This is a genomic window from Methanococcus voltae (assembly GCF_024807655.1).
Taxonomy (GTDB): Archaea; AGJL01; Methanococci; order Methanococcales; family Methanococcaceae; genus Methanococcus; species Methanococcus voltae_D.
This window is the reverse complement of record NZ_JANUCR010000001.1, coordinates 288358-403700: the sequence shown is the minus strand read 5'-3', so window position 1 is coordinate 403700 and position 115343 is coordinate 288358. Positions and strand designations below refer to the sequence as shown.

The following is a 115343-nucleotide window of genomic DNA, read 5'->3' as shown; positions in this document are numbered from 1 at the left end:
AGAGTTGCTGTAAGAAGAGGAGGTTTGAGAAAACCAAGACCAAAACACTCTAAAAAACCAGCAACAATGGCAGTTAAAAAAATCACAATGGCAAAATCAATTCAGAGAATTGCTGAGGAAAGAGCTGCTAAAAGATACCCTAACATGGAAGTTTTAAACTCTTACTGGGTAGGTGAAGACGGTAAAAGAAAATGGTACGAAGTAATTTTGGTAGATATAAACTGTCCAACCATCAAAAATGATAAAAAGTACAGTTTCTTAGCTGACGGTGCTAACAAATGTAGAGTTTACAGAGGATTAACTTCTGCAGGTAAGAAAGGTAGAGGTCTTATGTACAAAGGTAAAGGTGCTGAAAAAGTAAGACCTGGTGTAAGAGCTAACCAAAAAAGAACAAAATAATTAAAATAATTAAAATAATTAAAATAATTAAATATTATTAAATATTATTAATCTAATTTTTTTAATTATTTATTTAATTATTATTTTTTATATTTATTTTTCATAGTACTATTGAAATTTTAATTTGTAATTTATACGTAATAATTTAGTAGTTTAGTTGAATAATAATATCATATATTTAAATATATGGTTATATATTAATTAATACATATTTTGAAATTTAAAAGAATACTATTTTATATTTAAATATTCAACAATATAATAACAAGATTTTTGGGGATACAATGGTTAATAGTATAAAAATATCTACAATCGCAAATGCGACCGAAGACGAGGAAAAAGTTCTCGATGCAATTTCTTTTTTCATACCAGATATAATTGACGACGAAGATGTGGATTTAGAAATAACTGAAACAGAGGGTTGTTTTGAGAATCCAATAAATATATTCTCTGCTAAACTTAAAAATAAAAAAGCAAAAATAACTTATGATTACATAGTCGATATGTTAAAGCAAAACACTAAAAATGTCGAAGATTTAAAAAATGATTTAGATTTGAGAATTGAAAAAAATGCAATATATTTAAGATTTGATAAACAAAAAGCTTACTTAAATGAATGTATTCTTTCAGAGGGGGACGATACCGTAAGAGTTTTGATAAAATTTAAGCTTTTTAAACCCAGTGGAAAAGAAGAAGAAGTTAAAAGATTGTTTTTAGAACGTTTAGATTCTAAATCTGTTTTTTAATTACTATTTACCATCTATATAATTATTTATTAATTATATACTTCATTCATTTTATTCAATTTATTCAATTTATTCAGTTCATTTTATCTTTATTGACGATTAGAGGGAGTTATTATGCACGAATTATCCTATGCAACTTCGATACTAAATGCTTTAATGGAAGCGGTAGAAAATCAGAAAGAACTTGGTAAAAATCCATTAAAAGTTTCTGAAATAAATCTTGAAGTTGGGGAATTGACATTAATTCAAATGGAACAATTAAAATTTGCTTTTGAAGTTATTGCTGAAAATACAATCTGTGAAGGTATGAAATTTAATGTAGAATACATAAAGCCACATATATTGTGTAAGGATTGTGGTTATGAGGGTGATGCGATGCCAAAAGACGAAATAGGCGTTTATTGTCCAAAATGCAACAGTATGCACTTAAAAATAAAAGGTGGAAAAGAGTTTAATATTAAAAATGCCATAATTGAATTTGACGATGAAGAATAAACTTACTAAAATAATAAAATAATAAAATAATAAAATTGATGTGTTAATTTATAGATATTTTATGTTTATTATATAGTTATTTTTTATTTTTATCTATTTTATACATTATTATAATTTTTTAAACATTTCTTTTTTGGCCCCACAAACAGGACATTTGCAATCTGCAGGCAAGTCTTCAAACTTCTTTTTTTCTTTATCTTCATCATACTTATATCCGCAAACAGTACATTGCCAAATTGCCATATTACCACCCCTCTGTTTTAATAATTATAGCTTTTTTAGCTTTTATTGTACATAATTAAATTATTATTAAGATATTATATATATTTACTTATTTAATTATTTTAATATATTATTAAATAATAATTTAAATTATTCCTGGTTAAATGCCATTAATTTTTCGATATTTGTTTTTTCCGAATCGGTCAATTTTTCGATATCAAATGATTTACCTAACGCAGTCCATAGTATTGAGTCAATGTGTAATGGTGGAATCTCTGTTGTTCTAGAAACTTCTTTCCAAAATTCTAACATATATTTATCAGTTAATTTAACGCCCTGTATTTTTTTAGGATTTTTTAAATTAATATCTAATATTTTTTTAGTATACTTTTCAATTCTACTGTCCAAAGGTATTTCAATATCCATAGGGTATGCAATATACTGTTTAAGTGAAATTCTGCAGGCATATCCATACATTTTAATGGAAAAAACAACTGTTTTAGCACTTTTTTGCGTATCTAAATTTTTAGAAACGATATTTCTTAATTCTTCCATATTTTCATAGTAATATTTTATTTCTTCGAAAGTCAAATCCTTTAAAAATTCATATATTTTTTCAAGTCTCTTTATTTTTGTAATGTGAAATCGTCTATTTCCTTTAGAATTTTTCAAGAAATTGATAAATTCTTCAAGTAATAGCTCTTTATTACCCGAATACTTTTCTAATATTTTATTCTCTTTATTGGACCAATATTGACTAAATTCCGTCCACCACGCTTCCCCCGTCCCAGAAAGTTGATAGCTAATAAGTGAATTCATAATTACCAATTTAACAAATACTTCTACCGCTAAATCTTCGTAAAAATCTTGCATTTCTTCTTCAACTTGTTCTATTAAACTATTATATAGGTTGGTTAACATTTTGTATTGGATATCAATTTCTTCTTCAAATTTTCTCGCTGTGTTAATGTCAAAATTCTTAAGTAAATTAATTAATTCGTTCTTTTTATTTTCGTCGCTATGTTCTGTTGATTTGTTAATTGTAATTTTTTTCATCATATCACACACATCAGATATTAAGTTAATATCAAATATAAGTTAATAAATTATATTATGAATCCCGAATTATATAATTCATATCTTTATAAAATAAATATATTTAAAAATTTTTTTAGCAAATATATTTAAATGTATAAATTATTTCCATAATTTCATATTGTATATATGTATTGGAACTATATATTACCTATTCTAAAAAATGTGAAAAAATCAAAAAAATCAATGAAAACTGATAAGATTTAATACTAATTATATATCATAATAAATTTAATTAAATTTATTTTAATCTTCGGTGTTTATGTATTAAGGGCATAATGTTGGGATATTATGGGTAATTTTCAAGAGTATACTAATAAAAATAACAATGATAACAATAAAAATAATTTTAAAAAGAGAATTGAATCAAATAAAACAATTTTAAATAATTTATATAATGAAAAAGTAATCGATAGGGGTTATTATTACTATCTGAATAGAAATATAATCTATAATGTAAGATATGACAATTATTTGTATGGTGTAGTTGCAGGCGGTCAAAAATACAAAGTTAAAGTCGATTTGAAGAATTTAACGGGGCAATGTACGTGCGGTTATAAAAATAATTGTAAGCACGCATATGCACTTATTTTATCTTATTTCAATGATACATACATTGATGGTGAAAAATTACTAAATTCATTAGATAAATTGCCTAAAGAAGAGATACTAATTCATTTGAAGAATATAATTGTTGATAATTACTTATGGGTTGATTATTTTGACAAGAAAGTTAAAACTGATAAATCAAAAGTACATAATAATGTTGAATATGGTAATGGAATTAAAAATGAATTAGAACTTGCTAAAAATATGTTAAAATTATTAAATTTGGAAAAAAAGAACATATTTACATTTAAATCCTATTTATCAAATGAATTTTTAAATAACGCAACCGATGAACAAATAATGGAATTTATACAATATTTTTTAAAATCAAAATATTATTATGACATAGAAGATTCATATTATGAAGAAATATTACACAAATTAATATCTGAGTTATTTAAACGTTCAAATGAAGATGTAATTCATAAACTTTTAAACTTATCTAAATCAAACAATGATTTATGGATGGTTAATGATTATATAATTGACAACGAATATTATGACTTATTAGATTAACTAATAATTGATTAGTTATTAATTACACTAATGAATATATTTATATAATTAATATATCATAAAAAATAATGTCATAAATTACAATTAATATATAATACGAACAATAATGATAAATAAATATGAATTATAATTATAAATTCATAATTGTGTATTATATAACTTAATAACCAAATTGATTATTAATAATGTTAATATTGGTGATAAAATGGATTTAGATGTAAGCGGAACAGTTTGCCCAATGCCGGTTTTGAAAACTAAAAAGGCATTAGATGCAATGAGTTCAGGAGAAGAATTAACCGTAACTGGTGATTACAAACCTGCATTACAAAATATCGTAAGATTCGTAGAAGAAAAAGGACATAAAATAGTTTCTGCAGATGGAAATTCTGACGGTTTCAAAGTAGTTATTTTAAAAAACTAATTTAATAAGAGGTATATTTATGAAATTTACTGTAATTATTACAACTGCACCATATGGTCAAGAAAGAGCATATTCTGCATTAAGATTTGCCCTTACAGCACTTGTGGAAGGTATCGATGTTAACATCTTTTTATTAGAAGATGCAGTTTACGTTGCAAAAGGTACTCAAAACCCAGTGGACGTTCCTAACTATTTAGAGCTATTAACTGGCGCAATTGATGCAGGAGCTGTTGTTAAAGCTTGTGGTCCTTGTTCAAAGGCAAGAGGAGTTTCTGAAGATTTAGTTGAAGGCGTTCAACTGGCTACAATGCACGATTTAGTAGATTTCGTTAAAGATGCCGATAGAACAATTACTTTTTAAATAAATACTTTATAATTAAATACTTATTTATCTTAACCATCAGGTTAATTTAACAATATTTTTCTTTTTAATTATTTTTTTAAGTTTTTTTATTTTTCATATAGCTTTTTTCATAGGGTATTATTTACTTTCCTAACTTTTTATACTCGATTTCCATAATCAATTTTTTATATCCTTAAGGGTATACAGATATCTAAATTAATCAAATTATTATAATTTTAAATTATTCATCTGGTGAATTATGTTTTTAGAAGCTAAATACAATAAAATGAAAAAATTACAGTATGCTGTAGATAACAATCTTGTTGATAAAGAAATAATGTATTTTGTAGATAGAATAAACGAAGAAGACGAGTATTATACGACAAGTAGCTGTATAGGTCGTTGCGGGATTATGGAATTCCCAAAAAACGTGAATACGAAAATTTATTCAAGATGGCTGGGAAAATGGCACCACTATGCAACAACTGACGAAATGAATATCGCCATAGAAAGTGCATCACCGGATTATGACAGACTTTATTTTGTTTTAAATTCTCCAATAATGCATATAGCTTGTAAAGATGCTTTTTCTGCGAAAAAACTTTTAGAAATAGCTTACCACAATGGTTTAAAGGCTTCTTCGATAAAATCTTTATCTGAAAAACGTTATATTGTAGAATTTTTGACAACTATGAAATTAGATGCCCCCATCGGATTTGATGGTAAATTAGTTGTAGACGACAATTATTTAAATATTTTATTAAATGAAAGTAATTTAAAACTTATGAAAGCAAGAGAAATGTTGCATAGGGTTTATTTAAAATTTGATGAAGAATTTAGTCGTTAAATTATATATATACATATATGTATATATATATATATATATATATATATATCGATATATTCAAGAAACTTATTTTTGAGAACGTTCAAAAAGCTTAAAATAAAAATAAATAATGCATAGGTCCTAAATAAATTTAAAATAAAATCAATTGAAAAGTATATTATATTTTAAAATAGAAATATACAATAAATATGAAGTACACATAAAATATATGCATAAGATATTGATATCCTAAGAATCAAAGATATTTTATAATTAAAATTATTTTATGGATGGTGAAAATTTGAAAGTATTTATTTATCCCACAAACAGCCTTATATTAGCAGATTTGGTTGAACGATTTGGTCATAAACCATTAATGATTAATAATGCAATCGGTGAAAAAGTAAGGAATGCAGAAATTGACCACCCACCTATGAATATCACTGATGAAGACCCTAAAAAAGGTTTAAAATATGCAGCAATTGAAGTTCCATCGGGTGTTAGGGGCAGGATGTCTATGATAGGACCTCTTATTGACGAAGCAGAAGCCGCAATCATAATGAATAAAGCACCAATGGGTTTTGGATGCGTTGGTTGTGAAAGAACAAACGAATTAACAAAATATTTGGTTAGAAGGTCTGAAGTACCAATATTAAATTTGGAATACCCCGAATCAGACGAAGATGCAACAGTAATTGTTAAAAAGATAGCTTTATTTTTGGAAGATTTAGGAAATAAATAATTAATAACTAATTAATAAATACTAAATAAATACTAAATAAATACTAAATAAATTATATTTTTTTATGATATTATCTATTTTACTATTTTATTTATTCTAATTTTAAATAATGGGGCGGAATTGTGAAAGATAAATTTATAAATGATTTAAATGCTGAAATGGACAATCAAATAATGTCAAATTGTTCTAATGCCTACAAAACATCTGTAAAAAACTTTTTTAAGGAAGATATTGGTGAATCAATTGGTATACGTGTACCTATTTTGAGAAAAATTTCTAATGAATATTATAAAAAGTTAGAAACTTATTTAAAAGAATATTATCGAGAAAACACTAATTTAAATAATGAAGAAGTAAATAAATTAATAAAAAATGATTTATATGATATTTGTAAAAAACTTTTGGATAATCCTATTTTTGAATATAAGAATTTGGGACTCATAATGTTGCATAAATCTAAAAAATATTATGAAAAAGAAGATTTTGAATTTTTTAAATACATTGCATCGAATTATATAACAAATTGGGCATATTCGGATGAATTTTCAATACACGCATTTTATGAACTAACTAAAAAATATCCGGAGTTATTAGATGATTTATTTAAATTTACAGATTCTAAAAACCGATGGGAACAAAGAATAAGTGCAACTGTGTTGATACCCCACATAAGAAAAGTGGATATTAGAGATAGGGTTTTTAAAACTGCAGATATTTTAATCCTGGTTCGTGATGATATGGTCGAAAAAGGCATCGGTTGGCTTTTAAAAGTTACTGCTGATAAATATCAAGAAGAAGTTTATAATTATGTTTTAGAAAATAAAAATAATATGACTAGGACTACATTAAGATATGCTATTGAAAAAATGCCTAAGGATTTAAAAAAAGAAGCAATGAAGTAATACTTTAATTTATCCTACTTTTTAATAAGTATTTTATAATTTTAATTTTATTATACTATTATTATTATTATTATTATTTTTAATTATCTCCTATTATCTCATTTTTTAATATATTCAAGGTAAGCTTTATATCCTATAATTTAATACTATATACTGAATTAAGTATGAATCTATAAATTTAGATTTGAAAACATTGAAAATCAATTAAATCAAATTCAATAACTTATATCTCTTATATATTAATCCAGTATAAATTCTTAAAAGTGAAATCATGATACAAAGATGCAGAGAATGTGGAAAAGAATACGACGTAGATGAAATAATATACAACTGTGAATGTGGCGGTCTTTTAGAAATTAAATATGACCTCGAAAAAATTAAAAATGAAGTTTCAAAGGAACAATTAAGGGAAAGAAGAAGCGGTGTTTGGAGATATTTGGAATATTTGCCAGTTAAAGATACAAATAAAATCGTTAGTCTTTGGGAAGGCGGAACTCCATTATATAAATGCGACAACTTAGCTAAAAAGTTAGGTTTAAAGGAACTTTATATTAAAAACGAAGGTGCAAACCCAACCGGTAGTTTTAAAGATAGAGGAATGACTGTAGGTGTGACAAGAGCAAATGAATTGGGCGCTCCCGTAGTTGGTTGTGCTTCAACAGGTAATACCTCAGCATCATTAGCAGCTTATTCAGCAAGGTCTGGTAAAAAATGTATCGTTTTATTACCTGGTGGTAAAGTAGCACTCGGTAAGTTGGCTCAAGCTATGTTTTACGGTGCAAAAGTAGTTCAAATCAATGGAAACTTTGACCAAGCTTTAGTTATGATTAAAAACTTAGCACTCGAAAACAAACTTTACTTACTTAACTCAGTAAATCCATTTAGATTAGAAGGTCAAAAAACAATCGGTTTCGAAATTTGCGACCAGTTGGATTTTGAAGCTCCAAGTACTGTTATTTTACCAGTTGGTAATGCAGGAAATATAAGTGCAATATGGAAAGGTTTCAAAGAGTTTAAAGAAACAGACTTAATTGATAGCTTACCAAAAATGATAGGTATCCAAGCAGAAGGTGCTCAACCAATTGTTAAGGCTTATAAAGCTCAAAAAGATAATATCAATCCAGAAGACAATCCTGAAACAATAGCAACCGCAATAAGAATTGGAAACCCTGTAAATGCTGTAAAGGCTCTCGAAGCTATTTATCAATCAAATGGTTTAGCTGAATTTGTAAGTGATGAAGAAATAACTGCGGCTCAAAAATTATTGGCTCAAACAGAAGGTATTTTCGTAGAACCAGCATCAGCTTCCTCAATCGCAGGTTTAATAAAATTATTAGATATGGGTGCAATCGATAAAGAAGGAAAAATTGTATGTATTACTACTGGAAACGGTTTAAAAGACCCTGACGCAGCAATCAAAGCAAGTACATTACCTTCTGAAATTGAATGCGATATGGAAATTTTAAAGAAAGTAATTGAAGAATAATTTTAGTTCACTTACTTAAAGAATTTTAATTTTTTTAAATAATACTTATTTATTTTTATTTTTAATTTTTAACAATAATTTACTTAAAAACACTTTGGTTAATGATATAAAATATTCAACCAATAATACTAATAACAATATAACATAATAAAATAATACTAAGAATAATAATAATAATAATAATAATAATAATTTATATGGGTGAATTATGGCAAATCCAAAAGATATAATATTTAAAGAGTCCGAAGATTTGGAAAAAATTTTTGAAACTCTCGAATATGTTAAAGGACCGAATTTAGATGAAGATATTTCTTTAAAAGATGTAGTATCTAACTATTACTCAAAAATAGGATTTCAAGCATCACATCTTGGCAAAGCTGTAAAAATTTGGAAGAAAATTGAAGAACTTAGAAAAACTGAGGAAGTAGTAGTTTTTATGGGCTATACTTCAAATATGGTGTCATCAGGACTGCGTGAAATCATTGCATACATTGTAAAGCATAATAAAGTTGACGTTCTCGTTACCACTGCAGGAGGTATTGAAGAGGACTTTATAAAATGTGTAAAACCATTTATAATGGGCGATTGGAATTTAAATGGCGTGGAATTGCGTGAACAAGGCATAAATAGAATAGGAAATATTTACGTCCCAAATGACCGATACATTGAATTTGAAACCTATATGACCAAGTTTTTTGATGAATTAGCGTTAAAACAAAAAGAAACACACAAAGTAATTTCTGCAAGTGAGTTCTGCTATGAATTAGGTAGATTTATGGACGAAAATCTTGGAAAAGAAAAAGAAGACTCAATAACTTACTGGGCATATAAAAATAATATTCCTATATTCTGCCCTGCAATCACCGACGGTTCAATAGGTGATATGCTTTATTTCTACAAGAAAAATGAAAAAGACACTAATTTAATCATAGATGTTGCAAGTGATATTGTAAAATTGAATGATAAAGCAATAGATGCTAATAAAACAGCCTGTATTGTTTTGGGCGGCTCATTGCCTAAACATAGTATAATCAACGCTAATTTATTTAGAGAAGGAACGGACTATGCAATATACATTACAACAGCAACGCCTGCAGACGGTTCTTTAAGTGGCGCACCCCCCGAAGAAGGTGTCTCTTGGGGTAAAATCCAAACAAAAGCCGATTATACTGAAATATGGGCAGATGCTACTATTGTATTCCCAATATTGACGTATACAGTTTTTAAATAAGTTTATGGGTTCATATATACTATTATATGATAATATACAATAATAATAATAATAATAATATACAAAAATAATACTTTTTTAATTTTTTTAAAATAGACTTTAATGTTAATTAACTTAAAATGTTAAAACATTAAAAGAATTTAGTAAATTCAAATAATTTAAAAAATATCTAACGATTAATAAAAATATATGATAATATTTTTATTAAATAAGATTTAAGCTTATATAAATCGTTCATGCTAACTTGGTAAATATAACGGTGTTTTATCAAGTATTAACATATAACATAATCCATATATTTTAAAATATCAACTAAATGAATTCAAATTATTAAATACTGGTATTTAATAGGGTGACCTTAATTAAGTGGTTATGTGCAACTAATGCACATTACATTATAGTACTTCCGTAATATATATAGCTTACGATTTAATGCTCATAATTAGCGTATTGCGGAATCTAAAAATTTTGAAAGTATTATAATGGATAAAGAATATGCATTCTACAAAATAATAATGTAAACTAATAAAATAATAAAATAATAAAATAATAAAGTAAATTATCTAATTTCAGATTATTTGGATTAATTTATCTCATTTTTCAAAATATAACCTACAGATTGTCCGAATGCAATTCCTCCATCTCCATTTGGCACATTATTATGTAAAAGTATATTAAAACCTTTATTTTTTAATTTAATTACCATATATTCTGTTATTATTCTGTTATAGCTAACTCCTCCAGTAAGTCCCAAGGTATTGATATTCAATTTTTTAGCAGAATTCTCGGAAATAATACATAAACAGTTAGCCAAAACTAAATGAGCATAGTATGCTATCCCTTTTTTACTAAATACTTCATTTTGCAACAGGGTATAACAATCATAAACTATTTCGGAGGTTTTTATAATATTATTTTCATAATCAATAAGTCTTGAATAACGAATGTTATCCATATTTTCAACAAATTCTAATATTTGCTTTTTTTCTTTTTCATCACAGCTATTTGCAAAAGCTTCTAATCTTATAGACGGTTCTCCATCATAAGTTTTTTTGAAACAAACGGATAACAAAGCAGCTACGCTATCTAATACTCTACCGGTTGATGTGGTAATTGCAGTATTTAATCCACTTTTTATTTGCATTTTAATTAATTTTAATTCTTTTTCTGTTAATTCGGGGTATTTTCCAATGTATTTTTTTACAAATTCAAATGATTCATCAAGACTCATTTTTTTGCTAAGTATGGAAAACAACATTCTAAGGGGGTATTTTGTGGATAAATCACCACCCAATTGCAACTGTTCTTCTAAATGACCTATACGATGTATTTCATAGTTTTTATCGCAATATAATAATTCTCCACCCCAAATATTGCCATCTTTACCATATCCAAGTCCATCAAGGGCAATGGTTATGTTGGGTTCAAAAAACCCATTATCGCCCATTAATGAATATACGTGAGCAGCATGATGTTGTATTTCAAACATAGGTGCATCATATTCTTTTGTTAGTTCATTAGCAAATTTTTTGGAGTTAAATTGAGGGTGCAAATCGCAAACAATCGTATCTAACTTATTTGTATTTGTTAATCTAAGGATATTATGTACAGCATCTTTTAAATAGTTGTAAGTTTCATATTTTGACGTATTTCCGATATACTGAGTCATATAAAACTTATTTCCTTTAGTTAAGCAAGCTACAGAATTTAATTCAGCTCCAACAGATATTATGTTTTTTTCAATTTTTTTATTATTTAACTCATTTATAATTTCTTTATTTTCATTTTCATTTTCATCTTTATTTTTATATTTATTTTTATTTTCAAATTCTGCCATTTTTGAGAAATCTATTTCAATAGGTTCTGGAGCATAGCCTCTTGAACGTCTTAATATCATCATTCTATTAGATATTAATTTTAAAACGCTATCATCGCATCTATTTACAATATCTCGGTTGTGTAATAAGAAATAATCTGCAATATCTTTTAAACTTTCGATAATTTTGTCATTTGTAATTGCCATCGGTAATCCTGGTAGATTTGCAGAAGTCATTACATATGCAGTACATTTGCCAAATAATAAATAATGTAAGCCAGAATATGGCAACATTACGCCTACAGTGTCTAAATTAGAAATATTTTCAGAAATGTATTTATTATAACCGTTTTCTTTTTTCTTTAAAGCCACTATTGGTCTCCTATATGAATTTAGGGCTTCTTCTTCTATTTTTGTGAATTTTGAAAATAATGGATATTTTTCTTCAGTACTCATAATTGCAAAAGCTTGCGTAGGTCTATTTAACCGTTTTCTAAGTTCTAATATAGCATCATCGTTATTTGCATCACATACCAAGTGTGTGCCACCAATTCCTTTTATTGCAAGTATTTTACCATCTTCCAATAGTTCAACGGCTTTTTTAATTGCTGATTCTTTTTCTAATAATTTATTTCCATTCGAATCTGTTAAAAATACTTTTGGACCACATTTATCGCAACAATTCGCTTGAGCGTGGAATCTTCTATCATTTGGATTTTTATATTCTTTTTCACAATTTTCACATAATGGAAATTTGTCCATCGAAGTGTTTTCTCGGTCATAAGGTAGTTTTTTTATAACTGTAAACCTTGGACCACAGTTTACGCAAGCAATAAACGGATATTCATATCGAATATCTTTTTTATCCTTCAATTCTTTTATACAATCATCGCACAATGCTATATCGGGCGGTATTGTACCGGCTACTTCATTATTTACATTTTGACTCGAATATATATGAAATTCTTTATTTAATTCTTCTAATCCATCTAATTTATTATTTAAATCATTATCTAAATCATTATTTGTATCAATATCTTCTATTTCTAATTTATTTATTTTTGATAACACAGGTTTTTCCTCTTTTAAATTTATTAAAAAGTTGTTTATATCTTTTAAATTACCATTAACTACTATTTCCACAAAATTCCCTTTATTTTTGACATATCCTTTTAGATTATTTTTTTTTGCGATATTATAAACAAAAGGTCTAAATCCAACGCCTTGAACAATACCACTTACAAAAATTTTTTTTAACATTTTATCACTTAATTAACAAAAACAATAACTTATAACTCTAATGCATCATATTTAATTTCAATATATGTTGATTATATATTAATTCAAAGCTTTATTAATTACTTTTTAATTAATTTTATATAATTCATATATTATTATATTTAGATGTTAAGATATTATATTTTAGAATAACTACTTTAAAATACATAATAAGTAATTAGTTTTAAAAATCTTAAATATTTTAAAAGTTTTAAAATAGAAAAAAATAATTTATTTAATATTTTTAATTAGTATTTTTTATTTAAATATCTCCTGTATAAACATTTTGGATATCCTGTACATCCTAAGAATTCTCCTTTTTTAGTTCTGATACTTCTTAAAGCACTTCCGCACCAAGGACATACATTTTCACTTCTATTTTTTAGTTCATCAGTCAATGTATTTTTATTTTTGCACAATCTATCGCCATTGTACCTTATTACTTCATTTTCGACATCAACGTAAACCAAATAGTTTTCAAACAACTTTGCATATTCTAAATCAATGATTAATTCATCGTTTTTATGGCACATTCCTTTAGTGATTTCAGACTCTGTTTTTAAAGGTAATAACCAAAATCCTTCGCCTGAATAATTAAACATTTTAGACATATATTTAATTCTACCGATTAGCCATTCATAATCTCTATTTGCAATGTACTCGGCACTTTCTTCGATGGAGGTTAACTCGTTCCTATCTTTAATCCTGTCGAGTACATCTTTCACGTGAATATCATTCTTTGAATAATCTTCAAGCAATAGGTTTTTAAATGTAGCTATGAATTCAGGTTTACTGATTTTGACGGCTAAGAGCAATCCTGTGAATCCATTACTTACGATATATTTTTCTTTTTCTACTAATGAATCTTTGTCAAATTTTAAATAAACTCTTGCATTTATAAAGTTATTTCCGTTTTCAGATTTTCCTTTTTTAATTATGAAAGAAGTTCTATAGTTTTGAGTAATTCCATAATAGAAAACTGGCTTTTTACCATTTTTTATTCCAATCATTGACACTAAACATTCTGGAACTTGCCAATCTTGACCAAAGTTATTTTTATCCAATTCTGTTACGTTAAAGTGTATATTTTTTGTTAATTCCTTAAATAAGTCGTGCCCCATTTTTTCACCGAGGTATAATTCAAATATATAAAACATTAATTTTAAATTAGTTTAAGTTTATACATTTGTTAAATTCTTGTTTTTTTCGTTTTTTCGTTTTTTTAATTATTTATTTTTGAATAATTAAATATTATTTATCTATATTTCATATTATATGGTTGTTTATTTGATATATTTAATATTCAGGCTTCGGTAAACTTTCATCTTCACATTCGACTACTAAAATTAAAGGACCACTACCTTTTAAATATTCATCCACACATTTTTTTATTTCATTTTCTGATTTAACTAATTTGGACGTTATGCCATAAGCTTCCCCAATTTTTAAATAGTCAGGGTTGTCCAAATCACAAAAAATGTTTAATCTACTATTTTTCATAATTACTATTAATATTTTTAAGTTATTTTTGGCAACAGTTGCTAATTCTTGGATATTCATCTGAATTCCGCCGTCTCCATTAATGTTTATGACTTCTCTGTTTATATTTTTGTCAATACACCCGTACTTGACACCAATGGAACAAGGAAGCCCAAAACCCATAGTACCCATACTATGGGATGATATGATACTTTTAGGTAATGTACACTTTTTAAATAGCGATGTAAATACAGTATGATTTCCCGCATCTGTTATTATAATCGAATCATTAGGGATTGATTCTATTAATTTTTTAACTTTTTTTGAGTAATCTTTAAATTCCAATATATTTTTAAATATATTTTTGTTATTTTTTTCATAATTACAATGTTTTTGAAATATATCGGGGTTATTAAAAATCTCGTTGAAATTTTTAACAATTACTTCAATATCTGAAATGCAATTGATATTAATATCTAAATTAATAATTTTTGAGTTAATATCATTCCAAGATTCAAGTATTGTATTGTACGATAAACTTGAACCTAAATTTATTAGTAAATCACAATTTTTTAAATATTTGTTGGCAAAATAACCTCTTCTTCCTATCATACCGAAGCATTTCTCATTTTCTTCTGAAATAACGCCTCTTGCAGGGTATGTAGTAACTATAGGAATTTTTAAGGTTTTTAGTATCTCGTCAATATGAATTATTTCGGAATAATCAAGTTGTCCAAAAATACCCTGCCCAAGTAATAACATAGGATTTTTAGATTTTTGAACAAGTTCATTATTTTTTAAATTCTCAAAATATTCAATGATTTCAAGATTTTCAACTATTTCATTATTCATAGTATTTATGCAGTATTTAGTATGTAGTTTGTTACATAATTCACTATTGTTATGATTATTAATATACTTTTCATAAGATTTATAATTCTTTGTAATTTTTAACGAACCAAATGATTTATCAATCGAATCATAAACATTTTTTGAAATATTTATTTGGATAGGTTTTCGAGTAAATAAGCTTTTTTCAAATACCTTTTTTATATTTGATAGGTTTTCATCGTCTGATTCACAAATATAACAACCTTCTTCAAAATCTAAGAAATTCATAGGTATTTCTTGGAAAAATTCCGTACCGATGTATTTTGAAGGACATCGACCCGTAAAACATACAATAGAAGAATTATCCCGATATGCTGTAGCAACACCCGTTGTTATGTTGGTTGCACCAGGTCCTGCAGTAACTAAACAAACACCCGTTTCATTAGTGATTCGAGAATAACCATCGGCCATATGGGCTGCAGCTTGCTCGTGTTTAACAGTTATTAATTTTATATTAGAATTTTCAACTGCCCTATAAAATGGTAATATTTGTTCACCAGGATATGAAAAAATGGTTTTTATTTCATTGTATTCTAAAAAATCAACTAATTTGTCCACAAATTTTTTAGAATTTGAATTATTCATTAAATCCCTCATTAAATCTTGGTTAATTTTTTTTTATTCTTTTTTATTCTTTATTATTTATTCTTTTTTAATTTTAAAACCTTATTTGTTAATTTCTTCAAGAGTGTATTTCAATTTTGGTGAATAATTTTCTATTAATTTAAAAATAGATATAAAATGTTCTTCAAAACTTTTTAAATCTTCAAAAGTGGAATTTTCAATGATATAATCGCCTACATCATCATCTTTTGCGTTTAATATTTTAAATACTTTTGAACCATTAGTTAATCGAGGATTATCAAGAATTTCGTCTTTATCGCCATCGGTAATGCCAATTATTTTAATACCGAATCTTGCAAGTATGTCTCCACAAACTGTGGTTGTATCATCGCCAATAGTCAATACTGCTGAAATAGGACCTTTTTTTAGCATTTCCAAAGTATTTTCTCCAGCGTGGTGTATAACTATCAACTTTCCAACTTTTTTATCATCGGTATTTTTATTTTTAACATCGTTTAATTTAACGTCAATGTTTAAATCTTCGCATAAATTACTATGTCGTCTTAACATACCAGTTTTAATAATTATGTTGTTCAAATCGATATCTCCCAATTTTTCAACACCGTGCCATTTAACTTCTGCATTTTTGATATCGATAATTTTACCATCTTTGCAAATAATTATTACTTCTTCGCCTTTTGAACGTCCTACAACTATCCCATTAACCATTATTGATTCATTAGGGCTTACACCGTGTATTTTACGGCATTGATTTCCTAATTCGTCATAATATACATTCATACCTTTACTTATGCAGTTTTCAACGGATATGTTAAATTCAGTACTAATAACGTTAATTAGTCCATTGACAAAACTTTCAAAACGTTCATTATAGGTATTATCTTTAAAATTATCTTCAGCATTATTTTTTTTATTTTTTAAATTTTCCCCAATATATTTTTTATTCCATAATAATATAGTTCCATCTTTTTCACCAGGTCTTTCAATTTGAATAACCGTTTTGTGAACTTTGGAATTGTTTATAACAATTTTACCAAAGGTATGACCTGTAATTTTGGATTTACCATAATTTAGCAAAAATAATATATCATTGAATTCCCCGAGTTTTTGAAGGGACTTAGAAGGTACTAATTTTTCCGAAATATCGATTATTTCTTCCAAATTATTGTCTATAACGGCAACCCTCCCCATTGTACCCCCTAATTTTACATATATTTCTTTTTCAAACTCTAACTCGGAGGAAAATTTATAATTTTTAATTATATCGATTATTTTTTTAGCATATCTGCTATCAATAATTTCAGGGCCGTGAACTACAATTCCTATTTTAATTTTATTATTTTGAAAATTGTTTTTCATAATTTCACATTTTATAATTTCACATAATTTTAATAAATCATATGGGTTATTTTTGCATCATTCATTGAATTCTATTCCTTTCTCATTTAACGGACATATATATTGACAATCTTTACAAAATATACACGAATTGATGTCTAATTTTATAATGCAAGCTTTATTGTAATCTTTTGGTAATATTATCGCATTCATTGGACAATAATTTTTACAAATCATACATTCGTCATTTAATTTGTTTTTTTCATTTATTTCTAAATTATTATTTTTGGAATATCTACAATTATCAGATATTACAATTTTTGATAATGATTTATCGTAGGATATTGCTTTTTCTGGACATTTTGGGACACAAAGCCCGCAATTATTACATTCATTTGTGATATGAGGGGTATTTATTATAGGTATTTCATTCATAATTATTGGTATTGTACAAAATAACGCACAATAACCGCATTGTATACATTTTTCAGAATCTATATCAAACCTATTAAGATTTATGGCATCTACTGGGCATACATTTGCACAAGCACCACAGTTTTCACATATAATATCTTTAAATTTAAATATTTTAATAGATTCTGTAGTACATACCTTTTCACATAAACCACAAGCTAAACAATCTATAACTATGGGTTTTTTAGTTCGAGCTTGTTTATCAAATTCTTTTGGACTTAAAACGTTTGAAAGAATGTTTTTTAATAATTTGCTTTTTGAAATTCCTTTTTGAACTGTTTTTTTTAACATATTATCCCTAAAAGTTAAAATTAGGAGTTATATATTTATTTATTTTTAATTCCTTACTTTTATCTCTTATTTTCTTCATTTGAATTCATCATATTTTTTAAATATTCAATTAAATTCTCTTTTCCAATATGTGAACGTAATTCATATATTTTTAAAGGAGTTATTTTTTCATATAATTTGTTATCATCAACATTCAAGTCTCTTGCTCTTGAATTTCCAATTCTAATTGCTATATCGTTTAAATTAGCGTCCATATTATCAGCGTGATGTATAATCCAAGCTTCTATCGAATCAGGGCGTGAAGAACCATAATCACCGTGATGACTTGAAACAACTTTGATTAATTTTAATGGAAAATCTCTTTTATAAAGCTCTGAAGTCGCTAAAGTCAAGTGTTCCAAATGAAAATCTGAACTGTGGTCAAATCGTCTAATGACCTTAGTTTCAGTTATGTATTCTGTTTTTTCAGTTTTTTCAGTTTTTTCATCTGAATTTTCATTATCTTTAAAATCTTTACAATTTTTGTCATTATTATTAATTTTAACTTTATATTCTTTTATTTCTTCTTTTATTTGGTAATTTTGGGGTTTCATTATGTCGTGGAGTAGTGCTCCTGCAACAATTAAATCTTTATCTAATTCTAAGCCATAAACTTCTTCCAAGGCTACTGCAATATTATATGAAAGTTTAGTTACTGCCATTGTATGCTCCAAAAGTCCTTTTGGGTACTTGTGATGTCTTTTAACACTTGCAGGGGACTCTTCTAACGAAACGTTAGACAATTCTATTTCACTGTGTGTTGGGAGGGGATTTTTTAAAAATTCAATAGTTTTTTCTTTAAGTACGGGGTCATTTATTTTTTCTGCTTCTTTAAATAGGCTGTCAACTGTTAAATTATCCATATTACAGGTATGTTTTATCATATTATTTCCTCAATTTGTAATAATTAATTAATAGGTTTATTTAATTTTATATTTTAAGTATATTTTAATTTAATATGCTTATGTATTACATAAGTAATAAACATATCATTATAACCTATTTTAAACATTTAAGATACTTAATAGTATAAATTATCCAAAAATAAATGGCAATTAATAAATAATTTAGAATTAATATACTAAGTATTTGTAATAAACAATAAATGTGTGATATTATGATAGACCTTGCAAAACAGCATTTAAAAAAAGTATTAGAAACATCTGGTGCGAATACAAATTGTGAATATTATCCTTGTCATTATGAAGGACAGTCTTGTTTATGGTGCTATTGTCCATTTTATCCTTGCAATGATGAAGAATTAGGTGATTGCATTACGAGAAAAGATGGTTCTAAAATATGGAGCTGTATGAATTGTAAGTGGATTCACAAACCTGAAATAGCTTCAGAAGTTCTAAAACAAATATTGCAGATTACTCAAATGGACACTATTGAGGAAGCAGTTAAAAAATTAGACGAAGACCCTTCAATATTAGAAGATATTAAAAATAATGTAGCAGAAAAACTCGGAAAAAACAATGAATAAAAGATAAATATCACTAATAAGGATAAATGAGTATATACAAAGATAAATAATAAAAAAATAAAGAATAATACAATTAAATAATTTATATATTTAAATACCATAAATTAAAATAGATTATAAACTTTAAAAGTGGAAATTATGGATTTTTTGATTATTGCATATATATTAAATGGCTTTTTGATTGGATTGGCGACATATACTGATATAAAAGAAAAGATAATACCGCATTATATCACAATAATAATGTTTTTGTTAAATGTTTCTGTTGGATTTTATTATTTTGGATTTGATTCCATAGCGGCATTAATATCTACGCTTATTTTGGGTTTAATACTTGGTGTAGGTATGGGTGGAGGGGATATTAAGCTTTTTGCCACATTAGCACCTATATTTGCATATTCAAGCTTTTTATATGTTCCAATTCCTATATTTGCAATAATACTATTAAGTTTTATATTTGCAAGTATTTGGCCAATGAAAACCATATTTATAAAATATTGGAAGGAAATTGTGCCTTCTGCAGGTTATATGGCAATGATAATTGGTTTAATTACTTATGTGGTGGATATATATGCTTTACCTTATAAATCGATATTTGTTTGGGGTTTTGCAATTATTTCAATACTTTTGGGTAGAAAATTCGAAATATATGGAAAATTAGCAAGATATTTGGGTTATATGTCCCCATTATACTTATTAGCTATTTACGCAATGGATAATTCATATTTTTTAACTCAAAACGTACTATTGAATTATGCAGTTTATGGATTAGAATTAAGCTTACTTTCTGTTGTAATTTATGCTTTGACTGGTGCAGAGATATCTATTAAGAAACCAATTTCGGAATTAAAAGAAGGGGATATTATACGGGATATAATTATCATAAATGGAGATAATGTTTCTGTTAATAATTCGAGCCTCTTTAAGAGAATAAAAATAATGTTTAATGCCCAAATTGGTAAAATAGAAGGTAAAGTTATTAATTTAGATGGGGAAGGTTTGTCGAATGAAGATATAGACCTGATAAAAGATTTAAATTCGAAGGGCAAAATAACCGATGTAAATATTTTAAAGACTTATCCTTTCGTACCTTTCGTATTATTAAGTTATATAACCATTTTGCTGTTAAAATATCTTAATATATGTTCTATTTAACTTAATTGGTATTTATCGGTATTTGTCGTAGATAATTCAATTTATATAATTAATCACTATATTCATATATACTATAAAAAAAATAAAATATATTATAATAGAATTAATCAAATATTATGAAAAAGTTTCTCAATAATTTCACATTAATCGGTGAAAATTTGAAAAAAATTGAAAATACTGCTTTTAATATATATAAAAAGCAAAAAGAAGGTAAAAAAGGTAAAAAAGGTCAATTATCTTTAGAATTTTCAGTAATGGTTTTAGCAATACTTGTAATTTCCTATGCAATGACTTCTCATTTTATGGATGAAGTTTTAGACCAACAGGTTAAAAAAGTCGGTGATGTAGATGTGCTTGCAAAATCTGCCGTAAATCTGCTAAATTCTGGATATAATGGTTCAGAAGCAAGTTTATATTTCATACGTTCTGAAATAATTAATCGGGAGGGGCAATATGATATTACGATAGTATTGGCTAATGATACGCCAGTATCTGAAAATGATAAAAATTTTTTGAAAGATTATATTGAAGATAATGTATCCGCAGATACTACGGTTGCCTTAAAATTTGAGAATTAAACGAATTTGTACTTAATTTACAATAAACTTATCGTTAATCTAAACCCATAAATTAATATAAAATGTAAAAGATAGATTACCTTATTAAAAGAGATTTTATACCATATTTAATTTTATATATCCAATTTTATTTATGATACTCATTATTTATTATTAATTATTGACAGTATTGTTATATTTAAGGGGGAAATGATGTCTGCTGAGGAGTATAGCGATAAAGTAAAGTCTTTGAAGTCTAAGTCAAAAAAGTCTTCAAGAATTTATTATAGGCACCTTCGTTCAGTTTTAATACTGGCGCTGATAACGGTTATTATTGTTAGTTCTTACTATATCTATACCAACATAAAAGCCGAAGACCAGGTTAGATTAGAACAAACTAAAGAGTCGTCTATGGTTACAGTAAATAATTTATTTGAAGCCTATCCTTCAGACCATCGAAGGTTGTCATTTATTGCCAAAATACAAAACAGTCAATCTATATCTGAAGTAAATGATGTGGTTGACGAAGCCACTGACTATATACAGGTGAAGGAATATAAAGATTCGTCGATTGGTCAAATTATTGCCATGTACGGCTCCTATTATGATTATAGTAGTAGAGCACCTGAATTAGTTCGTAAAATACAAAGTGCAAATAGTATTGCTGAAATAGATGAATACTTTAGTACGATTGATATAAAATCTGAAATAACAACCGTATTAAATAGCTATGTAGATTATCAGCTTTCATCTGGTGATGAATACTATTACGTTAAAACAAAAACAACCAAAATATTTATTAATAGGGATAATTTACAAAAATATGTAGAATCTTTAAATTTGGGAAGTTTAGATGGATTTTCTATAACTTCCGTTAAAGGAATGGATAAAGTAACGATAATGTTAACCTCAGACCAATGTGGTAAATTACCTGAGGTTGGTGAATTTATAAAAATATATTCAAAGAATGATACTAATTTCTTAACATACGCAATTGTAGATAATTCATATATGGCATTATCTAATTTGGAATATTCTGAAACAAAAATGGTATCTTCTGCAGTAGAAGATGATGGTAATAAAGATACTTTAGAAAGTAGTTCTTCTGTATCATATTCTCTTGACAATGTACCAGGAATATTGCATGCTACAGTAGCAGGAAAATTGGATTACAGCAGTGTAAGCAGTAAATTTTCGAGTTATGGTCAAAAGTTAAACGAAATTGAAGAGAAAACTCAAATATTTGATGATAACGTTAATTATGTATTGATTGTATCAATACCTTCTGAACAAATTCCATTACTTATTTCAAAGGATAGTGAAGAACTCGTGATTGTAAGAACATTAGGTGGTTTGGATGAAGTCTAAATCGGAAGATACAAAAACTAAAAATTTAAAAGGAAATAATTTAATTAAAATTTCCTTACTCTTCTTTTTCGTATTATTTATTTTAATATCCATAAATTCAACATTTGCAGAAACAAATGTGGCTTCTTTATATACAAATTGGGAATTCAAAGGAGATATGACTAATAACAACCCATATTCTGTTTTTGTAAACGTTCCTACTGATGTTAAATATGAAATTAAAGAATTAAAAAAAGTTCAATATTTTAAAACCTTGGATTACGAAGATTATGATGATAATGGATACGAATATGATACGTTAAATGTAGATATAGACCCTTTATCTGAATTAAATAGTCGAACGGGTTTTTGGATACCGCCTTATTCAAAAATAACATTTAAATTTTATGGTGCAGGAATTGATTATCTAATAGTGGACTACGAAGAAGACGAGGAAGACGAGGAAGATGAAGAGGAAGACGAGGATGAAGAAGATGAAGATACAGTAATTCAGACAACTGCTTCTAAGGTAATTATTAATATTACTCGAGGTACTGATTTGGGTTTAGATTATGAAGAGGACAAAATGGAGATTGTAGGACCAATGGTTCTTTCAAATATAAAAGTAATCGATTTAAACGAATTTATACCGGCATACAAAAATAATGGTATATCATTGGATAACGTTCGTCTTTACGTGCGTGGTAATATAGTTAATTTGGCAGGGGGCACTGTTTCATTAGTTATGCCAGCACCAATTATTATAAATGGTTATTCTTCTATAGATACTTATAAAGCTATAGATGGACCAAAAGCTTGGATGGAATCATACAATGATTGGGTAAGTAGATTTAAAGGTCTTTCAAGTAAAAATACTCAAATAGACAGTTATTTACTGCCTATAGTTGATGATTATTCATTAATTGATAATTCAATGGACGTTCCTGCGTTTGCATATACAACAGATTCTCCGGAAGATGTGGGATTTTACTATGTAGTTAAATGGGAACCAAAATCTTCAGGTTTTGAAGCTGAAGACTTGTTTATTTAATTATTATATAATAAAAAGTAGTTAATCTATTATTAATTATAATTATAAATTTTATCAATATATCTTTTAATTACTTCAATTACTTCAATTAGTCTTATTCTATTATCTTATCATAATTTAATTGTTTTATCGAGTTGCTAAAATCTAAGGATGATAATATGAAGATTAAACTTAAAAATAAATCTGTTAAACCTGAAGCTAATCCGAAAAAAATATTCGGTAGAAAAGTTAGAAATGGTAAAGGTCAAATCTCAATGGAGTTTTCCATATTATTTTTAGCTTTATTGGCCTCTGTTGTAGTGGCAACTATAATTCCAGGTTTATTTGGTTTGGATAAAACTACAGAAGTTGCTAAAGCAAGTTTAGCACATGGAAGTTTATCCAATTTGAAATCTAATATTCAAATGATGGATACACTTGATGAAGGTTCTTACAAATTAGTTAGGGTAAAATCACCTTCTGAATCAACTTGGAATTTTGCAACTAATAATATTACAGTTTCAGGCGATGGTTTTGAGGTTGTTGCAACTTTTGATAGTGATATTCAAATGTTAAATGGAAGTTCCATATATGTTAATACTTCAAAATTGTTATCTTTTAAATTATTGAAAGAAGACAATAGAATTAAAATCGAAGTAATACCTTAATTAATTAGTAATGGTTAGCAAAATAATTTATTAATTTATTAATATCTTATTATACTTTGATTTCAAAACAAATTCTTTTTTATAATTTTTAATCTTATTTTTAAAATTTACAGTAGATAATCCATAAAAATATATATTTTTTCGAATATATTTAATATCATAAAATAGAAAATTATTTACAATGCCTAGTATTATCAAAACAATTTTAAAATTTAATATACTTTATAAAAAAAGATATGATTATATATCTAAATTAAAACTACATATCAAATGAGAATCTAAAAATTGGGACTCAATTCAAAAAGTAGATACTATGAAAGTATATAAATTCAAAAAAAATAAAGGACAAATTGCGTATGATTTTTTAATAGCAATGCTTCTAATTATAATAACATTTTCTATAATTGGGAATATTGTTATCAATACCGCAAATGAATTTAAAAGATCTGAAATAGTTAGTTCAGCGGATGCTATACTTAATATATTTGAAAATACGGCGATTGTGGCATATAATGAAGATATAGTATTGGATTCAAGTTTTGATAGGATATATGGAAAAAATTATGACATATATTATGCGAATAAGGTAATACATATCACTGGAAAAACAAACATAACATTTTATAAAAATGGTACTAAAATAATGACTAAAAACGCAGTATCATCTGGATTAGATATGGGCAATTCCTTAAAAGTCGTAGTTGATGATTTTTACGTTTCAAAGGAGTTAAATGTAGAAATGGCGTAATTAAATAAACTTAATAGTATTAAAAGTAATTTTGGACAATTTAGTTATTTTTAATTAACCCAATAATCAAAATGTGGAAAAATCATTTTTAAAGGTAAATTATGAAAATTATCGAAAAAGACAAAGATTTTAAAAAGAAATCCAAAATTCAGTTAACAATTGACGGATTGACTAATAATGACCAAAATATATTAGTTCGTAAATTGGGGTCTAAAAAAGGTTATATATTCAGTTATGAGGCATTAATCGTAATAATGTTGTTCTTGATAATTTTTTTCATAATTACGTCTAACCTATCGTCATCTATGCTTACAGCTCAAAATGAAATACATTCGACTCAGGAAATTCAAAAAGTTAACTTACTCGCAACAAAAATTTATAAAGATTATGAATTCCCATCAGATAATTATGAATCGGACTATTATGATTTTTTAACAAATTTAACAAGACATTATTATAGCAGTAATAAAATAAAAGGTAGCTATGACCCTAATTGTGTAGATATTTATAATTACGAATATGAATACCAGTTTAATAACATTGAGGTTTCAGATATTAATTCGCTTATAGTAAATACGTCTACACACGAGGGAACATTTGAAAGAAAAGTGTATAACTTTAACCGTAAAAAATTAGTACCGGTTTCATTATCTAAACAAATTGGTTATAAGTACTACTTTACTCTGTCTCAGGGTCAAATCTTCTACTACAAAAATAATGATGAATATGTGCTGGGTAATATTACGTTAAGTTCTGATGTACCAACAAATGCAATATTTGAAGTAAATGGAGTTATAACAAATAGAACCCTGTCTTCAACGGAATCACTTTCTGAATTTGAGAAATTTTTGGATTATGACGGTGGTAATTGCTTAGAAATTAAATTATTAAGTGTAAGTAATAGTCCTGAAACTAATAAAGTTTATTTCACAATTACGAATGATTATAATATTATGAATTATGGTCTTAAATTAGAATCACATAATATTACGTTGAGTATTGGCGCTTAATAAATTATCAATCAAGTATCAATCAAGTAATTGTTTTATTATGGGATATCAAAACTAAAAAAATTAAAATAAAACAAAAATTAAAATAAGCTCTAATTAACTAATAATATTACATTAAAGATACCGTCGGTGATTTAACTATGATATTTGATTACGATGTTCTTTTTGCAATTTTGATTTTAATTGTGGGAACATCAATATATACGGTTGCAGTTTTTGAGGACACTGAAGGATACACTGAAGCAGTAGAATTCAACGTTTTGAATAATAAAGCAATATCTGCAATGGAATCTTTGTTATCTGAAGGTACTTTGGAAAATGTAATCGTATTATTAAACACCAACATAGATTCTTCAATAATTGACTCGTATATTGACAGTAGAATAGATTATGATAATTATAAGGTGGCTGTCGGGAATTATAGCTATTCAAAGGGTGCTGTAAATGATAATTTTGCAATAGCTCACACTGTAGTACAAATAAACAGGTCAAGTGGCTGGTATGTGGTATATTGGAATGTAATTTTTGGCCCTAAGAATATTAATACAATGGGTCCTTTTTCTGATGAAGATACCGCATTTATCGCATCTGAAGCAATATCTGCTGACCGTAAAAAAATAATATATTATCATAAATCTGGAGTGCCAATAAATGCATCTTTGATTTTATATCCTAATTAATTTTATATTTATTCAGTAATTTATAATTAAAATTCAAATTAAATAATATTATAGTTCATATTTCATATTTTAAAATTTAATATTTAGATTTATATGGTATATTTGTATTTTATATTCGATATAAGATATTATTATAAAATTATCCTATTATCCTATTATCCTAATTATTATAATTATTATAATTATTAAAATAAAGATAACGTTGTGATATAATGTATCTTTCCCACTCTACAACAACACTGGTACTTTTAATAATGTTGTTCGGCGTAATATCATTTACAATGCTGGATACGTATAAGAATAGCGCATTAGAAGAAGCCAATGCTGATACTTTAGGGTTAAAAGCAGATTCTTTAGAAATTTTAGTTTCTAATTCATTGCCCAAGGTTTTTAATAAAGTTTTAAATGATGCAGAATTTCAAGTGATAAACGATTATAACTCGGGTAGTTCTACTCCATTTTTTGATAATACGGATAGTGTGCTGTATTATTTAGAAAATCACACCGAATCAGAAATTCAAAATGATATAAATGCAATTAAAACTACTTATGAAAATGCAGGTTATGAATTAAATTATAATTTCGAAATAACAAATATTTCAATGGTAAACGGATTTACTTTTAATGTAGATTATACTTTAGATTATAATCTATCGAAAGCAGGTGCTTTAAGAAGTAAATCTTATGAAAATTCAAAAAACATAACTGTTAAAACAATAATTAGTGCATTCCACTATGTAAAAAGTGATACAAAAGATTCAATATATATAAAAAATCCAAACACTGAAAATTTGGAAAATTTCCCTGTACTAATTGTATTAAATAACTCAAATTATAATTTTATCAAAAATAGTGACGGTAATGGATTAGATTTTTACCATAATGGTGTAAAATTAAATTATTGGGTAGAATATTGGAATTCATCAGAACCAAACCCTAAAGCATTTGTATGGTTAAAAATGAATTTAAGTGCGAATTCTGTTGAACAAGTAGATATTTATTACTCCGGCACAGGTGTTTCAGATGGGAAATCCGTGTTTACAATGTTTGATGGATTCGAGAATAGCGATGACACATTATTTAAAAAATATATCCATATTAATAATAATCAATGGGATTATGAATCATCTACGAGCCCATTTTCTAACTCATTATATAATATAAATATGACTTATTCAATGGCAGATAATCAGCCTCCTAAAATGATAACATACACTGAATTAAATTCTTTAGTACCTGATGATTTATTTCACCCCGTGCAGGGAAAATTATACATTGCAGAAGTGGATTTAATGGGTAAAGAAGATGGATACACTGCCCCACAAATGTTAATGGGATATTATGGTAGATATCACGATGGAAACGATATAGTAATATTTAACACTGCAGAATTGGGTGGTAGATGGGGTATCTATAATTATTGGAGCATTACAAATAATTTGGCAGATTTCCTCTATTCCAATGGCCATATGAATGACTTAAAATTAGGTTGGGAATATGAAAATTTATGGGATGAAGGTGGATTATTAGAACGTATTGAATATGTTAAATCTGGAACTTATCACGAATATACGACTTATGATGACCAATGGTATAGGATTAAACTTGTATTGGACCATAAAACAGAATATACGAGTTTTTATTTGAATACCCTAAATAATTACATATCTCAAAATGGAGAAGTGCCTCTTCAATTTAGTGCTTATCCAAAAATATTCCAGTTTTCAGTAAATAATGATGTGAAAAAAGCTTTAAATGCAGAGGGTTCTTATTTCGTATTGGGTAGTTCAAACGGAGATAATGATAATAACCCTGAATTACATTATGATAATTTTAGGGTAAGAAAATATGCAAATCCTGAACCTTATGTTTCAGGTTGGACATTAGGAAATAATTTAGTTTATATATCACCGCCATCTTATTCTGAATCATACGAGTTAGGCGGTTCTAATGCCGTATTTGTAGAAAACCCTACAAGTCCATCAATTGTAGATATGTTGACAGGAATAAATAACTCTGATTGGGGATATGGGATTACAATAGCTTCATATCTCTAACTTTTTTAATTTTTAAACATTTTTTTAAACATCTTTTATATTTTTAAACATTTTTTTAAAATATTTTTAATATTATTTTATAAAATGTTTTAACATCTAAAAAAATCTAAAAAATAAAAAGAATAGTGGTATATAAAATTAAAGTATTAAAAATATGGATATATTATTTTAATAAACCCATTGCTTTATTTGTCATTTCAATTGATTTAATGTTATCTTCTTCCATTTGCAACATAGCCCTTATACAATCTACGTTTTCAGGAATCACATCACTTTCTTGGTGTACTGCTTGCATCATAAAGATTTCATTGTCAATTACGTTTATACTTTCTTCCCAAACAGGAATTTCGTTTAAATCGTATCTCAATCTTCCCATATCTCTTGACATTTCAATTAAAGCTGCTGTTGAATCTAAACCTTCTGAAGCTTTCACGGTGAAAATTCTTGGCGTTTTAGCAATTGCATCTACTATATCGTCTTTTGTAGCTCCTGTAGTTTCAACCATTAATGAGTGCATGTGCATTAATGTTGTAGGTACTATAACAGCTGATGAAATAATTTTTCCTTTGAATTTTTTGATTACTGATTCTACATCTGGGCCGTGGTGTGAAGGTACATCTGTTGATGGTATAATTGCGTTAACAGGACCTTTTTTAGAGTCGTTAGGGTCTACCGCTCTTCTTATTAATACAACTCTTGCTTTTAAAACGTCTGTAATGGAATCTATGGCATATAATGACCTGCATAATCCTGTTGTATTACATGAAACTAATCTAATAGCATCTTTGCCATAACATCTATCGTAGCTCCACAATGAGTTAAAAGAGTCTTCTGCATCGTTTGCTTTTTCTCCACCCTGAATAATGGCTTTTACATTATTCTTTTTGTAAAGATTTTCAAGATTTTGTTTTCCTATCTTTTTAGGGGCTCCATCTACTACTAAATCAGCATCTTGAATCACATCATCAATTGTTCCGGATATTTCCAAACCTGCTTCTTCAAATAGGTGAGCTCTTTCAGGCACTGCAGCATATAATTTATAACCCTTCTCTAAAGCCATTTTTGCTTCAAAATCAGGTTTTGTTTTTGTAACACCAATTACTTCCATATCTTTTTGGCAAGCTACTGCATCAGCTACTCTTTTACCAATCGACCCATACCCATTTATTAATATTTTTGCTGTCATTACATCACCATTTTTCTTTTTATGTCCTATTTTCATCTTTATGTTATAATATGGTATATTATCGTATTACTTTTTAATTTTAAATATCGATAATTAAGGATGTTAAATTTTAATCTGTATCTCATATAATAATTTGTATCCTATGGTATTAATATTTTATATTGTTTTGTATTATCCTATATTATTGGAGGTAAATAAATTATTCTAAAATTATTAATAATTATAATAGTACAATAGTAAAGTAATATGACAATACAATAACATAATAATACTCTTAAAAACATACGAATAAATATTATAGATGATACACATATAAGTTAATAAATAACTTTAAAATATAAAATTATATAAAGGACTATATTCAATATTATAAGATATTTATAAACTAAATTATATCATATATTCTAAAATAAGGTAAGATATTATGTATTTAAATCTAATAAAAAAGAAATAGATAAATACAATTGAGAAAATAATAGTGTAATAACCAATATGAAAACTAAAACAAAATATGCTGATAAATTTGTATTTTATTATTAAAATTTATTATTAAAATTTATTATTAAAATTATGTAATTTAATTTTGGTTGACAATTAGACTAAAATAAAATAAAATATTGCGTATACAGGAGGAAGATTATGCAAATGGTTCCAGGAGCATCAGGATACGATAGAGCAATTACAATATTCAGCCCAGAAGGTAGATTATACCAGGTTGAGTATGCAAGAGAAGCTGTTAGAAGAGGCACTACAGCCGTAGGTATCAAATGTAAAGATGGTGTAGTTTTAGCAGTCGACAGAAGAATTTCAAACAAGTTAGTCGAAGTATCATCAATTGAGAAAATATTCCAAGTCGATGACCATATCGTTGCTGCTACATCAGGTTTAGTCGCTGACGCAAGAGTTTTAATAGACAGGGCAAGAACAGAAGCTCAAATAAACAGAATCACCTATGGTGAAAAAATAACTGTCGAGGCACTTTCTAAAAAAATCTGTGATATTAAACAAGCTTATACACAGCACGGTGGAGCAAGACCATTTGGTTTAGCACTTTTAATTACCGGAATTGATAAGCACAGTGCCAGATTATTTGAAACAGACCCAAGCGGTGCTTTAATCGAATACAAAGCTTCTGCAATCGGTTCAGGCAGACATGTAGCAATGGAACTTCTTGAAGAAAAATACGATGAAAATATCACTGTCAAAGAAGGTATGGACTTGGCAATATATATTTTAAACAAAATAAATCCTGAATTAAATGCTATTAGCGTAGATATGGCAATTGTAAAAGATAGTGAGAAATTGGTTGAGAAAAAATCAGTTGAAGAAATTGAATCAGTTATTGAATACGTTTCAAAAGCTATCGAAGATGAAAATAAAATTCAAGAAGAAAATGAAGAATAATATTTGAAGAAAATATATTTTAATAGGTTATTGTTAAAAAATAATTTAAAATAATAATTATTTTTCATTTTTACAATATTGGGTATTTACAATATTATAACTCTATTATTTAGTTCTACATTAAATTTATATTAAATCTATATTAAATTTGCATTATTATTTTATATTAGGTTATTTTAGTGTAAAATTATTTTGTTCGATAAAACAAGTGATAAAAGGGGTATTATGGCATCATTAGATAATGCGGTTATGGCAAGACTACAATCACACGGTGAAAAATTTGAAATATATGTCGACCCATATTTAGCAGCTAAATATAAGGAAAATCAATCATCTGCGGATATTTCAGACATTTTAGCATCAGAACATATCTATAAGGACATTGCAAAAGGAGAAAAAGCTCCTGATGAACTATTAATGAAAGTATTTGAAACTTTAGATGGTAAAAAAATTGCTGAAAAAATATTGATGAAAGGACAAGTTCATTTAACTGCAGAACAGCGAAAAGAAATGCAGGAACAAAAAAAGAAGCAAGTTATATCTTTTATTGCAAGGAATACTATTAATCCACAAACCGATACTCCTCACCCTCCAAAAAGAATTGAAAATGCTATGAATGAAGCAAGGGTTTCAATAGATTTGTATAAAAGTGCTGAAGAGCAAGTAAATGACGTGATAAAAAAACTTAGGTTAATTTTACCTATGAAATTCGAAAAAAGAGAAGTGGCTGTTAAACTTGGTGGGGAATATGCAGGTACACTATACCACTCTTTGGCAGAATACGGGACTATTAAAAAAGAGGAATGGATGGGGGATGGCTCTCTTGTGTTTGTGATTGAAATACCAAGTGGTATTGAAAACGAATTTTATATGTTTTTAAATAAAATAACAAAAGGTTCTGTTCAAACAAGAGTTTTAAAAAGATTATAAATCTTTCTAAATTTTTCCAATTTTTATTTTATTTTATTTTATTTTTATTTTATTTTTTAGGTTAATTTTTAATACAATAATGCACAGTTCAAACTTGTAGTTTGGATATAGTTTTATATATTAAAAAGCAATACTAATTTTAGATAAATCATATAGTTGTTAGATGGGTAATAATCTAAATTATGTGATGATTCTTGTAATATTTTATACTATAGATAAGTTTATATTGTAGTATAGGATATTCTATAGAGTAAATATATCGTGGATATGTGTAAAACTTAATTTAACATACAACAAATATTACGTGCCGAATTTGTGTTTTTTAAAATTCAACACGTTTATGTATTAAATGGGCAAATGCTCATTTTAAAAGGATTATGATTTAAATTTGTATAATTTAGAAATAAATCCAAAAATGATGAAGTAATTTAGTAGTAATGCAAAAGTTGCAAAAAATACTAAAGAATACTAAAGAATACTAAATCAATAAATAATAAATATATTAAATTTATGAAAAAACACGAAATTACAAATTAAAGACAAAAAGGATGTAGTTTCAATATTTTAATTATTAGGTGATAATATGGTAGAATACAGCCACACTAAAAAAGTTGGTTCATCTGGTAGGTTCGGACCAAGATACGGTAGAAAACTCAGAGTAAGATTAAGAAACGTAGAAATGAAACAGAAAAAAGCATACAAATGCCCTGTATGTGGATTCCCTAAATTAAAAAGAGCAGGTACTTCAATTTGGGTATGCTCAAAGTGTAATGCTAAATTAGCTGGTGGAGCTTACACCCCTGAAACAGGTTCGGGAAAAGCTGTTACAAAAGCTATCAGAAGAGTTATTGATAGTAAAAACAGAGAAATTTAATTTAACAAATATTCTTACTTATTTTATTTATTTTATTTTAAGATTTATGAAACTATTCAATTTTTTAAGACTAATTTTTAGATATAGATTAATTATATTGCTTATTTGTAAAAATAACATAAATATAGTATATCAATATAGTAGTTATGAATAAATAAAAATATATAACTTAAATTACTATGTATATTACTCATAATAATATTACATAAAATTTTAGACTTATAATGTTATAATTATAAAAATAAAATAATATATTATAAAAATAATATAAAAAAGAAGATAATTGACGGATAATTACATAATGGTGATAATATGGTAGAATACAGATGTTCAAATTGTCAAAGAATCATAACAATTGATGATATCGGTTCAAAAGCTAAATGTCCACACTGCAGTAATAGAGTATTAATAAAATTAAGACCTAAAATAGTTAAAAAAGTTCAGGCAAGATAATTAAAGTATAATGTATATAAATGGAATATATAACTTAAGTAGGTTAGTAATATGATAATAACCACATCCCGAAAGCCTTCACAAAGAACTCGTAGTTTAGCAAATGATTTGTCAAAGGTTTTTAATATTAAAACTGTTAATCGAGGGAAAACTTCGGCTTCAGAATTAATTGAGAAATATAAAAATTTTGTAGTTATCGAGGAATTAAAGGGCAATCCTAATAAATTAAAAATATACGATGTTGAAAATAATAAAGTTCTATCGGTAATTATGGCTATCAAATTGCAAAGAGAAATCATTTCTGAAAAAGTAGAAATTCAGAATACTATAGTTTATGATTTTGAGGACAATTGTAAGGAATTTAGGAAATTATTTACAAAATTTTTGTTTAATAATCTAAAAAAGCCAATTTATGCAATTAATACTAATAAGAAAGATAATACGGAATATACCTTATTAAAATTTAACAAAGGTTGCGAAGGAGTTCATTTTTTAGATTTTTACAACGTAAATGACTCTGAAAACGTACATATTGGCCCTAAATTAAAAATCACAGGTCATAAAATTTTCGATATTTTCGAAGAGGAAGAATAAACTAACTATTCGTGAAATAATGAAAATGAAAACAAACAATAATCCATATTTTGAACTTGAATTAACATTCAACGATGTTAAAACAGCTGAAACGATATATAATAGTGTTTATGTTGAACATTGTGATAGTCAAATTCGTTCAAAATGCGATATGGAAATTAAAGATAATGTCATAAAAATATGTGGAAGTGCCGAAGAGGTAAGTATTCTAAAAGCTTCCGTATATTCATATATTCGGTGGATAAAAATCGCTGAAAACATATACGAAATTATAAATAAAAGATAATATTAAAGTTTGAATACAAATTAATCAAATAGATAATATATAGCTAATAGATAATAATATGTAATAACACCTAATAACAGAAATTTAAGAGAGGATTGATAATATGGATGTACCTGCAGATGTTCAAAACCAAATTGCACAATTTCAACAATTACAACAACAATTGCAAATGATTATGATGCAAAAACAACAATTTGAAACACAAATGAAAGAATTTGAAAAAGCTATCGAAGAAATGGCAAAATCAGAATCTGACGAAGTTTTCAAAATGGCTGGCGGAATCTTAATCAAAAGAAAAAAAGATGAAGTTAAAATCGAATTAGAAGAAAAATTGGAAACATTAAGCATCAGAGTTGCTACCTTTGCAAAACAAGAAGAAAAAATGCAACAAAGATACGAAGAACTCCAAGAAACTTTACAAAAAGCTCTCGAAGGCAACCAATAATTAAATATATATTTTTAATAAACTATTCATTTTTTAATTTTAAAACATTGCTATGTAATTATTTGAAGTTATTTGAATTTTAAATCAATCTATTTTACAAAAATTTAACAATATTACTATACAAAACAGTAGTTTAAAATATATGTTAAATAAACTTAATTTATAAATTTTAAAAGAAAAGATGATGATTTTATGAATAATAAATATGATATTGAAAAATTAAAAGAAATTCTAAAATCCGATGAAATTCTGTTTTTATGCCATCATAATGCAGACCCTGACGCAATAGGTGCATGTATTGGGCTTAGATTTTTGGCAGAACATATAAATAAGCCAAAAAAATTAAAAAATGTAAAATCGGATGAAGAAACTGGAACGAATCCAAAAACTGGAAAATACAGAATTTCAGCAAATTCAATAAGTAAAATATCTCGTAATATGCTTGAAGAGATACAAAATCTTAGTTATGATATCGAAATTTTGGAGTATCCTAAAATTCCTAAAAAGGTTTTTTTGGTAGATACCTCTTCAATAAATCAAATCACGGTTAATAAAGAAAAATTATACGAATCTTATGTATCTATGGTGGACCATCATAAAAAAACAGAACTCGCAGATAAATGTGATTTTTTAATAGTTAATGAAGAATCAACATCCACCTGTGAGATGGTAAGCCGAATACTTAAAGATATAAATTTATTTCCTCCAAAAAATGTGAGAACAGCACTACTTTGTGGTATAGCATATGATACGAAGCATTTAAAACTTGCAAGCGAAGAAACATTTAAATTGATTACTTGGTTAATTAAGGATATTAGTTTTCAACGTATACTTTATTTGTTAAGTCAAGAAAGTGAAAAAGGGAAAAGAATTGCTCATTTAAAAGCGTGCAGTAGGATGCAAATTGAAGAGATGGATGGTTTAATTATCACTATTTCAAACGCAAGCTCTTATGAAGCATCTTGTGCAAAAACAGCGGTTAGTATTGGTGCAGATTTGGCTTTAGTGGCCGCAGTTAGGAAAAGAGATAAACAAATTAGAATAAGTTCTCGTTGTAGGAAATCAGTTTCTAAAAAATTACATATGGGCGAATTGATGGAAGAAGTAGCTTCTAAGATAAATGGACAAGGCGGAGGTCATGCGGAAGCTGCAGGACTAAATGCTAATTGGGATAAATCAACTTCAAAAGATGAAGCAGTATCTAAAATTATTAAAATTTGTCTGGCAACCATAAAAGAAAAATTAAATCCTATTGATAACGTTAAAAATTAAGAAGTCAAAAATTACTAAAAATTATTTAATGGTGTATTTATGAGTAATATGGACAATAGTAAAAGATTAGAAAAAGACGAGATTTTTAATAGTTATTTTAAAAATTTAACTGAAAAAGAAAGAGCTGTATTTGAAGGCGGTATTTCAATGGGTGCATTATTTCATCAATTTGTTGGTACTCCTATAAGTATGAATTCAAAGAAGTCTTTAGAAGACGCTATAAAAGTCGCTATGGAAAATCAACCATTCATTAAAAAGGCTGTAATCCACATAAATCTAAAAATTGCAGAAGATGATTATGTATCACTAACTGGTGAAATGTTAAATGTGATATTAATTGTTGGAAAAGAAAAAGAGTATAAAATACGGCTAAATTACATACCTGAATTGAATTATCCATTAATGTATGTCGAAGAATAATATCTAATATATTTCGAGTTATTTTTCTTATTTTTCTTATTTTTATTATTTTTTTATATATTAATTTTATATTTAATTAGATATCCTTTAACAATCCTATCTTAAAATTTTACTTTAGTAGCTAAAAACTCGATAATAAATATCTATAAAATATAGAAACCCCAATTATAAAATAATGTAGATTAGTATATAATTGTTAATTGTGTCAATGGTAAAATTATGAATGATAATAATGTTGAAAATTCTGGAGTTTTAAATGACTTAGAAAACTTGAAAAAGACTTTAAATATAAAAGAATTAAGAGCCGATTCTATTGAAGATTTAATCGATAAATTAGACGAATTAAACGATGAAGAGGAAGGAATTTATATTAATAAAGAACTTACAAAGTCGTTAATAATCGAGCTTTTAGAGGTTTGTGAGGTAGAAGAAATCTATTTGCCAGTTTCTAAATACAAAAGAACTAATAAAAAGATATTGGAAGCACTGGAGGAAATAGGAATAACAGTTAAACCTTTAAAGACTGCAACGGGACGCCCTACAAATAATAAAACAATAATAAAACAACATATGGAACAAAGTAAAACTCCCAAGGAAATTGCGAAAATCACAGGAATTAATTTAAAAACTATAGAATATCATTATTATAAATTAAAAAAATCAATGAATTAATAAATTAGTAAAGCAAGGAATTTTAAAAATATATCTATTTATTTAATTTAAATATGGTGGAATTTTGAAAATAAATGGCGAAAAAAATAATGGCAACAATATTATACAGGACATAAAAACGATAAAAACGATAAAAACCAATTTAAAAAATGGGGAATTGATAAGACGACTCCTTTTAGATTACAACTTATTAAATAAAGATTATAAATTAAAAAAATCAAACAATGATTTATATTTGCCATTAAATAAGGAACTGGAAGAAATGGAAGATATTAACGAAAATGACTTAAAAAATGTTATATCTCAAAATAAAAGCCAAAATGGAATTATTGAATTTGAAATAATAACTCTAAAAGAATCTGATTTCGAAAAGTCAAATGGTAAAAAAAATCCAAGTTTTAAAGATTATTTAATAACCAATTACGATGAAGAATTAAAAAATGGAACTATTGCACACGCTTACGATATAATCGGAGATATTGTAATATTGCAGATTTCTGATGAAATAAGCAAGGAAGAACGTTTAAAATTAGGGGAAAAAGCCAAAGAGTTAATACCTTCCGTAAGAGCTGTTTTTAGACGAGAAAGTGATGTAAAGGGCGAATATAGGGTAAGAGATTTGGAACATTTGGCGGGGGAAAAAGATACATTAACCCTTTATAAAGAAAATGGCTATAAATTATACGTTGATGTAGCAAAAGTGTATTTTTCACCTAGATTAAGCTGGGAAAGAAATAGAATAATGCAAAAAATCGAAAAGGATGATATTATAATCGATATGTTTTGTGGTGTGGGTCCTTATTCAATTGCTTGTAAGGATGCAAAAAAGATATATTCCATAGATGTTAACCCCGAAGCCATAAAATTATTAAAAGAAAATATTAAATTGAATAATCTGGAAAATAAGATAATTCCAATTTTAGAAGATGTTAGAAAAGTCAATTTAAAAGGTAATCGAATAATTATGAATTTACCAAAATATGCAAATCAATTTGTTGATAAAGCGTTAGAACTTGTCGAAGATGGCGGAACAATCCATTATTATATGGTCGGGGCAGATTTAAACGAAGGTATTGAGTTATTTAAATCAAAATGCGATTTCGAAGTTTTGGAGAGCAGGGTTGTAAAATCTTATTCTCCACGGGAGTATGTTTTTGTAATTGATTTCAAAATAATAAAGAATAATAAAAATAATAAAGAATAATGATATGGTATACTAATAATAATAATAATAATAATAATAATTAATTTAAAAATCAATAAGTTCTTTAAATTTGTTTAATATTAAAATATGTTCTTTAGAACCTACTTTTTTTATTATATCTCCATATTCTTTTATTTTATCAATCATATCTACTTTTTCATCTTTTGAAACTAACTTAATACGTGAATAAAGTACCGCAATTTCAACGAGCAACCCATCGGCTCTATTAAATGGCAAATATTCTTTATTATTTGATTTAATAATTTTTTCAGTTATTTTTTCACATTCTAGGTTCATTATATTTGAATTTCCATATTCATTTTTAAAATTGATAACTTTACGATTTTTAACTTTAATAATAACAATTTTTTCAGCTTCTTTTACATAATAATAAGTTTTTCCACAATATTCTAATTTTTCATAATTTCCAAAGTCGTTAATCACTGATTCAGCAATAATTAATGGATTACAGACGTTTAAAATTATAATATCCTCGTTTTTTAACATTTCATAGGTATGGGAACCTTCAAATAAATTGATTATAAAATTTTCAAAATCAGAAGTTTTTGCCCCAATTGGCGCCCTATTTAATAAAGAAGACGTTAATACATACTCAAATTTCATAATATCTCTACACTAATTTTTTAACAATTATAATTTAAATAATCTACGAAATTGCATAATAATTTTATAATATGGTACTATATACAAATTTATATACAAATTTATATACAAATCATATAATAAAGATTTTTGTAATTGTAATTTGGTGAATATATGTATTCAAAATGTAAGGCGATATCTCACGGTTCAGGGACTATAATAAACGCTATTGCTACTAATAAAGGCTCTGCATTTGGTATAAATTTAGGAGTCGAGGCAACGGTGGAATTGATAGATGACCATAAAAATATAATTGAAGGGATGGCGGATAATGGTAATATATCCCCTAATTTAATAGGAACTTGTGTAAAAAATGTTTTAGATTATTATAATTTAGATTATTCTGCAAAAGTAATGACTAAGTCTAATTTGCCAATAAAATCTGGTTTAAGTAGTAGTAGTGCGACAGCTAACGCTGTCGTTTTGGCTACAATGGGAGTTTTAGGGAAGTATCCAATATATGAAATTCAAAATCAGAATGAAATTCAGAATTTAACTGAATTAGATGATTTAATAATTAATTTGGGCATAAAATCTTGTTTTGATGAAAATTTAACAATTACGGGAGCTTATGACGATGCAACAGCCTCTTATTACGGCGGTATCACAATAACCGATAATCAAAATAGGAAAATCATAAAAAAAGATATTTTTAAAGATGAAAATTTAAAAGTAATTGTTTTAATTCCAAAAGATTATGAAAAAAATTTAAATAAAGACCGTATGAAATTGATTAAAGATTATGTTGGAATAGCATATGAGAACTGCTTAAAAGGCAGGTATTATGAAGCCCTATTTATGAATGGAATGTTTTATGCTTCTACTTTAAATTTTCCTACCAACATATCTATAGAAGCATTAGAAGCAGGTGCTTTAACTTTTGGACTTTCTGGGACGGGACCTTCCTATGTAGGACTTTGTAAGCCTGAAAATGTTTTAAACGTTGTAAAATCTGTTGAAAAATACGGTATTGTACATATTACTGAAATTTGTAATTCAAAATCTAATATAATTATTTTAGAGTAATGATTTTATTGCTAAAATCTTTTTATATTTTTTGAAAACTTACTTAAAATTTTTAATAATATATTATTTTAGCCCAATCATGCGATAATTATATAAAAGTGAAATTTATAATATATGGTGCTTTATGATATTGATTTATCAATAATTATTTTAATCGATATCTTTTAAATTAAAGTTATAAATAATAAAATGTAGATAAGATATTTATTGAATATCATACTATTGTTTGCTAATTATTTATCAATATTTATTGAATAATATCTAAATACCTAATTAGATGTTCAATATAAATTTTAAACAGGTGTAATTATGGAAGAAAAAATAACCGTAAGTGTTATCAAAGCAGATGTGGGCGGTTTATGCGGTCACACATTAGCTCCTATTGAATTATTAGACGCTGTTGAGTACGTAGTTGAAAACGCAGTTGACGAGACATTAATCGACTACTACGTTACAAACTGTGGTGATGACATCGATATTGTTATGACACACAACAAAGGTACTGACAACGACGAAGTGCACAAATTAGCTTGGGATGCATTAACAGACGCAACAGATGTTGCAAAAGAATTGAAATTGTACGGTGCAGGTCAAGATTTATTGTCTGACTCATTTTCAGGAAACGTTAAAGGTTTAGGTCCAGGATGTGCAGAAATGGAATTCGTAGAAAGAAGAAGCGAACCATTAGTTGTATTTTGCTGTGATAAAACAGACCCGGCAGCATTTAACTTGCCATTTTACAAAATGTTCAGTAGCCCATTCAACACTCCAGGTTTAGTATTTGACCCATCAATGACAGAAGGATTTAAATACGAAGTAATGGACATTATCGACCACAAAAGAGTTTTAATGAGCACACCAGTTGAAACATACTCATTATTAGCTTTAATCGGAAACTTAGAAAGATACGCAATTAAAAGAGTTTACAGAGGACGCGACAACGAAATCGCAGCTGTTGCAAGTTCAGAAAAATTGAACATGATGGCAGGAGAATACGTTGGTAAAGATGACCCTGTAGCTATTGTAAGAGCTCAAAGTGGTTTCCCGGCAGTTGGGGAAATTTTAGAAGCTTTCGCTAACCCACACTTAGTATCAGGATGGATGAGAGGATGCCACTGGGGTCCAATGATGCCAGTAGGGGAAGAAGATGCTATGCCATCAAGATTTGACGGTCCAGCAAGAATTATGGCATTAGGCTTCCAGTTATCAAAAGGTAGATTGGTAGGTCCAAATGACTTATTCGCAGATGTAGCATTCGATAAAGCAAGAGATAAGGCTTTGGAAATGGCTGAAATGATGAGAAGTATGGGTCCTTTCCAACCACACAGATTACCTGAATCAATGATGGAATACACCTCAGTACCAAAAGTTTTAAAAACTTTAGAATCAAGATTCGAAGAAATCCCTGAAAACAACTGTAAGTTAGAAAAAACTACTGATAGGGGAGATTTGGAATAATTAAATGTAATTAGATAATTAATTACATAATAAATTATTCTATTACTTTTTAATCTTGCAAATCTTTTATTTTACTTTATATTATTAAATTATTAAATTATTAAATTATTTTATTTTTTTATTTTTTTATATTTTTTATATTTTTTATATTTTTAAATCCTACTTTACAATTTATTTTTTAACCAATTAGGTATTAAGATATCTAATAACCTTATAAATATAGTTGTGAGTTAAACCTATATATTCAATAGATATATAGAATTAAACAGGAGGTGTTATGATGATACCAGTTACCATCTCAGAAGATGCAACAGAATTCATTAAAGAAAAACTACCTCAAGCAACCTCAAAAGACTTTATAGTCGTATTTGAAGGGTTTGGTTGAGGGGGGCCTAAATTTTCAGTGGATTTAACAGATAAAGTAATGGATACAGATGAATTAATCCATGAAGAACCAGATTTTAACATTTACATTGATAAGATGGCAAAACAAGTCCTTGAGAGTGTAAATATTGTATTAAAAAAATCTGTATTCAGTGGAAAATACCTTTCTATAAGGGGAGCAGGTGGATGCTGCTAATGAGGTTTAAGAACCTTTAAGGATTAAATCTCTTCAATAAAATTTTTAAATTTTATATAATTGTCGCATATTATATAAATCATTATAATACTTTTTAATACTTTTTTAAAATCGTTTATTCAATTTAAAAACTAAATTATAAACTCTAAAAATACATATAAAAAAATAAAAAATAAAAAATAAAAATAAAAATAAAAAATAAAAAAAATAGAAATTATAAAATTTATTTGGTCATAATAAGAGCGTCTCCTATCACACCTTTTTTACCGTCTTCTTTAACGAAAACAGGATTTATGTCAATCTCTTGAATTTCATCGTAAGCTTCCATAATTACTCCAACTCTTACGATTAATTCTTTAATAAATTCAATATCTCTTTTAGGTTCTCCCCTTACACCTTCAAGGATTTTGTATGTTCTAAGCTGTTTTAACATATCTTCAGCATAGTTTTTAGTAATTGGGTGTACTCCAAAAGTTACATCTTTCATAACTTCTACAAAGATACCGCCAAGACCAGTCATAATTACAGGACCAAATACTTCGTCTTTTTTACCGCCGATGATTATTTCTTTACCTTCTACAAATTCCTCAATTAATACACCATCGATAACACCAGTTTCTCCCTTTTGAGCAAGGTATTGTGTACCATTTTCAATAATTGTATTGTAAGCACCTTCAATATCTGTTGGAGCAATGAGAACACAACCAGCATCTGATTTGTGCAATATTTGAGCTGAAACAACCTTCATTACTACTTTATCCATTGTTGAAGCATATTTAACAGCTTCTTCTACACTTGTAGCTACATATCTGCCAGGCGTAGGAACTCCGTTAATTTTTAAGAATTCTTTTGCATTGTTTTCATTTGGATTAGCAAGTAATTCTCTTAGTTCATCGCCTTTTTCTGCTTTGATTGCGTATATTTCTTCTTGAACTTTTTTAAGGTATTCTCCATCGTCTACAACATTTTGGTTTAAATATTGTTGGTATGTTGCAGATAATGCTTTAACAGCAAGTTCTGGACACATGAATGTTGGTATTTCGTGTTCTTTTAAGTATTCAGCACCTTCTGCAACTGAACCGCCACCAACCCACGCAGCAACAATAGGTATTGCTTCTCCTTTTGCTCTAAGTGCATCTTGGAATTTAACTAATTCTTTTGCAGCACCGATATCGTCAGTCATTCCTTGAGGTGTTAATATCACAACGATGCCGTCTACATTGCTATCTTTTGCTAATTCCTCAAAAGCGTGTTTATATCTGTCTGTATCTGCATCTCCAATTAAATCCAAGGGGTTTGAAACTCCTGAAGTGTCAGGTAAATATTTTTTAAGTTCTGTAATTGTTTTTTCTTCAAATTCAGCCATTTTTAAGCCGTATTTGCTTACCATATCTGTAGCAAGAACACCGAATCCCCCAGCGTTTGTAATGATACCTACGTTATTACCCTTCATTACAGGTTGTGTTGAGAATATTTTTAATAAATCAACCATTTCCTCGAAAGTTTCAACATCGAACACCATTCCTTTTTTAAATGCAGCTTCGTACATTTGCGCATTACCTGCGAGACTTCCAGTGTGTGATGATGCAGCTTTAGCACCTGCGTCAGATTTACCACTTTTTAAAACAATTACTGGTTTTTTGTGTGATAAAGCACGTGCAGAGTCGATAAATTTCTCGTTTTTAAGACCTTCTACGTATAACACAACAACATCAGTGTGTTCATCGTCTGCAAGGTAATCTAAGATTTCATCTTCTTGAACATCTATTTTATTGCCCATACTTACGATTTTTGAATATCCTAAGTTTAATGGGATTGAAATATCCATTAAAGCGGTCATAATAGCGCCACTTTGTGAAATAAATGCAATATTACCTTTTTGGTCGAAATCTTTACTGAATGAAGCGTTTAATTCGTCGTGCATATTAATTACACCGAGACAGTTAGGACCAATGGTTCTAATATCATATTTTTTCAAAATTTCGATTGTTTTTTCTTCAAGGCTGTGGTCTCCAACTTCTGAGAAACCCGCTGTAATAATAATAGAACCTTTAACGCCTTTCTTACCGCACTCTTCCATTGTTCCAGGGACAAATTTAGCAGGGATTGAAACTAAAACGAGGTCAATATCTCCGGGAACGTCTAAAACAGAACCGTAGCATTTTAAACCGTAAACTTCGTCGTATTTTTTGTTTATTGGGTATACATTACCGCCTTTTTCCATAAAACTTTTTAAGTTTTTCATTAACGATTGTCCAACTTTTCCTTCTATTTCGGTAGCACCGATTACCGCAACTGATTTCGGGTTGAAAATTGCTTCAAGTCCATTACTCATAAATTTCACCATATTGGATTAATATTTTCTAATTTGGTTGGTTGTAATAATTAATTTGCTAATTTATTAAGTTATTAGATTAATGTGTATTATATCTTAATTAAGTTATTATATATTCATTCATGCAATATTAATTTAAATATATAGTTTTATACTAATTATAATATTATATCGTCATGCCCTTAGGACTAAATTAACTAATTATCAGTTAATTAAGTTTATTTTCAAAATTTTATATTTATTTTGATAATCTAATTTTATAATTAATTATCTTATTGGATATATGTTATAATATAGCATGAATTACATATGTACATTTAGATAGTATTACTTAGTATATAAGCTTTATTTATGGTTTTCAGAGTCTAATTATCGTGAAATGACGAATAAATTACTTAATCATATATATAAGGTGGTCAAATGGGTTTAAACAATACTACAGTAGATTTAGATAATAATATAATAAATCAATTAAAAAATTTTGAGCAAAAATTTAAGATAATTCAAAAAGAATACATAACACCTGACGAAATGAATATTATTGATAATAATTGCGAATATTATGGATTATCTAAACACATTTTAATGGAAAATGCAGGAATACAAGTATATAACGAGATAATAAACTGGGAAAAACAAGATAAAAATACATCTTATGACGAAATATATTTGTTTTGTGGCAAGGGTAATAACGGAGGAGATGGTTTTGTACTTGCTCGGCATTTGTCGAAGTTGTATAAAGTTAATGTCGTTATTTTGAATAATGAAAATGAAATTAAAACCTCTGAAAGTAAGGCTAATTTTGAATTTATAAAAAATATTTATAAATTTGGAAATATAAATATTCAAAATATTCAAAATATTTCAAATAACCAAAAAGCTTTATTCCAAGAAATAACTTATAAGTTGGATAATTTAATTAAAACACATAATACTAACCATAATAACATTAAAAATAGCAATACTAATAATAATAATAATAATAATAATAATACTAATAATAAAAAGATTTTATTTGTAGATGCTCTTTTAGGCACTGGTATATCTGGTAATTTAAAATATCCTTATGATTTATGCGTAGAATACATAAATTCTATAAAAAATAATGTAAATTATAATAAAAACGTTGATATAATTAGTATAGATGCTGAAACAAAAGGTTTAACTGCTGATAAAATAATAGCTTTTCATAAATACAAAAAATCTTTAAATAATCCTAAAAAAACAGTACTAAAAGAAATAGGAATTCCCAAATATATGAATTATTTGATAGGTAAAGGAGAATTAAAAGCCCTTTCTAAGATAGAAGAAGAGTCTCATAAGGGAAATAATGGCAGAACTTTGGTAATTGGAGGCTCTAAGGATTATTATGGAGCTCCTATTTTTTCAGCATTAGCTGCTTCTAAAGTTGTGGATATAATGACCGTAGCAACTGTAAGTCCCGTAGTGCCTGCTGTGAAAAATTATCCTGAATTAATGATTAAGGAATTTGGGGGAGATTATTTTAACAAACATCACGTTGAAGAATTGGCACATATCTCTAAAAATTATGATTCAATAGTTTTGGGTTGTGGAATGGGCTTAAAATCTGAAACAAGGGAGTTTTTACAGAAATATTTAAACAAAATTTTAAGCAATACGGATAGTGAAAATTTCCCTACCTTAATAATTGATGCAGATGCAATAAAATTACTTAATCCGAAAGATTTTGAAAGTTATGATTCAAATAATTTCAATAACGCAAATGGTACTAACAATATCCATAACGTCATAGATAATTCAAACAAAGAATTATTACTAAAATTGTTTACCAACGAAAAGGTAATCTTAACACCTCATAAAGGTGAATTTGAATATATAAAGCCAATTTTGGAAGATTTGTCTGAAATATATAAATTAAATATCGTTTTAAAAGGTAAAACTGATATTGTTTTCAATAAAAATAATATAAAATTGAATATGACTGGAAATGCAGGAATGACCGTAGGGGGTACGGGCGATATCCTTGCAGGATTAATTGCAGGTTTTGCTACAAAAAACGAACCTTATTTATCCGCTTGTTCTGGAATCTTTGTAAATGGACTTGCTGGTGATTATTTATACGACAAAATTGGATATAATTATAATTCGAAAGATATTATAAAAATATTGCCCAAAATATTATACAAATATATAATTTAATCTTCTGTACACCAACATTTACATCTACATATTATATATACTAAAATCAACAAATAATCATAAATAGGATAGAAAAATTAGTAAAAAATAACGTAGAAAATTAAAGTATGTTATTAATTTATGAAATTAATATAATAATATACTAAACTTAAGACAAAAACTTTAGAAAAATAACAAAATATTGTAAAAATAAAATATTTTGATATATAAACATTTACAAATTTAAGAAAGAATTATGACATTTAATTTACAAAAGAGGGAATTTATGGAAGATTATAATTCATTAGCGGATTTGCACACTCATTCTAAATATTCCGGTTTAATGAGATATATGGGATTAAAATTCCCTGATTCAGTGGAAGAACCCGAAAAAATAGTAAGATGTGCAGCTAAACGTGGTTTAAGCGTAGTTGCTGTTACGGACCATAATACTATTCAGGGTGGATTAAAAGCAAAAGAATTTGCAAAAAAATATGACGTCGACGTAGTGGCAGGTAGTGAAGTGATGACAAATGACGGGGAGATTTTAGGTTTGTACTTAAATGAAGAAATACCTAAATTTTTAAGTGCTGAAGAGACAATCGATTTAATACACGAACAAGGCGGTTTAGCGATTTGTCCACACCCTTACAGCCCAATATGTCATGCAGTAGGGGATAAAATCTTTGATTTAGACTTAGACGGTGTTGAAGTATACAACGCATACCATAGGGATGGCATTGTTAACAACATTGCATTAGATAAAGTACTTAAGAACTACCATAAGAAATCCTTTGCATTTTTGGGAAACAGTGATGCACACATAGCAAGAATGGTGGGCAATGGATACACTAAATTTAATGGAGAGACTGCAGATGATTTATATAAGTCTATAAAGTCAAGAACAACATCTTTCCACGGAAATCCTACGCCATTATCAGATATTATTTTATGGAGTTATAATATTGTTTATGCATCAGAAAAGGCATTATTTAATTCTGCATTCCGTAAAAAAGAAGACAACATCTTAAAGTACCAAACTACAAGATTTAAAAAATGTTTGGGTGCTTTTTGTGGTATGGCATACATAGGAACGCCATTACCGTTAGTAGCTGGTTTAGCGGGAAATATGTATCTTAAAAGAAAAGCAAAAGCAAAATATAAAGAAACTTATAGAATTTAAATATAATTTTTATTTTATTTTTTATTTTTTATTTGTGGACACATCCAATTATATCGTTCATTGATAATTCATTTTTAAGTAAATATTCTTTTATTTCATCGTTTATTTTATTAAATATATCATATCCTCTGTAGTATACCCCAGTACCTACTTGAACAGCGGAGGCTCCAGCCATCATAAATTCTATAGCATCTCGACCTGTAGTAATGCCACCTACTCCAATAATTGGGATATCTACAGCTGAATAGATGTCATATACATTTTTAATCGCAATTGGTTTAACTGCTTTTCCAGACATTCCTCCGTATATATTACCCAATATAGGTTTTTTGGCATCTATATCAATTACCATACCCGGACCAAGTGTATTAATGGCAGTAATCCCATCAGCACCGGCATCTTCAACACTAACAGCAATTTCCTTTATATCTGTTACATTAGGTGTTAATTTAGCTACAACAGGCACATCTGATAAATTTTTAACTGAAGATACCACTTTATGGCTTAAATTACAGTCTTGACCAATGGATGAACCATAACCTCCTCCAGCGTGTGGACAAGAGATGTTTAATTCAATTAAATCAACATAATCGACAATTTTTTCCGCAACTTCGGCAAATTCTTTCTCATTTTTACCATATATCGAACCGATTATTTTTACATCTAATTCGTGCATTTGTTTCCTAACATATTCAATTTCTTCAATGTATTCGTCAATCCCTGGATTAGGTAATCCCATAGCATTTAAGAATCCACCCTCTACTTCAACCATTGTAGGATTGTTATGCCCAGGCTTTTTTTCAATTCCTATTGATTTGGTGCAAACTGCACCAGCGCCATTTTTAGCTATTCGCCTCATTGCAGAACCTGTTTCTCCCATAACACCCGCTGCTAAGAATACAGGATTTTTAAAGTTAATTCCAAATAAATTTAAGTTTAAAATATTGTTTATATTATTTTCTCCAACATTAATGTTAAAGTTTGACAAATTATCACCCTAGTATAAATTTAACCAACTTCTAATATCATTCAGTAGATTATTAATAAAGTTAAATTCCATTTATTTATTTATTTGTATTAATACTATTTATTTCTTATAATTATTCAGCTTAATTATATTATTTGTAATTTTACTTTTTTGTGCCCATTATATATTAATATATTTGAATAGATAATTACTTAAAGAATAATTTTTATAATTTATAGTGAAATAAAATAAATTAACTAAACTATTCATTAGATAATATTAGATAATTTCATCTCAAAATTAAATAACGGTATTAATCGATACATTACTGAATATTGTTAGAGGGGATATTATGGAGATGGAAGTAGAATCCAAAATGCGAAATATGGCACATCATAAAACATGGGTAGACAAACTTGCTATCTTTTTGGTAATAATCGGTGGCTTAAATTGGGGTTTAGTGGGTGCTTTAAACATAGACCTTGTACAAATCATATCTATGGGTAATTCCATGATAGCAAGACTTGTATACATTCTTGTAGGTTTATCTGCTCTTTATATGATATATTACGCATATAAAACAAGTGAATAAATATAAAAATAAACGCTAATCAATACTAAATAAAATACTAAAAAAGTAATTTGGGAATATATTTTTAAAATACAATTAAAATATAATTAAAATATTTTTTATTTTTTTATCTATTATTTTTAGTCGAACCAATTACCTTATCTTTAAATACGCACATAAGTGAATTAGCTTCCCTACCACTTACAAAAGCTCGAGAAATTACTCTTTTAAATATTGTTTTACAAATTGGCTTTTTATGTTCCTGAATTAATGATTTATCTACAAAATCATTGAATATACTTAATAATATATCTTTATCTTCTTTTGATGCTTCTTTAACATTCGTATCGTAAGGTATTGCATTTCCAATACTAATAGAATACAATTCATAAAGAATAACAGACACTGCGTGCGATAAATTCATTATAGGATAATTAGAGCAGGTTGGAATTGAAACTAATAAATCGCAGAGTTCTACATCTTCGTTTCTAAGTCCATCGTCTTCCCTACCAAATACAATAGCCAAATTACCTTTAAGACTTATACTTTTTTCAGCCAATTCTCGAGGTGTCATCGGTACTCTTTTAATATTTTTATCGCCTATTGAAACAGCGCCTGTAGTGGCTACAAGATAATCAATATCGTAAGAAGCTTCTTCAAGTGTTTTGTAAAATTTGGCATTTTCAAGTATTTCTTTGGCGTGGACAGCACGTATAAAAGCTTCATCATTTAAAATCGTTTCTGGTTTTTCCCCCAATTTGTTTTGAACGATTCTTAAATCGTAAGTATCGAAATTCATCATAGTTCTTGCAATAGCCCCCAAATTTCCGCTGTATTTTGGATTCACTAGTATAACCGTAGTTTTCATAATTTCACACTTTATAAAATAATAATCATAATTACAATTATAAAAATTATAACAATAATCCTGATTATAATAATTATAATAATTATAATAATTATAATAAGATATAATATACTTTATAATTCAAACATTATAAAATAGTAAATTTGTACAAAATAAATGATATAATTAATATAAATTAATATAATGTATCAATACAATATAAGTAAAATATAGGGTTAAAAGAATATTTATTTAGTAATTTATTGAGAAATTCTTTTAACACTTATTTTTAAGTCGTAAGTTTCTTCATTAGGCGTTTTAATTGTCCATTCTTGAGTATATACTGAAGAATCAGCGATATCAATTTCTGAATCATTTACGAAATTACCCCTAACTTCCTTAGCAATATGGGATAATAAGTCTTCATTAAACTCGATTCCAGAGTATAAAACACTTATTTTTTCATTTACTTCTAAGTCAAGGTCTTTTCTCATAGATTGAATTCTTCTAATTACTTCTCTTGCCAAACCTTCTTTAATTAATTCTGGTTTAATTTCATTATGAATATAGAAGTTTCCTTTTGAAAATTCAATACCGACTATGTTTTCAGGAATTTCCACTCTGAATTCAACATATTCCGGTTTAATTTCAAATTCTCCAACATATGAACCGTTTTTAAGTGCATCTTTTAATTCTTTTCCATCGATTGAGTTAATAAATGCAACTACTTTTGGAACGTCGCTTCTGAATATTTTTCCAAGCTCTTTAAAGTTAGGTTTTACAATTATATTTCCTTCAAATTCTTTAAATTCAATTTCTTTAACATTACCTTGTTCTTTGATAATATAATCATATTTTTCAACTGAATTTTTAATTTCTTCAGGTAATATTATTTTGTAAATTGGGTATCTAAGAGTGTATTTAATTTTATCTCTACCCCTTAATAAACCGTCTACAATTTCCCTAACTAATGAGATATCGTTTTCAAGCTCTTCATTAATCATTGATTCTTCATATTCAATTCTAAGCATTGAAACGCTTTCAGGCATTCCTAATTTTTCAACTTTAAGGTTTTGATAAATCTTTTCAGAGATATGCGGAACGACAGGCGCCATAATCATTACTAACTTTAATAATACATAGTATAAAGTTTGATAAACAGCTAATTTGTCTTTACTGTCTTTTTCTTGCCAAGTTCTATCTCTAATCAATTTAATGTACCATCTACTTAAATCATTTAATACGAAATCTCTAATTGACCACGTGTAAGTGTGTAAGAATGGTTGTTCAAGTGCTTCCATAGATGTTTTAACAAGTGAATTTACCTTGCTCAATATCCATTTATCTTCTACCCTACAGTTTTCAAGATAATCCATATTTGGAACGAAATCGTCAAGTGTCATATAGTTTACAGAGAATGAATACGAATTCCAAAGTGTATTTAACATACTTCTAACTTCTTCAAGTTCTGAATATGCAAATCTTAAATCTTCCCAGGCCTTATTTGCACTTAAAAGGTAGAATCTGAGGATATCTGCTCCGTATTTTGCAATAACATCGTCAGGATTAACGATATTACCGAGACTTTTACTCATCTTTTCCCCTTTTTCATCTAAGGTGAAACCGTGCATTAAACATTTTTTGTATGGGATATCTCCGAATACAAGTTCACTAAGTGCGTGTTGTGAGTAAAACCATTTTGTGACCTGGTCGTGTCCTTCAGTAATGAAATCAGCTTTTTTAAGTTCTTTTGAGCCAATACTCGCATATGGTGCAAGACCACTATCATACCAAACATCTAATACGTCAGGTACTCTACTCATCACTCCACCACAGGAACATTTAATTTTAACAGGGTCTACTGATGGTTTATGAATGTCATCAAGTTTAACAGGTTCGATTGATTTTTCTTCAAGTTCGGAAATGCTTCCGATTACTTCGTATTTTCCACATTCTTCACATACCCAAATAGGCAATGGAATACCCCAGTATCTTTGTCTGGAAATGTTCCAATCTCCAACAAAGTTAACACCGTTTACATATCGAGTTTCAACCCAATTAGGTGTCCAGCCAACAGTTTTGCCGTGTTCCATAATGCTATCTTTAATTTTAGAAATTGATAAGAACCATTGTTCAGTTGACCTAAATAATAATGGTGTTTTACATCTCCAGCAGTGTGGATATGAGTGTTTTGATTTACCATAATTTACTAATAAATCTTTTTCGGATAACACATCAACTATTTTTTCATCCATATCTTTAATGAACAAACCTTCCCATATAGATTCCGTATATTTTCCGTTATCATCTAATGGGGCATAAGCAGGTAATCCATATTTTTTACCAACTACAAAGTCGTCCTCACCAAATCCAGGAGCTGTATGTACTAAGCCAGTACCACCTTCAATTGTTACGTGGTCGCCTTCTACAATCATATGTGCGTTTTCAAGTTCAGCGAATTCTTTTTGTCTTTCGTTTTCTTCCATAAATGGATGTATGTACTTTTTACCAACTAATTCGCTACCTTTGAATGTTTCGATTACATTATATTCAAGTGTTTTGCCTTGGTATTCTGCCGTATTATTAGCTTTTTTCATTACACTTTCAACTAAGGCTTCAGCAATAATCCAAATTTGTTTATTCGTTTCATTAGAATCATTTTCAGTTCTTAAAACTTCTACTTTTGCATAATCGAACTCGTTTCCAACAGCTACGAGTAAATTTGAAGGTAATGTCCACGGGGTAGTGGTCCAAATAATGATATATTCGTTTTCATTATCTTGTAATTGGAATTTTACATAAGCTGATGGGTCAACAACGTCTTTATATTCTCCTCTTACTTCGTGTTCTGCAAGTGAAGTCTCACATCTTGGGCACCAGTATCCAACTCTAAGGTCTTTTTCCAAAAGGTCTTTTTCGTGAGCTTTTTTAAGTGTCCACCAACCCATTTCCATATATTCTTTTTTAATTGGCATATATGCGTTTTCCCAATCTAACCAAACACCTAAGTTTTTAAACTGTTTTTCCATATTTGCTTTATGGGTGAGTGCAAATTCTTTACATTTATCGATAAATACTTGTGTTCCGATTTTTGTTTCAATATCTTTCTTTGACGAAAGTTTAAACTCGTTTTCAACTTTAACCTCGATAGGTAAACCGTGCATATCCCAGCCTGCCATATCTGAAACGTTAAAACCTTCCATTCTTTTAAATCTTAAAACAGTATCTTTTATAGTTTTATTCCAAGCCGTACCCAAATGTATAGCACCTGAACAATAAGGAGGTCCGTCAACAAAATAATAATCTGGATTATTAGCAGTTGCATTTAACTTTTTAACTTTTTGATATGTATTATTTTTTTCCCAAAATTCTTTAACGGATTTATCCATTTCAACAAAATCCAGTCCGCCTACTGATTTCATTAAAATCACCTAAAATAATTTTTAATTATAATAATTTATAAGAAGTATCTAATTTGTATTAATTATATGATTTATATGATATATACGATTTATAAAATTAAAAAAATAACATTTAATTTATTTTTATTAATCTTTAGTAATATTTAGTAATATTTAGTAATCTTTATTATTTTTTAGTATTTTTAGTATTTTTAGTATTTTTTTGTTTAGACTTAGTATTTTTTTCAGATTTTTCATTACTTTCTTCATTTTCATTATCAAGTATGGCTTTGCTTTTGTAATATCCTTTTAACATAGGCATTTTAGGAAAATCATCTATTAAGAAAGAATAAGGTTCGTGCCTTTCACTAAGTATTACAATATGTGCTGGAGGGTGTATTTTTCTAATTCTGTCAATTGAACGTGGGGCATTCTCTTCAATTTTGACAAGACAAGCTTTTTTACAAGGTTTTTTAATATTTCCGACAATGTACTCTAAAATTTCATCAGCTGCTTCCGGTACCATAATTCTTGGTTTTCCAACAATTGTTAATTTAGCATGTCTATGTACATCTGCTAAGGCATTTTTTATTTTTTCGTAGCTGTCTCCCCTTATAAGTAACAATACCATTCTTTTCACCGTGTTTAGTTTGACTAAGAGAAAATAACTTTATTCATTATTTCATCTTAACCTATGTATAAAAATAAAACAAAAAATCTTAAAATCAATTATCTTATTTTTACTTTTAAATTATTTTATATCGAATATTCAAATTTATTCAAATTTATTCATCAGTATTTAAATATATATTAGTTTATTTATCTTTGGAATTTTATATATAAAATACTTGCTATTAATATAATAAGAATGTATTTATCAATTAACAATACTTAAAATTAATCGTCAAAATCGATAATTTTATAGGATATTCTATTAAATATAATCCAAGGAATTTTCAAGAATTTTTATATTTTGTGGATAATTATCTATGTATCTGGAAATATCTTCTGTTTTAATCCCTGCTTCTAACTTAGTAAGTATTCTTTCATTACTATTTTTCGTAAATCCGTAGGGTAGAGCTTTTTTAATTTCTTCGACACTTTCGTAATAATTAGAACGAGAATATACTGCATTAGCCATTTTTTCAGGAATAATTTGTCGAATATCGTATTTATCATCATTAACGATGTCTAAAATCCTATCTTCGTATCTTTTTAAAATTATTTCGTCCATATCATAATTTTTAAATAAATTCTCAAGAATAGAAATAGTGGTATCCGGAACCATTTTTCTTAAAATATCGAAATTTCCCCCATATTTTTTGCCATAAATCCCTTCACGTATTTTAGTACCACTAATTCCTTCAATTCGTTCTATAAATTTAAATTTAGGTTCGTAGTTATTAAGCAATTTTCTAAGTTTGTAAATTGTGTATGACATCGAGGCTATTACATAATTATCTATTTCTAATTTTTCGCCCAAAACTTCACCCGTTTCTATGCAGGATATCTTATATGGTTTTATTTTTATATGGTGTCCATCGATAATACAAGATATTACTTTATTCATCGTTTGTTCGTCAATATAGCCCCGAGGTATTATTTCACCGCCAAGTTTACAGAACATTTTAATTAAACATTGCACATACTGACCAGAGCCCATAATACCCATAGGAGGACCTTCTACAACTAAATCAGCACCTGCTTTAATTGCCATTTTGGCACGTATTTCACGATTTAATAAATAAGGAACTCCTCTACCGCTTCTTTCAAGTGGTCCGGGCACAACACATATAAAAATCCCAAATTTCTTTGCAAAATCCATACAATATTTATGTCCATTATGTAATGGATTATATTCTGTAAAATCAACGACAACAGAGTCTTTTTTGTATCCATTACCCCCATTTAAAGTTTCACTTTTTTTATTTTTTAAATCTTTAAGTTCTTCTATTATTTCCTGTAGTTTAGAGTCTGAATTAAAATTCATAAAATTTGCAGTTATTTTTTTTTCTTTCCCTTTAACTTCCCCTTTCGTGCAATAATCAGCTTCTTTTCGGATATTATTAATATCTATCATATAATTTTCAAAATTTTTTAAATTAAACTCTATATCCATAATATCCAACTCCAAACTTTTAGATATATCAAATATTTATCAATATTTTAATTATAATATATCTAAGTATCTTGTTTATATATTGAATAGCTACTTATATAAGCAAAACCGAAACATTTATATATTATAATTGCCTTTGTTATTTTGCAATTAAATTGATGAATTAGATGGGACCTATGGTCTAGTTGGCTATGACATCGCCCTTACAAGGCGAGGGTCGCCGGTTCGAATCCGGCTAGGTCCACCATTTTAAGATTCAGTTGCATTTAATGATTATAATACTTAAAATACAATATAAACAAGAAAATGGACCTATGGTCTAGTTGGCTATGACATCGCCCTTACAAGGCGAGGGTCGCCGGTTCGAATCCGGCTAGGTCCACCATTTTTATTTTAGAATATTATATTTATTAATTTAGATATATGACTATATATGTATACAATTTTAATATACGTTAAAATTTATAACTTAAAACTTAAAAAATAGAAATAATTTTTTTTATTATATGTAATTATTAGTTATTTCTTTGTTCTTCAATATTTTTTCTTATATACTTAGCAACATCTTCAAATCCAACATCTTTTTTGATGGCGGTTAATAAAACATCCATTTCAGGGTTTATTAACTTAGCATCTGCTTCCATCTTTTTAGGGTCTGCTTCAACTGCTTCTGCAAGGTCAATTTTATTAACAACTGTTAAATTCGCTGTTTTAAATATTTCAGGGTGTTTTTCAACAGTGTCATCGCCTTCTGTAGTACTTACTACAACTATCCGTTTATGAGTTCCCAAATCAAAATCTGTAGGGCATATCAAATTGCCTACGTTTTCAATAAATACGATATCTATGTTTTTTAAATCTAAATCCCCTAAACTATGACCAATTTGATGAGCATCCAAATGGCATTCTTTACCAGTATTTAATGGAATCACCTTAGCACCGTGTTTTTCCATCCTACCTGCATCAAATTTTGCAATAACGTCTCCTGCAATACAAGCGACATTATATTCCCCTTTTAAATTTTCGATTAATTTTTCGATTAATAGGGTTTTTCCACTACCAATTGCACCCATAAAATCAAAAGCCACAACATTATTCTCTTTTAATAATTTTCTGTTTTTATCTGCATTTTTTTTATTCGCTTTTAATAAATCCTTTCCAACTGTCAAAACATCAACAAAGTGCAAAATATCACCAAATTTAAATTTAGTAATTAAAATATCTGTTATATCTTCTTTTAGTTATTTATATTATTCATTTTTTTAGTTATTCATTTATTTATTAATATGGTAGATTATTTTTAAATTAGTTATTAGATTATTTAATAATTATTTAGGGTATTTAATTATCTTAGTTTTTATTTTATAAATAATCGATGTATTTAATAATATTATTAATTATATCCTATTAAACTGCTTTTAAAATTAATGATTAATGATAACTTTCATATAGTTTAAAAAGTATAATTAAAAACTGAATAAAGTTTGTGGTTTAAGTACATATTTTCCGATAATTTAAATTTGAATAATAGAACTTCCATTGTTTGTGATACTATGAAGATAGATAAAAGTTTTTATGCCGTATTCTTATCTGCATCGATATTTATATTATTGTTCGTATCTTTACCTTTGATAACGATGTTATTAAATCCTGGAGATGTTTCTGCTGCTATAGTAGATAAAGAGGTTATTAAATCCCTTGAAGTAAGTTTAAAAGCCGCAGGTATGAGTACACTATTTGCTTTAATATTTGGTGTGCCTTTGGCATACATCTTTGCAAGAAACGATTTTAAAGGAAAAGGCTTAATTGAGAGTATAATCGATATTCCTATGGCGATACCGCACTCTGTTGTAGGTATTATGATACTTTCGTTTTTCTATGGGAGTACAATAGGTGAATTTTTAACGGACGCAGGTTTAAAAATCGTAGATAACTTTTGGGGCATTGTCGCAGTAATGTTATATGTGGGCATTCCATTTATGATAAATAGTGCAAGAGATGGTTTTGAAATGGTTGACGAGGAATTGGAACACGTTTCAAGAACCTTGGGAGCTTCAAGATTTAAAACATTTTTTAGTATATCCCTTCCAATCATAAAGAATAACTTAGTTTCTGGAAGTATTTTGACATATGCAAGAGGTTTAAGTGAAGTCGGGGCGATTTTAATAGTTGCTTATTTCCCTAAAACGACACCTGTGCTTATTATGGATAGATTTAATCAATTTGGGCTTTCTTCTTCAAAACCAATCTCAGTTGTAATGATTGTTGTAAGTATCCTTTTATTTACAATATTTAGACTTGTAAGACATAAAAAATCTAAACATTAATAATCTAAAAATTAATGGTAAAATAGCGTAAAAAATAAAATTACTATGTTATTTCAAAGTATATAATTTATATTTAAGGTAAAATTTGGTGTAATAATGTTAAAATTAGAAAATGTGTCTAAAGCGTGGAAAGAATTTCAATTAAGGAATGTTTCATTTGAATTAAACGATAAATATTGTGTAATTTTGGGACCAAGTGGTGCAGGTAAATCAGTTATAATACAATGTATTGCAGGCATATTAGACGTAGATGGCGGTAATATATACTATGATGGTGAAGATATCACGGAATTGAAACCAGAATATAGAAATTTTGGATATGTACCGCAGAATTATGCTTTATTTCCAAATATGAACGTATATAAAAATATAAAATATGGTATGACAATTCGAAAAATTGATAAAATCACCGCAGACAAAAAAATAAACGATATGGCTGAATTTTTAAATATATCTCACATATTGGAAAGGACCCCTAAAACACTCAGTGGTGGGGAGCAACAGAGGGTCGCATTAGCAAGAGCTTTGGTATTAGACCCTAAATTATTATTACTTGACGAACCAACTTCTGCATTGGATATACACATTAAAGATACAGTAATGGATGAATTAAAGAAAATAAGTGAAATAACACCAATTATTCATATTACGCACGATTTCGTTGAAGCAAGGACTTTGGGGGAGAATATTGCCATAGTAATTGACGGAGAATTAAATGATTTTGGGACAAAAGATATATTTAAAAATCCAAAAAATGAAAGAGTAGCTAAATTTTTAGGATACAATATAATCTCTGAAAATAATTCAAAATTGGCAGTAGCTCCAGAAAATGTTAAAATTGAAAAGGCAGATATGATTACTAATAATATTAATAATAATAATAATAATAATAATCTTGACAATCCAATAAGCACCAAATATGGAATTGTTAATGGATATATTGATTTTGGATACTATAAATCAGTAAGTATTTCATATAATAACGATAATTTAAAATGTATTTGTGATGAGGATTTTGAAATTAAATCTGGGGATAATGTATCTGTTAATTTTGAAAATATGATTAATATTTAATTTATTATTCCACCTATAAACTTTACTTTTTTAGAATTATATTTTAATTTTACAATATTTATACAAGTATTTTGTAATCTTATAAATTGCTTTAAAAAATAGATTATTTTAATATATTGATACATATCAATGAGTATTAATATATAGTAATTGATGATATATTGCATATTATAAAATTTATTTATATTATATTTTTAACATATTGGGAACACAGTAGCATAAATTTACACGGTGAAATAATGAATTATTTTGATTTTAGTAAGGAAGAAATTAAGGAAATATTAATTTCAACATTTGCAATAGCAATAATATTTGCCTGGCCTTTAAGTTTTGACCAAAGCGGAGTAATTAGTTTGATAATCGCTTTAATTGCCGTAGGTACGGGATTTATTTTCCACGAATTGGGTCATAGGACTGTAGCTAAGCATTACGGTGCGTGGAGTGAATATCGAGCTTGGTATGAAGGTTTAGCTATAGCTATGATATTGAGGGTAATACTTGGAATAACGTTTATAGCACCCGGTGCAGTTTATATAAGTAAAGATTATCTTACTTATGAAGAAAACGGTAAAATTTCAATAGTTGGACCTTTAATAAACTTTGGATTAGCGTTTATATTTTTAATCCCAATGGTTTTAAGTGTAAGTATGAACAATATTTATTTATGGACCTTGGGAAGTGCGGGTTTTTTGGTGAATATAACACTTGCTTGGTTTAATATGCTTCCTATTCCCCCATTTGATGGTTCAAAAGTTTTAAGCTGGAATAAAGGTATTTGGTTAGGTGTATTTGCCGTATTTACAGTTTTCTGGTTATTTAATAGTGCCATACGGACTTTAATTATTAACATATTTTTATAAATAACATATTTTTATAATATAATCTATTTGAAATACCTATTTCAAATATCTATTTGGCATACTTTATTAAACAAACAATATGGTAATCAGGGGATTTGATGGAATTTGAATTATGGGTACGAATTATTAAGGAAAACATTTCTAAAAAGCAAGTGGACCCTTGGAATATAAATATTTCAGACATTGCTAACGAGTATTTAGAAACCATTAAAGAATTAAGAAAATTCGATATAAGACTTTCTGCAGACGTGGTTTTAGTAGCAAGTATATTATTAAGAATGAAGTCTGAAATTTTATATGGGGAATGCGAGAATGCTTTTGACGAAGATGAAGAAGAAGTGGAAGAGTCAATTGAAGATGATGGGCGAGACGAAGAATATGGTGAAGAAATAATTTCTGTTCCTACAATGGCAGATGAACCAAAAGCAACTGAAAAACCAAAACAAACAACTGTGACATTAGATGGACTTATTACCACATTACAATCCGAACTTAATAAAATAAAATCTAAAAAACCGAGAAAAAAAAGAACTCAATCTCCTGGAACTATTGCAACTAATTTAAATAATTTAATTGAAGAAATGGTTGAAGAAGATGATATTTCCGATATAATGGATTATATAATCTTAGAATTGGAAAATTCGGAACAAGGAACATTTATATTCCAAGAAAAATTTGATACGAGAGAAAAAGTTATAAAAAACTTTTTACCTTCGTTATATTTAGCAAATGATGGAAAAATAGATTTATTGCAAGAGGAATTATTTAAAGAATTACGTATTCAACTAAAATCAAAAGAATAATAATATAATAAAATATTAAAACTAATAAATAAATAAATAAATATATAAAATAAATATATAAAATAATAAACTTGATATATTAATTTATAGTATATTAAACTCGTAAATGTTTAATTCGTATTCTTTTTTATCATTTTTTAAGTCTTTGATGATTAATTTATCTTCAATAATATTTTTTAAGACTCCATTATATATTTCACCAGTATATATATGTTTTAGACTAATTTCTTTACCAATGGCGTGTTTTAAAGCCATATTTTCATTGACTATTGCATTAACCGCTTTGTTTGAATAGTAAAGACCTTTTTTAGTTTCTTCTCCAAAATACTTTGAAGTTAACTCCATATCTTCAATAAAAGCTTTTTTATCCCTATTTTTAACAGTATCTCGTAATTTGATACATTCTTGTATAAAAGTGTCGTGAACATTTGTAGTTCTATCATTATTCATTTGAATGTCTGCATACAAATTTGCATTTTGACCTACGATTCTACCAACCATATTTATCATCATTTCGTAAATTGGAGATGCGAAGTTTCGGGAGTCTTTTATACTTATACCGAGTTCTCGAAGAGTGGAACCTAAGGAAATATGTATAAAATGAGTTAAACCTTGAATTACGCTTATAATTTCATCATGCTTTTGGGGTTCTATGACAATTACCTTTGCTTCCGCATTTTCTAAGAACTTTTTAACCTTCTCAAAGTGTTTATTATCGCACTTTTCAACAGGTGTGAGTATCACAACTTGTTCAGCAATTGAAGGTACTGAAGGTCCAAACATTGGATGGGTAGGAATAACCGAAACCCCTTCTTTTGTAAATTCCACCATTTTTAAAGCAGGTTTTTCTTTAACCGAGGTCATATCCATTAATATACTTCCTTTTGCCATATGGGGAGCTACTTCTTCTATAACTGATAGGGTATGACTAATTGGAACTGCGATTATTACAATATCGGCGTTTTTTGTAGCTTCAATATTATTGGAACAGTATTTTACACCAAGTTCTTGACTTACAGTTGTGCCTTTTTCCGTATTTCGTCCCGTAATTGTTATATCAAAATTAAAATCGTTATTATTATTATTACTATTATTATTACTATTATTATTACGATTATTATTCTTATTATTTTTATTATCTTTATTACACTTATCATTTTCCTTTAAAAATTTGGCAAACCATTTTCCAAGACCATCGGTTCCCCCAATAATTGAAACAGAAATTTTTAAATTACTCATAGTATCACAAATAAAATTAATTATCATCGATTCATTAACCAAATAAATTTTATAAAAAAGTATATTGTCTTTGCTATTATATTATTTTATCTTACATTAAAATAAACTCAATAATATAATATTTAATCAAAAAGAAATTAAAATAAATTCAAAATAAATTCAAAATAAAAAAATGGAATTATATAATTGATAGAATGGATTAATTTTAATTAATCAATCTTAAATCAATTACATCATAGGAGGCATACCGCCCATTCCGCCCATTCCGCCCATATCCATATCTGGAGCGCCTCTTAATTTTTCAGCAGCAATTACATCATCAATTCTTAATAACATTTCTGTTGATTCAGCAGCTGATTGGATAGCTTGCGTTTTTACTCTTAATGGTTCAACAACGCCGTTTTCACACATATCTTCAACTTCTCCAGTGAATACGTTTAAACCAGCGCATTTGTTGCCACCAGCGTGAGCAGCTCTTACTCTAACTAAGATTTCGATAGCATCTAAACCAGCGTTTTCAGCTAATGTTCTTGGAATTACTTCTAAAGCATCAGCGAAAGCTCTAACAGCTAATTGTTCTCTTCCATCGATTCCTTCAGCGAATTCTCTTAATTTCATGGACAATTCAACTTCTGTTGAACCTCCACCTGAAACGATTTTGCCATCTTCGATTGTACATGCTACAACACCGATAGCGTCGTCAACAGCTCTTGCTACTTCTTCGATAACGTGGTCAGTTGTACCTCTGATTAACATGGTAACTGCTTTAGGAAGTTTGCACTCTTTAACAAATATCATTTTGTCTCCTGAGATTACTTCTTCTTCTACGATTCCAGCATCACCTAAGTCTTCAGCTGACAAGTCTTTGATGTTTGTAATAATGTTAGCACCGGTAGCTTTTGCTAATTTTTCCATGTCTGATTTTTTAACTCTTCTTGCAGCCATGATTCCTTCTTTAGCTAAGTAGTGTTGTGCTAAATCATCGATACCTTTTTGACAGAATAAAACAGTAGCTCCTGCGTTTTTAATTTCGAGAACCATGTCTTTTAACATTTTTTCTTCTTGTTCGATGAATTCCATTAATTTTGCAGGGTCTGTAATTCTGATTTCTGCATCTGTTTCAGTTTCTTTTACTTCAATTGCACAGTTTAATAATGCAATTTTAGCACCTTCAACTTTTTTAGGCATTTGTGCGCTTACTCTTTCTTTGTCGATTAAAACACCTTTAACTAATTCGGTTTCATCGATTGAAGCACCAGCTTTTTTCTCAATTTTGATTAAGTCTTTTTCAACTTCTCCGTTTTCGCTTACAGCTGATACGGCATCAACAATGATATCAGCTAATTTAGCTTTAGCTTTTTCAGCACCTTTACCGGTGATTGAGGTCATTGCGATTTTTGTTAAGATTTCCTTGTCTTCTGAACTTACTTCACAAGCAATTTCTTTTAAAACTTCTTGACATTTTTGAGCAGCCATTTGGTATCCTTTAACAACAATTGTTGGGTGTACGTTTTGGTCTAATAATTCTTCTGCTTTTCTTAATAATTCACCAGCTGTAACAACAGCGGTTGTTGTACCGTCTCCAACTTCTTTTTCTTGGGTTTTAGCTACTTCGATTAACATTTTAGCAGCCGGGTGTTCAACACTCATTTCTCTTAAGATTGTTACACCATCGTTTGTTACAACAACGTCTCCCATATCGTCTACTAACATTTTATCCATACCTTTTGGACCTAATGTTGACCTAACGGTTTCAGCGATTATTCTACCAGCTAAGATGTTCATTCTTTGAGCATCTCTACCCATGTATCTTTTCATATTTTCAGGTAATACACCTTGATTTGGACCTGCCATAATAGCACCTCTTGCCATTTTCAGCTTTTTTTGCTTGTTAATTTTGATTTAGTAATTGTTAGATAAATGTTTATTATGTGGATTTTATAGACTATCGTCTTTTTTTACCACTTCGGTATGTATATGACTAATAGGAACTATATAAAGATTTTTACTTTATATAATTAAATATTTGGATATTATTATTAATATTTTTATCCTTATTATTGTTTAATATAATAATATTATTGGTATATCTAGTACTAATGATAATAATAATAATATTTTTGTTAGCACAAAGTTTAGATATATACTTATAAAATATAGTTTAATGTCTAACAATGTTTTAAACTTTTTGAACATATTTTATGGGTTATGTCTAAAAAATAAAAAAGAATGTGATGAATGAGAAAACTAAATGATAGTCTTTTCCCCCAAAAAGATATCATTTATAGTACAACCCCTTATAACACCGTGTTTCCCATCCCCGTTAAAACAGTCTAACTTAAAACAGCATAGATTTGATAGTTATGGCTATGATGTAGTACCCTCCGCCCACCCAACAACTGTTTAACAGTAATGTATTAAATAATTAGACTTCGAATTATCTAATTATTACACTTAATTATATTATGTCCTTACTATATTATAAGTTATTATGTATTTATATATTTTATCATTTAAATTAATAATGCTTTTAACAATTTTTAAGGCATATAAATAAAAATAATAAGCTATTTAATAATTTTTTAGTTATTGCATTTTAATTTAGTTTTTATAGTGATAGTTAAAAGATTTTATTAATTATATTGGTATGATATGTGCAATTATCAATTTTATGATTAAATTTAACAATTTTAAAAAAATAAAAAAAGAAAGGGAATATTTACTTAGTTATTTACTTAGTTATTTACTTAGTTATTTACCTACTTATTTAATCATACATATTATTGGGGTATTTTATTTTTTGTACGAATATTAAAGAAACAACTGAAAGTACTGCACCAATAACAAATGGTATTTTCCAGTTTATTAACCACAATGCCCCCCCAATCAATGGCATTCCTACTGCCAAAATGTGGTTTATTGTAAATCCTGTAGCAACGGATGGAGCAATATCTGATGGTTCCGCAGTTTTTTGAAAGTACGTATTTATCCCTATTGCAAAATTATAGAATATATTATCCGTAATATACATTAAAGCAGCAATCAGTGGGTTTTCTACAAACGCATATATTAAAAATACAAATATTAACATCGAATACTCTACTGACAACATCTTTCTTTCGCCGTAAATGTTAATATATTTAGCAATTTTTGGATATATTATAAATGAAATGATATTGTTAATTATAAATAATGTGGTTATTTGTAAAACGCTAAATTGATACTTCTCAACTAATAAGAATAACACAAAAACCATAAATATTTGTCTTCTTGCACCACTAAGGAAATTAAGAACATAATAAAGCCAATATTTACGCTTTATCACCATTTTTTTCTTCTGAACGGTAGTTTCCGGAACTTTTGGACAATTTAATAATAGATATATTCCTCCAAGGGATATAATAGAACCCAATACTAAATAATTATATTTTAATGACCAGTATGAGGCAGTAAACCATATTATAATGCCAATTATGATATTACCCAACGCAGACAAACTCTTTATTCTTCCAAACATTAGTGGAGCTTGTTTTTTTGTAAAATGTTGTAATGTTAATGATTGATTGGTTGTTTCAAAGAAATGAAATCCTAAGGACATTAAAAATGTTGTAAACATTAATCCTTCTACGGATGGGAAATAACCTGTTAATGCAACTCCCAAACCTGATAAAACTACTGATAAAGCAGCCAATCTATGTTCTTTTATTATTAAAAGTACATATACTACCAAAAATGTTAAAAATCCTGGTATTTCCCTAATGGATTGTATCATTCCGACCTGTAATCCATTAATTCCAACAATATCTACCCCGAAATTATTAAATAACGTATTCCATATTTGCAAACCTACTGTAGCAAGTATTGATAACGGTATTATGTAGTAGTACATTGGATTATTTTTTAATTCTTTAAATTCTTTCATATATATCATCAAATACATGGGTGTTGTTAATTTAGTTTATTTTTACCCTTATTTAAGTTTATTTAGGTGTTTTGTTTAAAATTATATTTATATTATCTGTAAATATTTGCAAGTTTTGATATATAGCCTTATTCTTAATTGTACAATTGCCTAATAACGTTTGCAATAATTTTTAATGGCATAAAATTATATTTATAATATTGTATCAATATTTAAGTATAATTAATAAATTTAAGTATAGTTAAATATATATACTATGAAGTGTATTCTATTATTATGAAACAATCGGAGGTGCGTATTATGTTTTCTAGAATAGGGATAAAAGGAATAAAAGTTAATCCTTAAAAAAATTACTAATTACTTATTTATCTATCCGTTAACTATATATTTTGTAGTCGTTTTACATTATTTTAATTCAGTTGTTTTAATTTTCCATTTGGTCGTTAATTTATTATTTGTTTTATATTTCAATATCTTGAAATAACTTATTTTTCATATTTATTTCGTTTATTAAAAAATATTATTTATTTAATTAGTTAGTATACAAATTATTAACATATTGTCGTTTTTATAGTAATATTATTTTTATTATTAGGTATTTCCTAATTAATTTTATATATTATGTATGTATATTATTATTGTCCAAATTTGGATGTGTTTAACAATATAATTTAATTTTAAACATATTTTTAGATATGATAATATAAATTAACCATATCTTTAGAGTCTATATACAATTTACATAAACTAATTAATTTACAAATGCTATTTAGGGGATAATATGGAAGATATTGAAAAAACCATTGAAACCGTAAGTAGTACTGATGATACTATACAAAACATCACGCAAAACAGTGTTGAAGAGGATTCCGAAACATTAACTGCTAACAATAAATTAAATAACGGCATAAATACTTCAGAATCTGAAACAATAATTTCTTTAAGGGGGATATGGAAAATATACCCTATGGGAGATTACCAAGTTAAGGCACTTAGGGATATTAGTTTGGATATTAAAAAAGGGGATTTTGTAGCAATCATTGGTTCATCAGGAAGTGGTAAATCCACTATGATGAATATGATAGGTTGTTTAGACGTTCCTACTAAAGGGGAAGTTTATTTGTATGATAAAAATATATCTAAACTTTCAGAATCTAGGTTATCCGAATTAAGGGGTCGCTCAATTGGTTTTATATTTCAACAATATAATCTAATAAGTGGTATGACCGCACTCGAAAATGTAATGTTGCCTTTGCAATTCCAAGATGTGAATGATAAGGATGCAAAGAATAGGGCAACAAGTGTTTTAAAAATGGTTGGGTTAGGGGACCGTATAAAAAATTTACCTAATCAACTATCGGGGGGTCAACAACAAAGAGTTTCAATTGCGAGAGCATTGGCTTGTAATCCCGATATATTGCTTGCAGATGAGCCAACAGGTGCTTTGGATAGTACAACAGGTACTCAGGTATTAAAAATACTTCAAAAACTATGGAAATCCGGTAAAACAATTGTTATGATTACTCACGATTTAAATCTTGCAAAATATGCAAATACTCAAGTTGAGTTAAAAGATGGTGTAATTATACGAAATGAATTAAATGAAAATAGGCAGGATTTCGATGATTTAGACGATTTAAAAATGGAATAAATATTATTGAAATAAAATAAAATAATAATAATAATAATAATAAAAAAGGACTAAAAAATAAAAATAATCGTTTAAAATGTTCATTTGAATCCAATATCGTATTTAAAATAAGAATACAATATATATTTACCTAAAATCATTAAAATACGGAAGTAATATAATGTTAGAAAATTTTAGAGAAATGAAATTAGGAATGAAAATTATATTTGTATATTATGCAATGGCATTGATTTTTGCATTAATGGGAACTGGTACATCTATAGCATATATTGAGCCTAAATTAATCACCGGAGTATTCGAAGGAATAACTGCGGTTTTTATAAATATTGCAGTGTTTGGTATTTGGATGGCACTCACATATGGAATATATGTAGGTACAAAGTGGGCAAAGAAGGGTTTAATTGCTTGGAATGTTTATGGAATCGTATTTTCCATAGTGAACATACTTATGTCAGTTTTAATGTCCAGTTCGCTTACTAATATTTTTCCAGGAAGAATGAGGCACGAAATGGTAAGTGCGGGCGCAACAAGTGCGGGAAGTTCTATGTTTACAGAAATTGTAAAATATACCGTACTGGGAACAAATGTTATAATATTATTAAGTTCCATAATTGTATTAATATACATATTGAAAAATAAAGATTATTTTAGAAATTAAGTGTATTACATACTTTAATTTCAAATATCTTACCAATTTATATAATATAATTTACAATAAAGGTGTAGACATGAATATTCGGAGAATTATTACCTTAATGTCGGTTTTATTAATTTTCACAATACCGGCGTACGCAGAAACTTCAGATTATACATATGAAGATTTAGCAAAGTTCAATGACCCTGAAGTAGTTCAATTAATAAACTTAAATTTAGTTAATCAAAATCCTGACCCGGCTCTTGCAGGGGACGTATTCGAATTTAGGATTAGCGTGGAAAATATCGGTGGATTATCTGACGGAAATTACATCGTTGAAATTAATCCAAAATATCCTTTCGAAGCCGTACCTGGCGAATCGTTAACTTCAAAAATTGGAATTATTGCCGATTATCAAGATGGTAAAGATGCAATTATCACTAAATTTAAATTGAAAGTTGCAAAAGGAGTTTACGCTGGAGATTACCCTGTTGAAGTATTGCTTTACAAAGTAGGTGAAGAAGACACGGGTTTAAAAGAAGAAGTTTATATAACCGTTGCAAATAAAGAAGCTACTGAAGTAGAATTAAACAAAAAGGAATTTAACGCAGGAGAAATTACAGAATTGGTATTTACTGTTAAAAACGTAGGTTCTGCTAATTTAAAAGACGTTTTATTTTCTTGGAATACTAACGATGACGTATTATTACCTGTAGGTTCAACTAATTCGAAATATATTCAAGAGTTAGACGTTGGACAGTCTACCGACGTTAAATATTACGTTTCATCAAATACGGAATCAGACCCTGGATTATATCAATTAAATATCAATATGACATTTAATGATTATAAAAATGGAAGTGAAGAGTCAGTTTATTCAACTGCAGGTATAATATTAACTGGAAACACTGATTTTGAAGTGGTATATTCTGAAAATCAAGGAGATTCATACTCATTTTCAGTATCTAATACGGGTAAATTAGAAGCAGATTCAGTTTCAGTTTCAATACCTAAACAAGAGGGTTGGACAATAACAGGGCCTGACACTATGGTAATAGGTAATTTATTACAAGGAGACTATACTTATGCAAGTTTTGAATTGTCCCCTAACGAAAACAATGAAAATATAACCGTAAATGTAAAATATACTGATGATAAGGGAGTTAGACAAACCATTGAAAAAGTAGTTAATTTGCCGAGTAATTCAATTTCTATAATGGATATGGATATGGATGGAACTGTAGGCGTAAATGCAGATAGTGCAGATTATGGCTTTGTACCCTTTGTAATAATTGGAATATTGATAGTTGGTGGTGTAGCGTACTATATTATCAGAAAAAGAAAAAATTCAAAAAATAAGTTAGATATTTAATTTAATCTTAAAATTAATTAAAGCTATTAAGCTATTAAGCTATTAAATTTAATTAAAGTTAAATAAAATTAAAAATACGTTTTAAATGGGGGTAATTTTATTATCTCTTATTATTTCATATTATATTTTAATTATTTCCACTATATTTTAGTTTAATATCATAAAAATTTAAAAATAACTAAAAATTTATATAAATACCCAAAGGGTGTAACTGTGAATAAATTAAAACTATTGAATATGTCAATAAGTATGGTTAAACATAGTAAATTAAGAAGCTGGTTAACCATAATTGGAATAGTTGTTGGCGTTGCTTCAGTTATTACCATAATTTCCACGGGTGAATTATTCCAAGATAAAGTTTCTGAAACTATTGAGAGTTTTGGAGGTAGTACCATATCCCTCCAAGCAAGGAGCAATGGAGGAAGTTCTGTAAATGATAAAGACCCCGAACTTACTCGCACTGATGTAATGGTGCTGCAAGGTTTGCCCGTCGTGAAATATGTTAATCCTAAAGTCTCGGTTTTTGCTGAAGCCACATACGGAACTAAAAAGACTAACTTCTATGTTGAAGGGGTAGACCCAGGAGTTTGGCCTCAAATATCCGACCAAGAATTACTCGAAGGTAGAATGTTTACTGCATCTGATAGAAATGTGATTTTAATTACAAACGACATTGCGGAGAATTCTTTCGATAGGGAAGTTGGATTGAATCAAATGATAAATTTAAATGGTAAATCATTTAGGGTAATCGGTATATTGGACGATAACAGGGGTATGAGTAGTTTCATGTCATCTGGTGTATATATACCATACAAAATGGCTTATGAAATACCTGAAAAAGAAGGTATAACCACATCTAAGAAAAGAGATGTTTATGACTCTATAGAAATAAAATTGGCAGATAACGCAGATTATAATTATTCAATGAATTTGATTAAAAAAGCACTTAGGACTTCCAGACACGTGACAGAATCTAACGAAGACTTTAGTATATTCTCTTCAAAAGATATATTAGAAGGTACTCAAGACTTATTAAATTATGTAACAATCTTCCTTGCGTTTATTGCAGGAATTGCGTTATTGGTGGGTTCATTAGGTATTGCTAACACAATGTTTACGTCCGTTATGGAAAAAACTAAAGAAATAGGTATTATGAAAGCTATAGGCGCTAAAAATAGGGATATACTGATGTTGTTCTTATTTAATTCGGCATTAATTGGTTTGATAGGTGGAATATTAGGTGCAATTATTGGAATTGCAATTACCCAGGTAGTGGCTTATGCGATAGCTATGCAAATGGAAACCTCTTACGAATTTGTAGTTAGTATAAATGGTATTATAATATCTTTAGGTGTTTCAATACTCGCAGGGCTTATTTCTGGAGTAGTACCTGCATATAATGCTTCAAAATTAAAACCTGTAGATGCTTTGAGACACGATTAACGTAAAATATTAATTAAATAATTATTATTTATTTTTATTTTTATTTTTAGTTTTCTTATTTTCTTTATTTTTCTTTAAATATGTTTATGAGTATAGTATAATTCCATATTTATATAATAAATCAATTAATTTAAATTTAATAATATATGAATAAAAATAAATAGTATAAAAACAAAACTTCTATAAAAATTAGGTTGATAGATATGTATGCAGTTTTGATATTGGAAGATGGAACAGTTATACAAGGAAAGGGATTCGGGGCAGAATCCGAAGTTTTGGGAGAATTAGTTTTTAATACAAGTATGACGGGTTATGTGGAAGTTTTAACCGACCCATCCTATAAAGGACAGATTATTACAATGACCTACCCCTTAGAAGGTAATTATGGTGTAAAAAAAGAATGGTATGAATCCGAAGGAATCCATTCCGAAGGTTTTGTAATAAAAGACCTTACAAGCAATGAATTGGACAATTTTTTAAAGGAAAACTCAATACCTGGCATTTATGGAGTAGATACAAGATATATCACCAAAAAAATAAGGTCAAAAGGTGTATTAAAAGCACTTTTAAAATCTTCAAAAACTGAAATAAAAGAAGATGAGATATCAAATCTTATACAAAAAGTTAATGACTATCAAGATATTTCAGAAATAGAAATGGTTTCAAAGGTTTCAACAACTAAAAAAATAGTTCACCAACCTACTAGTAAAACGGTAGTAAAATGTGTTTTAATAGACTGCGGTGTTAAATCAAGTATCATTGATTGTTTGGTTGAAAGAAATTGCGAAGTTATTCAAGTGCCATATAATACAACTGCAAAAGAAATATTGGATGAAAAACCGGACTTTGTATTAATATCTAATGGACCAGGAGACCCTGAATTAGTAAAAGATACAATAGAAACTATAAAACAGTTAATTGGTAAACTTCCAATTACTGGAATTTGTATGGGTAATCAATTATTGACTTTGGCTTTAGGTGGCAAAACATACAAGCTTAAATTTGGACACAGGGGTGGAAACCAACCTGTTAAGGATTTAGAAACTGGAAAAGTATATATGACATCTCAAAACCACGGATTTGCGACAGATTATGAAAATATACCTGAAGGCTACGAAGTGGCAAATATTAACTTAAATGATAATACTGTGGAAGGAATTCACAAATTAGTTGTAGAATCAGAAAATAATGTTAAAATGCCTGTTTGGAGTGTGCAATACCACCCAGAAGCAGGACCTGGACCTCACGATGCAAGATTTTTATTCGATAGAATGATAGAAATGGCTTTAAAATATAAAAATTAATAATATTTATTTATTTTTTCACAATTTAAGAATAAATAATATTTTTAATACTTTAAGTTATGAGAATGATACTTTTTTAAATATATTTAATAATTAGCACACGGCAATTAATAAACCTATTTTAATTTTAATTTTAATTTTATAATGTGATATTATGGATGTAGAACTTAAAGAAAGGGCGTTAAAATCTTCAAAAGATGCGCTAAATTTATTGAAGACTAAAAAACTAATTTCTAAAACTGATTATGATAATTTAAACAATTTAAACAAAGATTTTTGGAATAATTTTTTAAACATAACATACGAAAAAAGTAATTCAAAAGCTTTAGTTGCATTTAGTGGGGGCGTAGATAGCACTGTTTCAGCATTAATTGCTAAAAAGTTATTTAAAACAGAATTAATAACTGTAAACTCCCCCATAATTTTAAATGCGCAACAGAAACAAGAAATAAGTGATTTAGCAAATAAATTACAACTACCTCACAACTTTTTGGATGTCGACTTGTCTGAAATTAAAGAAAACACTCTTAAAAAGAAATACCACCCCTGTGGTAAATGTCATAGCTTAATAGAAAACGTAGCACTCAATTATGCTCTAAAAAACGGTTATGATTACATAATTTATGGCGATATGTTATCAACAGGACCTTTATCTATTCATTATTTAAATGAGGGAATTATTAGGCTAAATATACCTTCATTTTTGGTTTTAACAAAAAATGACAGTAAAAAATTGTTAAAATCAGAAAATATATGTATAATACAGTCTTATGGGTGTAATTTGTTAAAAATAGCAAATAAAAACAAAAATATGCAAAAATTTACAATTCAAAGAATTTTGCGAGAAGTAAGGGCGCAAGTAATTACCAAAGAAGAAGGTTTAAAAAATATAAAAGATGCAATACTTAATGATACTAATATTGAGAATACTAATAATACTAAGAATAATACAAATAGTAAAAATAGTAAAACTATATTTTAATATGTAATTATAAACTTATAAATTTTTTTTGTATATTTAAATTTCGCCACTTGAGAACATTTTTCTAACAGTATCTAAAGATTCAGACTTAACAAGTAATAATATTCTATCATATGGCTTTAATTCCGTGTTTCCATCAGGTATTTTTAATTCATTACCTTCGTAAATTGCAATTATCACATAATCTTTTGCACCCAATTCTTTAATTTGCTTATCGGCTACTTCAGAATTAGGTGGTATTATTAATTCTAAAATTTCAGCGTCCCCTCTGCCGATTATTGCTAAATCTACTACACCCGGTCTATCGATTAATTTTTCCAAGTATTTTGCAGCTACTAATTCAGGACTTATAATTACATCAATACCCAAACTTTCAAAAACTTCCTTATAACTTGGTTCACTCACTCTTGCGATTGTTTTTGCTACGCCGTTTTTCTTTGCAATTAACCCACTGATTAAATTTAACTCTTGATTGCCAGTAACTGCGATAAAGACATCTGCTTCCTCTATACCTGCATTTTCCAAAGTTTTAACTTTTGTACAGTCCCCATTTAATACTAAAGCATCTAATTCTCCTGCTATCTCATCACATACTTCTTTTCTACTATCTATTACTACTAAATCATAATTTTTTTCAGATAACGACTTAGCAAGCGTACTTCCTACTCTACCCATACCTGCCACAATAATATACATAAATATCACCAATAATTCAATCATAAAATATTATTCTTATTATTCTTATTATATTTTTATTATAATTTCCTATCCAGGATTATTTTCTCAAAATATTCCTCATAAGCCCCGTGTAAATGAGGTAATTCACAGTAAAGTAATTTTTCCAATTCTTCTAATTTTTTAAATTCCCCGTAATCAACTGTTCCGATTAATTCATTTTTCCAAGCTTCTTTACACATAATACTACAAGGTATAAACCCAGATGGTAAAACAATGGCATATACTCCATTTATATTAGGAATATATTTTTTAAAAAATTTATAATCTTCAGATTTAATAATTTCCTCATCTTCTTCATTTAATAGCGCTATTAAATTATCGATATCTTTCAAATGTTCAGAATCAATTCCGAACCTACATTCTTTAGAAAATGAGTTTACACAACATTTTGGATAATTCAATAATTTTCCCAATTCTAAATCATCTAATCTTCTATATATGCCCAGTTCTGAAGAAACGAATGGGTCTATAGCAGGTCTAACCACAGGTTTGTATTTATCAACGATATAAATTTGTTTTCTTAACCTTCCAATTACTTCATCTAATAAAAAAGGGTCCATTCTTGTAATATGACTCTTTAAAATGGGAAATTCATCTCCAAGGCTTTCCATGTTTGTTATTTTTTCGTAAAGATACTTTATATCCATCATATCCCCATATTCTGTTATATATGCAATTATTTTACTTTAGTTTATTTTAGTTTATTTTAGTTATATTATTTATTTTAGTTATATTATTTATTTTATTTAACCCATTTATTTAATAAAATTATTTACAGTTGATATTTTCAAATAATTTAGACATACACCCTGCAACTAACCCTGCTACGGCATCATCTAAATACATATATCCTTCTTTGTCCAATTTACCAATTATACCGGGTTTTTTAGCATCATACCATTTAAAATTAAAAGTTCCTTTAGTACCGGCTATTTCATTTGCAATGCTCATTCCTATTACTTCGTCAGAGTATATGTATGTAGGGTCGCTTTCATAATCAAAAGGCATATTTCCAGCTTTTCCTTCCTCATCCATCAGTATTGCACAGATTAATAAAGTGTAAACATTCGGATTTTTTACGGAAGTATTTAATATGTTATAAAATCCGTTTTTTATAGCATCCTGCTCTTCTTCTGTACATATGCACATTTTCATTCCCGAATCCAATAATAATTTTGAATTTACGCCATATTTTGACAATTTTTTCATAATATATTCGTTATCTATTGAATTTATACGATTACCATTATCCATTTGAAAACCTAATAATATTTTTTTTAACTATTGATAATATAAAATTTTATACGATATACATTTATCTTTTATGTATTATCCTTTTTTTGTGTATTTTAAACGTATTCTAAATTATAAGTTATAATTTTATTAAATATAAAGATAATATATACTATTTAGAATATAATTATTATTGTAATTTTATAAGTAATTATTCAATATTGATTATAAAATTAATATTAATGTAATATACTATGATATTAATCTTAATTGATATTTTATAATTTTAGTCTTTAATCCATAGATTTTAATTAAGCTATCGGATTTAATCCAAAAATGTAAGGGGATAAGATGAGCAAAAATGTTTATGCGGTTTTGGAAACATTTTACGCATTTAAAAGACAAAAATATATAATATACACAACAACGGCAATATTCTTAATTTCTTTCTTATTGTCCTTCTATATGATTAAGTATAATTTAATGGGTCTTGAAGAGTTTGGAACTACGATATTTCAGAGTTTAGCACCCCAATTTGAACAATTTAATAATATGGGATTTATTGATTTAACTATTGCAATAATTATAAACAACTTGTTTGTAATATTCTTAAATTTAATATTAACCATATTTTCACTGATAATTTTGATATTTAACGCTTTTTTATTGGCATATGTAGCCTCAATTAGCGATTTACCAACCTTTTTATTGTTAGTGATACCTCATGGCATATTTGAAATACCAGGATTTATATTATCGAGTAGTGCAGGTATTATAGCATTTATGGGACTAATCAAATGGATAAAAGATTCAAAATTTCATAAAATTTATTTACAAGATGCTTTGAGGATATTTGTAGTTTCAGTGATTTTAATTCTTATTGCTGGCGTAATAGAAGGTACATTGACGTTTTCTATTGCAAAATCGCTTATATAATGACTTTTATAGTTGAGTAGCACCCTCAAATAAATGTATCATATATATCCTTTTTTATTATTTTAAATAATATTTTAAATAATATTTTAAAGATTACTTTAAAGATTACTTTAATTAAATTAATAGTAAGTTTAATATATTTTAAAACACATTTTTAAAAATAAAGTATTATTAAAAACTTGACAAATAATAACAATAGTAATAATAATAACAATAGTAATAATAATAACAATAATAGTAATAATAGTAATAATAATAACAAAAAGTATATATTTAAATGGTAAAAAAATGATAAAAATTGTATATATCACCAAAAAAGGCGAATTAATTGGCGAAAAAATAAAAAAGGTATTTAACTATTATAAATATGACTGTTCTCTCGAATCTTCAAAAGAATTTAAACCTTTGGGGACTGAAAAAGGATTTATATTCATAATGGCAACAGGTATAACCTTAAGAAAATACATACTCGGAGAATTAAACGAATTTATAAAAGATAAGACTCAGGACCCTTTTGTTATTGCAGTTGATGAAATGGGGAATAACATAATTCCTTTGTTATCCAGCCATTTGGGTCAAGGTATGTATTTTTCAGAACTATTGGGAACTGAATTACAAATTAATGTCTCAAAAACCACCGCTTCAGACGTAAATAATAAACTTGGCATAGACGTACTTTCTGAAAAATATTTTTTAGAAACCCCGTGTAAAAAAGACATATTAAAAATAAATAAGGCAGTTTTGGAGTATAAACCAAAATTAAGCATACCCTTATCTTGGAAAAATTCTGAAACGGATAAATTAAAAGATAGTTATGAATTAACATATCATAACTTAGATGAAGAATGTTCAAACGTTGAAAACTGGGTATTTGAAGATAATATAATTTTAAAAGCCAAACCAGTATGTTTTGGCGTTGGTGCAAGAAAAGGTATTGCACCCTACAAAGTATATTGGGCGATTAAAAAAGCTTGTTATCTTAGAAATATCCCAATATGGCGGATTAACAGCTTTTCAACCGTTGAAGTGAAGAAAAATGAAAAAGGGATTTTAAAAACAGTATCTAAATTCAAAAAACCTCTAAATATATACTCCGTAGATGAATTAAACTATATATATAATACATATTCAGACTTATTCGATTTAGAACATTCAGAATTTGTATATAAAACCATTGGTACATATGGTGTTTCAGAACCTTGCGCAATTTTAGACGTGATAAATCATTTAGATTTAAATGATGCTGAAAAAGATTTAATTCATTTGATTGATTTAATATTACCTAAATTAAGAAATAACGGTACTACAGTATCCATTTGTTCAAAAATTTAATTTTATTATTTAATTTTATTATTTAATTTTTATTATCTTTATTATCTTTATTATCGATATTATCGCTATTATCGCTATTATTTTTACTATTTTGCACCATATTTACACAATATTCAACTATTTTTTTAGGGACATCTACAAAGTGTATCATTCCACTAAATTGTGGTGTAATATTCATTTCTAAAATTTTGAAGCTATTTTCAGTTATTAAAACGTCCACACCTACGATTTCAGCGCCCAATTGTTTGCTTGCTTTTAATACACAATTTTTAATTTCTTCACTGATTTTAAATTCTTTAATTTCTGCACCAAGTGAATAATTAGCTTTCCAGCTGTCGTTTGGAATTCGTTCCATACAGCCAATTACTTCATTTCCAAGTACAAAAACCCTTAAATCGTGTTTATACTGTATATATTCTTGTAAAAATATTTCCCTATTTTCTGAACTTATTAAATCGCATAAATTATTCAATTCTTTTGAATCTCTTGCCATTAATACATTATTTCCATATCCTCCATAAACAGGTTTTACAACCACAGGATACTCAATATTTTTGATTATTACTTCTTCAATATATTTAAATTCTTTTGAAAACGTTAAATATGATTTTGGCATGAATTCGTTCAATTCTATATATGTTAAATATTTATTTTGACAAGTTTCCACTGCTTTAGAGCTATTAATAAGTTTTACAGTTTTTAATCCTTTTTTTAAATTCTTTTCATTAATATTTTCAATGTATTTCAAAACATACAATCCTTTAATTAAAAAATCCCTTTCAACTCTTGATATTATTATATCGTACTTTAATATTTCTTCTTCATTTTTAAAATTAATAAAATTATTCGTATCTATGAATTCTATAAGATTAATATTCTTATTATTTTCATTATTTTCATTTGTAGCATCTTTTTCAAAATATTTACTAAATTCATCAAATATTCTTAAATTTTCACGGGTTTTTTTACCACAAAGTATTCCAATTTTAATAATATCACCATATTTGCGTTTTTTTATTTAGTTTTTTATTTATAATTTTTTAATATGATTTCATAAATTTAGTTTATTTATGCAGGTAATATCGATATATTTTAATATATTTATATTATGAATATCAAATATATTATTGTACGTACCATAAAAAAATGGCGTATTACTAACCAATAAATTAGTATGGTAGTTATAAGGGGATAATTAAGTCATATTATGTTTTTAGGTTAGTATATTGAAATTTCGGGGGATATTATGGGATTTGGAGACGATTATGTTATAAATCCTTTAAAATATGCTATAAGTAATATTAAAGCACTTTTAATATATACCGCTTTAGGATTTATACCATTGGCTTTATTGTTAATTATGGTGTTAACAACGGGTATATCCATTCTTTCTAAGTATGGGTCGGATATAAGTAGCATGACGCCTGATTCAGTACTTTCATTAATTACAACTTTGGGTATTGGATTTATAATATGGTTAGTTATAACGATATTGGTTTCATTAGCTACAAACGGTTATATTGTAAAATTGGTAAAAACGTCTGTAGAAGGGGAACAGATATTGCCAAACTGGGAAAATTGGAGTGATTTATTACTCAAAGGTCTTATATTGATTATAGGTAGTTTTTTAATAGCTCTTATATTCTCAGCAATAAGTGCAATACTTTCAATGCCTTTTGATTATTTAGAAATACCTATGATTGCAGGGATTTTAACTGCAATAGTGGCAATATTTCAGATGTTGTATACGCCATTGGCAGTTTCTAATTATTCATACACTGAAGAATTTATGGCTTTCTTTAGGGTTAAGGAAATATATAATATGATGAGTTTAAAATGGCTCGCCATAATTATCGTAGTGGCCATAGTATCAATTATATTAATGATACCTACCTTTGCATTAGTTGCAGGCTTCATATTATCGTTAGTAGGTGGTAATTTTGAAATGGGTGCTGTAATAGGTACTATAGCTGCAATATTGGCAGCACTATCTTCTTCAATAATATCATTTTATGGGTACAGGTGTTATGCTACATACTATAAATCTGTAGCAGTCGGTTCATTTAATAGAATGGTTTTTGAAAAGTCAGAAACCGGCGATATGGATGAATCTACTAAAGATTTTGAATAAATACTTATTAAATTAAATTATTTTATTTTATTTTTTTCTTTTTTTAATTTTAGTATTATATACTCATATATTATACTATAAATCCTATTTTTCAGTTTATTTAATAACTTATATATAAAATAAATGTCATATAATGGTTATTAATAAATAACTAAGTTAAATAAAAAATAATTTAAAAAAATAATTTGAGGGGATTTATTTGAGTTTTGCGGATGATTATATCGTAAATCCATTAAAATATTCATTAAGTAATATTAAAGCACTCTTAATATTTACTGCTTTAGGATTTATACCGTTAGTTTTATTGTTAGTTATTGTTTTAACAACTGGTATATCCATTCTTTCTAAGTATGGGTCAGATATGGGTAGTATGACACCTGAAACAACGTTTTCGTTAATTATGGCATTAGGTATTGGATTTATAATATGGTTAGTTATATCGATATTAATTTCATTAGCTACAAACGGTTATATTGTAAAATTGATAAAAACTTCTATAGCGGGGGAGCAGGTATTGCCAAACTGGGAAAAATGGGGTGATTTATTAAGTAAGGGTCTTATATTAACCATAGGCAGTATTATAATGAGTTTAATATTCTTAGCAATACATACACTAGTTTCAATGCCTTTTAATTACTTGGAAATACCCGTGATTGCAGGGATTTTAACCACAATAATAAATATATTCCAGATGTTGTATATACCATTGGCAGTTTCTAATTATTCATACACTGAAGAATTTACGGCTTTCTTTAAGGTTAAAGAAATATGCAAAATGATGAGTTTAAAATGGCTTGCTATACTTATTGTAGTATCCATAATATCCCTTATTGTATTGATACCTACCTTTTTATTGGGTATGGGCTTCATATTATCGTTAGTAGGCGGTAGTTTTGAAATGGGTGCGATAGTGGGAATTATTACGGTTTTGGTGGCTTCGTTATCCTACTCCATAATTTCATTCTATGCATACAGGTGTTATGCTACATACTATAAATCTGTAATAACTGATTCATTTGATACGGTAATTATTGAAGAAGAAATCACTGAAGATTTTGAATAAATACTTATTAAATTAAATTATTTCATTTTATTTTTTTATTTTTTTAATTTTTATTTTATATATTTCTATATATTTACAATATTATTTAATCGTATTTTTCAGTTTTTTTAATAACTTATATATAAAATAAATATGTATATTTACTAAGTTAGATTATTAATTAACTAAATTATTTAAACACTTTGAGGGGATTTATTTGAGTTTTAGTGATGATTATATCGTAAATCCATTAAAATATTCATTAAGTAATAGTAAGGCGTTTTTAACTTATATAATTGTTTCATTTTTTCCAGATATTTTAGCAGTGGTCTTTGTAATGGTGATATCTATTGTAGGGTTCCTTGGAATTATGGACTCACAAGGTTTAAGTTCACGCATGGTTAATGTATTATTGTTCTTAATTATTATGGTAATTTATTATATTATTGCAATTTTAGCTGCTTTAATATCAAAAGGTTATCTTGTAACTGTAATCAAAACAACGGTAGAAGGGGATTCCATACTTCCAAAATGGGAAAATTGGGGAAATTTGGCATTTAAAGGATTTTCATTAGCTATATTTACTTTTATATTGTGGTTAGTATTTATTCTAATTCTTATGATAATAGGTTTTTTAAGTGCAATTTTTAGTATAATTGGTTATAGTGCAGGTATTCAATCACCTAATTTATTAAGTTTCCTGGTAATGGTAGGTTTAGGAATCTCTGCGGGAATAACCTTTTTGATGTATTATGTACTTGCTTTATCGAATTATGCTACTAAAGAACGATTTGGTGCATTTTTTGAGATTAAAACATTATCTAAAATGATGAGTTGGAAATTATTGGGCGTATTGATAACAATGGTAGTTATAGCAGGTATATTATTCGTACCTGTAATTATAATGTATTTCTTTACTATGGCTTTTGTGGGTAATCCGGTATTATTCATAATTTTTATAGTAATTACGTTGCTTTTAGTCGTAGTACTAGTGGGAATTTCTTCATTTTATTTAAGTAGATGTTTAGGTATTTATTATAAATCTAAACTTGAAAATAAACCTGAATTTAATAATATTGAAGATAATGTAAAAATATAATTAAAATAATAATAAAAAAATATTAAATAATTAAATAGATTTTTAAATCTATAATTTAAATTCTCCTTTTTCAATTCTCTTTTTAAGTTCTTTTGAAAGTTTTAAAGCTCTTACCCTGTCTGATTGACGACAAGTAATCGGAATTCCCCCAATAGAGTTTAACTTCATGCTATATACGCCTTCATGACACACTTTGGCACAAATACCGCAACCAAAACAATCTTTTGAAGGTATACCGTTCTCAAGAGCTTTAGTAGGGCATAATGCGACTGCTTCACAAAACTTAGATAATGGAGTTTCACTGTTTCTATATTTATTTTCAGTACATTTAGTCAAATCAACTTTTGGTCTAAGGTCTGCATTATTCCAAGCTTCGCCATAAGTGGCTTCTTTTATCAGTTCACGACCCAATACGTTAGTTAATGGCAATATAATATCATCATCAATAGTCATAAGATATTTTTTATTCTTTTCGTTCATTTCAACAGGAATTGCGACAGTATCGTAGATTTCAGCACCTGCAGAAGTGTGAAATCCACCTATATAATAGTCGTCCATAGTGTGCATATCTGCACTAATCATTAAATTAGGCTTTTCTTTAGCATATCTCGTACCATAACCTAATACAATACCTTCAGAACCATTTAATAGTATTTTTTTACCAAACAAATTAGAATACTCCGTATTCATATTTTGAAGTGGGTTATATTCCCCACAACCTGAAAATGATGCTTCTCCTTTTTTCAATGGAATTCTGTGGAATATTGTATTAACGGGTTTTCCTAAGTTTGTTAGTGCAACATAGTTTTTAAATGCCATTCTAGTACCGATAAGGTTTGCAGTCGGTATTTCTGATAAATTAATGGCTTTTTCATAAACTTTATTATCACAATAAGCTTTGGCAATTACTTCTTTTCCTGCAATTAAATCTTTAAATAAAAATCCTGCGCCATAATCCTCAGTATGGGATGTACCATTGACGGTAATATCTACACTACCCAAATATTCGTTAGGACAAGGACCAACATTGCAATTAATCCCGTTTAACGTAAATTTTTCAGCTTTTCTAAATTTTTGATCCATCGGTACGTGCATTATCGCCATTGTGCCCGACATTACTCCGCAAGTACCACAAGTAATAATATCTACTTCGTTAATTTTGTCTTCTTCATTATTCTTTACCATTTTTTTTAATTCGTCAACTGTTATAATAATTTTTTCGCAATTTTCGTTTTCCATAATATCGCCAATTTAATTATCTTAAAAGATAGTTATAGTTAATAACGTTAATAATATACTAATTCTAATTAGGACATAATTAAAATATAATTATTAAATTATTATTAAATTATTATTTATAGTATTGAATTTATATGATATTATAAATTATGAGTATATTTTTATTAATAAATAATGGTGTAATAAATGTTAGAGCCACTGATGTATGACATAGGAAGAATTTGTAAAGAAACAATTGAAGTTGAAGATGGGAAAAAAACGGAAAGTGAGATTAAAATGGGTATAACCCCTAAAATAATCGATGAAGACTATTTAACGAGTTTAAAAAGTAATAATACAGATAATACGGATAATAAAGATAATATTTTAAAAATTCCTTTTGATTGTCCAGAATCTTTAAAAAATACGATTTTGAATTTAAATATTAATAATAATATTAATAATAACGATAAAATCGAAATAATAAATTTTGGAAAAGATATTTCTAAAAATTTGGATGATATCGACCCAAATAAGGAATTATATATTATCGTAGATATTTTACAAATGATATCCCGAAAAGAGTTAATCAATATAATACCGAAAATACGTGAAAAAATTTCTCCAAACGCAGGAATATACGTTCCAAACGTTTTGCCAGCACAAGTGCCTTTATTAGTTTATATGGGTGTAGATTACTTTGATTACGGCGCTGTGGATTATTATTCCGCAATGGGGTATCAATTATCTAAAAATAGACAATATAAAATTTCAAACGTAAAAAACGAATTATCAAACAATAATAATAATAATAATAATAATAATAAAGAAAATAATAAAGAAAGTGCCCTAAAATTTCATAATCGGCAAATAATGGATGCAGTGATTGAAGAAACACTATACTGTATTGAAAATCAAAAATTAAGGAATTTAGTTGAAGAAACTACAATTTCAGACCCTTATTTAAGGGCAAACTACAGAAGGTATGTGCCAGACCTTAGAAATATACCTTTATCCACAGAAAATAAGTTAATCGTTACAATGGATGAGGTTAAAATACCTGAAGTAAAGAAATACATCGAAAGAGCGGTTAATTACACACCATTTAGTAATTTAATTGTATTATTGCCTTGTTCTTCAAAAAAACCTTATTCATTATCTAAATCTCATCAAAAATTTATCGGAGCTATTAATTCGATAAAAACACCTGTGGATGAGTTAATATTAACTTCGCCATACGGAATAGTGCCAAGAGCTTTAGAATTGAGTGTAAAGTACGATATTCCCGTGACTGGTGAATGGAGTGCAGATGAAGTTGAATTTATAAACGAAAATCTCGCAAAATATCTAAAAAATGCGAAAAATAAATTTTCAAATGACGAAGCTACTAAAAAAGGCTTAAAAGTTATTGCCCATTTGCCAGACCATTATTTAGAAATTTTAGATATGGAAAGAATGAATTCTATCTTAACTGACGAAGATGAGTTTATAATTTCATCGATAAATGGTAATCCTACCACAAATGATTCAATTTCGAATTTAAAAGCAATTTTGAAAGATTTAGAAATAAAAATGCGTGAAGAACAGAAATTAAATGCAATTTCTAAAAGAGAAAACTCTGAAAAATCGGAAGAAACTAACAATAACGCCAATGAAAATAATAATAATAATAATAATAATAATGTGGATAATACTGAAAAACCTTTGAGATTTACAAGAAGGGGGCAAGTAATCCACAATTATCAGGAGCTTGCAAAATTCCAGTTTGGTAAGAATTTTATACCTAACGACGTAGTTGTAAAAGGAAAGCACAAAAAATTCTTTATAAAACAAAATGGAAAGGAAGTTCAAATTTGTACATTAAATGATAGAAAAGGACTTTTCGTATTAACTGTAAATGGTGGCGAACTTCTCGGTAAAGAAAACTGGGTGGAATTGAATTTCAAAGCTAAAAAAGGCTCTTTGTTTGCACCAGGCTTTAAAGATGCACAGGATATTATCTCAGTAAATGACGAGGTTGTAATTTACTATGAAGATAAGTATCTGGGTGTTGGTAGGGCATTAATGAATGCTTCGGAAATGAAAAAAGCAACAAGTGGCATTTTATTGAGTATAAGACACGTGTTTAAATAATACATCTTTTAATTTTATTTTTTATTATTTAAATACCGAATTAAATGCAAAATAATAAGAATGGTAATACAAATAATAAGAATATTAATAATATAACCGATATACTAATAGTGTTATAATATCAATAGTATCATATTTTATAGTTATAAATTATACTATATCTTTTAATAAGAATTTCTACCTACTTTTAAAAAATATTAATTTGGCTAATTTAAATATACAAAAAAATGAATTTATAATTTTATAATTTTAATCGATTACTCATTCAATTTAAAAAATGTGACAATATGGTTAAATTTAATTCAGAGTTAAAAAAACTTGCAGAACTTATTTTGTTGAAAGACCCCGCATATGAGAATTCAGAAAATTTAAAGACTATTTTTAAAAAATATATAAGCTTATACAATGAAATAGAAATATTGGAGGAAACATTGGATGATTTAGACATACGTTCGATAAATATGTCTCAAATTCAAGTTTTTAATGAAGAATTGAAAATTTATTCAAAAATGGTCGATGATTTAAAAGAATATCTAAAAAAAATAAATAGAAATCATAAACTTTATAATTATGATGAAGTATTAAAAAATGTAAATAAATTAAAAGATTTAAAGGTAAATACAAACGATGAAGTAAGATGGGATTTGTATAATAGATTAAGAGGTTTAGAAGAGAATTTCCATAAGGTAGAGCGAGATTTAGAGCTAAATGTCTTAAATTATGCATTATGCAATACAGACCTTGATGTGAAGATATTACAATACCCTACCCAAGATATATTCGAGCTTTTAAAACAAGAAATAAGTTTGTATTTGACCCCTAATTAATAATTAAGTATTAATACATCTATATTTTTAATTTATATTTTATTTTCTTTATGAATTTATTGATATGAATTGACATATATTAATGTAAATGGATATAACGTGATATAATATATTATTTTTATTTTTAAATTTATTCAAAACTCAACAATGGGTAATATTATTTATAGTTTTAGTAATATTATAATAATCATTAAATTGATATATAATCACAATTACAACTTAAAGAATAACTTTATAATGAATAAAATTAATATTCAATAACTTCAAATAGCATTAAAAATTTAACAATATCAAATAAAAGTCCCCATAATTAGAAAACACAAATATATTGGTGATATTATGAATATTTCGTACAAAAAAATAATTGCGATGGTAGATGAACAACTTGATTTGGTGGAATTAGTTGAAGAGCACCCCTGCCCAAGCGGTTCTGAATGGATGATATACCAATACAGCCGTACATCACCAAATATATTATCTGCTTGGAGAGATGGTAATAAACATCATTATGTATTTAAATTGGGTAAAGGCGAGTTAGATTTAGTTCCTTCCTTATCTGCAGCAGGTATTGAAGGTATTTCCTTAAATGGCGACGAAGTAAGTATAACCTATGCGGGATTAGCTGGTGCAGGTGTGGGAGTAGGGTTAAGAAAAGATGCCGAGAATGTTATTTCCACTGAAATAATTGAAAAAGGAGGGGGCTCTAAATTAGGTAAAGGTGTTTTAATTACCCCTATGATGGAAAAATTGACAGTAGGTATTGACGACACCGATACGAAAGAAGAAGGAGCTACCTGGGTATTGGCAAACGAGGTTGGTCAGTTAATCGAACAAAAAGGTATGGGATATTACCTTGACCATACAATAACCCAGTTATTCCCCGGAAATCCCAATAAAACGCAAAATTGTGTATCAATTGCTTTAACCTTTGCAGTTTATCCAAAATACAAGTATGAAGTTGGAAAAGAAATCAAGAAAATCTTAAAAGAAAAGACTCTCTCAAATAAAACCTCAATAGCAGTTTATTGTGGGATAACACCTTCTAAAAGTATGAGATTGTATACATTAAATGCAAAAAGAGAAATGGTTTCAATAGAAGATGCTAAAATGGTGGCAATGAGAAATAATATTGATATTATAGAAGTTACCGGAAATGGCGGGATTATTGGTGCCGTAGCAGCCTTAGGTTTATCTGAAAATCACGATATGGCTTCTAAATTACCTGAAGATATTGTATATAAACATTAATTAAATATTAAGTTATTTAAAACAATATTTTTTATTATATATTATTTTTATTATATTTTTGGTTTTATTATTTTATTATATTTTATTTTATTTTTTATTCATATTTTTCAAATTCTTCATATTTTGCCTATTAATTACAATATTTTAAATATAAGTTATAAGAAATTGTTTAAAAATATTTATATTTAGAGTTTATATTAAAAATACTAATAAATGGTTAAATACCATACAATATATAATATAATGTTAGGATTATTTGGTGAAATTATGATTACCCCTTGGGAAGTTTCAGATGATGTAAATTACAAAAATATAATGGAAAATTTTGGAATAAAGAGTATAGAAGATGCAGTAAGCAAATTAGAAGCGCCTCATCAATTTATGACCCGAGGGATTATATTTGGTCATAGAGATTTTGACAAGATAGCGAATACGATAAAAGAAAAGAAGAAGTTTACTGTAGTTAGCGGTATGATGCCCTCCGGAAAAATGCATATGGGTCATAAAATGGTTGTAGACCAGTTAATCTATTACCAAAAGTTAGGTGCTGAGATATACATCCCAATTGCAGATTTAGAGGCTTACTGGGCAAGAGACTTGGATTTTGAAACAACCAAAAAGCTCGCAGTTGAGGAGTATATTGCAAACTATATTGCATTAGGATTAGACCCTGAAAAAATGAACGTATATTTACAGTCTAAAAACGAAATAGTAAAAGATTTGGCATTAAGATTATCAAAAAGGGTTAATTTTACAGAAATGAAGTCCATATATGGTTTTAAAAACGAAACAAACATCGGACATATTTATGCACCACTGGTTCAGGTTGCAGATATTCTTCACCCACAAATGGTCGAAAATGAAAAATTGGGCATAAAAGGTAATAAATCGAGAGTACCAGTTTTAGTGCCTGTAGGAATTGACCAAGACCCCCATATAAGGCTTACCAGGGATATTACGGGTAGGTATAAAGACTTTAAATTTATACCTCCGGCATCTACATATCATAGATTTATGACTGGTTTATTGGGCGGTAAAATGAGCTCTTCAAAGCCTGAAACAGCAATTTATCTATCTGATGAAACAACTAAATCATTTAAAAAGAAAGTAATGTCCTGTAAAACTGGCGGTAGAGAAACCTTAGAAGAGCAAAAAGAGAAAGGTGGACTTCCTGAAGAATGTGTAATTTACGAGATATCCGCTTATCATTTAATGGACGATAAGGAATTAAAAGAATTATACGAAGATTGTAAATCTGGAAAATTGACCTGTGGAACTTGTAAAAAACAATGTTATGAAAAAGTTTCTGAATTTTTAGCTGATTTAAAGGAAAAAAGAGAACAATCAATGGAAATTGCTCAAAAAATGTTGGAATGATTTACTATTTAAATTCAAAAATATTATTGAATAGCATTTTACTAAAAATATTACTAAAAATATTACTATTGTAAATCTTAATGTTAAAAATCTTAAATAAAATATATCTTTTTTATATCTTATTAATCAGATATTTATTGAGTATTTATTAAATTGTAAATAATGGGTATTACGTATTTGTATGTTGAATATTATTTTAAATCATTTAACAAAACTGGGGATATAATGGAGTCAGAAAAAAACCTTAAATTTAAAATGGAATCGCCACAATGGCATTACAGTATGTTGTTAGATAATGAACGGGTTTCTGTATTTCACGAAGCGATAGTAAACACTATAACAAAGGATGACATCGTATTTGATTTAGGTACTGGAAGCGGTATTTTGGCAATGTTTGCAGGAAAAAAGGCTAAAAAAGTTTATGCAATAGAGTTAGACCCAATCACTGCTTATTATACTGATAAAAATATTAAAACCAATGACTTTGATAATATAAAACTTGTAGAAGCAGATGCAAGTGAATATAATTTTAAAGACGAAAACGGGAATAAAGAACAAGCCGATGTCATAATCGCTGAAATGTTGGATACTGCTTTAATAACTGAACCACAAGTCCCAGTTTTAAATGAAATTCATAAAAAAGGACTTTTAAAAGAAAATGGTATTTTAATCCCCGAATCTGTTTATAATACTGCACAAGTTGTAGATTGTAGGACGAATCACATTTATTACGATGAGGAAATTACTTCGAAATCAATTTCTGAAGAGAAACTTTATAGTCAGGTTAATTTCTATGAAATAAATGACCCGAAGGTATCTTATAACATTGAATTTACATTGCTTAACGATTGTAATAATGCAGGTTTAAGGCTAAACACCTATACTAAACTAAAAGATGGGCTTATTGCAGGTGCCACACCTATGTTAAATCCACCTTTGATAGTTCCATTAAATAAACCCCTTAAAAAAGGTACTTACACATTTAAAATCTCTTATATTATGGGGGGAGACTTTGAAAATGTAAAATTGAGTTTGGAATAATTTTATTCTATGATTTAATACAAATTATAATATTATAATATTATAATTTTTTGTTTTTTATATTTATTTTTTATATTGTAATTTACCCATTATTATAAATAGTTTTAACAAATATTAATGTACAAATATATTGAATTATTTCGTTTAAAGTTTAATTTTAAAGTTATTTAGCATACTAACTATTATTTTACATTGTAATTTTAAATAGTTATTAAATATTGAATATTCCATTATTTAATACCCATATTTGCTAAATTTATCGCATATCTATTACATATCTATTACATATCTATTACACCATATAATTTAACGAAGGAGCATAATTATAGGAGTATGATATTATGTATGGTAATTTAATACACCCAACAAAATCCCTAAAATACGAAAAGTCAAAGCTTTTAGATGGTAAAACCATATTGGTAGCTATTACGTCATCAATTGCCGCTATAGAATCCCCTAAGTTAATGAGGGAGCTAATAAGACACGGTGCCGATGTAGAATGTATCTACACTCCAGAAACTGAAAAAATAATTGGAAAAGATGCACTAATTTTTGGTTGCGGAAATCAGATTTATGATACTATTACAGGAAATATCGAGCACGTAGGTTTATATCATCATTGCGACGCAATGGTAATTTACCCCGCTACTGCGAATATTATAAGCAAAATAAACTTAAGAATCGCAGATAATATCGTTAGTACAACAGCAACTATGTTTTTTAATAAAAAACCGATGGTAATCGTACCGGCAATGCACCAAAATATGATTGATACAGTATGGAAACACGTCAAGCAATTAAGCAATGAAGATAAAGTATATATTACAAACTCAAAAATGGAAGAAGAAAAGGCTAAAGTTTTATCAGTCTATGAAATTTCTAAGTACGTAATAGACGTTTTCAAAGAAGAAGCGGAAAACAACGAAAACAACGAAACCACTGAAAAAAACGAATATAGTCAAAAAATCACAAATTCAAATGATTTTAATAAATTGGAAAAATTAAAAACCGGTATTGGATTAGAAGATTCTAAAATCGAATTAAATCCAGATATTGCATTAAAATCCAAAATAAAACCTAAAAAAGATGTTTTAATATTGGGCGGTAGTACAGTAGAATTTATCGATAAAGTAAGGGTAATTTCAAACTTATCCTCGGGTAAAACTGCTAAATCGTTGGCAGAAGCATTTTGTAAGGAAGGACACAACGTAAAAGTAATAATGGGTAGTGGTATTGATATGCCTTATTATATAGAAACTATAAAAACTACTACTGCAGATAATATGCTTAAAGAAGCTTTAGAATACGGAAAAAATGCTGATATAATTATATCCTGTGCGGCAATATCGGATTATACGCCAGTCGATGAAGTAAATGGTAAAATAAGTTCTGATTTAGATGAAAAAACCATAAAGCTTGTTAAAACTCCAAAAGTAATTTATGAATTAAAAAAGAATTATCCTGATAAAATAATAATCGGTTATAAAGCAGAATATGACTTAAAAAAGCCTGAATTAATGGAAAAAGCACTTGATAGACTTTATAAATACGGAATAGATGTAATTATTGCAAATGACCTTTCAAAACATTATTTTGGCGATGATTACAATGACGTTTTAGTTATTGACAAGTATAATACAAATGGTATAAATTTAAAAGGTTCTAAGCAAGAAATTGCTTTAAAAATTGTAGATTATATTTCTAAATTTTTATAGGCAATATAATTTACTTTATTCATATTATTGTTTTAAATTAATTATTATATAAATTACTTTTAAATATAAGTACAAATTATTATATTATGATAATTAAATAACATATGAGCATAAACTATTGAAAAAATAGAAAAAATAGAAAAAAATAACTTAATTAAAAATTATTCAAATAATTATTAAATTATTTATGCGAGTTAATTATATTGGTGATGATAATGTCAAAAATCCTAATTACTGACGCTTTACACGAAAATGCAGTGGATATTTTAAAAGCTGCTGGCGATGTTGAAGTGGCAACCGGATTATCTGTAGAAGAATTAAAGGAAAAAATTAAAGATGCAGACGTTTTGGTTATCAGAAGTGGTACAAAAGCCACAAAAGAAATCATCGACGCAAGTGAAAACTTAAAAGTTATTGCAAGAGCTGGTGTAGGTGTAGATAATGTTGATATAAACGCAGCAACCGAAAAAGGTATTATTGTGTTGAATGCACCAGACGCATCTTCAATATCTGTAGCAGAGCTCTTATTTGGTATGATGTTATCTGCTGTAAGAAACATACCTCAAGCTACCGCATCATTAAAAAGAGGCGAATGGGATAGAAAATCCTTTAAAGGTCTCGAAGTTTACGGAAAAACATTGGGTGTTGTAGGGCTCGGTAGAATCGGTCAGCAAGTTGCAAAAAGAGCACAAGCTTTTGGTATGCAAGTAGTAGCTTATGACCCATACATTCCTGAAGACGTTGCGAACTCTTTAGGCATTGAGTTATTAAGTGTAAATGATTTATGCCAAACAAGTGATTTTATAACCTTACACGTTCCATTAACTCCTAAAACAAAGCATATGATTGCTAAGGAACAATTAGACCTTATGAAACCTAATACAATTATTATGAATTGTGCAAGAGGCGGTTTAATTGATGAAGAAGCATTATACAACGCTTTAAAAGTTAATCAAATTAGGGGCGCTGCTTTAGATGTATTTGAGCAAGAACCGCCTAAAGGAAACCCTCTTTTAGAATTGGACAATGTAATTGGTACTCCACACCAAGGGGCTTCAACAGAAGAGGCACAAATAAGTGCAGGTACAATAGTAGCAAGACAAGCTATAAAGATTTTAAAAGGAGAATCTGCTGAAAACGTGGTAAATTTACCAATGTTGCCATCAGAAAAAATGAATAAAATTAAACCATATATGATTTTAGCTGAAAAAATGGGTTTAATGGCTATTCAATTATTAGATCATACCATAGATAATATTGAAATTACCTATTTGGGTGAATTAGCAACTGAAAAAACTGAAATGATTAAAAGGTCATTTTTAAGAGGTATATTATCACCTATCCTATTAGCTGGCGTAAACTTAGTAAATGCACCAGTCGTTGCTAAAAACAGGAATATTAAGATTTCTGAAGGTACTATGAAAGAAAACCAATATGGAAATGCGTTAAAAATTGTTGCAAAAGGTAATAATGACGAAATTTCAATTATCGGTAATATTGTAGATGGAGAAGTCGTATTTAGAAAAATTAATGGATATGACATTGACGTTAAACCAGAAGGCGATTTATGCGTAATAAGGCACATTGACAGACCAGGAATGGTTGGAAAAGTTGGTGTTTTACTTGGAGAGTACGGCATTAACATTGCAAAGATGCAAGTGGGTAGAAAAGAGCCTGGGGGTCATAGTATAATGATTTTAGATGTTGACCATACAATCTCTGAAGATGTAATGTCAAAATTAAAAGAAATGGACAATGTAAGAACTGCAAAAATGGTTACTTTATAATAACCTTATTTAAGTTTTACATATAAACTCAAAATAACTATAATTATAACTATAACTATAAAATCTTAAAATATCTTTTTTACTTTTTTACTTTTAATTCAATGAATTATTATTTAAAAACTATAATCATAGTATGCTATAAAAAAATTTAAAATAAAAATATTAGAATACAATAATATAAATATGCCCAATAATTTAAATTCCCAAGAATTTTTTAGCTCCTTGTGAGCCAATTTGTAATTTTATAACATTTAATAACTTTTTAACGTCTTCAACATTTTCAGCGTCTTCTAAAGCTCTTTTAAATGTTTCTTTTTTGGTTTCATCTGCAACCATATTAACCATGTATTCTACAGTTGTTACTAATTCAATGTATCTGCTATCGTTTTGTATTTGATTTTCTATATCGTCAATAGTTTTTTTAACAGTTTCTGATGCCAATCTATCACCAAGTTATTACATAATGTTATGATTTATCTAATTTTAACTATATATAATTTAATATTTGCGTTTTAACTTTAAAACCTTTTTTATTTAATTTTGGAATACTGAATAATGATATATTAAATTAATTAAAAAAATATGCGAAAATTATGTGCAAATTAAAGAAAATATGCACCATATTTTAGTTTTTTAGTTTTTTAGTTCTTTTCGTTTTTCATTAATATCATTTCACGCAATATTTTAGATGCAGCTATTGACGTAATCCCACTAAGGTCATAAGGTGGTGAAACTTCAACAACATCAAAACCAACAACTTTATCGAAAATATCCTTAAATAAATATAGCGAATTTATTAGTTCTTTTGTAGAAAATCCGCAAGGTTCTGGAGTGCCCGTACCTGGAGCAAATGCAGGGTCTAAGACATCGATATCTACGGTTATGTAGATTGGTTTATTCAATTCTGCGATTTTTTTAACATCTTCAACAGTTGGTAAGTCTTGAGATATAGTTATACGTTCGTCATTTCTTGCGAATTCCCATTCATCCGCATCTCCACTTCTAATACCAAATTGAAACACATTTTGCACGTGATTAAGGCTTTGTTTTATTACACAAGCGTGGGATTGAGGATTATTATGATATTCGTCTCTTAAATCGCAATGTGCATCAAAATGTACGACGATAATATCTTCATATTCTTCACTAACTGCTTTTATTACAGGATAACTTACAGAATGCTCCCCTCCAATCATTACCGGTATTTTTTTATGCTCAAGCAAATATTTGGTGGATTTATATGTTCTTTCTATTACTTCAGACTGACATCCATCAATATCAACATTTTTAGCATCGTGAACTTTTGCATCTATTAAATCCAAATCTAAATTAGGGCTGTAAGTTTCAAGACCCCAAGAAGATTTCCTAACTTCATCGGGTCCAAATCTAGCACCTGGCTTATACGAAGTTGTGGAATCGTATGGAATTCCAAAAATTACAAAATCTGCTGTTTCAAATTCTTCATATGCACAAATAAACTGAGATAAATCTTCAAAATACAAATATATCACCATAATTATTATTAACAATATAATTAACAATGTAAACTTAATATTTATATATTTTAAAATAGGTTATTTTTCTATATTTTTCTATATTTTTTAATAATATTTAATTGTGTAATAAGGTATAATCTTATAATCACATAATAATATTATAATATAAAATTAAAAATAATATTTTTGTTATAAGTTAAACAACTTATAATTTATTTTAAGAATTTTGGTATAGCTAAAAATACTCCTTTATGCACTTCTTCATCATAGTATTTAGTTTCCATACCGTATTTTTCCATTTTAGCAACAATTTCAGCCGTTTCAGTTTCTAACGGACTGTTTTGTTTTGATGCCAATGTGAAACTCCAAAATCCACTCGGGTATGTAGGAATTGAACATACCATCGGTCTTATAAATCCAAATCCTGCATCTTGCAAGTGTCCTTTAATTTTGGAAATAAGACTTTCGTGTAATAATGGGCTTTCTGTTTGCTGAACCATAACTCCATCGTCAGTTAAACATTTGTATAAGTTATTGTAAAATTCCATCTCAAATAAACCTGCTGCTGGTCCAACTGGGTCAGGACAATCTACAATAATTACATCGTACCGTTTTTCTGTTTTAGCAACGTCCGCAACATATTTAATACCGTCTGTTATGATAACGTTCACTTTTTCGTCGTCAATTTTGCAACTTAGGGTAGGCATGTACTTTTTACAAGCTTCAATAACCATACCATCTAATTCCACAAAATCAACATTTTCAACGGTTTCGTGTTTTAAAACTTCACGAACTGTTCCGCCATCTCCGCCACCGATTACAAGCACATTTTTAGGGTTGCCGTGTGTAAATAATGCAGGGTGGGATATTAATTCGTGATAGATAAACTCGTCCCTTTCTGTCGTTTGGTAAGTGTTTTCTAATATCAAGGTTTTTCCGTATTCGTAAGTGTCTATAACCTGAATTTCTTGATATTCTGATTTTCCAACATATAATATATCTTTAATTTTTGTGGATAAACTCAAATTTTCAGTTTGTGGTTCTGTATACCATGCGTCAAACTTCATTTTATCACCTTATTAATTAATAATTATCAATTATTCGTCCTTCTTTTATATCGAATTTCATTAGCATTATTCTACGATATTTCCTCTTTTAATGTCCATTACATCAATATGGCTAGGTTTTAAGAATTCTTTTAACGTGGTGATAGAATCTTCTGGTTCAACGTGTGCGCCACAGGTAAATACATCCATAGCCGCATAGCCTAATTCTGGCCATGTGTGTATACTAATATGGCTTTCTGCAAGTACTGCAACACCGGTAACACCTTGTGGTGAAAATTTGTGTGTTTTTACACATATTAATGTAGCTCCACAAGCTTTAACTGCATCAACTAACATTTTCTCAATACCTGGCTGGTCATCCAGAGCTTCCTTCTCGCATCCCCAAAGTTCGAGGATGATGTGTTTCCCTAACTGTTTCAACTATCTCGCCTCTTTTAATTTTTAAAAGGTTAATATTGTTAGTATTAGTTTTATTGATATTTGTTTTTGTGTTTTTATTGTGAATATCACTTAATTTCAAAAATTTGAATTTTCCGCCTGAATTAACTGATTTCGGTTGATTAAACAACATAGTTTCGAGTTCCTTTTAATTGGATTATTCATTTTTTGGATTATTAATATATTTAATCATATATTTTCTTATTTTATATATTTACATTAATGTATACAATTATAAAATATTTTTATTAAGTTATTTAGGTTTTATTATTTTAATTTTTAATAATTTTTAATAATAATTAGTATTTTACTATTTTATTTGTACCATAAAGCAGCGGCAGCAAATGCACATCCTACTTTTTCGACGGTATGTTCAGCAGCAATTGATATAATTTCATCAATTTCCCAGCCTCTCATTTCAAAGCCTTCTTTTGCCATTTCTCTAACTGTGTCTTCAGCTTCTTTTTTGCCACCAACACATTCATATTCCATAATTAAACCGCATAATTCTTTATCTTTTGGTATAGCAACGCTAATGGATGCAGCAACTGTTTCTCCTTTAACATCACTCATTTGATATCCATATGCTGTTGGTACTAATGAACCCATTGGGAGTTTAGGTAATGGTATTACCTCAGCTTTTGGGGGCATAATACTACTAATTCTTATTAAGTTAACGTTTGCGATACCTGACTGTATAAGGCACATATCGAAAGCGTTTAAAGCTATTTCAGCGTCTCCTTCGCCAGCTACTAATGAGATAGTATTTGGGGCGTTGAATGGGGAGTGTATTGCACTTGATTGCATCATATAACAAACACCTCATGTTTTATCATATTTTTGGCTATTTTTGTTTAGTTTTTTACAAAATGTCAATTAAAAAATAGATTATAAATTATATGTTATAATTTTAAATTAATTATCCCATTATATTATATAAATAATTCGGTCAAACACATAAATATGAATATAAACGGTTTATTTAATCAAAAAACTCTTAAAACTAAATAAAATTAAAAAATAACAATGTAGGGCTAAAAAAACAAATAATTGTATGAATGATTATACAATGTTAATTACATTTGCGTTATTTTCCACCATATAATCATATAAGTCCGAATAAGTGCTATTGGACGTCAAGAAATCGAAATTACCCACAAGTATAAGCTTACGTTTTGCACGTGTTAATGCAACATTTAATCTCCTTAAATCTGATAAAAACCCTATTTTTTCACTCCTTACAAAAGATACAACTATTATCTCATTTTCACGACCTTGGTATCCATCTATAGATTTTACTTTAACGTTAACGTTTCGACCATTGATTATTTCATTATCTTCAATCTCATCAGTTTCATATTTTGATAACATTTCTTTTATTTTTTTAACCTGTGCATCATATGGGCTTATAACACTAATTGGTAAATCATTTTTTAAGTAGTTATCAACGATTATGTCAACGATTTTTAATTCTGAAGTATTATAATATGATTTAAAGTCATCTCGCTTTTCATTACCTGATATATTAATTAATACAAGCGGATTATCATTAAATAATCCTTCCATAATTGAACCTAATTCTAAATTCAAATCTAAATTTGGATTTAAATCACTTAAAACTTGGTTTTTAACGGAATTATCACTAACAAGCTGATTATTATAAAATAACCCATTTGAAAAGCCCATTATTTTATCATTCATACGATATTGTATTTTTAAAATTTGTGAAAAATCCTTATTTTTCTTAATCATTCTTTCAAATAATGTATTTTTCAATTCTAATTCATCAGAAAGTACTGTGGGCGGTAATTGTTTATGGTCTCCTGCCATTATGATCTTATCACATTTTAAAGCAGTAATCAATGTGGAAGGTTCCATCGATTGACTACATTCGTCAATAACGCCAACATTAAATTCAAAATCTTCTAAATACTCACTTCCGGCCATTGAATTAGTGGCAAGAACTACATCAGAGTTTTCAATTATATCACAGATTATCTGTTTTTCAGTTTTTACAATTTTATCTTTGATTTTTGCGATTTTTTCATTACATTTTACCCATAATGCCATTTCTTCAATTTTTTGAGGTGGAATTCCTCTTATACGCTGTTTTAATTTGGCATACAATACTATATCATCATTAGTAAGCCCACGTCTAAATTTTGGGTCAGGACTTGGCATATCTTTTCTTTTTAGATATTCTCGCTCTAATAGTTCCCTTAATTTTACAATTTTAATATATAATTCGTGTTTTGTTATTTTGGAATGCAACGAGTAATCAATTAATTCTTTTGAAATTCTCGAAGGGTGCCCAATTCTAACAATTTTTAATTTTTCAAGTCCGTTTTTTCTGATATTATCTTTTTTAGGATTATTTTTAAAATTATTTTTAGGGTTATATTTCGCATCATATGTTATCTTTAATTTTTTAGCAATCTTTGGAGCTTTTGCCAAATTTTCAAGTATATTGTCAACCGCCGTATTTGAATCAGCGGTTGCAATAACGCTATTTCCCCGTTTAGATTCTTGTATAATTATTTCTGTAATCGTACGGGTCTTACCAGTTCCCGGGGGGCCGTGAACAAGATATAAATCATTAGACGTTAAAGCACTAATCACTGCTTCTTTTTGAAAATAATTTAAATTATTATCACAATATTCAAAATTTTCAATAATTTCAGTTGTTAATTTTTCAGTATTTTCCGTATTTTTAGTATTGATAGTCGATAAATTGATATCATTCTTTAAATCTAAATATTTTAATGTTTTTTCATCAATTGAGCAGTATTTTGGCTTTTCAATATTGATAATAATGTTTGCGATTTTTTTTCTTGTTATTTCAAACTTTTCAAGTGCTTTAACCATTCGTTTAAACGTTACATCATTAACATAAAGGTCAATTCTAACATCTTTTAAAGCCCATTTTGGTACACTTTCGACACTAACGTCAATATGATTACTACCTATTGCAATCACATTGCCATAAAAATCGCTTAAAAGTGGATTGCCTTTGCTAATAAGTATTACATCACCAACGGAAATATCAATTTTTTCAAATTTCTTTTTTCGACCGTATCGCACAATTTTTTCATTAAAAATCTGTTTTATAATTTTTCCATTTAAATTTAATATTGCACGACCGGTTTTTTCCCTTTTTTCACCCATTTTTTTAATTTCATTTCTATGGAAATTTATTTCATAATCTCGCTCTTTTTTAATTAGTTTTTTAAAATTTTCCGAATAACAACTTTTTAAATCCATAATCCACCTAATAAATTTATATCTAACTTATAAAATATATATTATATAATTAAAACCCTATATATTATTACAATTACCATTAAAATTATTGTCCTAGTCATCATTATAATATTTTGCAATTTTCATACAATATATAGTTATTTAATCGGTGAATTCATGAATCAAACCTCCAATCAAACCTCTAAAATTTTAATAATTACTGGAAAGCAAGCTTACGAGAGAGTAAGCAAGGCAGTTTTAAAATATGAAAATATCGACGTTTATCAGACAGATATATCAATAGCTGCATTTTTGACCCCTAATTTAATATTGAAAGCAATAAACAAATATGCTGACGATTTAAACATTCAAAGAAGTAAATTAGATACCATCTATGATTTCATACTGGTTACTGGATTAATTAGGCATGATTTAAAAATAATTGAGGAAGAAACGGGCATAAAATGTTATAAATCTACACGTGAAGCTTCAGATATACCCCTTTTAATTGAAAATTTGGATTATATTACTTTATCCACTAAAGATTATGCAGATGACCAAATATCTAAATATATAATAAAAGAAGCTGAAAAAGAGTTATTAAATGCCGAAGAATTGCCTTTGTATAATAAAAATAGTTTTAATTTAAAAAGTAATAAGTTAAAAAATGCTATTAAAATAGGAAACCTAAAAGTTGGGGATAAGTATCCTATGAGGGTTTTGGGCGAAATAGTACATACGCCCTGGTTATCAGACAAATCATTGGAAAATAAAATCAATTATTATCTTGATTCAGGGGCTGATATGATAGATTTGGGAATGGTTAGTAATGAAGATAATTCTAAAGATTTAAAAAGAATTATATCTATTACAAGAGATTTAACCGATAAACCCATAAGTGTAGATACTTTAAACACAAAAGAACTTATCGAAGCTATTAAATTAGATGCAGATATGATTTTAAGTGTAGATGAAGGTAATTCAGACGATTTAATACCTTATTTAACTAATTCAAATACTGCATCCGTTGTATTGCCTACAAACTATAAAACCAACGAAGTGCCTCATACAATAGATACTAAATTAGATAAGCTAAAATTAAATGTGGAAAAATTATTAAATAATGATTTAAAAGTAGTTGCAGACCCAATTTTGGAGCCCATTAATAATTTAGGCTGTAATTTTACAGACAGTGTAATTGCTTGTAAATTATTTAAAGAAAAATATGACTTACCAATGTTTTTTGGAATAGGAAACGTGACAGAACTTTTTGACGTGGATAGTAATGGTGTAAATGCTACATTATGCGCAATTAGTCAGGAAGTAGGTGGTAATATATTATTTACTCCAGAATCGTCAGATAAATGCAAATATTCTATAAAAGAGCTGAAAATAGCTTCCAAAATAACATTTTTGGCAAAGCTTAAAAATAGTCTACCAAAAGATTTGGGTTATACTTTAATTAATTATAAGGATAAAAAGAACGATGAAGAAATTTATAGTAAATCCGAAGAACTTAAATTATTGAATAAAATTAATAAAAACGATAATAAAGATAAATACAAATATGATTTAACAGAAAATGATATAATAATTGCAAAAGAGAACGACAAACAAGTTTTAGATAAAGGAAGCTTTAAAATAAAATTAGATAGGGAGAATTCAATCATCGTTGCAATATATTATGAATATGGATACCCTAAAAAGATTTTAAAAGGTAAAAATCCAAAAGAAATTTACGAAACCGCCCTTAGATTTAATATGATTACAAAAATGGACCACGCTGCTTATTTTGGTAAAGAATTAGAAAAAGCAGAAATTGCCTTAAAAATCGGAAAAAAATATAATCAAGACTTTGAACTATACTATAATGATTTTTGGGATTTAAAATTAAAATAATCTTATTAATAATTTTTTTATTATTTTTTATTATTTTTTAAAATTTTCAATTAACAATGAATATATCAATAAATAAAAAGAAAAAAAGATATGAGAATAAAGGTATGAAATGCAAGTTTTCAATTATTCTACTAATAATCTTGCAGTTTCAGGTGAGTATCTCCATGTAGCAGGTAATACTTTTGTACCTTTGTAGTATTTAACTAACCTTCTGATTTTTGACTCAATTAAGTGTAAACCTGTTTTTGAGTGTGTATCTCTTGGGTTATTTTCTAAATGGTTTCTTAAGTTGATAGCTTTTTTCATCAAGTTTAATAAATCTTCTGGAACTTCAGGGTAGAATCCAGCTTCTTTCATAATTGTTGAAACACTTTTTCCGGTCATTAACTTAACGTTAGGTATACCGTACATGTCTCTCATAATATTACCGATTAAAGCTGATTGCTTTCCTTCTTTTGCCATTTCTATGATTCTTGCTTCTACTTCCTCAGCATTCAAAATAACCCACGCAGGAACTTCTGTCCTCAAAGGTCTTGTTGAACTGGAGGAACCTCTTTTACCAGAGTGTAATCTTGCCATATTTATAACCTCTTTACATTCGTTGATGATTCCCAGTTCGAGTAGATGAATTACATATATATGTGTATAATTACATTACTTCTCGAATAAAATTTAATAGTTCAATCTTATATAAATAAATAACTAACAAAAAATAAAATAATAAAATAATAAAATAATAAGATAATAAAATAATAAAATAATAAAATAATAAAAACTTAAAATAAAAATTTTAATAATCTTTTTCATTAAGTCTTTTGATTCTACCAACACCATCTATTTCATTGATTACATCTACAACTGATTTAGGAACCAAATGCTCCCAATTTTCATTATTAAGCATTTTTTCCCTTATTTTAGTTCCAGAATATTCCGCTCGATTATAAAGTTCTGGTTTTTTAACAACATATCCTTTTTCAGTAAATAACTCCCTTACAAGGGAATTGCCAGTGTATACTTGATTGAAAGGCGGAGTAAGTGCTTCAACGCAGGAAACCCATATCGCATTAAAATCAATATCACTTATCGGTATCGTATAATATCGAATATTCAAGTTTTCAAGGGATTTTGATATCATCATCATACGTTCACCCGCAGTAAATGGGTCTTTTAAGCTATGGCTCCTTTGACTACTACCAATACCAATAATTAGCTCATCTACTTCTTGAGATATCTTTTTAATTATTTCATAATGTCCATTGTGAAATGGTTGCCACCGCCCAATAATCAATGCTCTTGTCGTGTGTTTCATAATTTACCTTTTTTAGTCTTTAATTTTCTTAAATTAAATGAAATATCTAACAATATTTTTATTCTTAATATTATTTTTAGTTTTGTTTTATAACTTTGTTTACGCAATTGATTATAAAAAATAAATTTAAAATAAATTTAAAATAAAGTTAAATTAAATATTAAGCAAAACATCCATATCCAATTTAACTTTATCTTTTTCAATAATTCCAATAATTTTAAATCCAGAATACTCTTCAATAGTCTTAAAAGTTTCTTCATAATATGGAATATCTTTTAAATCACAAACGCTGTTGATTATAATCCCTAATACGTTGACACCCCTGTTTTTCAAGAATTCTGTCGTTAAAATGGTATGGTTAATTGTACCTAAATCCGGTCTTGCAACCACTACGCAAGGTATATCTAACATTTTGGCAATATCTGCGACATAATAACCTTTTTTTAAAGGTACACAAGCCCCTCCAGCTCCTTCAACAACAATATACTCATAAATATTTTTTAAATATTCAAAAGATTCTTTAATTTTTTCAAAATCCATTTTATCTTCTGAATTTTCCACAATAGAGGATATGTTAGGGGACAATGGATTTTTAAAGTTAATCGGATTTACGATATCCACACTAACTTCTCCTCCCTCAACATTTTTCATATCTAACAATTTCATAATTTTGTTTGTATCAGGTCTACCGCCAGTTTCGACAGGTTTCATATACCCAGTTTTCTTAAATTTGTTGACTTTTGAGGCAATAACTCCCGAAACGTGCGTTTTTCCGATATCTGTATCAGTACCTGTAATAAATAGCATAACATCACCATGATTTGAGTTAATTAGTATATTTATTAAAAAAATAATAAACTAAAAATAAAAATAAAAATAAAGTTGATAGGTATTATATATGCGTTTTAACGTAATTATCAATTTCTTCCTTTAAATTGATAAAATCCTCTTTTTTATGGCATGATGTAATCGAAACCCTTATTCGTTCACTACCTCGTGCCACTGTGGGATATCTAATCCCTATACACTGATAACCAAGGTTATCCAAGTATTTAGACATTTTCATAGTTTCATTACCAAATATAAGGGGATATATCGGAGTTTCATGTTTATTATAATTATCTTCAAAATTATATGTATTTATCCCATACGATAAGCCACTAAAAATTTTATTTGCAATTTTTACATTTTTTTGTAATTTAGAAACATAATCTTTATTTTCAATTAATTCAAAAGATTTAATTGCTCCTGTAATTACATACGGAGGTAATGACGTCGAATAAATAAAACTACGTGATTTATTTATTAAATAATCTATCATTTCTGAATAGCTTGCTACATAACCCCCCAATAATCCATTAGCTTTGGATAATGTGCCAATTTGTATGACATTTTCATTAGCTTTGATTTTAAAATGTTTTAAAGTTCCTTTACCTTTTTTTCCTAAAACGCCGGTTCCGTGTGCATCATCTACGATTAAAGTACAATTAAAGTCATTACACAGTTTAAATAACTTATCAATAGGTGCAATATCTCCATCCATACTAAATACGCCATCAGTAATTATAAAAACATTTTCAAACTGCGAAATAAATTTTTCATCTTCAAGAATCTTTTTAATAAATTCTACATCACGATGAGGATATATGATTTTTTCAGCTTTTGAAAGTTTACACCCGTCTATAATTGAGGCGTGATTAAGGCTATCGCTTAGTATCAAATCTTTTTTAGCACATAAAGCACTTATTACTCCCAAATTAGTTGCATATCCTGAAGAGTATACGAGGGATGATTCAGTATCTTTAAATTTAGATATTGTTTTTTCAAGTTCTTCGTGATTGATATTTCCGGACGTTAAACGTGAGCCTGTAGAACCTGAACCATATTTTAAAGCATCCTTTATAACATTCAGTATCTCTCTATTATTTGATAAACCTAAATAGTCATTGGATGAAAAGTTTTTGGATATCTTTTCATTATTTTCTAAATTATCGACGTATTTATCATTATAAAAATTCTTAAAAGACCTGTATAAGTTATTTTTTTTAATATCATCTAATTCCTTATTAATTTTATTTTTTAACATATTATCCCATAATAACTAATATTTAATATATTAAATATGGTTTATTTTCTAAATTATCGATTAATTCTTTAAGTAATTGTTCATTTAAATTATATACGTAGAATACTCTACCACCAGTCTCTCCAGAATCTTTTAAATTTTTAACTCTAAAGTATCCGTCTTCTGTAGCTACATAACCTGTAGTGTATGAGGGATTATCTGAAGTGCATAATTCTGCAACAATGCCTAAATCTATTACTTTTGAAGCAATAGCTATTGCATCAACGGTTCTGTCAGTGTATAATTCATTTTTATTTATCTTATCCTTTAATCTGTCATCAGTATCTATATTTTTTACCCTAACGCCTTTTTCAACTTCTTCATTAAATGCAATATCCAATCGAGAGCCATCAAGGGATATTATTGCAGCTCCACGCATACCCCCTTCATCAATAATTTCAAAACCCAATTTAATTAAGAATTCACTTAGTACGTCATTTATATCAAATTCTTTAAATTTATTTTTTAATAAATCGTGAGCATAACGTCTTGAATTATCTTTGCAAGTCATTTCATAGTTTTTATTATTTATGGTGCCAATATTGTCCTTATTATAAACAATTGGGATGTGGGGTATTTTTTTAATTTTTTGACATACTTTTTCAACTTTCAAATTTATGAAATCAGGTATCCCATTTTCATGTGTAAGTGCACGATGTATTAATTCTGAAGCTACTTTTTCAATACCTTCGGCTTTTTCGGCTCTTAAGAGTCTTTCAGCACCCGAAATATGCTTTTTTTCATTCGAAGCTCTCATTTTCAGGCTATAGTATACTTTTTCATCTTCTTCGTTCATATTATCATCATAATCTGCTTTAACTTAATTTATGATATTGCATATATTATTTTTTATTACATTATATATTGTTTTCTAACCATTTATACTTTAATTAATATAATGTGTATCTTTTGATTATTTAAATATTATTTAAACAATATATTTAAATTTATAATTTTTTTAAACATATAGTATCCCCAAATATTCGCCATTTACCCCAATATCTGCGATTATATCCACTAATATATAATTTAAATTAAATATGGATTTACATAATTTGTCATTATTAATAATTGTAAAACTCAATGATTTGTCATTATTTTTCATTAAAAACATTTATAATGATTTATAATGTACAAATACTTATATATATTAGTTATTTTATACTATTATTCGCAATAATCGGTTAATTAGTAATGTAGTATATGTAGAAATAATTTTCATAAAATATAACTCTATACTATCAAAATATATCGATAATAAAATGTATTTTAGGTGATGTTATGATTAATTCAATAGAAAATGGATTTAAAAATTTTAAAAATGATATGTTAAGACCTTTTAGAGGAAATGGCACTGTTAAATTAGTGGCTTATGTAGTAGGGATACTTACTATTTCATCTATTGCAGTATAACGCTGATTTAGGTTTTTAATTTAATTTTTATCAATATTATAATTAATATTAATTAATCATACACCTATATTAGAGTTATAAATTGGATATTCATAAATTTTATTTATATAAAATTGGTTGGTTGTATTATATAAATTAAAAGATATGAATATCTCAAAAATAAAAAATAAAAATAAATATTAGACAATCATATCTTAAATTTGGTTATAAGTAATATATATGCCCATATGACGAAATGCCAAATATTATAGTATATCAGGATGTTAAAACTTTGAAATCACTATTGTGCTGTTATTATATAAAGGAAAAACACGATTTAGACTAATTTAACAAATATCTGTCAAAAATTAGTAAAAATAATTAACTAAAATAAATAAAGTAATTAATTTAAATATTGCAAAAAAGCAATCATAAAAGCAATAATAAAACTGTAAATATGTAAAATGCTAAATAATATACTAATTAATTAGTAAGTAATTAAATAATTGTTTAATTACTTAGGTTGGTTGATACAATAATCTTAAAATAATACTTTAAGATTAAAAATTTATAAATACACCGATTATTCAATTTATTTTTTATTTCTTTTTATTTCTTTTTATTTCTTTTTATTTCTTTTTATTTTTTTAATAAAAAGTTCAAGGTTTTAACTTAATTTAGTTTTTTACCCATATATGGACCTATGCGGTCATAACCTTGTTTTTTATAATATTCTCGGACTCCAATACCACTTGTTATTAATATTTTAGATTTTCCAAGGCTTTTTGCAAGTTTTTCAGCTTCTTCAAGCATTAATTTGCCATAACCCTTATGTTGCCAATTTTTAGTATCTTCTATTTTAGAACCTAATTCTTGTTGCTGCCCACAAACGTGCACTTGCCTTATTAAAGCGGTATTTTCATCTATTTCGGGTCTAAAAACACTATTCATATCTGGAATTCTAAGTCTTAAGTATCCGATTAATAAATCGTTTTTAATATCTTCATAGGTTATAAAGAATTCTTTTCCCCCGCTTGCTTCATATTCTTCAATAAGTAATTTTATACTTGAATTATCTGGTTTTATACCTTTTTTGTAGCAAACATGACCTACTTCTCTACATCTTATACATTTACACTTTATACCTTTCTTTTCGAGGTTATTATATACCAATTCTCCGAGATTACTCTTTTTAACGCCCTCATCAATAACTGTTGCAGGTATATCTCTTTGAATACGTGATGTCCTAATCCACTTCGGCATAATCGATTTACCATAGGTGATTAATTCAACCGCTTCTTCGTCAGTAATCGGTTTATATTCTCCTTTTTTCCATAAATCATATAATTCAGTACCTTCAATTACCAAACAAGGATAGAATTTTATTAAATCAGGTTTAAACTCTGGATTATTGAATACTCGCCTAATATTTTCTTTATCCATCTCTTCAGTCGTATGTGGTAAACCTGGTATGATGTGGTAAGATACTTTTAAACCACTATTTTTAAGACGTGATGTAGCTTTAATTGATTCAGAAACCGAATGACCTCTTTTTACAAAGTCTAATATCTCATCATACGTACTTTGAATACCTAATTCAACACGGGTAGCACCTAATTTTAACATTTCATTAACGTGTTCTTCTTTACAGTAATCAGGACGTGTTTCAATGGTAAGAGCAACACACCTATGTGAAGCAGTTTCATTTATTTTTTGAGCTTCTTCAAGTGTTTCAGAGATTACTCCATTCATAGCGTCTAAACAGCCTTTTATAAAGTTTTCTTGGTATGAAGTATCTCGAGCTGGGAATGTACCGCCCATAATAATGAGTTCCACTTTATCTGTGGGATGACCTACATTTTCAAGCTGTTTTAATCTTTCAGACGTTTGTACATATGGGTCAAAATTATACATAATTCCTCGCATAGTAGCAGGTTCTTTTCCCGTATAACTTTGGGGAACATCTCCGAATACGCTTTCCTTACCTCCGGGGCAAAAAGCACATTTACCGTGTGGGCAAGGTTCAGGTGAAGTCATTACAGCAACAACCGCAACACCGGAAAGTGTTCTAATAGGTTTTTTTCGTAAGATTAGCGATAGTTTCTTTTTTTCTTCATCTGTAGCAAGAGCAAGTACGTCGGAATTTGGGGGAAATCCTATATTTAAATTAAATTTCCGAAGACATTTTGCTTTAATATCTTCTACTCTTTGTTTTTTACGTTTTGCATCTAATTCGTCGATTTTTTCTTTATTAATCAATAATTCATCAATTAAACATCTTATAAATTTTTTGTATTCGTATGTTTTTTTAATTTTTGAAAGTTCGGAAGTCATCAAATCACCAAAATTAATAATGCTATATTTTAATAATAAAATACTAAATTAATAAAATAAATAATAACTTAATAAATTAATCTACACATATATTTAGAAAATATTTAAAATAATGTATAATACAACACTCTTATATAATTGTTATATATTTTTAGTATTTATGGTGAAAATTTGAAAAATAATAATATTGATAATATCGATAATACCAATATCTGTAATAGCAACAATAAAAATAGTAAAAATATATATTATATTGATGCACATTGCCATATGGAATATCGTAGACTAAAAAATAGGGATGAAGTAATAAATCGGGCGATAAACAACAATGTAAGAATGATTACAAGTGGGGAAAGTTTGGGTGGATGTAAAAGGGCACTCGAACTAAAAAAGAAATATCCCAAAGATATCGATATTACTATGGGATATCACCCCTCAAGAATAAAGTCAGATTGGAAAGTGGTTGAAGACACTTACAAATTTATTGAAAAAAATCAGGATTTAGTCGTAGCAGTGGGTGAAATAGGGCTTGATAGTGGGATAACAGCCCCTACGGATATACAAAAGCAAGAAAAAATTTTTAGAAAATATTTAAACTTAGCAATGGAACTTGATAAGCCGATAGTGATACACGCAAGAGGTTTTGAGGATAAAGCATATGATATAATTCAGGAAATTACTAAAAATGATTTAAAAATTATTTATCACTGTTTTAGTGGAAGTAAACAACTTGCAGAAGAATTAATTAATAATGATAATTATATTTCAATTTCAACACAATTATGTTTTTCAGATTATCATAAAAATTTAATAACGGAACTTTTAAATAAATATGGTATGGATTTGTTTAAAAATACGCTCTCGGAAACAGACAGTCCATTTGTATCGCCCGTAAAAGGGGAGCAAAATGAACCTTTAAATGTAATAAAGGTAATGGATGAATTTGGAAAAATTTATAATTCGGTATTTGATTCAACAAATACTAAAAACAACGAATATAATTGCAACGTTTTTAATAATATGAAAAACAAATTAGATAACAATGTTATTAATAAGTCTAATAATCCTGGTAATCATATAATTAATAATCAAGAAATTAACCAAGAAATTAACCAAGATGATAATCTAATTAAAATCGCTAAACTTATATATTCTCAAACTAAAAGATTATTCAAAATATAGGCGGGAATTAAAAAGTAAAGGTAAGCAGGTGAAAATATGGAACGTTGCAGATGCGGAAATTTCATAGCTAAACTACTTACAATAATCGACTCCAATGAAGTCCTAAATTCTCCGGAAGTTTCTGGAACTATGAAGGCTAAAGCTAATAGGGAACGTATAGATTTGTATTCTAAAAATCATACGGTTGCCATATTAAATATTCAAGGTACTGATAGCTATCAAATTTATTTTTTGAAGAAGAATATGCATATTAAAGATATAGAAGACGACTTGCTAAAATTTGGAGCTGTATTGAATCATGATTCTAAATTAATATTAAAAAATTACATTGAGATGATGAGCGATGAAGGACGCAAAAGGGATAGATAAAAAATGGGTTGTTTTGAATGATTTAACATTAGAACTTTCGAAGAAGAGACCTATTCCAAAAGAATATTTCGATAGATTAAGAATTGCAAATAATATTTTGACATATTATATTTTAGATGAACACGCAGATTTTAATGTATTAATGGATGCGGAAAAAGAAATATCTGTATTACAAGGTGCATTATTTGGTATGTGTGATGAGCAAACTGCAAAAAACTTTTTGGATAGACTCGGAAAAGCTTCAAGAGGAGAATTAGATGTCCAATTTCCTTTAAAACAGACTCTTTATAATCCAGAAGTTAAAAAAAGAAAGTCTACCGAAATTATTCGTGTAAAAATGCCCGTAGAACTGCATCCTGAAATTTTAGGAGAACTTAGTGAAGATAATGGTATTATATTTTCGCAAAGTAGTGAAGAAGACCTTAAAATACTCATTGAAGGCGAAAAGTCTAAAATAATGACTGCTTTAAAAGATTTGGCAGTAATCTGGAAGTTTAATAGTTTAAATTAATTAACTTATATTACTAATTATTAATTTCTATGATAAACTATAATATTTCTTTTTTACTTTTTTTTTTATTGATTAAAATATGGTTTTAAAATAGTTTTTTTATTTTAAATTAATCATTTAAATTTCTTAAAATGTCTTTTAAATTTTTCAATTATTCAAAAAAATAGAAAAATAGTATAAAATTATAAACAAATTAATTAATGTTTTAATTAGATTAATTTGTGTAATGGGTGTATTTCATCAGGTGTTGTACCTAAGTCCTTAGCTGTTTCTGCGATAATCATATCGGTCATTGCTACAGCAGGGAATGCTAATTGTGAGTTGTCAATTGGACCGTAGAGAACGAAGTCTCCTGAAGCCATTGTTTGAACAATGTTAGCACCAATGTCGCACACGTGGTGTACGTCTTTTGATAACTGTGCTTTGTCGTTTTCTCTTAATCCTTTTCTGAATTCTCTTAACCAGTCCCATGCTGATGGAATGTTGTGGATACCACTACCTACTGGTAAACCTAATTTTGCTTTAACAGCGAATGAAGCTCTTACAGCTTGACCTGCACCATTACCCATAGGGGTTACAGCAACGTCAATTAATGGGTGTTTAATACCTGCTTTTTCAGCGAGTTCTAACATACCTGTTTCAGCTGTTTTACCACCGTTGTTTAAAACGTTTAATTTACCTTCTACTGAAGGGTCCATTGGGTCGAAACATAAAACGATTGAAGCTTCCAAATCACTTTCAACTAAATTTTGGAACTCTTCTTCGTCCATTGAAACGTTAATTGAGTTGTAAACACATTGTCCAGCAAATCCAGCTTCTGTAGCTCTTGTAGCTGCAGCCATTCTTGCTTTACCAGATGTTGAGTCCAATAACATAGGTCCATCCCATACATCAGCTACGAAGTCAATGTAATTAACGAGTGCTTCTTCTGAACCACCGAATACTTGCACTAATGCGGAATTACCTGTGATATCTTGCATTTCAGCTTGCTTGTTGATTAATTCTTCAGCAGCAGCTTTATCGAAGATACCTTTTTTAGCATCTTCTACAATTTTGTGTCTAGCGTAAAATATGGTACCTGATAATGCGGTAGGACATTCTCCTGGTTGTCCTCCAAATCTAGCACCAGCTAATTCAATAATTTCCTGTTCTTTGTCGAATTTGAACATTATTCCACCTCTGTAACAATGTTATTTTATAAGATTGAAGAACTGCAAAGCTCCTGCTAATGAGTATAATAATACGGTTCCAATTGCGAAACCAAGTACAATACCTACATCTCTTCCTGTTTTTTGACCTGTTCTTTGGAAGATTTCAGCATTTGTTCTTTCAACTCTATCTTCAACTTCGTCAAGTTTTTTCTGTAATTCTTTGAATTCCTTGTTTGGTGTTATTACTGTAGGAATTTCAGCCATCTAATCACCTTATAAATTTAATGATGGAATTATTAATTTCTCAATATTTATAATCCAATTTTTAATATTAATGGTATTGCGACAAATACTAACGCAAATATCGTACCATATAATAAACCGGTGAGACTTTCAGACTGAACTCCAGAAGCGAGACCCAAATCTCTTGTGATAAGTCCTACTTTATAGTCGAGACTTTCATTTAATTTTTTTACATATTCGAGATCTGGTTCTGATACTGTAGGAATACCTTCAATAGCAAAACCATCGCCTGAATCTTCTCCCGCTTCTCCCGCTTTACCTTCAAGGTCTATAACCATAGCATCTTCTTCTGATGCACCAGGGTCTTTGGAGATACAGTCTTTAACTGTTTGTTGAATTTTTCCTTTATCTTCTGAATCAATCATATCAATTAATTCAACGATTTGATTTTGGAATCTTGCAACTGGTTCTTGTCCAACGTTTTCCATGAACGGAATAGCTCCTTTAGCGCCGATAATACCACCATCGTCACCAATTCCATTTTCATAGAGAGCTTTGAAACATTGTCCTGTAATGTGTCCTTGAACTTCTGAACCTGTCACAACCATAAATCTGATGTTTGGATTTGAAATGTAGTTAACGATAACTTTTTCAATACCCAAGTTTTCTGTGTGGCAAGGTCCTGAAATAGCTGCACCTGCTTCGATAGCTGCTTCATCTAATCCGTGTGAACCCAATGTAACAACAGCTACACAGCTTTCAGGATTACCTACAACATATTCACCATTAGCAACAGGCCATCCTGTTGCAGGGGCTTTTTTATCTGCCATATTTTAGCACCTCCTGGAAGGCATATATGTTTGGTTTGATTTAGTATTTACATATTTAACTTAATTAATTTCAAACTTTTAATTGGTAATTTAACATAATTATTATTAATATTTTATTAATTATTAATTATTAATATATTTAGATACCAATCCGTGTTTAATTCATATATACAGTTTTAATCATTAATTATCCTTAATTATCCTTAATTATCATTAATTATTATTTAATCATCAATTTAATGGTTAAATACTGGCTAAATTAATAATTAAATTAATAACATACTGTATATAAGAAGTGATAAGAATAAACCTATTGCAACACCTTGGATTTTACCGTTATAATACCCAGAGTTGTATTTGTTAACAATTGCAGCTTGTTCAATTTGTTTTGAGATTATTCTCATTCTTGATTCAATTATTGCCATTTCAGGAGATGTTATTTTAACTGAAGAACCTTCTTCTTCTCCTGCCCCACCTGCTTTACCTTCAAGGTCTATAACCATAGCATCTTCCTCAAATGCACCAGGGTCTTTGGAGATACAGTCTTTAACTGTTTGTTGAATTTTTCCTTTATCTTCTGAATCAATCATATCAATTAATTCAACGATTTGATTTTGGAATCTTGCAACTGGTTCTTGTCCAACGTTTTCCATGAACGGAATAGCTCCTTTAGCGCCGATAATACCACCATCGTCACCAATTCCATTTTCATAGAGAGCTTTGAAACATTGTCCTGTAATGTGTCCTTGAACTTCTGAACCTGTCACAACCATAAATCTGATGTTTGGATTTGAAATGTAGTTAACGATAACTTTTTCAATACCCAAGTTTTCTGTGTGGCAAGGTCCTGAAATAGCTGCACCTGCTTCGATAGCTGCTTCATCTAATCCGTGTGAACCCAATGTAACAACAGCTACACAGCTTTCAGGATTACCTACAACATATTCACCATTAGCAACAGGCCATCCTGTTGCAGGGGCTTTTTTATCTGCCATATTTTAGCACCTCCGTGTCAAAATTAAACAATTTAGAGACCTATTAGGCTTAAATCCGTTTTAATGATTAAGAATACTGCGAGCATTAAAATTGACAAGGCAATCCAGAAACCGAAGAACATTCCTTGGAATAAACCTCCAATTTTGTACGTACCTTCTCTACCAACATATGATTTCATAGGTGCGTTTCTTGGGTCTAATGAATTTTCCAATGCTATCGCAAGTTTTTCTAATTGTTCTATTTCTGCTGAAACAGGTTTTAAGTCAGTTACAAGAATATCTTTTCTCATTTCTGCGATTAAACCTGAATCGATGTCCAATACTACGTTTATATCAGGACATACTTTAACAATTTCCATTTTATCACCTTATTCTTCTTTCTTAGGCAATTCTGGTGTGTATAAAACATCTGAAGCATCGTTCAAAGACATTTTTACAAACATAGCGTATGTTGCAACCCATAAAACTGCTGAAATAACAACTGATATTGCATCTAATTTTGAAATTGCGAATACTAACCATGCTAATAAACCACAAGCAATTGCAAGGTACATTGTTCTTCTGTGACTTTCGTTAGGTCCTAAACATGCGTTGAATGGGTGTAAAATTGCAATACCTGCTGCAATAAATGCTAAACCAATCATTCCTGTTTCTATTGCACCCGGAATGAATACTTTTGCTGAAAATCCGCCTGCAAAAGCAGTACAGAATCCCAAAATTGATAAAGCACCCATTAATGATAATTTTATCATACTTGATACAATAATAGGCACTTTCATACCTACCGGGTTTTGTGTTAATTTACCTACGATTGCACCGATTAATAATGATACGATAACAGCAATTATTGGTGTTGCCATTGAGTCGATTCCTAAAGCTACTGGTAAATATACAGCTGCGAGTGCTGATATTGTACCCATACCTAAACTTACCATACCAATTGAAGGAACCCCAGTACCTAAACCATATGCCGCTACTTTTCTTGTTGTGTTAGCTCCCGCTACACACGCTGGAACAGTTAATGCTCCGCCTATTAACATTGCATATTCTGGAAGAAAGTTTGCAATATACATTCCGATTAATGCTAGTACAAGACCAATCCCTAGAACTTGAGTTTCAGGAAATAGTTCTGCTGCGTGTCCTCCGCCACCATGTGACATAATTACACCTCATAATTTTTAATTAAAGTCCCATTGACATTCCAACTAATATTAAAGCTGCAACTAATGATGACACTGTTGAAGCAATAACTCCGTTAGGCATTTTCTTAAATTTAGGGTCG

Annotated in this window: 111 protein-coding genes and 2 tRNA genes (2 of these 113 only partly in view); 68 read left to right on the top strand and 45 right to left on the bottom strand. The window is 28.0% G+C overall.

The window, feature by feature from the left end; translation table 11 throughout:
* The 3 genes from J3E06_RS01875 to hypA form a co-directional block, all read left to right on the top strand.
* Nucleotides 1–399, top strand: partial view of a 50S ribosomal protein L15e gene (locus J3E06_RS01875; protein WP_013180625.1) — the 3' portion only. Its footprint begins 186 nt before the window's first position; 399 of the gene's 585 nt are visible here — the last part of the coding sequence; its start codon lies beyond the left edge, outside the window; its stop codon occupies nucleotides 397–399.
* 284 nt (nucleotides 400–683) lie between these two features.
* Nucleotides 684–1145: an RNA-binding domain-containing protein gene (locus tag J3E06_RS01870; RefSeq protein WP_013180624.1), complete on the top strand. Its 462-nt coding sequence runs from the start codon at nucleotides 684–686 to the stop codon at nucleotides 1143–1145.
* A gap of 114 nt (nucleotides 1146–1259) precedes the next feature.
* Entirely contained in the window at nucleotides 1260–1640 is a 381-nt protein-coding gene (hypA, locus tag J3E06_RS01865; protein WP_013180623.1) for a hydrogenase maturation nickel metallochaperone HypA, read from the top strand.
* Between the two features lie 108 nt (nucleotides 1641–1748).
* Here hypA and J3E06_RS01860 read toward each other — a convergent pair whose 3' ends face one another.
* A complete protein-coding gene (locus J3E06_RS01860) occupies nucleotides 1749–1883 on the bottom strand; it encodes a rubredoxin (RefSeq protein WP_013180622.1) in 135 nt (44 codons plus the stop codon).
* 129 nt (nucleotides 1884–2012) lie between these two features.
* Nucleotides 2013–2921 carry an N-glycosylase/DNA lyase gene (locus J3E06_RS01855; RefSeq protein ID WP_013180621.1) on the bottom strand — a complete coding sequence of 303 codons (909 nt, stop codon included), beginning with the start codon at nucleotides 2919–2921 and terminating at the stop codon, nucleotides 2013–2015.
* A 327-nt stretch (nucleotides 2922–3248) separates the two neighbouring features.
* Here J3E06_RS01855 and J3E06_RS01850 point away from each other — a divergent pair, with 327 nt between their 5' ends.
* The 8 genes from J3E06_RS01850 to J3E06_RS01815 all read left to right on the top strand — a co-directional run bounded on the left by J3E06_RS01850 (nucleotide 3249) and on the right by J3E06_RS01815 (nucleotide 10033).
* Nucleotides 3249–4082, top strand: coding sequence for an SWIM zinc finger family protein (locus tag J3E06_RS01850; RefSeq protein WP_013180620.1), 834 nt, complete (start codon nucleotides 3249–3251; stop codon nucleotides 4080–4082).
* A gap of 205 nt (nucleotides 4083–4287) precedes the next feature.
* On the top strand, nucleotides 4288–4503 hold the full coding sequence (locus J3E06_RS01845; protein WP_013180619.1) for a sulfurtransferase TusA family protein: 216 nt from the start codon (nucleotides 4288–4290) through the stop codon (nucleotides 4501–4503).
* 19 nt (nucleotides 4504–4522) lie between these two features.
* Nucleotides 4523–4864: a DsrE/DsrF/TusD sulfur relay family protein gene (locus J3E06_RS01840; RefSeq protein ID WP_013180618.1), complete on the top strand. Its 342-nt coding sequence runs from the start codon at nucleotides 4523–4525 to the stop codon at nucleotides 4862–4864.
* A 241-nt stretch (nucleotides 4865–5105) separates the two neighbouring features.
* Complete coding sequence (taw3, locus tag J3E06_RS01835) at nucleotides 5106–5693, top strand: tRNA(Phe) 7-((3-amino-3-carboxypropyl)-4-demethylwyosine(37)-N(4))-methyltransferase Taw3 (protein ID WP_013180617.1); 588 nt, start codon at nucleotides 5106–5108, stop codon at nucleotides 5691–5693.
* Nucleotides 5694–5958: 265 nt separating this feature from the next.
* On the top strand, nucleotides 5959–6414 hold the full coding sequence (locus tag J3E06_RS01830; protein ID WP_013180616.1) for a methanogenesis marker 5 protein: 456 nt from the start codon (nucleotides 5959–5961) through the stop codon (nucleotides 6412–6414).
* 122 nt (nucleotides 6415–6536) lie between these two features.
* Nucleotides 6537–7316 carry a DNA alkylation repair protein gene (locus J3E06_RS01825; protein ID WP_013180615.1) on the top strand — a complete coding sequence of 260 codons (780 nt, stop codon included), beginning with the start codon at nucleotides 6537–6539 and terminating at the stop codon, nucleotides 7314–7316.
* 271 nt (nucleotides 7317–7587) lie between these two features.
* Nucleotides 7588–8802, top strand: a complete 1215-nt coding sequence (thrC, locus tag J3E06_RS01820; protein ID WP_013180614.1) for a threonine synthase — start codon at nucleotides 7588–7590, stop codon at nucleotides 8800–8802.
* Between the two features lie 208 nt (nucleotides 8803–9010).
* Nucleotides 9011–10033, top strand: a complete 1023-nt coding sequence (locus J3E06_RS01815; protein WP_013180613.1) for a deoxyhypusine synthase — start codon at nucleotides 9011–9013, stop codon at nucleotides 10031–10033.
* A 583-nt stretch (nucleotides 10034–10616) separates the two neighbouring features.
* On the opposite strand, the gene hypF is transcribed toward J3E06_RS01815, so the two are convergent.
* The 6 genes from hypF to J3E06_RS01785 form a co-directional block, all read right to left on the bottom strand.
* Nucleotides 10617–13109 carry a carbamoyltransferase HypF gene (gene hypF, locus J3E06_RS01810; protein ID WP_013180612.1) on the bottom strand — a complete coding sequence of 831 codons (2493 nt, stop codon included), beginning with the start codon at nucleotides 13107–13109 and terminating at the stop codon, nucleotides 10617–10619.
* Between the two features lie 266 nt (nucleotides 13110–13375).
* A complete protein-coding gene (locus tag J3E06_RS01805) occupies nucleotides 13376–14248 on the bottom strand; it encodes a topoisomerase DNA-binding C4 zinc finger domain-containing protein (RefSeq protein WP_048187195.1) in 873 nt (290 codons plus the stop codon).
* A 175-nt stretch (nucleotides 14249–14423) separates the two neighbouring features.
* Nucleotides 14424–16082 (bottom strand): thiamine pyrophosphate-binding protein, encoded by a 1659-nt coding sequence (locus J3E06_RS01800; protein ID WP_013180610.1) that lies wholly within the window; start codon nucleotides 16080–16082, stop codon nucleotides 14424–14426.
* Nucleotides 16083–16163: 81 nt separating this feature from the next.
* Nucleotides 16164–17441, bottom strand: a complete 1278-nt coding sequence (locus J3E06_RS01795) for a DUF2117 domain-containing protein (RefSeq protein WP_013180609.1) — start codon at nucleotides 17439–17441, stop codon at nucleotides 16164–16166.
* Nucleotides 17442–17498: 57 nt separating this feature from the next.
* Entirely contained in the window at nucleotides 17499–18185 is a 687-nt protein-coding gene (locus J3E06_RS01790; protein WP_013180608.1) for a 4Fe-4S binding protein, read from the bottom strand.
* 59 nt (nucleotides 18186–18244) lie between these two features.
* Nucleotides 18245–19108 (bottom strand): HDIG domain-containing metalloprotein, encoded by an 864-nt coding sequence (locus J3E06_RS01785; protein WP_013180607.1) that lies wholly within the window; start codon nucleotides 19106–19108, stop codon nucleotides 18245–18247.
* Between the two features lie 233 nt (nucleotides 19109–19341).
* On the opposite strand from J3E06_RS01785, the gene J3E06_RS01780 reads away from it, so the two are divergent.
* The 10 genes from J3E06_RS01780 (at nucleotide 19342) to J3E06_RS01735 (ending at nucleotide 28962) form a co-directional block, all read left to right on the top strand.
* A complete protein-coding gene (locus J3E06_RS01780; protein WP_048187193.1) occupies nucleotides 19342–19710 on the top strand; it encodes a cysteine-rich small domain-containing protein in 369 nt (122 codons plus the stop codon).
* A gap of 138 nt (nucleotides 19711–19848) precedes the next feature.
* Nucleotides 19849–20865, top strand: a complete 1017-nt coding sequence (locus tag J3E06_RS01775; protein ID WP_013180605.1) for an A24 family peptidase C-terminal domain-containing protein — start codon at nucleotides 19849–19851, stop codon at nucleotides 20863–20865.
* 158 nt (nucleotides 20866–21023) lie between these two features.
* Complete coding sequence (locus J3E06_RS01770; protein WP_048187191.1) at nucleotides 21024–21443, top strand: class III signal peptide-containing protein; 420 nt, start codon at nucleotides 21024–21026, stop codon at nucleotides 21441–21443.
* A gap of 192 nt (nucleotides 21444–21635) precedes the next feature.
* Nucleotides 21636–22790 carry a DUF515 domain-containing protein gene (locus J3E06_RS01765; protein WP_013180603.1) on the top strand — a complete coding sequence of 385 codons (1155 nt, stop codon included), beginning with the start codon at nucleotides 21636–21638 and terminating at the stop codon, nucleotides 22788–22790.
* Nucleotides 22780–23820, top strand: coding sequence for a hypothetical protein (locus J3E06_RS01760; RefSeq protein ID WP_013180602.1), 1041 nt, complete (start codon nucleotides 22780–22782; stop codon nucleotides 23818–23820). Before J3E06_RS01765 ends, J3E06_RS01760 begins: the two co-directional genes overlap by 11 nt.
* Before the next feature lie 158 nt (nucleotides 23821–23978).
* On the top strand, nucleotides 23979–24467 hold the full coding sequence (locus J3E06_RS01755; protein ID WP_013180601.1) for a class III signal peptide-containing protein: 489 nt from the start codon (nucleotides 23979–23981) through the stop codon (nucleotides 24465–24467).
* Between the two features lie 313 nt (nucleotides 24468–24780).
* Nucleotides 24781–25215, top strand: coding sequence for a hypothetical protein (locus J3E06_RS01750; RefSeq protein WP_013180600.1), 435 nt, complete (start codon nucleotides 24781–24783; stop codon nucleotides 25213–25215).
* 101 nt (nucleotides 25216–25316) lie between these two features.
* Nucleotides 25317–26225, top strand: a complete 909-nt coding sequence (locus tag J3E06_RS01745; protein ID WP_013180599.1) for a hypothetical protein — start codon at nucleotides 25317–25319, stop codon at nucleotides 26223–26225.
* 140 nt (nucleotides 26226–26365) lie between these two features.
* On the top strand, nucleotides 26366–26905 hold the full coding sequence (locus J3E06_RS01740) for a hypothetical protein (RefSeq protein WP_013180598.1): 540 nt from the start codon (nucleotides 26366–26368) through the stop codon (nucleotides 26903–26905).
* Nucleotides 26906–27117: 212 nt separating this feature from the next.
* Nucleotides 27118–28962 carry a DUF2341 domain-containing protein gene (locus tag J3E06_RS01735; RefSeq protein ID WP_013180597.1) on the top strand — a complete coding sequence of 615 codons (1845 nt, stop codon included), beginning with the start codon at nucleotides 27118–27120 and terminating at the stop codon, nucleotides 28960–28962.
* 163 nt (nucleotides 28963–29125) lie between these two features.
* Here the strand turns inward: J3E06_RS01735 and J3E06_RS01730 are convergent, their stop codons facing one another.
* On the bottom strand, nucleotides 29126–30148 hold the full coding sequence (locus J3E06_RS01730) for a type II glyceraldehyde-3-phosphate dehydrogenase (protein WP_048187189.1): 1023 nt from the start codon (nucleotides 30146–30148) through the stop codon (nucleotides 29126–29128).
* A gap of 636 nt (nucleotides 30149–30784) precedes the next feature.
* Between J3E06_RS01730 and psmA the strand changes: the two genes are divergently transcribed.
* The 11 genes from psmA (at nucleotide 30785) to trm5b (ending at nucleotide 38702) form a co-directional block, all read left to right on the top strand.
* Nucleotides 30785–31552 carry an archaeal proteasome endopeptidase complex subunit alpha gene (gene psmA / locus J3E06_RS01725; RefSeq protein ID WP_198003570.1) on the top strand — a complete coding sequence of 256 codons (768 nt, stop codon included), beginning with the start codon at nucleotides 30785–30787 and terminating at the stop codon, nucleotides 31550–31552.
* Between the two features lie 225 nt (nucleotides 31553–31777).
* The gene (locus J3E06_RS01720) at nucleotides 31778–32482 is read left to right on the top strand and encodes a ribosome assembly factor SBDS (protein ID WP_013180594.1); all 705 of its coding nucleotides are present in this window, start codon (nucleotides 31778–31780) and stop codon (nucleotides 32480–32482) included.
* 583 nt (nucleotides 32483–33065) lie between these two features.
* Nucleotides 33066–33356 (top strand): 50S ribosomal protein L37Ae, encoded by a 291-nt coding sequence (gene rpl37A, locus J3E06_RS01715; protein WP_013180593.1) that lies wholly within the window; start codon nucleotides 33066–33068, stop codon nucleotides 33354–33356.
* 312 nt (nucleotides 33357–33668) lie between these two features.
* Nucleotides 33669–33809: a DNA-directed RNA polymerase subunit P gene (locus tag J3E06_RS01710; protein WP_013180592.1), complete on the top strand. Its 141-nt coding sequence runs from the start codon at nucleotides 33669–33671 to the stop codon at nucleotides 33807–33809.
* A gap of 51 nt (nucleotides 33810–33860) precedes the next feature.
* Nucleotides 33861–34403, top strand: coding sequence for an rRNA maturation protein (locus J3E06_RS01705; protein WP_013180591.1), 543 nt, complete (start codon nucleotides 33861–33863; stop codon nucleotides 34401–34403).
* A gap of 19 nt (nucleotides 34404–34422) precedes the next feature.
* The gene (locus J3E06_RS01700) at nucleotides 34423–34689 is read left to right on the top strand and encodes a KEOPS complex subunit Pcc1 (RefSeq protein WP_013180590.1); all 267 of its coding nucleotides are present in this window, start codon (nucleotides 34423–34425) and stop codon (nucleotides 34687–34689) included.
* Nucleotides 34690–34792: 103 nt separating this feature from the next.
* Nucleotides 34793–35134 carry a prefoldin subunit beta gene (locus J3E06_RS01695; RefSeq protein ID WP_013180589.1) on the top strand — a complete coding sequence of 114 codons (342 nt, stop codon included), beginning with the start codon at nucleotides 34793–34795 and terminating at the stop codon, nucleotides 35132–35134.
* A gap of 192 nt (nucleotides 35135–35326) precedes the next feature.
* On the top strand, nucleotides 35327–36406 hold the full coding sequence (locus tag J3E06_RS01690; RefSeq protein ID WP_013180588.1) for a DHH family phosphoesterase: 1080 nt from the start codon (nucleotides 35327–35329) through the stop codon (nucleotides 36404–36406).
* A 48-nt stretch (nucleotides 36407–36454) separates the two neighbouring features.
* Nucleotides 36455–36826, top strand: a complete 372-nt coding sequence (locus J3E06_RS01685) for a dihydroneopterin aldolase family protein (RefSeq protein WP_013180587.1) — start codon at nucleotides 36455–36457, stop codon at nucleotides 36824–36826.
* A 288-nt stretch (nucleotides 36827–37114) separates the two neighbouring features.
* Nucleotides 37115–37498: a hypothetical protein gene (locus J3E06_RS01680; protein WP_048187564.1), complete on the top strand. Its 384-nt coding sequence runs from the start codon at nucleotides 37115–37117 to the stop codon at nucleotides 37496–37498.
* Between the two features lie 121 nt (nucleotides 37499–37619).
* Nucleotides 37620–38702 carry a tRNA (guanine(37)-N1)-methyltransferase Trm5b gene (gene trm5b / locus J3E06_RS01675; protein ID WP_048187562.1) on the top strand — a complete coding sequence of 361 codons (1083 nt, stop codon included), beginning with the start codon at nucleotides 37620–37622 and terminating at the stop codon, nucleotides 38700–38702.
* Between the two features lie 45 nt (nucleotides 38703–38747).
* On the opposite strand, the gene J3E06_RS01670 is transcribed toward trm5b, so the two are convergent.
* The gene (locus J3E06_RS01670; RefSeq protein ID WP_013180584.1) at nucleotides 38748–39326 is read right to left on the bottom strand and encodes a DUF447 domain-containing protein; all 579 of its coding nucleotides are present in this window, start codon (nucleotides 39324–39326) and stop codon (nucleotides 38748–38750) included.
* Between the two features lie 153 nt (nucleotides 39327–39479).
* Between J3E06_RS01670 and J3E06_RS01665 the strand changes: the two genes are divergently transcribed.
* From J3E06_RS01665 to J3E06_RS08505, 3 genes are all read left to right on the top strand, one after another.
* The gene (locus J3E06_RS01665; protein WP_013180583.1) at nucleotides 39480–40391 is read left to right on the top strand and encodes a shikimate kinase; all 912 of its coding nucleotides are present in this window, start codon (nucleotides 39480–39482) and stop codon (nucleotides 40389–40391) included.
* 309 nt (nucleotides 40392–40700) lie between these two features.
* Complete coding sequence (gene fbp / locus J3E06_RS01660) at nucleotides 40701–41849, top strand: fructose-1,6-bisphosphate aldolase/phosphatase (RefSeq protein WP_013180582.1); 1149 nt, start codon at nucleotides 40701–40703, stop codon at nucleotides 41847–41849.
* Nucleotides 41850–42129: 280 nt separating this feature from the next.
* A complete protein-coding gene (locus tag J3E06_RS08505; protein ID WP_326480559.1) occupies nucleotides 42130–42429 on the top strand; it encodes an iron-sulfur cluster biosynthesis family protein in 300 nt (99 codons plus the stop codon).
* 223 nt (nucleotides 42430–42652) lie between these two features.
* On the opposite strand, the gene J3E06_RS01650 is transcribed toward J3E06_RS08505, so the two are convergent.
* Nucleotides 42653–44764: an acetate--CoA ligase family protein gene (locus tag J3E06_RS01650; protein WP_048187188.1), complete on the bottom strand. Its 2112-nt coding sequence runs from the start codon at nucleotides 44762–44764 to the stop codon at nucleotides 42653–42655.
* A gap of 420 nt (nucleotides 44765–45184) precedes the next feature.
* Between J3E06_RS01650 and J3E06_RS01645 the strand changes: the two genes are divergently transcribed.
* Nucleotides 45185–46945, top strand: a complete 1761-nt coding sequence (locus J3E06_RS01645) for a bifunctional ADP-dependent NAD(P)H-hydrate dehydratase/NAD(P)H-hydrate epimerase (RefSeq protein WP_013180578.1) — start codon at nucleotides 45185–45187, stop codon at nucleotides 46943–46945.
* A gap of 265 nt (nucleotides 46946–47210) precedes the next feature.
* A complete protein-coding gene (locus J3E06_RS01640; RefSeq protein WP_013180577.1) occupies nucleotides 47211–48107 on the top strand; it encodes a PHP domain-containing protein in 897 nt (298 codons plus the stop codon).
* A gap of 28 nt (nucleotides 48108–48135) precedes the next feature.
* On the opposite strand, the gene J3E06_RS01635 is transcribed toward J3E06_RS01640, so the two are convergent.
* Nucleotides 48136–49050 (bottom strand): dihydroorotate dehydrogenase, encoded by a 915-nt coding sequence (locus J3E06_RS01635; protein WP_048187560.1) that lies wholly within the window; start codon nucleotides 49048–49050, stop codon nucleotides 48136–48138.
* 376 nt (nucleotides 49051–49426) lie between these two features.
* Between J3E06_RS01635 and J3E06_RS01630 the strand changes: the two genes are divergently transcribed.
* Nucleotides 49427–49666 carry a DUF378 domain-containing protein gene (locus tag J3E06_RS01630; protein WP_013180575.1) on the top strand — a complete coding sequence of 80 codons (240 nt, stop codon included), beginning with the start codon at nucleotides 49427–49429 and terminating at the stop codon, nucleotides 49664–49666.
* Between the two features lie 106 nt (nucleotides 49667–49772).
* Here J3E06_RS01630 and J3E06_RS01625 read toward each other — a convergent pair whose 3' ends face one another.
* The 4 genes from J3E06_RS01625 to J3E06_RS01610 form a co-directional block, all read right to left on the bottom strand.
* The gene (locus J3E06_RS01625) at nucleotides 49773–50513 is read right to left on the bottom strand and encodes a TrmJ/YjtD family RNA methyltransferase (RefSeq protein WP_013180574.1); all 741 of its coding nucleotides are present in this window, start codon (nucleotides 50511–50513) and stop codon (nucleotides 49773–49775) included.
* A gap of 239 nt (nucleotides 50514–50752) precedes the next feature.
* Complete coding sequence (gene ileS / locus J3E06_RS01620) at nucleotides 50753–53914, bottom strand: isoleucine--tRNA ligase (protein WP_013180573.1); 3162 nt, start codon at nucleotides 53912–53914, stop codon at nucleotides 50753–50755.
* A 166-nt stretch (nucleotides 53915–54080) separates the two neighbouring features.
* Nucleotides 54081–54524, bottom strand: coding sequence for a DUF356 domain-containing protein (locus tag J3E06_RS01615; protein ID WP_013180572.1), 444 nt, complete (start codon nucleotides 54522–54524; stop codon nucleotides 54081–54083).
* A 303-nt stretch (nucleotides 54525–54827) separates the two neighbouring features.
* Nucleotides 54828–55883, bottom strand: coding sequence for a nucleotidyltransferase family protein (locus tag J3E06_RS01610; protein ID WP_048187554.1), 1056 nt, complete (start codon nucleotides 55881–55883; stop codon nucleotides 54828–54830).
* A gap of 299 nt (nucleotides 55884–56182) precedes the next feature.
* On the opposite strand from J3E06_RS01610, the gene J3E06_RS01605 reads away from it, so the two are divergent.
* Nucleotides 56183–56259: transfer RNA gene (locus J3E06_RS01605), tRNA-Val, on the top strand.
* A 61-nt stretch (nucleotides 56260–56320) separates the two neighbouring features.
* Nucleotides 56321–56397 (top strand) — tRNA-Val (locus J3E06_RS01600).
* A gap of 130 nt (nucleotides 56398–56527) precedes the next feature.
* On the opposite strand, the gene hypB is transcribed toward J3E06_RS01600, so the two are convergent.
* Nucleotides 56528–57199, bottom strand: a complete 672-nt coding sequence (gene hypB / locus J3E06_RS01595; RefSeq protein WP_013180570.1) for a hydrogenase nickel incorporation protein HypB — start codon at nucleotides 57197–57199, stop codon at nucleotides 56528–56530.
* Between the two features lie 366 nt (nucleotides 57200–57565).
* Here hypB and wtpB point away from each other — a divergent pair, with 366 nt between their 5' ends.
* The 4 genes from wtpB (at nucleotide 57566) to J3E06_RS01575 (ending at nucleotide 61076) form a co-directional block, all read left to right on the top strand.
* Complete coding sequence (gene wtpB, locus J3E06_RS01590; RefSeq protein ID WP_013180569.1) at nucleotides 57566–58339, top strand: tungstate ABC transporter permease WtpB; 774 nt, start codon at nucleotides 57566–57568, stop codon at nucleotides 58337–58339.
* A 96-nt stretch (nucleotides 58340–58435) separates the two neighbouring features.
* The gene (locus J3E06_RS01585; protein ID WP_013180568.1) at nucleotides 58436–59413 is read left to right on the top strand and encodes an ATP-binding cassette domain-containing protein; all 978 of its coding nucleotides are present in this window, start codon (nucleotides 58436–58438) and stop codon (nucleotides 59411–59413) included.
* Nucleotides 59414–59652: 239 nt separating this feature from the next.
* The gene (locus J3E06_RS01580) at nucleotides 59653–60273 is read left to right on the top strand and encodes a site-2 protease family protein (protein WP_013180567.1); all 621 of its coding nucleotides are present in this window, start codon (nucleotides 59653–59655) and stop codon (nucleotides 60271–60273) included.
* A gap of 98 nt (nucleotides 60274–60371) precedes the next feature.
* Nucleotides 60372–61076, top strand: coding sequence for a segregation/condensation protein A (locus J3E06_RS01575; RefSeq protein ID WP_013180566.1), 705 nt, complete (start codon nucleotides 60372–60374; stop codon nucleotides 61074–61076).
* Nucleotides 61077–61160: 84 nt separating this feature from the next.
* Here the strand turns inward: J3E06_RS01575 and J3E06_RS01570 are convergent, their stop codons facing one another.
* On the bottom strand, nucleotides 61161–62315 hold the full coding sequence (locus J3E06_RS01570) for a prephenate dehydrogenase/arogenate dehydrogenase family protein (protein ID WP_048187552.1): 1155 nt from the start codon (nucleotides 62313–62315) through the stop codon (nucleotides 61161–61163).
* A 228-nt stretch (nucleotides 62316–62543) separates the two neighbouring features.
* Nucleotides 62544–64169 carry a thermosome subunit alpha gene (thsA, locus tag J3E06_RS01565; protein ID WP_048187186.1) on the bottom strand — a complete coding sequence of 542 codons (1626 nt, stop codon included), beginning with the start codon at nucleotides 64167–64169 and terminating at the stop codon, nucleotides 62544–62546.
* Between the two features lie 397 nt (nucleotides 64170–64566).
* Between thsA and J3E06_RS01560 the strand changes: the two genes are divergently transcribed.
* Nucleotides 64567–64722, top strand: a complete 156-nt coding sequence (locus J3E06_RS01560) for a hypothetical protein (RefSeq protein ID WP_157209404.1) — start codon at nucleotides 64567–64569, stop codon at nucleotides 64720–64722.
* A 360-nt stretch (nucleotides 64723–65082) separates the two neighbouring features.
* Here the strand turns inward: J3E06_RS01560 and J3E06_RS01555 are convergent, their stop codons facing one another.
* Nucleotides 65083–66246 (bottom strand): MFS transporter, encoded by a 1164-nt coding sequence (locus J3E06_RS01555; RefSeq protein ID WP_013180563.1) that lies wholly within the window; start codon nucleotides 66244–66246, stop codon nucleotides 65083–65085.
* A gap of 958 nt (nucleotides 66247–67204) precedes the next feature.
* On the opposite strand from J3E06_RS01555, the gene J3E06_RS01550 reads away from it, so the two are divergent.
* The 6 genes from J3E06_RS01550 (at nucleotide 67205) to J3E06_RS01525 (ending at nucleotide 73623) form a co-directional block, all read left to right on the top strand.
* Nucleotides 67205–67888: an ABC transporter ATP-binding protein gene (locus J3E06_RS01550; RefSeq protein ID WP_157209453.1), complete on the top strand. Its 684-nt coding sequence runs from the start codon at nucleotides 67205–67207 to the stop codon at nucleotides 67886–67888.
* Nucleotides 67889–68048: 160 nt separating this feature from the next.
* Nucleotides 68049–68546, top strand: a complete 498-nt coding sequence (locus tag J3E06_RS01545) for a hypothetical protein (protein ID WP_013180561.1) — start codon at nucleotides 68049–68051, stop codon at nucleotides 68544–68546.
* 70 nt (nucleotides 68547–68616) lie between these two features.
* Nucleotides 68617–69894 (top strand): COG1361 S-layer family protein, encoded by a 1278-nt coding sequence (locus J3E06_RS01540; protein WP_013180560.1) that lies wholly within the window; start codon nucleotides 68617–68619, stop codon nucleotides 69892–69894.
* Nucleotides 69895–70107: 213 nt separating this feature from the next.
* Complete coding sequence (locus tag J3E06_RS01535) at nucleotides 70108–71337, top strand: ABC transporter permease (protein WP_013180559.1); 1230 nt, start codon at nucleotides 70108–70110, stop codon at nucleotides 71335–71337.
* 203 nt (nucleotides 71338–71540) lie between these two features.
* Nucleotides 71541–72641, top strand: coding sequence for a glutamine-hydrolyzing carbamoyl-phosphate synthase small subunit (carA, locus tag J3E06_RS01530; RefSeq protein ID WP_013180558.1), 1101 nt, complete (start codon nucleotides 71541–71543; stop codon nucleotides 72639–72641).
* Nucleotides 72642–72795: 154 nt separating this feature from the next.
* The gene (locus tag J3E06_RS01525; RefSeq protein ID WP_013180557.1) at nucleotides 72796–73623 is read left to right on the top strand and encodes a DUF7411 family protein; all 828 of its coding nucleotides are present in this window, start codon (nucleotides 72796–72798) and stop codon (nucleotides 73621–73623) included.
* 36 nt (nucleotides 73624–73659) lie between these two features.
* Here J3E06_RS01525 and J3E06_RS01520 read toward each other — a convergent pair whose 3' ends face one another.
* The 3 genes from J3E06_RS01520 to J3E06_RS01510 all read right to left on the bottom strand — a co-directional run bounded on the left by J3E06_RS01520 (nucleotide 73660) and on the right by J3E06_RS01510 (nucleotide 75615).
* Nucleotides 73660–74319 (bottom strand): potassium channel family protein, encoded by a 660-nt coding sequence (locus J3E06_RS01520; RefSeq protein ID WP_048187182.1) that lies wholly within the window; start codon nucleotides 74317–74319, stop codon nucleotides 73660–73662.
* Nucleotides 74320–74378: 59 nt separating this feature from the next.
* Nucleotides 74379–75008, bottom strand: coding sequence for a DUF483 domain-containing protein (locus J3E06_RS01515; RefSeq protein WP_013180555.1), 630 nt, complete (start codon nucleotides 75006–75008; stop codon nucleotides 74379–74381).
* 121 nt (nucleotides 75009–75129) lie between these two features.
* On the bottom strand, nucleotides 75130–75615 hold the full coding sequence (locus tag J3E06_RS01510; RefSeq protein WP_013180554.1) for a phosphatidylglycerophosphatase A: 486 nt from the start codon (nucleotides 75613–75615) through the stop codon (nucleotides 75130–75132).
* Between the two features lie 330 nt (nucleotides 75616–75945).
* On the opposite strand from J3E06_RS01510, the gene J3E06_RS01505 reads away from it, so the two are divergent.
* Together J3E06_RS01505 and J3E06_RS01500 are read left to right on the top strand one after the other, a co-directional pair.
* Entirely contained in the window at nucleotides 75946–76530 is a 585-nt protein-coding gene (locus J3E06_RS01505; RefSeq protein WP_013180553.1) for a stage II sporulation protein M, read from the top strand.
* 288 nt (nucleotides 76531–76818) lie between these two features.
* Nucleotides 76819–77862, top strand: a complete 1044-nt coding sequence (locus tag J3E06_RS01500; protein WP_013180552.1) for a cobalamin biosynthesis protein — start codon at nucleotides 76819–76821, stop codon at nucleotides 77860–77862.
* 22 nt (nucleotides 77863–77884) lie between these two features.
* On the opposite strand, the gene J3E06_RS01495 is transcribed toward J3E06_RS01500, so the two are convergent.
* Nucleotides 77885–78805 (bottom strand): ATP-grasp domain-containing protein, encoded by a 921-nt coding sequence (locus J3E06_RS01495; RefSeq protein WP_259163820.1) that lies wholly within the window; start codon nucleotides 78803–78805, stop codon nucleotides 77885–77887.
* 303 nt (nucleotides 78806–79108) lie between these two features.
* Here J3E06_RS01495 and J3E06_RS01490 point away from each other — a divergent pair, with 303 nt between their 5' ends.
* The 3 genes from J3E06_RS01490 (at nucleotide 79109) to J3E06_RS01480 (ending at nucleotide 82134) form a co-directional block, all read left to right on the top strand.
* The gene (locus tag J3E06_RS01490; RefSeq protein ID WP_013180550.1) at nucleotides 79109–79993 is read left to right on the top strand and encodes a DUF4013 domain-containing protein; all 885 of its coding nucleotides are present in this window, start codon (nucleotides 79109–79111) and stop codon (nucleotides 79991–79993) included.
* Nucleotides 79994–80192: 199 nt separating this feature from the next.
* Nucleotides 80193–81056, top strand: a complete 864-nt coding sequence (locus J3E06_RS01485) for a DUF4013 domain-containing protein (protein ID WP_013180549.1) — start codon at nucleotides 80193–80195, stop codon at nucleotides 81054–81056.
* 196 nt (nucleotides 81057–81252) lie between these two features.
* Nucleotides 81253–82134, top strand: coding sequence for a DUF4013 domain-containing protein (locus tag J3E06_RS01480; RefSeq protein WP_013180548.1), 882 nt, complete (start codon nucleotides 81253–81255; stop codon nucleotides 82132–82134).
* Nucleotides 82135–82182: 48 nt separating this feature from the next.
* Here J3E06_RS01480 and J3E06_RS01475 read toward each other — a convergent pair whose 3' ends face one another.
* Entirely contained in the window at nucleotides 82183–83373 is a 1191-nt protein-coding gene (locus tag J3E06_RS01475) for a methanogenesis marker 16 metalloprotein (protein ID WP_013180547.1), read from the bottom strand.
* A 186-nt stretch (nucleotides 83374–83559) separates the two neighbouring features.
* Between J3E06_RS01475 and J3E06_RS01470 the strand changes: the two genes are divergently transcribed.
* The 7 genes from J3E06_RS01470 to serA all read left to right on the top strand — a co-directional run bounded on the left by J3E06_RS01470 (nucleotide 83560) and on the right by serA (nucleotide 93480).
* Nucleotides 83560–85485, top strand: a complete 1926-nt coding sequence (locus tag J3E06_RS01470; RefSeq protein WP_048187180.1) for a DUF5591 domain-containing protein — start codon at nucleotides 83560–83562, stop codon at nucleotides 85483–85485.
* Nucleotides 85486–85772: 287 nt separating this feature from the next.
* Nucleotides 85773–86312 carry a hypothetical protein gene (locus tag J3E06_RS01465; protein ID WP_013180545.1) on the top strand — a complete coding sequence of 180 codons (540 nt, stop codon included), beginning with the start codon at nucleotides 85773–85775 and terminating at the stop codon, nucleotides 86310–86312.
* 339 nt (nucleotides 86313–86651) lie between these two features.
* Nucleotides 86652–87560: a methanogenesis marker protein 11 gene (gene mmp11 / locus J3E06_RS01460; RefSeq protein WP_013180544.1), complete on the top strand. Its 909-nt coding sequence runs from the start codon at nucleotides 86652–86654 to the stop codon at nucleotides 87558–87560.
* A 267-nt stretch (nucleotides 87561–87827) separates the two neighbouring features.
* The gene (locus J3E06_RS01455) at nucleotides 87828–88937 is read left to right on the top strand and encodes a tryptophan--tRNA ligase (RefSeq protein ID WP_013180543.1); all 1110 of its coding nucleotides are present in this window, start codon (nucleotides 87828–87830) and stop codon (nucleotides 88935–88937) included.
* Nucleotides 88938–89162: 225 nt separating this feature from the next.
* Nucleotides 89163–89978, top strand: coding sequence for a 50S ribosomal protein L11 methyltransferase (locus J3E06_RS01450; protein WP_013180542.1), 816 nt, complete (start codon nucleotides 89163–89165; stop codon nucleotides 89976–89978).
* 341 nt (nucleotides 89979–90319) lie between these two features.
* Nucleotides 90320–91693: a phosphopantothenoylcysteine decarboxylase gene (locus J3E06_RS01445; protein WP_013180541.1), complete on the top strand. Its 1374-nt coding sequence runs from the start codon at nucleotides 90320–90322 to the stop codon at nucleotides 91691–91693.
* Nucleotides 91694–91908: 215 nt separating this feature from the next.
* A complete protein-coding gene (gene serA, locus J3E06_RS01440) occupies nucleotides 91909–93480 on the top strand; it encodes a phosphoglycerate dehydrogenase (RefSeq protein ID WP_048187178.1) in 1572 nt (523 codons plus the stop codon).
* A 195-nt stretch (nucleotides 93481–93675) separates the two neighbouring features.
* On the opposite strand, the gene J3E06_RS01435 is transcribed toward serA, so the two are convergent.
* From J3E06_RS01435 to J3E06_RS01405, 7 genes are all read right to left on the bottom strand, one after another.
* Nucleotides 93676–93921 (bottom strand): hypothetical protein, encoded by a 246-nt coding sequence (locus J3E06_RS01435; RefSeq protein WP_013180539.1) that lies wholly within the window; start codon nucleotides 93919–93921, stop codon nucleotides 93676–93678.
* Between the two features lie 200 nt (nucleotides 93922–94121).
* A complete protein-coding gene (gene speB, locus J3E06_RS01430; RefSeq protein WP_048187176.1) occupies nucleotides 94122–94982 on the bottom strand; it encodes an agmatinase in 861 nt (286 codons plus the stop codon).
* Between the two features lie 206 nt (nucleotides 94983–95188).
* Nucleotides 95189–96043, bottom strand: coding sequence for a polyamine aminopropyltransferase (gene speE, locus J3E06_RS01425; RefSeq protein WP_013180537.1), 855 nt, complete (start codon nucleotides 96041–96043; stop codon nucleotides 95189–95191).
* A gap of 66 nt (nucleotides 96044–96109) precedes the next feature.
* Nucleotides 96110–96463, bottom strand: a complete 354-nt coding sequence (gene speD, locus J3E06_RS01420; protein ID WP_013180536.1) for an adenosylmethionine decarboxylase — start codon at nucleotides 96461–96463, stop codon at nucleotides 96110–96112.
* Complete coding sequence (locus tag J3E06_RS01415) at nucleotides 96399–96614, bottom strand: hypothetical protein (RefSeq protein ID WP_157209403.1); 216 nt, start codon at nucleotides 96612–96614, stop codon at nucleotides 96399–96401. Before J3E06_RS01415 ends, speD begins: the two co-directional genes overlap by 65 nt.
* A 182-nt stretch (nucleotides 96615–96796) precedes the next feature.
* On the bottom strand, nucleotides 96797–97291 hold the full coding sequence (locus tag J3E06_RS01410) for a pyruvoyl-dependent arginine decarboxylase (protein ID WP_013180535.1): 495 nt from the start codon (nucleotides 97289–97291) through the stop codon (nucleotides 96797–96799).
* Nucleotides 97292–97543: 252 nt separating this feature from the next.
* Nucleotides 97544–99742 (bottom strand): IGHMBP2 family helicase, encoded by a 2199-nt coding sequence (locus J3E06_RS01405; RefSeq protein WP_013180534.1) that lies wholly within the window; start codon nucleotides 99740–99742, stop codon nucleotides 97544–97546.
* A gap of 156 nt (nucleotides 99743–99898) precedes the next feature.
* On the opposite strand from J3E06_RS01405, the gene J3E06_RS01400 reads away from it, so the two are divergent.
* On the top strand, nucleotides 99899–101620 hold the full coding sequence (locus J3E06_RS01400; RefSeq protein ID WP_013180533.1) for a dihydropteroate synthase-like protein: 1722 nt from the start codon (nucleotides 99899–99901) through the stop codon (nucleotides 101618–101620).
* A 123-nt stretch (nucleotides 101621–101743) separates the two neighbouring features.
* On the opposite strand, the gene J3E06_RS01395 is transcribed toward J3E06_RS01400, so the two are convergent.
* From J3E06_RS01395 to J3E06_RS01375, 5 genes are all read right to left on the bottom strand, one after another.
* Nucleotides 101744–102199 (bottom strand): 30S ribosomal protein S15, encoded by a 456-nt coding sequence (locus J3E06_RS01395; RefSeq protein ID WP_013180532.1) that lies wholly within the window; start codon nucleotides 102197–102199, stop codon nucleotides 101744–101746.
* 211 nt (nucleotides 102200–102410) lie between these two features.
* Nucleotides 102411–102929, bottom strand: coding sequence for a nicotinamide-nucleotide adenylyltransferase (locus J3E06_RS01390; RefSeq protein ID WP_013180531.1), 519 nt, complete (start codon nucleotides 102927–102929; stop codon nucleotides 102411–102413).
* 153 nt (nucleotides 102930–103082) lie between these two features.
* Complete coding sequence (gene bioD / locus J3E06_RS01385) at nucleotides 103083–103736, bottom strand: dethiobiotin synthase (protein WP_013180530.1); 654 nt, start codon at nucleotides 103734–103736, stop codon at nucleotides 103083–103085.
* A gap of 85 nt (nucleotides 103737–103821) precedes the next feature.
* The gene (locus tag J3E06_RS01380; RefSeq protein ID WP_013180529.1) at nucleotides 103822–105015 is read right to left on the bottom strand and encodes an aminotransferase class I/II-fold pyridoxal phosphate-dependent enzyme; all 1194 of its coding nucleotides are present in this window, start codon (nucleotides 105013–105015) and stop codon (nucleotides 103822–103824) included.
* Between the two features lie 22 nt (nucleotides 105016–105037).
* Nucleotides 105038–105850, bottom strand: a complete 813-nt coding sequence (locus J3E06_RS01375) for a 6-carboxyhexanoate--CoA ligase (protein WP_013180528.1) — start codon at nucleotides 105848–105850, stop codon at nucleotides 105038–105040.
* Between the two features lie 485 nt (nucleotides 105851–106335).
* Between J3E06_RS01375 and J3E06_RS01370 the strand changes: the two genes are divergently transcribed.
* On the top strand, nucleotides 106336–106467 hold the full coding sequence (locus J3E06_RS01370; protein ID WP_013180526.1) for a hypothetical protein: 132 nt from the start codon (nucleotides 106336–106338) through the stop codon (nucleotides 106465–106467).
* Between the two features lie 651 nt (nucleotides 106468–107118).
* On the opposite strand, the gene J3E06_RS01365 is transcribed toward J3E06_RS01370, so the two are convergent.
* Complete coding sequence (locus J3E06_RS01365) at nucleotides 107119–108780, bottom strand: tRNA uridine(34) 5-carboxymethylaminomethyl modification radical SAM/GNAT enzyme Elp3 (RefSeq protein WP_013180525.1); 1662 nt, start codon at nucleotides 108778–108780, stop codon at nucleotides 107119–107121.
* A gap of 171 nt (nucleotides 108781–108951) precedes the next feature.
* Between J3E06_RS01365 and J3E06_RS01360 the strand changes: the two genes are divergently transcribed.
* Genes J3E06_RS01360 through J3E06_RS01350 form a run of 3 tightly spaced genes read left to right on the top strand, consistent with a single transcriptional unit; the run spans nucleotide 108952 to nucleotide 110842 of the window.
* A complete protein-coding gene (locus J3E06_RS01360) occupies nucleotides 108952–109962 on the top strand; it encodes a TatD family hydrolase (RefSeq protein ID WP_052297121.1) in 1011 nt (336 codons plus the stop codon).
* A 36-nt stretch (nucleotides 109963–109998) separates the two neighbouring features.
* On the top strand, nucleotides 109999–110331 hold the full coding sequence (locus J3E06_RS01355) for a DUF749 domain-containing protein (protein ID WP_013180523.1): 333 nt from the start codon (nucleotides 109999–110001) through the stop codon (nucleotides 110329–110331).
* Nucleotides 110306–110842, top strand: coding sequence for a DUF2096 domain-containing protein (locus tag J3E06_RS01350; protein ID WP_013180522.1), 537 nt, complete (start codon nucleotides 110306–110308; stop codon nucleotides 110840–110842). The genes J3E06_RS01355 and J3E06_RS01350 overlap by 26 nt, the downstream gene beginning before the upstream one ends.
* A gap of 209 nt (nucleotides 110843–111051) precedes the next feature.
* Here the strand turns inward: J3E06_RS01350 and mtrH are convergent, their stop codons facing one another.
* The 7 genes from mtrH to mtrD form a co-directional block, all read right to left on the bottom strand.
* Nucleotides 111052–112011 (bottom strand): tetrahydromethanopterin S-methyltransferase subunit H, encoded by a 960-nt coding sequence (gene mtrH / locus J3E06_RS01345; protein WP_013180521.1) that lies wholly within the window; start codon nucleotides 112009–112011, stop codon nucleotides 111052–111054.
* A gap of 21 nt (nucleotides 112012–112032) precedes the next feature.
* Nucleotides 112033–112257: a tetrahydromethanopterin S-methyltransferase subunit MtrG gene (gene mtrG / locus J3E06_RS01340; RefSeq protein WP_013180520.1), complete on the bottom strand. Its 225-nt coding sequence runs from the start codon at nucleotides 112255–112257 to the stop codon at nucleotides 112033–112035.
* Nucleotides 112258–112304: 47 nt separating this feature from the next.
* Nucleotides 112305–113066 (bottom strand): tetrahydromethanopterin S-methyltransferase subunit A, encoded by a 762-nt coding sequence (gene mtrA, locus J3E06_RS01335; protein ID WP_013180519.1) that lies wholly within the window; start codon nucleotides 113064–113066, stop codon nucleotides 112305–112307.
* 266 nt (nucleotides 113067–113332) lie between these two features.
* Nucleotides 113333–114061, bottom strand: a complete 729-nt coding sequence (mtrA, locus tag J3E06_RS01330) for a tetrahydromethanopterin S-methyltransferase subunit A (protein WP_013180518.1) — start codon at nucleotides 114059–114061, stop codon at nucleotides 113333–113335.
* 32 nt (nucleotides 114062–114093) lie between these two features.
* Nucleotides 114094–114420 (bottom strand): tetrahydromethanopterin S-methyltransferase subunit B, encoded by a 327-nt coding sequence (locus J3E06_RS01325; protein WP_013180517.1) that lies wholly within the window; start codon nucleotides 114418–114420, stop codon nucleotides 114094–114096.
* Between the two features lie 9 nt (nucleotides 114421–114429).
* On the bottom strand, nucleotides 114430–115221 hold the full coding sequence (gene mtrC / locus J3E06_RS01320) for a tetrahydromethanopterin S-methyltransferase subunit MtrC (protein WP_013180516.1): 792 nt from the start codon (nucleotides 115219–115221) through the stop codon (nucleotides 114430–114432).
* A gap of 22 nt (nucleotides 115222–115243) precedes the next feature.
* Nucleotides 115244–115343, bottom strand: partial view of a tetrahydromethanopterin S-methyltransferase subunit D gene (gene mtrD, locus J3E06_RS01315; RefSeq protein ID WP_013180515.1) — the 3' portion only. 611 nt of this gene lie beyond the right edge of the window; only the last 100 of its 711 coding nucleotides appear in the window; its start codon lies off the right edge, out of view — the gene reads right to left on this strand; the stop codon is at nucleotides 115244–115246.

Bases quoted from the DNA above. Each gene is read 5' to 3' on its own strand.
- J3E06_RS01490 (WP_013180550.1), top strand. From the start codon at position 79,109: ATGGGATTTGGAGACGATTATGTTATAAATCCTTTAAAATATGCTATA.
- J3E06_RS01410 (WP_013180535.1), bottom strand. From the start codon at position 97,291: ATGATGCAATCAAGTGCAATACACTCCCCATTCAACGCCCCAAATACT.
- bioD (WP_013180530.1), bottom strand. From the start codon at position 103,736: ATGCTATTTATTACAGGTACTGATACAGATATCGGAAAAACGCACGTT.
- J3E06_RS01625 (WP_013180574.1), bottom strand. From the start codon at position 50,513: ATGAAAACTACGGTTATACTAGTGAATCCAAAATACAGCGGAAATTTG.
- J3E06_RS01845 (WP_013180619.1), top strand. From the start codon at position 4,288: ATGGATTTAGATGTAAGCGGAACAGTTTGCCCAATGCCGGTTTTGAAA.
- hypF (WP_013180612.1), bottom strand. From the start codon at position 13,109: ATGTTAAAAAAAATTTTTGTAAGTGGTATTGTTCAAGGCGTTGGATTT.
- J3E06_RS01540 (WP_013180560.1), top strand. From the start codon at position 68,617: ATGAATATTCGGAGAATTATTACCTTAATGTCGGTTTTATTAATTTTC.
- mtrG (WP_013180520.1), bottom strand. From the start codon at position 112,257: ATGGCTGAAATTCCTACAGTAATAACACCAAACAAGGAATTCAAAGAA.
- J3E06_RS01455 (WP_013180543.1), top strand. From the start codon at position 87,828: ATGATTACCCCTTGGGAAGTTTCAGATGATGTAAATTACAAAAATATA.
- hypA (WP_013180623.1), top strand. From the start codon at position 1,260: ATGCACGAATTATCCTATGCAACTTCGATACTAAATGCTTTAATGGAA.
- J3E06_RS01475 (WP_013180547.1), bottom strand. From the start codon at position 83,373: ATGGAAAACGAAAATTGCGAAAAAATTATTATAACAGTTGACGAATTA.
- J3E06_RS01470 (WP_048187180.1), top strand. From the start codon at position 83,560: ATGTTAGAGCCACTGATGTATGACATAGGAAGAATTTGTAAAGAAACA.
- J3E06_RS01560 (WP_157209404.1), top strand. From the start codon at position 64,567: ATGATAGTCTTTTCCCCCAAAAAGATATCATTTATAGTACAACCCCTT.
- J3E06_RS01580 (WP_013180567.1), top strand. From the start codon at position 59,653: ATGAATTATTTTGATTTTAGTAAGGAAGAAATTAAGGAAATATTAATT.
- J3E06_RS01795 (WP_013180609.1), bottom strand. From the start codon at position 17,441: ATGAAAAACAATTTTCAAAATAATAAAATTAAAATAGGAATTGTAGTT.
- J3E06_RS01860 (WP_013180622.1), bottom strand. From the start codon at position 1,883: ATGGCAATTTGGCAATGTACTGTTTGCGGATATAAGTATGATGAAGAT.
- mmp11 (WP_013180544.1), top strand. From the start codon at position 86,652: ATGAATATTTCGTACAAAAAAATAATTGCGATGGTAGATGAACAACTT.
- J3E06_RS01465 (WP_013180545.1), top strand. From the start codon at position 85,773: ATGGTTAAATTTAATTCAGAGTTAAAAAAACTTGCAGAACTTATTTTG.
- J3E06_RS01395 (WP_013180532.1), bottom strand. From the start codon at position 102,199: ATGGCAAGATTACACTCTGGTAAAAGAGGTTCCTCCAGTTCAACAAGA.
- J3E06_RS01670 (WP_013180584.1), bottom strand. From the start codon at position 39,326: ATGAAATTTGAGTATGTATTAACGTCTTCTTTATTAAATAGGGCGCCA.
- J3E06_RS01780 (WP_048187193.1), top strand. From the start codon at position 19,342: ATGATAGACCTTGCAAAACAGCATTTAAAAAAAGTATTAGAAACATCT.
- J3E06_RS01630 (WP_013180575.1), top strand. From the start codon at position 49,427: ATGGAGATGGAAGTAGAATCCAAAATGCGAAATATGGCACATCATAAA.
- J3E06_RS01755 (WP_013180601.1), top strand. From the start codon at position 23,979: ATGAAGATTAAACTTAAAAATAAATCTGTTAAACCTGAAGCTAATCCG.
- J3E06_RS01645 (WP_013180578.1), top strand. From the start codon at position 45,185: ATGGGTTTAAACAATACTACAGTAGATTTAGATAATAATATAATAAAT.
- J3E06_RS01550 (WP_157209453.1), top strand. From the start codon at position 67,205: ATGGGAGATTACCAAGTTAAGGCACTTAGGGATATTAGTTTGGATATT.
- J3E06_RS01400 (WP_013180533.1), top strand. From the start codon at position 99,899: ATGAATCAAACCTCCAATCAAACCTCTAAAATTTTAATAATTACTGGA.
- J3E06_RS01760 (WP_013180602.1), top strand. From the start codon at position 22,780: ATGAAGTCTAAATCGGAAGATACAAAAACTAAAAATTTAAAAGGAAAT.
- thrC (WP_013180614.1), top strand. From the start codon at position 7,588: ATGATACAAAGATGCAGAGAATGTGGAAAAGAATACGACGTAGATGAA.
- J3E06_RS01520 (WP_048187182.1), bottom strand. From the start codon at position 74,319: ATGTATATTATTGTGGCAGGTATGGGTAGAGTAGGAAGTACGCTTGCT.
- J3E06_RS01615 (WP_013180572.1), bottom strand. From the start codon at position 54,524: ATGGTATTGTTACTTATAAGGGGAGACAGCTACGAAAAAATAAAAAAT.
- J3E06_RS01665 (WP_013180583.1), top strand. From the start codon at position 39,480: ATGTATTCAAAATGTAAGGCGATATCTCACGGTTCAGGGACTATAATA.
- J3E06_RS01365 (WP_013180525.1), bottom strand. From the start codon at position 108,780: ATGACTTCCGAACTTTCAAAAATTAAAAAAACATACGAATACAAAAAA.
- J3E06_RS01325 (WP_013180517.1), bottom strand. From the start codon at position 114,420: ATGGAAATTGTTAAAGTATGTCCTGATATAAACGTAGTATTGGACATC.
- mtrH (WP_013180521.1), bottom strand. From the start codon at position 112,011: ATGTTCAAATTCGACAAAGAACAGGAAATTATTGAATTAGCTGGTGCT.
- J3E06_RS01765 (WP_013180603.1), top strand. From the start codon at position 21,636: ATGTCTGCTGAGGAGTATAGCGATAAAGTAAAGTCTTTGAAGTCTAAG.
- J3E06_RS01800 (WP_013180610.1), bottom strand. From the start codon at position 16,082: ATGAATAATTCAAATTCTAAAAAATTTGTGGACAAATTAGTTGATTTT.
- J3E06_RS01375 (WP_013180528.1), bottom strand. From the start codon at position 105,850: ATGAACGAAGAAGATGAAAAAGTATACTATAGCCTGAAAATGAGAGCT.
- J3E06_RS01705 (WP_013180591.1), top strand. From the start codon at position 33,861: ATGATAATAACCACATCCCGAAAGCCTTCACAAAGAACTCGTAGTTTA.
- J3E06_RS01790 (WP_013180608.1), bottom strand. From the start codon at position 18,185: ATGTTAAAAAAAACAGTTCAAAAAGGAATTTCAAAAAGCAAATTATTA.
- J3E06_RS01570 (WP_048187552.1), bottom strand. From the start codon at position 62,315: ATGAGTAATTTAAAAATTTCTGTTTCAATTATTGGGGGAACCGATGGT.
- thsA (WP_048187186.1), bottom strand. From the start codon at position 64,169: ATGGCAGGTCCAAATCAAGGTGTATTACCTGAAAATATGAAAAGATAC.
- carA (WP_013180558.1), top strand. From the start codon at position 71,541: ATGTATGCAGTTTTGATATTGGAAGATGGAACAGTTATACAAGGAAAG.
- wtpB (WP_013180569.1), top strand. From the start codon at position 57,566: ATGAAGATAGATAAAAGTTTTTATGCCGTATTCTTATCTGCATCGATA.
- J3E06_RS01575 (WP_013180566.1), top strand. From the start codon at position 60,372: ATGGAATTTGAATTATGGGTACGAATTATTAAGGAAAACATTTCTAAA.
- J3E06_RS01450 (WP_013180542.1), top strand. From the start codon at position 89,163: ATGGAGTCAGAAAAAAACCTTAAATTTAAAATGGAATCGCCACAATGG.
- J3E06_RS01685 (WP_013180587.1), top strand. From the start codon at position 36,455: ATGGACAATAGTAAAAGATTAGAAAAAGACGAGATTTTTAATAGTTAT.
- J3E06_RS01415 (WP_157209403.1), bottom strand. From the start codon at position 96,614: ATGTTGTTTAATCAACCGAAATCAGTTAATTCAGGCGGAAAATTCAAA.
- J3E06_RS01525 (WP_013180557.1), top strand. From the start codon at position 72,796: ATGGATGTAGAACTTAAAGAAAGGGCGTTAAAATCTTCAAAAGATGCG.
- taw3 (WP_013180617.1), top strand. From the start codon at position 5,106: ATGTTTTTAGAAGCTAAATACAATAAAATGAAAAAATTACAGTATGCT.
- J3E06_RS01840 (WP_013180618.1), top strand. From the start codon at position 4,523: ATGAAATTTACTGTAATTATTACAACTGCACCATATGGTCAAGAAAGA.
- J3E06_RS01695 (WP_013180589.1), top strand. From the start codon at position 34,793: ATGGATGTACCTGCAGATGTTCAAAACCAAATTGCACAATTTCAACAA.
- rpl37A (WP_013180593.1), top strand. From the start codon at position 33,066: ATGGTAGAATACAGCCACACTAAAAAAGTTGGTTCATCTGGTAGGTTC.
- J3E06_RS01405 (WP_013180534.1), bottom strand. From the start codon at position 99,742: ATGGATTTAAAAAGTTGTTATTCGGAAAATTTTAAAAAACTAATTAAA.
- J3E06_RS01830 (WP_013180616.1), top strand. From the start codon at position 5,959: ATGGATGGTGAAAATTTGAAAGTATTTATTTATCCCACAAACAGCCTT.
- J3E06_RS01355 (WP_013180523.1), top strand. From the start codon at position 109,999: ATGGAACGTTGCAGATGCGGAAATTTCATAGCTAAACTACTTACAATA.
- fbp (WP_013180582.1), top strand. From the start codon at position 40,701: ATGGAAGAAAAAATAACCGTAAGTGTTATCAAAGCAGATGTGGGCGGT.
- mtrA (WP_013180519.1), bottom strand. From the start codon at position 113,066: ATGGCAGATAAAAAAGCCCCTGCAACAGGATGGCCTGTTGCTAATGGT.
- J3E06_RS01380 (WP_013180529.1), bottom strand. From the start codon at position 105,015: ATGTTAAAAAATAAAATTAATAAGGAATTAGATGATATTAAAAAAAAT.
- J3E06_RS01690 (WP_013180588.1), top strand. From the start codon at position 35,327: ATGAATAATAAATATGATATTGAAAAATTAAAAGAAATTCTAAAATCC.
- J3E06_RS01750 (WP_013180600.1), top strand. From the start codon at position 24,781: ATGAAAGTATATAAATTCAAAAAAAATAAAGGACAAATTGCGTATGAT.
- J3E06_RS01700 (WP_013180590.1), top strand. From the start codon at position 34,423: ATGAAAATGAAAACAAACAATAATCCATATTTTGAACTTGAATTAACA.
- J3E06_RS01710 (WP_013180592.1), top strand. From the start codon at position 33,669: ATGGTAGAATACAGATGTTCAAATTGTCAAAGAATCATAACAATTGAT.
- J3E06_RS01785 (WP_013180607.1), bottom strand. From the start codon at position 19,108: ATGATAAAACATACCTGTAATATGGATAATTTAACAGTTGACAGCCTA.
- J3E06_RS01805 (WP_048187195.1), bottom strand. From the start codon at position 14,248: ATGGGGCACGACTTATTTAAGGAATTAACAAAAAATATACACTTTAAC.
- mtrC (WP_013180516.1), bottom strand. From the start codon at position 115,221: ATGTCACATGGTGGCGGAGGACACGCAGCAGAACTATTTCCTGAAACT.
- J3E06_RS01650 (WP_048187188.1), bottom strand. From the start codon at position 44,764: ATGAGTAATGGACTTGAAGCAATTTTCAACCCGAAATCAGTTGCGGTA.
- J3E06_RS01545 (WP_013180561.1), top strand. From the start codon at position 68,049: ATGTTAGAAAATTTTAGAGAAATGAAATTAGGAATGAAAATTATATTT.
- J3E06_RS01500 (WP_013180552.1), top strand. From the start codon at position 76,819: ATGATAAAAATTGTATATATCACCAAAAAAGGCGAATTAATTGGCGAA.
- J3E06_RS01585 (WP_013180568.1), top strand. From the start codon at position 58,436: ATGTTAAAATTAGAAAATGTGTCTAAAGCGTGGAAAGAATTTCAATTA.
- ileS (WP_013180573.1), bottom strand. From the start codon at position 53,914: ATGAAATCAGTAGGCGGACTGGATTTTGTTGAAATGGATAAATCCGTT.
- J3E06_RS01775 (WP_013180605.1), top strand. From the start codon at position 19,849: ATGGATTTTTTGATTATTGCATATATATTAAATGGCTTTTTGATTGGA.
- J3E06_RS01815 (WP_013180613.1), top strand. From the start codon at position 9,011: ATGGCAAATCCAAAAGATATAATATTTAAAGAGTCCGAAGATTTGGAA.
- J3E06_RS01735 (WP_013180597.1), top strand. From the start codon at position 27,118: ATGTATCTTTCCCACTCTACAACAACACTGGTACTTTTAATAATGTTG.
- J3E06_RS01855 (WP_013180621.1), bottom strand. From the start codon at position 2,921: ATGATGAAAAAAATTACAATTAACAAATCAACAGAACATAGCGACGAA.
- speE (WP_013180537.1), bottom strand. From the start codon at position 96,043: ATGAAGTTTGACGCATGGTATACAGAACCACAAACTGAAAATTTGAGT.
- J3E06_RS01610 (WP_048187554.1), bottom strand. From the start codon at position 55,883: ATGAATTTTAATTCAGACTCTAAACTACAGGAAATAATAGAAGAACTT.
- J3E06_RS01720 (WP_013180594.1), top strand. From the start codon at position 31,778: ATGGCATCATTAGATAATGCGGTTATGGCAAGACTACAATCACACGGT.
- J3E06_RS01350 (WP_013180522.1), top strand. From the start codon at position 110,306: ATGAAGGACGCAAAAGGGATAGATAAAAAATGGGTTGTTTTGAATGAT.
- serA (WP_048187178.1), top strand. From the start codon at position 91,909: ATGTCAAAAATCCTAATTACTGACGCTTTACACGAAAATGCAGTGGAT.
- J3E06_RS01745 (WP_013180599.1), top strand. From the start codon at position 25,317: ATGAAAATTATCGAAAAAGACAAAGATTTTAAAAAGAAATCCAAAATT.
- J3E06_RS01505 (WP_013180553.1), top strand. From the start codon at position 75,946: ATGAGCAAAAATGTTTATGCGGTTTTGGAAACATTTTACGCATTTAAA.
- J3E06_RS01730 (WP_048187189.1), bottom strand. From the start codon at position 30,148: ATGACAGCAAAAATATTAATAAATGGGTATGGGTCGATTGGTAAAAGA.
- J3E06_RS01515 (WP_013180555.1), bottom strand. From the start codon at position 75,008: ATGGATATAAAGTATCTTTACGAAAAAATAACAAACATGGAAAGCCTT.
- J3E06_RS01555 (WP_013180563.1), bottom strand. From the start codon at position 66,246: ATGATATATATGAAAGAATTTAAAGAATTAAAAAATAATCCAATGTAC.
- J3E06_RS01870 (WP_013180624.1), top strand. From the start codon at position 684: ATGGTTAATAGTATAAAAATATCTACAATCGCAAATGCGACCGAAGAC.
- J3E06_RS01510 (WP_013180554.1), bottom strand. From the start codon at position 75,615: ATGGATAATGGTAATCGTATAAATTCAATAGATAACGAATATATTATG.
- J3E06_RS01370 (WP_013180526.1), top strand. From the start codon at position 106,336: ATGATTAATTCAATAGAAAATGGATTTAAAAATTTTAAAAATGATATG.
- J3E06_RS01640 (WP_013180577.1), top strand. From the start codon at position 47,211: ATGGAAGATTATAATTCATTAGCGGATTTGCACACTCATTCTAAATAT.
- J3E06_RS01390 (WP_013180531.1), bottom strand. From the start codon at position 102,929: ATGAAACACACGACAAGAGCATTGATTATTGGGCGGTGGCAACCATTT.
- J3E06_RS01850 (WP_013180620.1), top strand. From the start codon at position 3,249: ATGGGTAATTTTCAAGAGTATACTAATAAAAATAACAATGATAACAAT.
- J3E06_RS01445 (WP_013180541.1), top strand. From the start codon at position 90,320: ATGTATGGTAATTTAATACACCCAACAAAATCCCTAAAATACGAAAAG.
- mtrA (WP_013180518.1), bottom strand. From the start codon at position 114,061: ATGGCAGATAAAAAAGCCCCTGCAACAGGATGGCCTGTTGCTAATGGT.
- J3E06_RS01740 (WP_013180598.1), top strand. From the start codon at position 26,366: ATGATATTTGATTACGATGTTCTTTTTGCAATTTTGATTTTAATTGTG.